108 protein-coding genes, 1 tRNA gene and 2 pseudogenes (2 of these 111 cut by a window edge) are annotated in these 112,798 nt (G+C 70.1%); 70 read left to right on the top strand and 41 right to left on the bottom strand.

Features of this window, described 5'->3' with window-relative positions; translation table 11 throughout:
* The 10 genes from ACOACQ_RS02420 to ACOACQ_RS02375 all read left to right on the top strand — a co-directional run.
* A protein-coding gene (locus tag ACOACQ_RS02420) for an Ig-like domain-containing protein (protein WP_420287523.1) crosses the window boundary here: on the top strand, positions 1–1,802 show its 3' portion. Its footprint begins 4,345 nt before the window's first position; only the last 1,802 of its 6,147 coding nucleotides appear in the window; the start codon falls outside the window, past its left edge; it ends in the stop codon at positions 1,800–1,802.
* Positions 1,803–1,877: 75 nt separating this feature from the next.
* Positions 1,878–2,849, top strand: coding sequence for an AAA family ATPase (locus ACOACQ_RS02415; protein WP_378598573.1), 972 nt, complete (start codon positions 1,878–1,880; stop codon positions 2,847–2,849).
* A gap of 4 nt (positions 2,850–2,853) precedes the next feature.
* The gene (locus ACOACQ_RS02410) at positions 2,854–4,137 is read left to right on the top strand and encodes a DUF58 domain-containing protein (protein ID WP_420287522.1); all 1,284 of its coding nucleotides are present in this window, start codon (positions 2,854–2,856) and stop codon (positions 4,135–4,137) included.
* A gap of 61 nt (positions 4,138–4,198) precedes the next feature.
* The gene (locus tag ACOACQ_RS02405; RefSeq protein WP_420287521.1) at positions 4,199–6,688 is read left to right on the top strand and encodes a transglutaminase-like domain-containing protein; all 2,490 of its coding nucleotides are present in this window, start codon (positions 4,199–4,201) and stop codon (positions 6,686–6,688) included.
* Positions 6,689–6,729: 41 nt separating this feature from the next.
* Entirely contained in the window at positions 6,730–7,704 is a 975-nt protein-coding gene (locus tag ACOACQ_RS02400; RefSeq protein WP_420287520.1) for a hypothetical protein, read from the top strand.
* Positions 7,705–7,834: 130 nt separating this feature from the next.
* A complete protein-coding gene (locus tag ACOACQ_RS02395) occupies positions 7,835–8,623 on the top strand; it encodes an esterase/lipase family protein (protein ID WP_420287863.1) in 789 nt (262 codons plus the stop codon).
* Positions 8,620–9,411, top strand: coding sequence for a lysophospholipid acyltransferase family protein (locus ACOACQ_RS02390; RefSeq protein ID WP_420287519.1), 792 nt, complete (start codon positions 8,620–8,622; stop codon positions 9,409–9,411). Before ACOACQ_RS02395 ends, ACOACQ_RS02390 begins: the two co-directional genes overlap by 4 nt.
* Positions 9,412–9,425: 14 nt before the next feature.
* Positions 9,426–11,051 (top strand): AMP-binding protein, encoded by a 1,626-nt coding sequence (locus ACOACQ_RS02385; RefSeq protein ID WP_420287862.1) that lies wholly within the window; start codon positions 9,426–9,428, stop codon positions 11,049–11,051.
* Positions 11,048–12,499 carry a wax ester/triacylglycerol synthase family O-acyltransferase gene (locus ACOACQ_RS02380; protein WP_420287518.1) on the top strand — a complete coding sequence of 484 codons (1,452 nt, stop codon included), beginning with the start codon at positions 11,048–11,050 and terminating at the stop codon, positions 12,497–12,499. Before ACOACQ_RS02385 ends, ACOACQ_RS02380 begins: the two co-directional genes overlap by 4 nt.
* On the top strand, positions 12,496–13,467 hold the full coding sequence (locus ACOACQ_RS02375; protein WP_420287517.1) for an alpha/beta fold hydrolase: 972 nt from the start codon (positions 12,496–12,498) through the stop codon (positions 13,465–13,467). The genes ACOACQ_RS02380 and ACOACQ_RS02375 overlap by 4 nt, the downstream gene beginning before the upstream one ends.
* Before the next feature lie 61 nt (positions 13,468–13,528).
* On the opposite strand, the gene ACOACQ_RS02370 is transcribed toward ACOACQ_RS02375, so the two are convergent.
* Positions 13,529–13,960, bottom strand: a complete 432-nt coding sequence (locus ACOACQ_RS02370) for a CBS domain-containing protein (RefSeq protein ID WP_378600465.1) — start codon at positions 13,958–13,960, stop codon at positions 13,529–13,531.
* A 17-nt stretch (positions 13,961–13,977) separates the two neighbouring features.
* A complete protein-coding gene (locus ACOACQ_RS02365) occupies positions 13,978–14,880 on the bottom strand; it encodes an inositol monophosphatase family protein (protein ID WP_378600468.1) in 903 nt (300 codons plus the stop codon).
* Positions 14,881–14,939: 59 nt separating this feature from the next.
* Here ACOACQ_RS02365 and ACOACQ_RS02360 point away from each other — a divergent pair, with 59 nt between their 5' ends.
* Positions 14,940–15,389, top strand: a complete 450-nt coding sequence (locus tag ACOACQ_RS02360; protein WP_420287516.1) for a DUF2231 domain-containing protein — start codon at positions 14,940–14,942, stop codon at positions 15,387–15,389.
* A gap of 94 nt (positions 15,390–15,483) precedes the next feature.
* Here the strand turns inward: ACOACQ_RS02360 and rsgA are convergent, their stop codons facing one another.
* Genes rsgA through ACOACQ_RS02345 form a run of 3 tightly spaced genes read right to left on the bottom strand, consistent with a single transcriptional unit; the run spans position 15,484 to position 18,338 of the window.
* Positions 15,484–16,494: a ribosome small subunit-dependent GTPase A gene (gene rsgA, locus ACOACQ_RS02355; protein ID WP_378600475.1), complete on the bottom strand. Its 1,011-nt coding sequence runs from the start codon at positions 16,492–16,494 to the stop codon at positions 15,484–15,486.
* On the bottom strand, positions 16,494–17,813 hold the full coding sequence (gene aroA / locus ACOACQ_RS02350; protein ID WP_420287515.1) for a 3-phosphoshikimate 1-carboxyvinyltransferase: 1,320 nt from the start codon (positions 17,811–17,813) through the stop codon (positions 16,494–16,496). Before aroA ends, rsgA begins: the two co-directional genes overlap by 1 nt.
* 12 nt (positions 17,814–17,825) lie before the next feature.
* A complete protein-coding gene (locus ACOACQ_RS02345; RefSeq protein WP_378600480.1) occupies positions 17,826–18,338 on the bottom strand; it encodes a DoxX family protein in 513 nt (170 codons plus the stop codon).
* Between ACOACQ_RS02345 and ACOACQ_RS02340 the strand changes: the two genes are divergently transcribed.
* The 5 genes from ACOACQ_RS02340 to ACOACQ_RS02320 all read left to right on the top strand — a co-directional run bounded on the left by ACOACQ_RS02340 (position 18,337) and on the right by ACOACQ_RS02320 (position 21,725).
* Positions 18,337–19,185, top strand: a complete 849-nt coding sequence (locus ACOACQ_RS02340; RefSeq protein ID WP_420287514.1) for an SOS response-associated peptidase — start codon at positions 18,337–18,339, stop codon at positions 19,183–19,185. The two genes, ACOACQ_RS02345 and ACOACQ_RS02340, sit on opposite strands and share 2 nt — an antisense overlap.
* Positions 19,182–19,841 (top strand): alpha/beta family hydrolase, encoded by a 660-nt coding sequence (locus ACOACQ_RS02335; RefSeq protein WP_420287513.1) that lies wholly within the window; start codon positions 19,182–19,184, stop codon positions 19,839–19,841. Before ACOACQ_RS02340 ends, ACOACQ_RS02335 begins: the two co-directional genes overlap by 4 nt.
* A gap of 80 nt (positions 19,842–19,921) precedes the next feature.
* Positions 19,922–20,572, top strand: a complete 651-nt coding sequence (locus ACOACQ_RS02330; protein ID WP_378600488.1) for a sigma-70 family RNA polymerase sigma factor — start codon at positions 19,922–19,924, stop codon at positions 20,570–20,572.
* Positions 20,569–20,856, top strand: a complete 288-nt coding sequence (rsrA, locus tag ACOACQ_RS02325; RefSeq protein ID WP_378600490.1) for a mycothiol system anti-sigma-R factor — start codon at positions 20,569–20,571, stop codon at positions 20,854–20,856. Before ACOACQ_RS02330 ends, rsrA begins: the two co-directional genes overlap by 4 nt.
* Positions 20,857–20,897: 41 nt before the next feature.
* The gene (locus ACOACQ_RS02320) at positions 20,898–21,725 is read left to right on the top strand and encodes an SDR family NAD(P)-dependent oxidoreductase (RefSeq protein WP_378600493.1); all 828 of its coding nucleotides are present in this window, start codon (positions 20,898–20,900) and stop codon (positions 21,723–21,725) included.
* Positions 21,726–21,785: 60 nt separating this feature from the next.
* Here the strand turns inward: ACOACQ_RS02320 and ACOACQ_RS02315 are convergent, their stop codons facing one another.
* Entirely contained in the window at positions 21,786–21,860 is a 75-nt protein-coding gene (locus ACOACQ_RS02315) for a 50S ribosomal protein bL37 (protein ID WP_378600669.1), read from the bottom strand.
* 163 nt (positions 21,861–22,023) lie between these two features.
* Here ACOACQ_RS02315 and ACOACQ_RS02310 point away from each other — a divergent pair, with 163 nt between their 5' ends.
* Complete coding sequence (locus ACOACQ_RS02310; protein ID WP_420287512.1) at positions 22,024–25,911, top strand: beta strand repeat-containing protein; 3,888 nt, start codon at positions 22,024–22,026, stop codon at positions 25,909–25,911.
* A gap of 44 nt (positions 25,912–25,955) precedes the next feature.
* On the opposite strand, the gene ACOACQ_RS02305 is transcribed toward ACOACQ_RS02310, so the two are convergent.
* The 3 genes from ACOACQ_RS02305 to ACOACQ_RS02295 are packed head-to-tail and all read right to left on the bottom strand — an operon-like array spanning position 25,956 to position 28,914.
* The gene (locus tag ACOACQ_RS02305) at positions 25,956–26,339 is read right to left on the bottom strand and encodes a thioesterase family protein (RefSeq protein ID WP_420287511.1); all 384 of its coding nucleotides are present in this window, start codon (positions 26,337–26,339) and stop codon (positions 25,956–25,958) included.
* Between the two features lies 1 nt (position 26,340).
* Positions 26,341–28,035 carry an acetolactate synthase gene (locus ACOACQ_RS02300; protein WP_420287510.1) on the bottom strand — a complete coding sequence of 565 codons (1,695 nt, stop codon included), beginning with the start codon at positions 28,033–28,035 and terminating at the stop codon, positions 26,341–26,343.
* Between the two features lie 39 nt (positions 28,036–28,074).
* Positions 28,075–28,914 carry a DUF2785 domain-containing protein gene (locus ACOACQ_RS02295; RefSeq protein WP_420287509.1) on the bottom strand — a complete coding sequence of 280 codons (840 nt, stop codon included), beginning with the start codon at positions 28,912–28,914 and terminating at the stop codon, positions 28,075–28,077.
* Between the two features lie 110 nt (positions 28,915–29,024).
* Here ACOACQ_RS02295 and ACOACQ_RS02290 point away from each other — a divergent pair, with 110 nt between their 5' ends.
* On the top strand, positions 29,025–30,503 hold the full coding sequence (locus tag ACOACQ_RS02290; RefSeq protein ID WP_420287508.1) for a histidine kinase N-terminal domain-containing protein: 1,479 nt from the start codon (positions 29,025–29,027) through the stop codon (positions 30,501–30,503).
* Between the two features lie 20 nt (positions 30,504–30,523).
* Here the strand turns inward: ACOACQ_RS02290 and ACOACQ_RS02285 are convergent, their stop codons facing one another.
* Positions 30,524–30,778, bottom strand: a complete 255-nt coding sequence (locus ACOACQ_RS02285) for a WhiB family transcriptional regulator (RefSeq protein WP_056706341.1) — start codon at positions 30,776–30,778, stop codon at positions 30,524–30,526.
* A gap of 184 nt (positions 30,779–30,962) precedes the next feature.
* Between ACOACQ_RS02285 and ACOACQ_RS02280 the strand changes: the two genes are divergently transcribed.
* Positions 30,963–31,364 (top strand): hypothetical protein, encoded by a 402-nt coding sequence (locus tag ACOACQ_RS02280; RefSeq protein ID WP_378600515.1) that lies wholly within the window; start codon positions 30,963–30,965, stop codon positions 31,362–31,364.
* 20 nt (positions 31,365–31,384) lie between these two features.
* Here the strand turns inward: ACOACQ_RS02280 and ACOACQ_RS02275 are convergent, their stop codons facing one another.
* The 4 genes from ACOACQ_RS02275 to sodN all read right to left on the bottom strand — a co-directional run bounded on the left by ACOACQ_RS02275 (position 31,385) and on the right by sodN (position 34,075).
* Positions 31,385–32,257 carry an RNA polymerase sigma factor SigF gene (locus ACOACQ_RS02275; protein WP_378600518.1) on the bottom strand — a complete coding sequence of 291 codons (873 nt, stop codon included), beginning with the start codon at positions 32,255–32,257 and terminating at the stop codon, positions 31,385–31,387.
* Entirely contained in the window at positions 32,254–32,676 is a 423-nt protein-coding gene (locus ACOACQ_RS02270) for an anti-sigma factor (protein WP_378600521.1), read from the bottom strand. Before ACOACQ_RS02270 ends, ACOACQ_RS02275 begins: the two co-directional genes overlap by 4 nt.
* 101 nt (positions 32,677–32,777) lie before the next feature.
* Entirely contained in the window at positions 32,778–33,518 is a 741-nt protein-coding gene (locus ACOACQ_RS02265; RefSeq protein ID WP_378600524.1) for a hypothetical protein, read from the bottom strand.
* Positions 33,519–33,661: 143 nt separating this feature from the next.
* Positions 33,662–34,075 carry a superoxide dismutase, Ni gene (gene sodN, locus ACOACQ_RS02260; protein ID WP_056706331.1) on the bottom strand — a complete coding sequence of 138 codons (414 nt, stop codon included), beginning with the start codon at positions 34,073–34,075 and terminating at the stop codon, positions 33,662–33,664.
* Between the two features lie 57 nt (positions 34,076–34,132).
* Between sodN and sodX the strand changes: the two genes are divergently transcribed.
* From sodX to ACOACQ_RS02230, 6 genes are all read left to right on the top strand, one after another.
* Positions 34,133–34,483 carry a nickel-type superoxide dismutase maturation protease gene (gene sodX / locus ACOACQ_RS02255; protein ID WP_420287507.1) on the top strand — a complete coding sequence of 117 codons (351 nt, stop codon included), beginning with the start codon at positions 34,133–34,135 and terminating at the stop codon, positions 34,481–34,483.
* 130 nt (positions 34,484–34,613) lie between these two features.
* Entirely contained in the window at positions 34,614–35,729 is a 1,116-nt protein-coding gene (locus ACOACQ_RS02250; RefSeq protein WP_420287861.1) for an NAD(P)-dependent malic enzyme, read from the top strand.
* Positions 35,730–35,751: 22 nt separating this feature from the next.
* Positions 35,752–36,726, top strand: coding sequence for a zinc-binding dehydrogenase (locus ACOACQ_RS02245; protein WP_378600529.1), 975 nt, complete (start codon positions 35,752–35,754; stop codon positions 36,724–36,726).
* A gap of 79 nt (positions 36,727–36,805) precedes the next feature.
* Entirely contained in the window at positions 36,806–37,399 is a 594-nt protein-coding gene (locus ACOACQ_RS02240; RefSeq protein ID WP_378600532.1) for a carboxymuconolactone decarboxylase family protein, read from the top strand.
* Positions 37,396–38,274, top strand: a complete 879-nt coding sequence (locus ACOACQ_RS02235) for an RNA polymerase sigma-70 factor (protein WP_378600535.1) — start codon at positions 37,396–37,398, stop codon at positions 38,272–38,274. Before ACOACQ_RS02240 ends, ACOACQ_RS02235 begins: the two co-directional genes overlap by 4 nt.
* A 235-nt stretch (positions 38,275–38,509) precedes the next feature.
* The gene (locus ACOACQ_RS02230) at positions 38,510–39,982 is read left to right on the top strand and encodes a DHA2 family efflux MFS transporter permease subunit (protein ID WP_378600537.1); all 1,473 of its coding nucleotides are present in this window, start codon (positions 38,510–38,512) and stop codon (positions 39,980–39,982) included.
* A gap of 7 nt (positions 39,983–39,989) precedes the next feature.
* Here the strand turns inward: ACOACQ_RS02230 and ACOACQ_RS02225 are convergent, their stop codons facing one another.
* Positions 39,990–41,081 (bottom strand): alpha/beta hydrolase, encoded by a 1,092-nt coding sequence (locus ACOACQ_RS02225; protein WP_420287506.1) that lies wholly within the window; start codon positions 41,079–41,081, stop codon positions 39,990–39,992.
* Positions 41,082–41,154: 73 nt separating this feature from the next.
* Positions 41,155–41,778, bottom strand: a complete 624-nt coding sequence (locus tag ACOACQ_RS02220; protein ID WP_420287505.1) for a TetR family transcriptional regulator — start codon at positions 41,776–41,778, stop codon at positions 41,155–41,157.
* Between the two features lie 126 nt (positions 41,779–41,904).
* Between ACOACQ_RS02220 and ACOACQ_RS02215 the strand changes: the two genes are divergently transcribed.
* From ACOACQ_RS02215 to ACOACQ_RS02205, 3 genes are read left to right on the top strand one after another with little or no spacing between them, the layout of a single operon-like run.
* Positions 41,905–43,077 (top strand): ferredoxin reductase, encoded by a 1,173-nt coding sequence (locus ACOACQ_RS02215; protein WP_420287504.1) that lies wholly within the window; start codon positions 41,905–41,907, stop codon positions 43,075–43,077.
* Positions 43,078–43,125: 48 nt separating this feature from the next.
* Entirely contained in the window at positions 43,126–44,289 is a 1,164-nt protein-coding gene (locus ACOACQ_RS02210) for a fatty acid desaturase family protein (RefSeq protein ID WP_378600545.1), read from the top strand.
* Positions 44,290–44,313: 24 nt separating this feature from the next.
* Entirely contained in the window at positions 44,314–44,589 is a 276-nt protein-coding gene (locus tag ACOACQ_RS02205) for a hypothetical protein (RefSeq protein ID WP_378600547.1), read from the top strand.
* 11 nt (positions 44,590–44,600) lie between these two features.
* Here the strand turns inward: ACOACQ_RS02205 and ACOACQ_RS02200 are convergent, their stop codons facing one another.
* The 6 genes from ACOACQ_RS02200 to ACOACQ_RS02175 all read right to left on the bottom strand — a co-directional run bounded on the left by ACOACQ_RS02200 (position 44,601) and on the right by ACOACQ_RS02175 (position 49,989).
* Positions 44,601–46,232 carry a hypothetical protein gene (locus ACOACQ_RS02200; RefSeq protein WP_378600549.1) on the bottom strand — a complete coding sequence of 544 codons (1,632 nt, stop codon included), beginning with the start codon at positions 46,230–46,232 and terminating at the stop codon, positions 44,601–44,603.
* Positions 46,229–47,314 carry a hypothetical protein gene (locus ACOACQ_RS02195; RefSeq protein ID WP_420287503.1) on the bottom strand — a complete coding sequence of 362 codons (1,086 nt, stop codon included), beginning with the start codon at positions 47,312–47,314 and terminating at the stop codon, positions 46,229–46,231. The genes ACOACQ_RS02200 and ACOACQ_RS02195 overlap by 4 nt, the downstream gene beginning before the upstream one ends.
* Positions 47,315–47,366: 52 nt before the next feature.
* Positions 47,367–47,828: a hypothetical protein gene (locus ACOACQ_RS02190; RefSeq protein ID WP_378600554.1), complete on the bottom strand. Its 462-nt coding sequence runs from the start codon at positions 47,826–47,828 to the stop codon at positions 47,367–47,369.
* Between the two features lie 205 nt (positions 47,829–48,033).
* The gene (locus ACOACQ_RS02185) at positions 48,034–48,639 is read right to left on the bottom strand and encodes an acetoacetate decarboxylase family protein (RefSeq protein WP_420287502.1); all 606 of its coding nucleotides are present in this window, start codon (positions 48,637–48,639) and stop codon (positions 48,034–48,036) included.
* Positions 48,636–49,319 carry a hypothetical protein gene (locus ACOACQ_RS02180; protein ID WP_378600558.1) on the bottom strand — a complete coding sequence of 228 codons (684 nt, stop codon included), beginning with the start codon at positions 49,317–49,319 and terminating at the stop codon, positions 48,636–48,638. Before ACOACQ_RS02180 ends, ACOACQ_RS02185 begins: the two co-directional genes overlap by 4 nt.
* Positions 49,320–49,329: 10 nt before the next feature.
* Entirely contained in the window at positions 49,330–49,989 is a 660-nt protein-coding gene (locus ACOACQ_RS02175) for a WHG domain-containing protein (protein ID WP_420287501.1), read from the bottom strand.
* 83 nt (positions 49,990–50,072) lie between these two features.
* Here ACOACQ_RS02175 and ACOACQ_RS02170 point away from each other — a divergent pair, with 83 nt between their 5' ends.
* Positions 50,073–52,175: an MMPL family transporter gene (locus tag ACOACQ_RS02170; RefSeq protein WP_420287500.1), complete on the top strand. Its 2,103-nt coding sequence runs from the start codon at positions 50,073–50,075 to the stop codon at positions 52,173–52,175.
* Between the two features lie 20 nt (positions 52,176–52,195).
* On the opposite strand, the gene ACOACQ_RS02165 is transcribed toward ACOACQ_RS02170, so the two are convergent.
* Together ACOACQ_RS02165 and ACOACQ_RS02160 are read right to left on the bottom strand one after the other, a co-directional pair.
* Positions 52,196–52,372 (bottom strand): DUF6104 family protein, encoded by a 177-nt coding sequence (locus ACOACQ_RS02165; protein ID WP_182380276.1) that lies wholly within the window; start codon positions 52,370–52,372, stop codon positions 52,196–52,198.
* Between the two features lie 40 nt (positions 52,373–52,412).
* Positions 52,413–56,147, bottom strand: coding sequence for a multifunctional oxoglutarate decarboxylase/oxoglutarate dehydrogenase thiamine pyrophosphate-binding subunit/dihydrolipoyllysine-residue succinyltransferase subunit (locus tag ACOACQ_RS02160; protein ID WP_378600562.1), 3,735 nt, complete (start codon positions 56,145–56,147; stop codon positions 52,413–52,415).
* A 182-nt stretch (positions 56,148–56,329) separates the two neighbouring features.
* Here ACOACQ_RS02160 and ACOACQ_RS02155 point away from each other — a divergent pair, with 182 nt between their 5' ends.
* Positions 56,330–56,902 (top strand): hypothetical protein, encoded by a 573-nt coding sequence (locus tag ACOACQ_RS02155; RefSeq protein WP_420287499.1) that lies wholly within the window; start codon positions 56,330–56,332, stop codon positions 56,900–56,902.
* A gap of 1 nt (position 56,903) precedes the next feature.
* The gene (locus tag ACOACQ_RS02150) at positions 56,904–57,815 is read left to right on the top strand and encodes an LCP family protein (protein ID WP_378600566.1); all 912 of its coding nucleotides are present in this window, start codon (positions 56,904–56,906) and stop codon (positions 57,813–57,815) included.
* On the opposite strand, the gene rnhA is transcribed toward ACOACQ_RS02150, so the two are convergent.
* Together rnhA and purT are read right to left on the bottom strand one after the other, a co-directional pair.
* Positions 57,802–58,287, bottom strand: coding sequence for a ribonuclease HI (rnhA, locus tag ACOACQ_RS02145; RefSeq protein ID WP_420287498.1), 486 nt, complete (start codon positions 58,285–58,287; stop codon positions 57,802–57,804). The genes ACOACQ_RS02150 and rnhA overlap by 14 nt on opposite strands.
* A 22-nt stretch (positions 58,288–58,309) precedes the next feature.
* The gene (gene purT, locus ACOACQ_RS02140) at positions 58,310–59,518 is read right to left on the bottom strand and encodes a formate-dependent phosphoribosylglycinamide formyltransferase (protein WP_420287497.1); all 1,209 of its coding nucleotides are present in this window, start codon (positions 59,516–59,518) and stop codon (positions 58,310–58,312) included.
* A 94-nt stretch (positions 59,519–59,612) separates the two neighbouring features.
* Between purT and ACOACQ_RS02135 the strand changes: the two genes are divergently transcribed.
* A complete protein-coding gene (locus ACOACQ_RS02135; protein WP_420287496.1) occupies positions 59,613–60,584 on the top strand; it encodes an alpha/beta hydrolase in 972 nt (323 codons plus the stop codon).
* A gap of 94 nt (positions 60,585–60,678) precedes the next feature.
* Here ACOACQ_RS02135 and ACOACQ_RS02130 read toward each other — a convergent pair.
* Positions 60,679–60,754: transfer RNA gene (locus ACOACQ_RS02130), tRNA-Arg, on the bottom strand.
* Between the two features lie 84 nt (positions 60,755–60,838).
* On the opposite strand from ACOACQ_RS02130, the gene argS reads away from it, so the two are divergent.
* Positions 60,839–62,518, top strand: a complete 1,680-nt coding sequence (gene argS, locus ACOACQ_RS02125; RefSeq protein WP_420287495.1) for an arginine--tRNA ligase — start codon at positions 60,839–60,841, stop codon at positions 62,516–62,518.
* Positions 62,515–63,903: a diaminopimelate decarboxylase gene (lysA, locus tag ACOACQ_RS02120; RefSeq protein ID WP_378600581.1), complete on the top strand. Its 1,389-nt coding sequence runs from the start codon at positions 62,515–62,517 to the stop codon at positions 63,901–63,903. The genes argS and lysA overlap by 4 nt, the downstream gene beginning before the upstream one ends.
* Before the next feature lie 39 nt (positions 63,904–63,942).
* On the opposite strand, the gene soxR is transcribed toward lysA, so the two are convergent.
* On the bottom strand, positions 63,943–64,398 hold the full coding sequence (gene soxR, locus ACOACQ_RS02115; protein WP_056706270.1) for a redox-sensitive transcriptional activator SoxR: 456 nt from the start codon (positions 64,396–64,398) through the stop codon (positions 63,943–63,945).
* Positions 64,399–64,435: 37 nt separating this feature from the next.
* Between soxR and ACOACQ_RS02110 the strand changes: the two genes are divergently transcribed.
* The 21 genes and pseudogenes from ACOACQ_RS02110 (at position 64,436) to ACOACQ_RS02010 (ending at position 83,891) form a co-directional block, all read left to right on the top strand.
* On the top strand, positions 64,436–65,386 hold the full coding sequence (locus ACOACQ_RS02110; protein WP_378600584.1) for a zinc-binding dehydrogenase: 951 nt from the start codon (positions 64,436–64,438) through the stop codon (positions 65,384–65,386).
* A 62-nt stretch (positions 65,387–65,448) separates the two neighbouring features.
* Positions 65,449–66,756, top strand: coding sequence for a homoserine dehydrogenase (locus tag ACOACQ_RS02105; RefSeq protein WP_378600586.1), 1,308 nt, complete (start codon positions 65,449–65,451; stop codon positions 66,754–66,756).
* Positions 66,753–67,841, top strand: coding sequence for a threonine synthase (gene thrC, locus ACOACQ_RS02100; RefSeq protein ID WP_378600588.1), 1,089 nt, complete (start codon positions 66,753–66,755; stop codon positions 67,839–67,841). Before ACOACQ_RS02105 ends, thrC begins: the two co-directional genes overlap by 4 nt.
* Before the next feature lie 7 nt (positions 67,842–67,848).
* The gene (thrB, locus tag ACOACQ_RS02095; protein WP_378600591.1) at positions 67,849–68,766 is read left to right on the top strand and encodes a homoserine kinase; all 918 of its coding nucleotides are present in this window, start codon (positions 67,849–67,851) and stop codon (positions 68,764–68,766) included.
* Positions 68,767–68,968: 202 nt separating this feature from the next.
* Positions 68,969–70,861 carry a transcription termination factor Rho gene (gene rho / locus ACOACQ_RS02090; RefSeq protein WP_420287494.1) on the top strand — a complete coding sequence of 631 codons (1,893 nt, stop codon included), beginning with the start codon at positions 68,969–68,971 and terminating at the stop codon, positions 70,859–70,861.
* 137 nt (positions 70,862–70,998) lie between these two features.
* Positions 70,999–71,235: a 50S ribosomal protein L31 gene (gene rpmE / locus ACOACQ_RS02085; protein WP_378600597.1), complete on the top strand. Its 237-nt coding sequence runs from the start codon at positions 70,999–71,001 to the stop codon at positions 71,233–71,235.
* A gap of 129 nt (positions 71,236–71,364) precedes the next feature.
* Positions 71,365–72,438, top strand: a complete 1,074-nt coding sequence (gene prfA, locus ACOACQ_RS02080) for a peptide chain release factor 1 (protein ID WP_420287493.1) — start codon at positions 71,365–71,367, stop codon at positions 72,436–72,438.
* Positions 72,438–73,292 (top strand): peptide chain release factor N(5)-glutamine methyltransferase, encoded by an 855-nt coding sequence (gene prmC / locus ACOACQ_RS02075; RefSeq protein WP_420287492.1) that lies wholly within the window; start codon positions 72,438–72,440, stop codon positions 73,290–73,292. Before prfA ends, prmC begins: the two co-directional genes overlap by 1 nt.
* A 54-nt stretch (positions 73,293–73,346) precedes the next feature.
* Positions 73,347–74,042 carry an L-threonylcarbamoyladenylate synthase gene (locus ACOACQ_RS02070; RefSeq protein ID WP_378600603.1) on the top strand — a complete coding sequence of 232 codons (696 nt, stop codon included), beginning with the start codon at positions 73,347–73,349 and terminating at the stop codon, positions 74,040–74,042.
* Positions 74,035–75,246, top strand: coding sequence for a glycosyltransferase family 4 protein (locus ACOACQ_RS02065; RefSeq protein ID WP_420287491.1), 1,212 nt, complete (start codon positions 74,035–74,037; stop codon positions 75,244–75,246). The genes ACOACQ_RS02070 and ACOACQ_RS02065 overlap by 8 nt, the downstream gene beginning before the upstream one ends.
* Positions 75,247–75,314: 68 nt before the next feature.
* On the top strand, positions 75,315–75,749 hold the full coding sequence (locus ACOACQ_RS02060) for a hypothetical protein (protein WP_378600607.1): 435 nt from the start codon (positions 75,315–75,317) through the stop codon (positions 75,747–75,749).
* 30 nt (positions 75,750–75,779) lie between these two features.
* Positions 75,780–76,025, top strand: a complete 246-nt coding sequence (locus tag ACOACQ_RS02055) for a hypothetical protein (protein WP_378600609.1) — start codon at positions 75,780–75,782, stop codon at positions 76,023–76,025.
* 9 nt (positions 76,026–76,034) lie between these two features.
* Positions 76,035–76,823: a F0F1 ATP synthase subunit A gene (gene atpB, locus ACOACQ_RS02050; protein WP_237111809.1), complete on the top strand. Its 789-nt coding sequence runs from the start codon at positions 76,035–76,037 to the stop codon at positions 76,821–76,823.
* Positions 76,824–76,950: 127 nt separating this feature from the next.
* The gene (atpE, locus tag ACOACQ_RS02045; RefSeq protein WP_056706247.1) at positions 76,951–77,163 is read left to right on the top strand and encodes an ATP synthase F0 subunit C; all 213 of its coding nucleotides are present in this window, start codon (positions 76,951–76,953) and stop codon (positions 77,161–77,163) included.
* 50 nt (positions 77,164–77,213) lie between these two features.
* Positions 77,214–77,741 (top strand): annotated as a pseudogene (locus ACOACQ_RS02040) (F0F1 ATP synthase subunit B); the annotation flags it as partial.
* 347 nt (positions 77,742–78,088) lie between these two features.
* Positions 78,089–78,895, top strand: a complete 807-nt coding sequence (locus ACOACQ_RS02035) for a F0F1 ATP synthase subunit delta (RefSeq protein WP_378600611.1) — start codon at positions 78,089–78,091, stop codon at positions 78,893–78,895.
* Positions 78,896–78,976: 81 nt separating this feature from the next.
* Complete coding sequence (atpA, locus tag ACOACQ_RS02030) at positions 78,977–80,614, top strand: F0F1 ATP synthase subunit alpha (protein ID WP_056706242.1); 1,638 nt, start codon at positions 78,977–78,979, stop codon at positions 80,612–80,614.
* Positions 80,615–80,617: 3 nt separating this feature from the next.
* On the top strand, positions 80,618–81,532 hold the full coding sequence (locus ACOACQ_RS02025) for a F0F1 ATP synthase subunit gamma (RefSeq protein ID WP_378600613.1): 915 nt from the start codon (positions 80,618–80,620) through the stop codon (positions 81,530–81,532).
* Between the two features lie 43 nt (positions 81,533–81,575).
* Positions 81,576–83,030: a F0F1 ATP synthase subunit beta gene (gene atpD / locus ACOACQ_RS02020; RefSeq protein WP_420287490.1), complete on the top strand. Its 1,455-nt coding sequence runs from the start codon at positions 81,576–81,578 to the stop codon at positions 83,028–83,030.
* Positions 83,031–83,032: 2 nt separating this feature from the next.
* Positions 83,033–83,440, top strand: a complete 408-nt coding sequence (locus tag ACOACQ_RS02015) for a F0F1 ATP synthase subunit epsilon (RefSeq protein ID WP_378600617.1) — start codon at positions 83,033–83,035, stop codon at positions 83,438–83,440.
* 7 nt (positions 83,441–83,447) lie between these two features.
* Positions 83,448–83,891 carry a DUF2550 domain-containing protein gene (locus ACOACQ_RS02010; protein WP_182380300.1) on the top strand — a complete coding sequence of 148 codons (444 nt, stop codon included), beginning with the start codon at positions 83,448–83,450 and terminating at the stop codon, positions 83,889–83,891.
* A 2-nt stretch (positions 83,892–83,893) separates the two neighbouring features.
* Here ACOACQ_RS02010 and ACOACQ_RS02005 read toward each other — a convergent pair whose 3' ends face one another.
* Both ACOACQ_RS02005 and ACOACQ_RS02000 read right to left on the bottom strand, forming a co-directional pair.
* Positions 83,894–87,064: an SNF2-related protein gene (locus ACOACQ_RS02005; protein WP_420287489.1), complete on the bottom strand. Its 3,171-nt coding sequence runs from the start codon at positions 87,062–87,064 to the stop codon at positions 83,894–83,896.
* 54 nt (positions 87,065–87,118) lie between these two features.
* Complete coding sequence (locus ACOACQ_RS02000; protein WP_420287488.1) at positions 87,119–87,697, bottom strand: cob(I)yrinic acid a,c-diamide adenosyltransferase; 579 nt, start codon at positions 87,695–87,697, stop codon at positions 87,119–87,121.
* Positions 87,698–87,835: 138 nt separating this feature from the next.
* Between ACOACQ_RS02000 and ACOACQ_RS01995 the strand changes: the two genes are divergently transcribed.
* Together ACOACQ_RS01995 and ACOACQ_RS01990 are read left to right on the top strand one after the other, a co-directional pair.
* Complete coding sequence (locus tag ACOACQ_RS01995) at positions 87,836–88,180, top strand: STAS domain-containing protein (RefSeq protein ID WP_378600627.1); 345 nt, start codon at positions 87,836–87,838, stop codon at positions 88,178–88,180.
* Positions 88,181–88,296: 116 nt separating this feature from the next.
* On the top strand, positions 88,297–90,324 hold the full coding sequence (locus tag ACOACQ_RS01990) for a protein meaA (protein WP_378600685.1): 2,028 nt from the start codon (positions 88,297–88,299) through the stop codon (positions 90,322–90,324).
* 75 nt (positions 90,325–90,399) lie between these two features.
* Here the strand turns inward: ACOACQ_RS01990 and ACOACQ_RS01985 are convergent, their stop codons facing one another.
* Positions 90,400–92,343: a hypothetical protein gene (locus tag ACOACQ_RS01985; protein ID WP_420287487.1), complete on the bottom strand. Its 1,944-nt coding sequence runs from the start codon at positions 92,341–92,343 to the stop codon at positions 90,400–90,402.
* A 135-nt stretch (positions 92,344–92,478) separates the two neighbouring features.
* Positions 92,479–92,838, bottom strand: coding sequence for an ArsC/Spx/MgsR family protein (locus ACOACQ_RS01980; RefSeq protein ID WP_420287486.1), 360 nt, complete (start codon positions 92,836–92,838; stop codon positions 92,479–92,481).
* Positions 92,839–92,921: 83 nt separating this feature from the next.
* Here ACOACQ_RS01980 and ACOACQ_RS01975 point away from each other — a divergent pair, with 83 nt between their 5' ends.
* Together ACOACQ_RS01975 and ACOACQ_RS01970 are read left to right on the top strand one after the other, a co-directional pair.
* Entirely contained in the window at positions 92,922–93,125 is a 204-nt protein-coding gene (locus tag ACOACQ_RS01975; protein ID WP_378600633.1) for a hypothetical protein, read from the top strand.
* Between the two features lie 21 nt (positions 93,126–93,146).
* Positions 93,147–93,680 (top strand): ferritin, encoded by a 534-nt coding sequence (locus ACOACQ_RS01970; protein WP_378600635.1) that lies wholly within the window; start codon positions 93,147–93,149, stop codon positions 93,678–93,680.
* Positions 93,681–93,689: 9 nt separating this feature from the next.
* Here ACOACQ_RS01970 and ACOACQ_RS01965 read toward each other — a convergent pair whose 3' ends face one another.
* Both ACOACQ_RS01965 and nucS read right to left on the bottom strand, forming a co-directional pair.
* Entirely contained in the window at positions 93,690–94,280 is a 591-nt protein-coding gene (locus tag ACOACQ_RS01965) for a DUF952 domain-containing protein (protein WP_420287485.1), read from the bottom strand.
* Between the two features lie 156 nt (positions 94,281–94,436).
* Positions 94,437–95,135, bottom strand: coding sequence for an endonuclease NucS (nucS, locus tag ACOACQ_RS01960; RefSeq protein ID WP_378600640.1), 699 nt, complete (start codon positions 95,133–95,135; stop codon positions 94,437–94,439).
* 148 nt (positions 95,136–95,283) lie between these two features.
* On the opposite strand from nucS, the gene ACOACQ_RS01955 reads away from it, so the two are divergent.
* Positions 95,284–96,456, top strand: a complete 1,173-nt coding sequence (locus ACOACQ_RS01955) for a 3-hydroxyacyl-CoA dehydrogenase NAD-binding domain-containing protein (protein WP_420287484.1) — start codon at positions 95,284–95,286, stop codon at positions 96,454–96,456.
* A 9-nt stretch (positions 96,457–96,465) separates the two neighbouring features.
* Positions 96,466–97,248, top strand: a complete 783-nt coding sequence (locus tag ACOACQ_RS01950) for an alpha/beta fold hydrolase (protein ID WP_420287483.1) — start codon at positions 96,466–96,468, stop codon at positions 97,246–97,248.
* Positions 97,249–97,310: 62 nt separating this feature from the next.
* On the opposite strand, the gene ACOACQ_RS01945 is transcribed toward ACOACQ_RS01950, so the two are convergent.
* Positions 97,311–98,465: an endonuclease gene (locus ACOACQ_RS01945; protein ID WP_420287482.1), complete on the bottom strand. Its 1,155-nt coding sequence runs from the start codon at positions 98,463–98,465 to the stop codon at positions 97,311–97,313.
* Positions 98,466–98,543: 78 nt separating this feature from the next.
* A complete protein-coding gene (locus ACOACQ_RS01940; RefSeq protein WP_378600653.1) occupies positions 98,544–99,083 on the bottom strand; it encodes a CGNR zinc finger domain-containing protein in 540 nt (179 codons plus the stop codon).
* Between the two features lie 38 nt (positions 99,084–99,121).
* Here ACOACQ_RS01940 and ACOACQ_RS01935 point away from each other — a divergent pair, with 38 nt between their 5' ends.
* Entirely contained in the window at positions 99,122–100,213 is a 1,092-nt protein-coding gene (locus tag ACOACQ_RS01935; protein WP_420287481.1) for a DMT family transporter, read from the top strand.
* On the opposite strand, the pseudogene ACOACQ_RS01930 reads toward ACOACQ_RS01935, so the two are convergent.
* The 4 genes and pseudogenes from ACOACQ_RS01930 to ccrA all read right to left on the bottom strand — a co-directional run.
* Positions 100,148–100,675, bottom strand: a pseudogene (locus ACOACQ_RS01930) (DUF6629 family protein); the annotation flags it as partial. The gene ACOACQ_RS01935 and the pseudogene ACOACQ_RS01930 sit on opposite strands and share 66 nt — an antisense overlap.
* A gap of 54 nt (positions 100,676–100,729) precedes the next feature.
* A complete protein-coding gene (locus tag ACOACQ_RS01925) occupies positions 100,730–101,878 on the bottom strand; it encodes an AI-2E family transporter (protein ID WP_378600659.1) in 1,149 nt (382 codons plus the stop codon).
* Positions 101,875–103,137 (bottom strand): hypothetical protein, encoded by a 1,263-nt coding sequence (locus tag ACOACQ_RS01920; RefSeq protein WP_378600662.1) that lies wholly within the window; start codon positions 103,135–103,137, stop codon positions 101,875–101,877. The genes ACOACQ_RS01925 and ACOACQ_RS01920 overlap by 4 nt, the downstream gene beginning before the upstream one ends.
* Before the next feature lie 174 nt (positions 103,138–103,311).
* Positions 103,312–104,649, bottom strand: coding sequence for a crotonyl-CoA carboxylase/reductase (gene ccrA / locus ACOACQ_RS01915; protein ID WP_420287480.1), 1,338 nt, complete (start codon positions 104,647–104,649; stop codon positions 103,312–103,314).
* Positions 104,650–104,827: 178 nt separating this feature from the next.
* Here ccrA and ACOACQ_RS01910 point away from each other — a divergent pair, with 178 nt between their 5' ends.
* From ACOACQ_RS01910 to ACOACQ_RS01900, 3 genes are read left to right on the top strand one after another with little or no spacing between them, the layout of a single operon-like run.
* A complete protein-coding gene (locus tag ACOACQ_RS01910) occupies positions 104,828–105,574 on the top strand; it encodes a LamB/YcsF family protein (protein WP_420287860.1) in 747 nt (248 codons plus the stop codon).
* On the top strand, positions 105,571–106,224 hold the full coding sequence (locus tag ACOACQ_RS01905; protein ID WP_420287479.1) for a 5-oxoprolinase subunit B family protein: 654 nt from the start codon (positions 105,571–105,573) through the stop codon (positions 106,222–106,224). The genes ACOACQ_RS01910 and ACOACQ_RS01905 overlap by 4 nt, the downstream gene beginning before the upstream one ends.
* Positions 106,221–107,072 (top strand): biotin-dependent carboxyltransferase family protein, encoded by an 852-nt coding sequence (locus ACOACQ_RS01900; RefSeq protein WP_378597291.1) that lies wholly within the window; start codon positions 106,221–106,223, stop codon positions 107,070–107,072. The genes ACOACQ_RS01905 and ACOACQ_RS01900 overlap by 4 nt, the downstream gene beginning before the upstream one ends.
* Positions 107,073–107,090: 18 nt before the next feature.
* Here ACOACQ_RS01900 and mce read toward each other — a convergent pair whose 3' ends face one another.
* Positions 107,091–107,534: a methylmalonyl-CoA epimerase gene (mce, locus tag ACOACQ_RS01895; protein WP_378597292.1), complete on the bottom strand. Its 444-nt coding sequence runs from the start codon at positions 107,532–107,534 to the stop codon at positions 107,091–107,093.
* A 193-nt stretch (positions 107,535–107,727) separates the two neighbouring features.
* Here mce and ACOACQ_RS01890 point away from each other — a divergent pair, with 193 nt between their 5' ends.
* The 5 genes from ACOACQ_RS01890 to ispG all read left to right on the top strand — a co-directional run.
* The gene (locus ACOACQ_RS01890; RefSeq protein ID WP_378597293.1) at positions 107,728–108,927 is read left to right on the top strand and encodes an acetyl-CoA C-acetyltransferase; all 1,200 of its coding nucleotides are present in this window, start codon (positions 107,728–107,730) and stop codon (positions 108,925–108,927) included.
* Positions 108,928–108,955: 28 nt separating this feature from the next.
* On the top strand, positions 108,956–109,936 hold the full coding sequence (meaB, locus tag ACOACQ_RS01885; protein ID WP_378597294.1) for a methylmalonyl Co-A mutase-associated GTPase MeaB: 981 nt from the start codon (positions 108,956–108,958) through the stop codon (positions 109,934–109,936).
* A 112-nt stretch (positions 109,937–110,048) separates the two neighbouring features.
* Complete coding sequence (gene dxr / locus ACOACQ_RS01880) at positions 110,049–111,137, top strand: 1-deoxy-D-xylulose-5-phosphate reductoisomerase (RefSeq protein ID WP_378597295.1); 1,089 nt, start codon at positions 110,049–110,051, stop codon at positions 111,135–111,137.
* Between the two features lie 22 nt (positions 111,138–111,159).
* Complete coding sequence (locus ACOACQ_RS01875) at positions 111,160–112,515, top strand: M50 family metallopeptidase (RefSeq protein WP_378597296.1); 1,356 nt, start codon at positions 111,160–111,162, stop codon at positions 112,513–112,515.
* Positions 112,516–112,546: 31 nt separating this feature from the next.
* Positions 112,547–112,798 carry the start of a flavodoxin-dependent (E)-4-hydroxy-3-methylbut-2-enyl-diphosphate synthase gene (ispG, locus tag ACOACQ_RS01870; protein WP_420287478.1) on the top strand. Its footprint extends 900 nt past the window's final position, so 252 of the gene's 1,152 nt are visible here — the first part of the coding sequence; it begins with the start codon at positions 112,547–112,549; its stop codon lies off the right edge, out of view.

Here is a 112,798-nt window from a genome sequence, read left to right as displayed (position 1 = left end):
CCACGGTCAAGGTCACCGTGTCCGATGCCTCCGACGACCGCGACCGCGACGTCGCTGCGCGCATCTACGTGGTCGTGCTCGACGTGCCCGAAGCACCCGCACGTCCGGTGCTGTCGTCGGTCGAGGCCTCCTCGGCGGTGCTGTCCTGGCGCGAACCCGAGGCCAACGGTGCAGCCATCGAGGAGTACGAGGTCATCGGGTCCGGCGGCTACAAGCGGAGCTGCCCGGCAACGACCTGCCGCCTGACCGACCTGACCCCGGGGGATTCCTACACGTTCACCGTGCGCGCGAAGAACTCCGTCGGCTGGGGCGAGGAGAGCCCTGCGTCGGAGGAGATCACCCCCAACAAGGCGCCGGACCTGATGACGCCACCGACCATCGTGGTCGAGTCGAAGCCCACCGGCGGCCGGATGGACCGGCAGCTCACGCTGCGCTGGACGCCGCCCAACAACGAGGGCTCGCCGATCACGTCGTACGAGATCAAGGAAGCCGGCGGCAGCACCACCTGGCAGGCACAGGGCGGCGCCACCTCGTACACGGTGCCCGGGCTGACCAACGGGATCCCGTACGCCTTCGAGATCCGCGCGGTCAACGAGGTCGAGCCGCGGCGTGACTTCTCCGGTGCCTCCAAGGCCGTCGCTCCCTTCGGTGTCCCCCTGCGGTCGGGCAGCGCACCCCAGCTGACGGCGAGTGAGGCCGACATCTTCACCCAGCAGCCCTGGGTGCGGATCGACTGGTCGAAGTGGTCGGAGTCGCAGAGCAACGGCAACGCGGTCTCGACGTACGTCATCAACTGCTCGGGTTGCGCGCGTTCGACCTACGAGGTCCCCGCCACCACGTCCTCGAAGACGTTCGACACCAACGACGGCATCCGCAAGGGCGAGACCGTCACGCTCTCGGTCGCAGCGAGGAACGATGCGGGCACCAGCGACCAGAGCCCCAGCGTCTCGGGCCGCCCGTGGACCAAGGCCGGTCCGGTCCGCGGCCTGAGGGAGGTCGGATCGTCCCCGGCCGACATGACCGCGACGATCGCCTGGGATGCGCCCGCCGACGACGGTGGCCTGCGGATCCACCACTACGTGGTGCAGAGCAGCACCGGGTGGAGCACCACGGTCGGCTCGGCCCCGTCCGGTGGCACGCCCATCAAGTTCCCGGACAACGGGCGGCACACGATCACCGTGTGGGCGGTCACCTACAACGGGGACCGTGCCGTCGAGGGACAGAATGACACCCTCGGCGACATCCTCACCTGGGGCAAGCCCGAGGTCCCCGAGAACACGTCGAGCACGAGCGGCGAGTACTACCAGGTCGACCTCAGGGTGACGGCGGGCGACGAGAACGGCATGCCCGTCACCGGGGTCCAGTACCGGGTGGACGGCGGCGCCTGGGTCGACCAGACCTCCGGCTTCCACTACCGGCCGGACGTCCCCGAGGGTGGCGCGACCAGGTCCATCGACGTCCGAACGGTGTCGTCGGCCGCCGACGGCGACCGGAAGTACAGCGACTGGATCACGATCACCGGCACGTCGAAGGCCAAGGACTTCGGGATCAGCGTGAGCGATAACTGCGTCGTCGGCCGATGCCGGATCCACGTCTGGGGCGACGGGTTCGTGAAGGAGAACCGCGCCGCGACGATCTCGATCAGCGGCCTTGCCGTGGTCAACGCCGACAACTGCGATCCCTACAACCGCGACGTCAACGGCACGTTCGACTACCGGGTCGGTGGCAACAACTGTCGCTTCACCGGTTCGGGCTCCGCCACGGTCAGCACCAGCGGCCTCGAACGAACAGATTCACGCTAGCCCCATCCGTTGCCCCATCCGTTGCCCCATCCGGTGCCCGAACCCGTGCCGGAACCAGCGCAAGAAAAGGACACCATGTCGCTCACCACCGAACAGACCGAGTGGTTCTCGCAGACCTTCGCCCAGCTCGTCGCCAACGTCGAGCAGGCGATCCTGGGCAAGCCCGAGATCGTCCGGCTGGCATTCGTCGCCCTCCTCGCCGAGGGGCACCTCCTCCTGGAGGACTACCCCGGGACCGGCAAGACGTCGCTGGCACGCGCGATCGCGCAGACGATCCAGGGCGACCACCACCGGATCCAGTTCACGCCCGACCTGCTGCCGAGCGACGTGACCGGCGTGACGATCTTCGACCAGCGCTCGCAGGAGTTCGAGTTCCACAAGGGTCCGATCTTCTCGAACGTGGTTCTCGCCGACGAGATCAACCGGGCCTCGCCCAAGACGCAGTCGGCGTTGCTGGAGGTCATGGAGGAGAACCAGGTCACCGTGGACGGCATCACCCACGCGGTCGGCCAGCCGTTCATCGTGATCGCCACCCAGAACCCCATCGAGCAGGCCGGCACCTACCGGCTCCCGGAGGCGCAGCTCGACCGCTTCCTGATCAAGACGTCGCTCGGCTACCCGGACCACGAGAACACCGTCCGGATCCTCGTGAACGCACCCAAGGGCAAGGCCGCGGCGGTGGTCAGCCCGATCATCACCGGCGACAACGTCCTCGCCATGATCCAGCTCGCCCAGCAGGTCCACGTCGAGCCCGCGGTCATCGAGTACATCTCGAGCATCACCGAGGCCACCCGTGAAGCACCCGAGGTCGTCCTCGGCACCAGCGTCCGCGCCGGACTCGCCCTGATGCGGGCCTCCCGGGCCTGGGCGGCGTCGTACGGCCGCAACTACGTCGTCCCCGACGACGTGAAGACCCTGGCCGTTCCCGTCCTCGCGCACCGGATGGTCCTCGACCCCGAGGAGGACTTCCGGGGTACGACGGCCGAGGACGTCGTACGACGTGTCCTCGAGCGCGTGTCGGTGCCGCTGGAGCCGGTTGGTCGTTGAGTCGATGAGTCCCCGCTCGTGGGTGGCCGGCGCGCGCCGTTCGCTCTCCGATCTCTCCCGTCGCCGCCAGGCGGTCGCGGGCGCCGTACGCGACGGCATGGTCGAGCGCACCCGGAAGGTGCGCGAGGTGGCCCGGCCCGTGACCGAGACGGTCACCGCCGCGGGCTGGATCGTCGCGCTGCTGGCGATCGCGCTGGTCGTCGCCGGGCCGTTGCTGCGCTGGCGCGAGCTGGTGATCGGCGGGATCTTCCTGATCGCGGTGCTGCTCCTCGCCATCTTCTTCGTGGTCGGGCGCCAGCCACTGGTGGCGCGCCTGGACCTCGCGCGCGAGCGGGTGATCGTGGGGGAGCGGGCCAACGGCTACCTGTCGCTGACCAATCCGACGCAGCGGCGCTCACGCTCGCTCGTCGTCGAGTTCCCGGTCGGCGCAGGTCGCGCTGCCTTCGAGCTCCCGGCGCTGGCGCCGGGCGCGATGCACGAGGAGCTCTTCGCCATCCCGACCGCCCATCGGGCCGTGCTCGATGTCGGCCCGGTCGTGGCGGTGCGTTCCGATCCGCTCGGGCTGCTGCGCCGCGAGCGGCACCTCAACCGGATGGACACCCTCTACGTCCACCCGAAGACGCTGCGGGTGGACGGGTCGGCCGCCGGCCTGGTGCGCGACCTCGAGGGCCGCACCGTCCCGAAGATCTCGGACAACGACGTCTCCTTCCACGCGCTGCGCGGCTACGTCCCCGGCGACGACCGCCGCCACATCCACTGGAAGTCCAGCGCCAAGACCGGCACCCTCATGGTCCGCCAGTTCGAGGAGACCCGCCGCTCGCACCTGCTCACGATGGTGAGCTCGCGGCTGGAGGACTACGCCAACGACGACGAGTTCGAGATGGCGATCTCGGTCGCCGGCTCGCTCGGGACGCAGGCGCTCGCCGACGGCCAGCAGCTCAGCGCCGTGTCCTCCCACGGGACGCTGCCCTCGGGAGGCGCGCAGCGGTTCCTCGACGGGCTGTCCGGACTCGCCTACGACTGGAAGGCCGGCCGACTGGTCGACGTCTCCCGTCGCCTCAGCGGTGACGGGCTCTCCGCGAGCGTGATGGTGCTGTGCGTCGGCTCCGGCGTGACCATCACCGACCTGCGCCGCGCCCGCCAGTACCTGCCCGTCGACACCCGGGTGATCGCGATGCGCTGCCTCGTCGGCCAGGAGCCGTCGGTGCGGTGGCTCGGTGACCTCGCGGTCGCGACGGTCGGGCGGCTCGAAGAGCTCGGCGTCGCCGTACGACGGGTCTCCGCATGATTACCCCACGAAGCTTTTCTCCTCCGCTTCGCTCCTCCGAAAACTTCGCGGGGACCCCATCATGAGTACCCCCACCTTCCCTCCGCCTGCGGCACCCCCGCCGCACCCGCCGCACCCCGCCGGGCCGCGCGTCCGCGAGGGCGACGACCTCAGCAGCAGTGGTCCGATGCTGCTCGTCGCCGAGGGTCGCCGGCGCGGCGCCATGCCGTCGTGGCGGCTGGCCGTCATCGACGCGCTCCTCGTCGTCGGCCTTGGGACGCTGTGTGCCTGGTCCCTGGGCGAGGTCTACCTCGGCAGCCGCTGGCTGGCCGCCGTCGTGATCGGACTCGTCCTGGGTGTCGCCATCGCCTGGCTCGGCGCCCGCTGGCGCTGGGGTCCGTGGGTCACCGCGATCGTCACCGTCGCCGCGTACCTCGCGGTCGGTTCCGGGGTCGCCTTGCCGACGCGGGCCCGCAACGGCGTGATCCCGACGGCCGACTCGCTGCGCGACCTGGTCATCGGCCTGGCGCACTCCTGGCGTGAGTCCCTGACCCTTCCGGCGCCGCTCGGTGAGAACGGCGTCGTGCTGATCGTGCCGCTGGTGATCGGCCTGGGCGGCGGACTGCTCGCCGCCGTGCTCCTGTGGCGGTCGCGGTGGCCGGGACTGGCCGGCCTGGTCCTCGTCCTGGTGCTGCTGATGTCCGCGGCCTTCGGCGACATCCAGGCCGAGGCAGTGCTGACCCGCGGCCTCGCCCTCGCCGCGGTCGGTGTGGTCTGGCTGCGCTGGCGCTCGCTGCGCAACGTCCGGGCTCGATGGGGGCGCCGGATCCTCTCGACGCTGGTCGTCGTCGGCCTCGCGGGCGGTGTCGCCACCGGTCTCGCCGCCCTGTCCGACCCGGGTGGCAACCGGGTCGTGCTGCGCGACCACGTGGACACCCCGTTCGACCCGCGTGACTACCCGAGCCCGCTGTCGAAGTTCCGGGCGTACAAGAAGGGCGACGGGAAGACCGCCCAGCTGTTCACCGTCGACGGCCTCGAGAGCGGCACCCTGGTGCGGCTCGCGGTCATGGACTACTACGACGGCATCGTGTGGAACGTGTCCGGCGGTCCGGGCTCGCCCCACGACTCCGGCACCTTCCGGCGCCTGCGGAACGATCCGGACGCCAACCTCAAGGCAACGACCCGCGGCACGATCACCATCGACGGCTACACCGGCGTGTGGGTGCCCAGCATCGGGGAGACCCTGTCCATGACGCCGGTCAAGGACGGCCGCACCGACGGCGACGCGGCCAGCGAGCTGGTCATCAACCGGCAGACCGGGACGGTCGCCCAGATCGGCGGCGTCCAACCGGGCACGACGTTCCAGGTCGAGGCCGCCGTGGAGCCGCAGGTCGTCGACGAGCAGGTCACGCTCCTGGGTGCGGACGCCTCGGTGTCGTTGCCGGTGGCGAAGGTCGTGCCCGAGGAGCTGAGGGACCGGGTCCAGCGCTGGCAGACCGAAGCAGGCTTCGGCGGCGGGCCGGCGGGCCCGATCGCGCTGTTCCTGCGCGACGCCTTCCGCGAGCACGGGTACTACTCCGATGGCGAGGACGACTACGTCCCGGCCGGGCACGGCGCGAGCCGCCTGGCGGTGCTGGCCAAGACACCGACACCGGCCGGCAACGCCGAGCAGTACGCCGCCGCGATGGCCCTCATCGGCCAGGAGATGGGCCTCCCGATCCGGGTGGTCATCGGCTTCAAGGTGCCGCCGGGTGGGGGAGCGGTCCGTGGTGAGCACATGACGGCGTGGACCGAGGTCAAGCTCAAGGACGTCGGCTGGGTGGCGTTCGAGCCCACCCCGCAGGAGAACAAGAAGCTGCGCCGGCCCAACGACGACCCCAACGAGGAGCCGCAGCCGCAGGTCCTCCAGCCGCCCCGCGTCCCGGGCGAGCCCAAGGAGGCGAGCGACAACCTGCAGCAGGGCGACGGCAAGCGCGACGGGGTCGACATCCTCGAGGTGCTCGGTACCGTCCTCGCGATCCTGTTCAACGTCGGCAAGGTCGCGCTGCTCCTCTCACCACTGTGGGGCGTGCTGCTCTTCAAGTTCCTGCGCCGCCGCAAGCGCAGGAGGTCGGCCGACCCGACGGTCCGCCTGACGGGCGCGTGGCGGGAGCTGGCGGACCGGATGCGCGACCTCGGTGTCCGGCCGACGCCGGGAGCCACCCGTCGCGAGAGTGCCTACGCCGCTGCCGGCCGGTACGACGCCGTACCCGTCGTGTCGCTGGCCCACACCGCCGACCGCCACGTCTACGGCGACGGTGAGCCGAGCCTCGAGGAGGCCAGCGCCTACTGGGCTGACGTGGGCACGGCGCTCAAGCGGATCCGCAAGGCGACGCCCTGGTGGCGCCGGATCGCGGCCCGCTTCTCGCTGGCCTCGGTGCCGTGGCGTGCCGGCCGGGACCGGATCGGTGCGCGGGTCCGGAGATTCGGTCGGCGCCTGTGGCACCTCGGGCCGGTGGCCCGCGTCCGCTCCGCCCCGCGCCGCATTGCTCGGCGGACGCGGCGGAATGGTAATTTGCGGCGCAAGCCGTGACAGTCGTCAGCGGCCACACAGGGATCTCGGGAGTGGGAAAAATGGCAGTTCGTCGTTGGGCAAGCGCGGGCGCTGCCGGACTCCTGGCGCTGGGCCTGGGAGTGCACCCCGCACCGGCTCAGGCGGCAGTCGGTGATTCCGACCTGGCTGTCGGAGAGAAGATCGTGCGCGGTGGGAGTGTTGCCGACTGCCCGGCGGCGATCTCCGGCGCCGGACCATCGACGCGGTCGATTCCGGCTGACGGCGCGTGGCGCACCCAGAACCTGGACCGCTCCGGGGTCCTGGGCTCCAGCAAGGTCCGTGGCATCGCGGTCAGCCGCGGCAAGGTCACGACGGATTCTCGCGGTGCTTCCCGCGTCGACGTGAGCATCTCCAACGCCGTCTCCCTGACGCCGTCCGGCGCATCGCCGTGCAGCATCAGCTACGCCACCAACGGCAGCACGGCGGCGTTCGATGTCGCCGTCACGAAGAAGTCCTGGCTCGTCCTCGGGGGCACCGTCCGTGGGCGGGGCGAGGTCATCGGCTCCCTGGAGGCTCAGCGCATGGACGGATCCGGTCGCGTTGCGATCGCTCCGGGCAGGTCGGCGACGGTTCTGGTTCCGTCCGGGTGGTATGCCATGGGCGCGCAGGCCGGCTCAAGGACCAACGTCCCGCCCGGCTCGACCGCGCCGACGCAGTCCACCTCGATCTTCGAGGGCTTCGCGGCGATCATTCCGGTCGGCACCCGTCGGTCACTGTCCGGCAACGGGCTCGGCTACGTCTCGGTCGACCACCGCGACTGCACCCTGAACCGGGTCCGGCTCCCGTTCACCAGCCGCGCGCGGACCGCAGCGGCCAAGATCACGCTGTACGTGAACGGCGTGCGCCGGGCGGTCCTGACCGGGAGCGGGCTGCAGCGGACGTCGTACACGCTGACCGGGATCGACCCGGCCTCGACGGGCGCCGTCAAGGCGGTCATCCGCACCAAGTCGGGCAGCACCCTGACCGTGAGCTCGACCTCCTGGGCCTGTCGCTGACCCTGGATGTTGCCTGGGCGTTCACCGGGCGCCGTAGGTGATCTGCATCGCTCAGCCTTGCCGTTGATCGCGGTGGGAGGTCATACTCTCCAAAACTAGAACTTGTTCTATATTTGGGGGTTTGGGCAGGGTGTACGACTTCGAAGGTGACCACGGTGCAGGGGGCGCCGGCGGATCGGGCGCGCCGCATCGGGCGCTGCTCCTGCTCGAGCTCCCGCGCTGGACGGTGGAGTACGGCTCCTCGCGACTGATCGACCTCGCCGCCGGCGTGCTGCCGGACCGTGACCTCGGCCAGGGCAGGCCCGTGCTGGTCCTGCCCGGGTTCTCGGCCCACGACAAGCTCACCGGCCGGCTCCGGGCTCACCTCGCGCAGCGCGGCTGGAACGTCCACGGTTGGGGCCTGGGCACCAACCACGGCCTCACCGACAGGATCGTCACCGGCCTGCCGAAGCGGTTCGCCGACATCGCGAGCCGCTACGACGAGCCGGTGAGCATCGTCGGGTGGAGCTTCGGTGGCGTGCTGGCCCGCTGGCTGGCGCACGAGAACCCGGACCAGGTGCGGCAGGTCGTCTGCCTCGGTTCGCCCTGGCGGGCCGAGGGCGAGCGCACCCGCGCCACCGGCATGTTCGAGAAGTCGAAGGACAAGCACGGCATCGCCCCGAACGCCCGCGCGATCATCGACCAGCTCCGGGGCCCGGTGCCGGTGCCGCTGACCGCCGTGTGGTCGAAGACCGACGGCATCGTGCCGTGGCAGGGCTGCACCGTGGATCCCTCGACCGATCCGATCGCCGAGAACGTCGAGGTGCTCAGCAGCCACGTCGGCATGGTCGCCAACCCGCTGGTGCTCGCCACGGTGGTCGACCGGCTACGCCAGGACCCCGCGCAGTGGAAGTCGGCGCAGGGGGAGCCGGCGTCATGAGCGAGCGGAGCGCGCTGGACGGGCGCGACCCGTCGTACGTCGCCACCGTGCTGCCGGCACTCAAGCTGGCGATGAAGGCCTACTTCCGCTCGAGCGTGCGCGGCATGGAGAAGGTCCCCGAGGGCGGTGCGCTCATCGTCGGCAACCACTCCGGCGGCCTGATGCCGATGGACGTCCCGATCATCGCGGTGGCCTTCGCGGACGCGTTCGGCGCCGAGCGCCCGCTGTACTGCCTGGCCCACGACATGCTCTTCACCGGGGTGGCCGGCCCGGTCATGCGGAAGTTCGGGTTCGTCAACGCCACCCGCGAGACGGCGCACGAGATCCTCACCTCCGGCGGAGTCACCATCGTCTTCCCCGGCGGTGACTACGACACCTTCCGCCCGACCCGCCGGGCCAACGTCGTCGACTTCAACGGACGCACTGGCTACCTCCGCACCGCGCTCAACGCCGGCGTCCCGGTCGTGCCGGTGGTCTCGATCGGTGGCCAGGAATCCCAGTTCTTCCTCACCCGCGGGGAATGGATCGGACGCCACTCGCCGCTGCGCAAGATCATGCGGACCGAGCTCTTCCCCATCGGAGTGGGCTTCCCGTTCGGTCTCGTGCCGGCGCCGCTCAACTTCCCGCTGCCCACCAAGATCACCACCCGGGTGCTCGACCCGATCGACATCGAGGCCGAGTTCGGCCCCGAACCCGACCTGGTCGAGGTCGACCGCGTCGTGCGTGACCGGATGCAGGACGCGCTCGTCGCCCTGGCGGCCAAGCGGCGCTTCCCGGTGCTGGGATGACCCCGGTGACCAGCATGCTCCGACGACTGCGCACCCAGTTGTGGGTCTTCAGGATGCTCGTCAGCAGCCGGATGCTGGTGCCGATGAGCCCGGCGAAGTACGTCCGGCTGGTCCGGGTCCTGCGTGAGCAGGGCACCAATGCGACGACCAGCTTCGCCCTCGCCGCCGTACGACGCCCGAAGGGCCCGGCGCTGATCGACGAGCGCGGCACGCTGAGCTGGCAGGACCTCCAGGACCGCTCGGCGGCACTGGCAGCGGGCCTGCTGGCGGTCGCAGGGGGCCCTGTCGAGACCGTGGCCATCCTGTGCCGCAACCACCGCGGCTTCGTCGACGCACTGCTCGCCAACTCCCGTCTCGGTGGCAGCGCGCTGCTGCTCAACACCGGTTTCTCCGGCCCGCAGCTGGCGGACGTCCTCGAGCGTGAGGGTGCCCGGGTGATCCTCTACGACGAGGAGTTCGCCGACGTCGTCGCCGACGCACGTTCGCGGATCGACGGACTCATCGAGGTCCTCGGCTGGACCGAATCACCTGTCTCCACGGGGGTCCTGAGCATCGAGGGCCTGATCGACAGCAGCGCCGGCCAGACGCCGCCGAAGCCCGCGACGCGCGGCCGGGTCGTGCTCCTCACCTCCGGCACGACGGGCACCCCGAAGGGTGCGCGACGCAGCGGCGGGGGAGCCGACGAGCTCGCCGGCATGCTCGAGCTGATCCCGTGGCGCGGCGGCGAGACCGCTGTCGTCGCTGCCCCGATGTTCCATGCCTGGGGCTTCGGGCAGCTGGTCATCGCGGCCACGATGTCCTGCACCGTCGTCACCCGCCGCAAGTTCGACCCCGAGGCCACGCTGGCCCTGGTCGACCAGCACCGGGCGACCGCGCTGAGCGTGGTGCCGGTGATGCTGGAGCGGATCATGGACCTGCCTGCGGCGGTCCTCGACAAGTACTCGTTGCCGACCCTCCGCTTCGTCTCGGCGAGCGGCTCGCGGATGCGCCCGCAGTCGGTGCTGGCGTTCATGGACCGGTTCGGGGACGTCGTGCACAACAGCTACAACGCGACCGAGGCCGGCCAGATCAGCGTGGCGCAGCCGGCCGACCTGCGGCACGCGCCCGACACGGCAGGCAAGCCGGTGCGAGGCACCCTGCTGCGGGTCATCGATGACCAGGGCCGTGACGTGGCCACCGACGTGGTCGGCCGGATCCTGGTCCGCGGCGCCTCGCCCTTCGACGGCTACACGGCCGGCGCGGAGAAGGACTTCATCGACGGCTACATGGTCAGCGGCGACGTCGGCCGCCTCGACGCCGAGGGCCGGCTCTACGTCGTCGGTCGCGACGACGACATGATCGTGTCGGGCGGCGAGAACGTCTATCCGATCGAGGTCGAGAAGGTCCTCGGCGCGCATCCCGCGGTGCGGGAGGTCGTGGTCGTCGGAGTGGACGACGAGGCCTTCGGCCAGCGCCTGGTGGCCTACGTCGCGCTCGCCGACAGCGTCAACGACCCCGTCACCGGCGACGACCTCAAGGCCCACGTGCGCTCGCAGCTGGCCGGCTACAAGGTGCCGCGCGAGGTGGTGCAGTTGGACGCGCTGCCGCGGAACGCGTCGGGCAAGATCATGGTCCGCGACCTGCCGGCGGCGACCCGATGAGCACCCGTCCGGTCCGGCCGGCCATCGAGCGGATGACGGGCATCGACGCCGGTTTCCTCTACATGGAGACCCCGTCGGTGCACATGCACACGCTCAAGATCGCGATCCTCGACGCCGACGAGAGCCTGACCTACGACTCCTTCGTCGCCGGCATGCTGGCCCGCCTCAAGAGACTGCCGCCACTGCGCCGCCGCGTCGTCGAGGTGCCGTTCGGCCTCAACCACCCGGTGTGGGTGACCCAGAAACGGATCGACGTGCCGCACCACATCCGCCGCCACCGCATCGGCGGGGACGGCAGCATGCGGGACCTCGAGCGGCTGATCGGGATGATCGCCAGCACCCCGCTGCACCGTGATCGTCCGCTGTGGGAGCTGCACTACTGCGAGGGACTCGAGGGCGACAAGGTCGCCGTGGTCGGCAAGATGCACCACGCGCTGGCCGACGGCGCGGCGGCCAACGCGCTGCTCGCCAACGTCACGGACGTCCGGTCCGCTGCTGCACCCGAGGCGGTGCAGGAGGAGTACGCCACGACCGACCGGCTGCCCAGCCGGGTCAACCTGGTCCGGCACGCGTGGGCCGACGCCGCCCAGCAGATCACCACGATCCCCGGGCTGCTGCTGCGCACCCTGCTCGGCATCCTCGGTGTGCTGCGCGAGCGTCGCGCGGGAGCCAGGACGCCGGTGCCGGTGCTGCACGCCCCGCGGGTCTCGTTCAACGGGGCCCTCACTCCGCTGCGGTCCTTCGCGACCGTGACGCTGCCGCTGGCCGAGTTCAAGCGGATCCGGGTGCAGCATGAAGGCGTCACCCTCAACGACGTCGTCCTGGCCACGGTCTCCGGAGCACTGCGCCGGTGGATGGCCGACCACGACGAGCGTCCCTCGTCCTCACTCCTGGCCGGCGTGCCGGTCAGCGCCGACGAGCGCGACGCCGTACCCCGCCTGGGCGGCAATCGCGTCTCCAACCTCTTCACGACGCTGGCCACCGACGTCGACGACCCGGTCGCCCGCCTCCGCAAGATCTCCGAGACGACCTCGGCCGCCAAGCGGATCCAGGCCCGGCTCGGCACGACGATCCTCGCCGACTGGTCGCAGTTCACCCCGCCGCGGCCGTTCGCTGCCCTGGTGGGCGCCTACTCGCGACTGCGTGCCGCCTCGTGGCATCCCGCCGCCTTCTCGGCGATCGTGTCGAACGTGCCCGGTCCCCGGGAACCCGCCACCGTCGGCGGCGCCCGGCTCGCCGACCTGTTCAGCGTCGGCCCGCTCGTCGACGGCATCGGCCTCAACGTCACCGTCTGGTCCTACGTCGACCGGATGAACTTCTCGCTGCTCGCCTGCCCGGACCTGCTTCCGGACGTGCAGGTGCTGGCGTCGTACTTCCCCGCGGCGCTGGCCGAGCTCGACCTCGCGCCCGTCGCGCGGACCAAGACCCGTCGAAGGAAGATTTCTTGACCACCCGAGTGATGAAGTCCGCCGGACGACACGCGTTGCGCGGCTCGTACGTCACCGCCCGCGCCGGCGGCAAGGTCGCCGTGTACGGCGTCCGGACCGGCATCCGTCGCACGCAGCGGTTCCCGGCGCTGCCGGACCTGCCCGAGGGCCGCTTCCTGGACCTGCCCGGACGGGGCGAGGTCTTCGTCGTCGACACCGGCGCGCCCCACCCGGGTGCTCCGACGCTGCTGCTGTTCCACGGGCTGGCCACGACGTCGTACCTCACCTGGTTCAGCACGCTGGACCAGCTGCGGGGGAGCCACCGCATCGTGATGCTCGACCAGCGCTGGCACGGGCGGGGCATCGTCTCGGAGCGGTTCTCGCTCGAGGAGTGTGTCGACGACGCGGCAGCCGTGCTCGACGCGCTGGGGATCCCGGCGGTCGTCGCGGTCGGCTACTCGATGGGTGGCGCGCTGGCGCAGATGTTCTGGCGCAGGCACGGCGCGCGCACGGCAGGGCTCGTGCTCGCCTCGACCTCGGCGTGCTGGAACGCCAACCGGGGGGACGCGATGTTCTACCCGGTGCTCGGCGCGGCCAACGACAGGTTCCGTGACCGCTACCGCGCGCGCGTGGGCGAGGTCCGCGCCTCCCTGTCCGAGCCGGAGCCGGCTGGACGGGAGATGTCGACCTGGGCGTGGCGGGAGTTCCGCAGCACGAGCGCCTGGGCGCTGCCGGAGGTGCTCGGCGTGCTGGGCAGCTTCGACGCCCGCCCGTGGCTCGGGGAGATCGACGTACCGACCGCCGTGGTCGTCACCGCCCGCGACCACGCCATTGCGACCGCGCGTCAGCGCGCGCTGGCGGCAGCGATCCCGGATGCCGCCGTCTTCGAGGCGCCCGGTGGGCACGCCTCGGTCGTGTTCGACGTCGAGCGGTGGCGCCCGGTGTTCCTGCAGGCCGTTGCCGACGTGGTGGCTCGTCTCGCTGGTTGAGGTGCGAGGAGCGCCAGCGACGAGCCTCGAAACCAGTTGAGCCGGTGCTGGAAGTGAGCTGCTACCCCTGGTGGACGTAGCTGTCGAGCTGGTCGCGCTCGAACTGCAGCTGGTCGATCTTGTGCTTGACCATGTCGCCGATGCTGACGATGCCGACCACCTGGCCGTCGGAGGTGACCGGGATGTGCCGGAACCGGCCCTCGGTCATGATCTTCATGACGGCGTCGAGCTCGTCCTCGGGCGAGCAGGTCTTCACCTGCGGCGTCATGATGGAGGACACCACGGCATTGATGACCGTGCCGTCGGTGTGCAGCGTGCGTACGACGTCCCGCTCGGACACGATGCCGTCGAGGGAGGTGCCGTCGGCACTCACCACCACGGCGCCGATGTTGTTCTCCGAGAGGGTCGCGAGCAATTCGCGTACGCCCGCGTCGGGGCGGATGGAGACCACGTCACGGAGTGACTTCGACTGGAGCACGTCGCTGATGCGCATGTGACCCACGCTACTCGTCAGCGGTCGGGCTCGTCACGGTCTTCGTCAGTGAGACGGTGCCGATGTGCCCGGAGGTCGGACACGCTGCCCGGCCCGGAGCGCGGCCAGTCGGGGTCGGTGCCCTCGTCGGTCACGCTCCCGAGGAACGACAGCGCCGCCTCGTGGAGGTGTCCGTTGCTGGCCAGGGCGTTGCCGCCCCACGGCCCGTCGGCGCCGTCCAGCGACGTGAACCGGCCGCCGGCCTCGCGCACGATGATGTCGAGCGCGGCCATGTCGTAGACCTCGAGCTCGGGCTCGGCGGCGATGTCGACGGCGCCCTCGGCGAGCAGCATGTAGGACCAGAAGTCGCCGTACGCCCGCGTGCGCCACACGCGGCGCATCAGCGTGAGCAGGTCGTCGCCGATGCCGCGGTCCTCCCAGCCGGTGATCGAGGAGTACGACAGCGACGCGTCCTCGAGGCGGCGGATGTCGGAGACGCGGCACTCGGTCGCCTTCATCAGGCCCTTGCCGGTCCAGGCGCCGTTGCCGGTCGAGGCCCACCAGCGGCGCTGGAGGGCCGGCGCCGAGACGACGCCCAGGACGACCTCGTCGTCGACGACGAGCGAGATCAGCGTTGCCCAGACGGGGACGCCGCGGACGAAGTTCTTGGTGCCGTCGATCGGGTCGATGATCCAGCGCCGCTGCGAATGGCCCGAGGTGCCCTGCTCCTCGCCGGTGATCGCGTCCCGGCTGCGTGCCTTGGAGAGGGTACGACGGATGGACTCCTCGACGGCCTGGTCGGCGTCGGTCACGGGGGTGAGGTCGGGCTTGCTCATCACGTGCAGGTCCAGTGCGCGGAACCGGGCCATGGTGAGCGAGTCCGCGTCGTCGGCGAGCAGGTGCGCCAGTCGCAGGTCGTCGGTGTAATCAGGGGCGGCCACAGGGGCACCCTACGGCGTGGGTCTGGATCCGCTCCCGTGTGGTGGTGCACTCTTCAACCATGGAGATCAACGGCGTCCCCCTGCACCCGCTCGTCGTCCATTCCGCCGTCGTGTTCACACCGCTCGCGGTGCTGGCGGCCCTGGCCTACGCAGTTCCGTCCTGGCGGGACCGCCTGCGCTGGCCACTGGTGGTCCTGGCGGCCATCTCGTTCGTCAGCATCTGGGTCGCCTTCTTCTCCGGCGAGGACCTTCGCGACGAGCGGTTCGGCCAGGTGACCGGACCCCTGGCCGAGCGGATCGAGGACCACGAGGAGTGGGCCGGCAAGCTCCGCATCGGCGTCACCGTGTTCGCCGTACTCGCCTTCGTGGCGGCCTGGTTCCACACCCGCACGGGTGCCGTCCGCACCGCCCTGGCCGCACTGACGGTCCTGGCCGCCCTCGCCACCGGCGTACTGGTCTTCCTCACCGGTGACGCCGGCGCCCAGGCCACGTGGAAGATCGACGGCTAGCGCGAGTTGGGGCTTGTCACCCTCGACTTGGGGTTTCTGTACGTCGACGCGGTCGACAAGTCACAACTCGGCGGTGACAAACCCCAACTCGCGGTCAGTAGTCGGTCACGGACCGGGCGGCGAGCAGTCGCCGGAACGACGTCACCCGGTCGGGGTCGGCCGCACCGTCGGTGACCGCGACGTCCAGCCCGCACTCGGGCTCGTCCTCGCCGTGGGTGCACCCACGGGGGCAGTCCTCGGTCATCTCGTCGAGGTCGGGGAACGCCTCGATCAGCGTCTCGGGCTTCACGTGCGCCAGGCCGAACGACCGGATGCCGGGGGTGTCGATGATCCAGCCGCCCGCGGCCCAGTCGTCGGGGAGCGGCAGCAGGACGGCCGACGTCGACGTGTGGCGGCCGCGGCCGGTGACGGCGTTGACGTGGCCGATCTTCCGCTTCGCGTCCGGCACCAGGGCGTTGACCAGGGTCGACTTGCCGACGCCGCTGTGGCCGACCAGCACGCTGACCTCGCCGGCCAGGCGTTCCTGGACGGCCTCCAGGCCGAGGATGCTGCGGTCCGGTCCACGCTGGGTGACCACCCAGGGCACGCCGAGCGAGCGGTACGTCGAGAGCAGCACCTCGGGGTCGGCCAGGTCGGACTTGGTGAGACAGAGCAACGGCGACAGCCCGGCGTCGTACGCCGCCACGAGGGCGCGGTCGATGAGGCCGGTGCGCGGCTCGGGGTCGGCGAGCGCGGTGACGACCACCAGCTGGGTCGCATTGGAGACCAGGACGCGCTCGACGGGGTCGTCGTCGTCCGCCGTACGACGAAGGACGGTCGAGCGCGGAGTGACCTCCACGATCCGGGCCAGTGAGCCGTCGTCGCCGGAGACGTCACCGACCACGCGCACGCGGTCACCGGTGACGACGCCCTTGCGGCCGAGCGGGCGGGCCTTCATCGCCGTCACGACCGCGTCGCCGATCAGCAGCGTGTAGCGGCCGCGGTCGACGGTGACGACCACTCCGTCGACGGCGTCGTCGTGGGCGGGGCGGTCCTTGGTGCGGGGGCGGGTGCGCTTCCGGGGACGTTCGTAGTGCTCGACGTCGTGGTCGGTGTAGCGCGCCATCAGACCGGGCCGGGTGAGAAGAGGCCGGACCAGAAGGCCGCGAAGTCGGGGAAGGTCTTGCTGGTCGTGGAGACGTTCTCGACGAGCACGCCGGGCACGGCCGCACCGATGATCACGCCGGCGTGCGCCATCCGGTGGTCGGCGTACGTGTGGAACACGCCGCCCGACAGGGGAGCGGGCTTGATGGACAACCCGTCGGGGTGCTCGACGACGGCCGCGCCCAGGGCGCCGAGCTCAGCGGCCAGGGCCGCGAGCCGGTCCGTCTCGTGGCCGCGGATGTGGGCGATGCCGGTCAGGTGCGACGGCGTCGACGCCAGTGCGCAGAGCGCGGCGATGGCCGGGGCGAGCTCGCCGACGTCGTGCAGGTCCGCCTCGAGGCCGAGCAGGCCGTGGTGGCCGTCCGCGGGCCCCGTCACGGTCAGCCCGTCGTCGCCGAGCCCGACGTGGCAGCCCATCCGGGCGAGCAGGTCACGCAGTGCGTCGCCTGCCTGCGTGGTCGATCGCGGCCAGTCCCGCACCGTCACAGCGCCACCGGACACGGCGGCCAGCGCAAGGAAGGGCGCAGCGTTCGACAGGTCGGGCTCGATCGCCTCGTCGTGCGCTGCGATCGGACCGGGGGCGACTGCCCAGCGGTTCGCGTCGCTGTCGTCCACGGCGACACCGCGGTCGCGGAGCATCGCGATCGTCATCTCGATGTGGGGGAGCGAGGGGATCGGCTTCCCGTCGTGGCGTACGTCGACGCCCGCATCGAACCGCGCGCCCGCCAGCAGCAGCGCGGAGACGAACTGCGAGGACGCCGACGCGTCGATGACGACCGTGCCGCCGGGGACCGTGCCGGTGCCCGCGATCGTGAACGGCAATGCACCGGGCGTGCCCACGGACGAGTCGATGGAGATGCCGAGCGCGGAGAGCGCGGAGAGCACTTCTCCCACGGGCCGGTTGCGCATGTGGGCGTCGCCGTCGAACGCGACCTCACCCCGCACCAGTCCGGCCACCGGGGGCACGAAGCGCATGACGGTCCCGGCGAGACCGCAGTCCACAGCGGCGTGGTCGCCCGGCACCGATCCGTCGAGCGGCGTCACCACCCAGTCCTCACCCGAGGTGTCGACCGAGGCGCCCACGGAGGTCAGCGCCTGCGCCATCAGCAGGGTGTCGCGCGAGCGCAGCGCCCGTCGTACGACGGAGGGGCCGTCGGCCAGCGCAGCCAGGATGAGGGCGCGGTTGGTGAGCGACTTGCTCCCGGGCAGCGCGACCGCGGCGTGGAGCGGCCCGGTGACAGTAGGAGCGGGCCAGGGGTCGATCGGGGCTGAGGAACTCATGTCCCTCGCAGTCTAGTGAACCCTGGCCTTCACCTTCGACGTCACCAGCGCGGCTTCGCGGCGCGCATCGTGGGCAGCGTGCTGCGCGCGCCACGCCAGGCCGGGCTTGCCCGCCGTGTCGAAGGCAGCGATCAGCAGGCCACCGGCCAGCGACGCGTTCCGGGTGAACTGGACGATCTGCGCCTTGCGGTCCGCAGGATCGGCCGTCTCCCAGAACCGCAGGTGGGCGGCGGTCGACGGCACCAGCGTCGCGCCGAGCACGGCCGCGGAGAGGCGCGGCATCCTTCCCGTGGCGAGCGCGAGTCCCGCGGCCAGCTGGACGGCGCCACTGATCCGCACCCACGTCGTCGGATCGGTCGGCACGTGCACGGAGTCCGGCGTCGCGTTGTCGAGGGCAGGCGCCAACATGTCCGCGAGAGGGGCGACGTCCTTGGCGCGCGTGGGCGCGTCCTTGAGGTCTTGTGCTCCGTTGGCGAGGAAGTACGACGACAGGAGCGGGCGGGCGATCAATCTGCTGAGAGCCATGACCAGGCAGTACCCGGCCGCCTCCGGTCCAGACGGATGGCAGCCGGATAGATTGACCCGCATGTGCGGGCGCTACGCCTCCAGCCGCAGTCCGGAGGACCTGGTCGAGGAGTTCGAGGTGCTCGACCCGCGCCTCGAGCGTGCGGTCGTGCCACCGTCGTGGAACGTCGCGCCGACCGACGAGGTCTACGCCGTCATGGAGCGGACGCCGCGCACCGACGACGACCCCGACCGGCAGGGCGATCCGGTCCGTCAGCTTCGCGCGCTGCGCTGGGGCCTGGTGCCGTCGTGGGCGAAGGACGAGAAGATCGGCAGCCGGATGATCAATGCGCGGATGGAGACGGTGGCCGAGAAGCCCGCCTTCCGCAAGGCGTTCGCGTCGAGGCGCTGCATCCTGCCGGCCGACGGCTACTACGAGTGGTACGTCCTCGATCAGCCCGACGCGAAGGGGAAGCCGCAGAAGCAGCCCTTCTTCATCCGTCCCGATGACGGCGGGGTCCTGGCCATGGCGGGCCTCTACGAGATCTGGCGCGACCCGACGAAGCCCGAGGACGCCGAGGACCGGTTCCGCTGGACCTGCACCGTCCTGACCACCGAGGCGACCGACGAGCTGGGCCGGATCCACGACCGGATGCCGCTGCTGGTCGACCGGGCGAGCCGCGCCGAGTGGCTCGATCCGCGGCGCACGGTCGCGGACCTGTCGAGCCTGCTCACCCCGGCGCAGCAGGCCGGCCTGACGGCGTACCCCGTCTCGACGGCCGTCGGCAACGTCCGCAACAACGGCCCCGAGCTCGTGGCGCCGCTGCGGCTCACCGATCCCGCCGACGGCCAGGAGACGCTGCTGTGACCGAGGAACGACTCATCCCGACCGAGTACGGCGAAGGCCGGATCGTGATGCACCGTGCCCGCCGTCCCATGGTGACCCTCCTGCTCAGCCATGGCGCGGGCGGCGGGATCGAGGCCCGCGACCTGGTCGCGCTGGCGACCCAGCTCCCCGGGCAGGGCATCAACGTCGTCCGCTTCGAGCAGCCGTGGCGGCGCGCGGGCAGGAAGGTGGCGACCCCGCCGCCGACCCTCGACGTCGGGCTGCGCGCGGCAGCCAATGCCCTGCGGGTCCGCACGCCCCTGGTGGTCGGTGGCCGCTCGGCCGGCGCCCGCTCGGCTGCGCGTACGGCGCGGGGACTCGGTGCCAGCGGCGTGCTGGCGCTGTCGTTCCCGCTGCACCCGCCGGGCAAGCCCGAGAAGAGCAGGCTCAGCGAGCTCACCGGGGCCCGGGTCCCGATGTTGATCGTGCAGGGGGAGCGCGACCCGATGGGACGACCCGAGGAGTTCCCCGACCCGCTGCCCGCCAATGCCGACCTGGCCGTCGTCCCGGGCGCCGACCACGGGCTCAAGGTGCCGAAGAGCGGCCCGGTCTCCGAGGAGGACGCCATGGCGATCGTGGTCGAGTCCACCCTCGAATGGATCGTCCGCGAGATCGTGGGGAATGCCACCCCGGTCTGAGGCGTTCCGCTCACATGATCGCGACTCTGGAACGCCCGGCCGAGGGCACGGCCGTCGGGCAACCTCTAGGCTGGGGTGCGATGACTGAGACTTCTGATCTGCCTGCCGGCCTCGAGGACGAGGTCGTCGACGTCGCGACCGAGACCCCCGAGGACCGCGCCGCCCGCTTCGAGCGTGACGCGCTGCCGTTCCTCGACCAGTTGTACGGCGCCGCGATGCGGATGACCCGCAATCCCTCCGACGCCGAGGACCTGGTCCAGGAGACGTTCGCGAAGGCGTTCTCCGCGTTCCACCAGTTCCGGCCGGGCACGAACCTCAAGGCGTGGCTCTACCGGATCCTGACCAACACGTTCATCAACACCTACCGGAAGAAGCAGCGCCAGCCGCAGCAGGCGTTCGCCGGCGACACCGGTGACGTCGAGGACTGGCAGCTCGCCCGCGCCGAGTCGCACACGTCCACCGGCCTCAAGTCGGCTGAGATGGAGGCGCTGGAGCACCTCCCCGACAGCCAGGTGAAGGACGCACTGCAGCGCCTGCCGGAGGAGTTCCGGCTCGCGGTCTACCTCGCCGACGTCGAGGGATTCGCCTACAAGGAGATCGCCGAGATCATGGAAACGCCGATCGGGACGGTGATGTCCCGCCTCCACCGCGGCCGTCGCCAGCTCCGCGACATGCTCTCCGACTACGTCCGCACCGGCGGCGACGCTCCGGTCGAGGGAGGTCAGCGATGAACGACGCACACAGCCACGAGCACGCCCACGGGGACGACCCGACCAACGCCGAGTGTGCCGACTTCCTGGAGCGGATCGTCCGGCTGATCGACAACGAGCTCGAGCCCGGTGACTGCACGATCGTGCGCGCGCACATCGACTCCTGCAGCCCCTGTCTGGAGCGCTACGACCTGCAGCGCACGGTCAAGACGCTGGTTGCGCGGTCCTGTGGCGAGACGGCTCCCGAGGAGCTGCGTGCCCGGGTCCGGATCCAGATCCAGGAGATCCAGGTCAAGCTGCAGTGAGGCCCCTCCCGGGGTGACCTGTTCTGCGGCATGATCCGGACATGAAGACCGTCCTCATCACCGGCTGCTCCTCCGGTATCGGTGCTGCGACCGCAGCGCGCCTCGCTGCCCACGGCTGGGACGTGTGGGCCACGGCCCGCCGACCTGAGGTGCTGGGCGAGCTCGAGGCGGCCGGTTGCCACACGCTGGCCCTCGACGTGACCGACGAGGCGTCCATGGTGACCGCCGTCGACACGGTCCTGGACGGTGCCGGCAGGATCGATGCCCTGGTCAACAACGCCGGTTACTCCCAGTCCGGCGCCCTCGAGTCGCTCGACGTCGACGACGTACGACGCCAGTTCGAGACCAACGTCTTCGGCCTGATCCGGCTCACCCAGCTGGTCCTGCCCGCCATGCGCGAACAGGGTTCGGGCCGGGTCGTGAACATCGGCTCGATGGGCGGCAAGCTCACCTTCCCCGGCGGGGGCGCCTACCACGCGAGCAAGTACGCCGTCGAAGCCCTCTCCGACGCGCTGCGCTTCGAGGTCGGCGGCTTCGGCATCAAGGTCGTCCTCATCGAACCCGGCCTGATCACCACCAACTTCGAGGCGGCGGTCGCCGCCGGGATGCCGACCGGCGAGGGCCCGTACGCGAGGTTCAACGAGCTGGTCCAGTCCTCCACCAGCGATGTCTACAACGGTCCGATGGCCAGGTTCGGTGGCCCGCCCGAGGCGGTGGCGAAGGTGATCGAGAAGGCGCTGACCCGGGCCCACCCGAAGCCGCGCTACACCGTGACCATCTCCGCTCCCGCCGCGATGGCCGCCCGCAAGGTGCTGGGGGACCGTGGCTGGGACCTGGCGATGCGCGCGCAGTTCCCGCGCCCGGAGTAGAAACACCAGACCCCCGCGACCACGTCGTGGTCCGGGGGTCCTGGATTGCCTGCTGACGCTTCAGCAGTTGGGGCGCTTGCCGTGGTTCGCGCCCTTCTTGCGGCGGGAGCGGCGCTTGCGTCCGGTCTTGCCCATGGTTCCTCCTGGAGTCGAGATCGACCCAGTGTCTCAGGTCCCTGCTCCAGGACCGCAATCCGGGTCGGGAACTTGTTCTCATTCGCCTGTGGCACCGGCTCCGGCAGTGTTACGGTCCGGCTGCTCCCTCCCACCTTCTCGGGTCCGAGTTCGCGAGGCTCCCATGGTTCCCCAGCACCGTTCACTGCCCCAGCGCGGCCGCAGCCGCTTCGCCGTCGCCGGCCTCGCCCTGGTGGCGTCGCTCGCCGGTGTCGTCGCCAGCGCACCCCCGGCGTCCGCCGCAGGTCCCTGGTACGTGGCGCCGACGGGCGTCAACACCGCGAACTGCACCTCGGCCGCCACGCCCTGCGCGAGCATCACCGGCGTCCTGCTGAAGGCGGCGTTCGTCGCGAACGACACCATCAACGTGGCGCCGGGGAACTACGCGGACCGACCGACGGTCACGAAGCCCGCGAAGATCGTCGGCACCGGACCGGGCGTGGTCATCAACGGCACCGGAAGCGTCACCGTCGGGTGGGCGATGAAGGTCCAGCTGCCCGCAGGGGGAGTGCTGGAGCTCACCAACCTCACGCTGAACGGCGGCAATCACCAGGCCGCCGTCGGTGGTGCCCTTCCGATCGTGTCGGGAACCGTCCGGGCCACGGACGTCTCGATCACCAACAGCAAGTCGATCTCGGGCGGGGCCGTCGGCCTGTCCGCCGGCACGACCCTGGAGATGACCCGGGGCAACATCACCGGGAACACGGCAACGGCAGCCGCGGCCAACCAGGGTTGGGGTGGCGCCGTGTACGTCGCGCCCGGCGGGACGCTCAAGCTGGACGGCACGACCGTCGAGAACAACAAGGCCGTGGGCGGCGCCTTCGGGCTCAGCGGCCTGGCCGGCGCGATCGTCAGCCTGGGCTCGGTGACCGCGACCAACACCACCTTCCGCAACAACGAGGCCAGCGGCACCGGCTCGTTGAGCGGATGGGGCGGCGTGATCTACAACAACGGCACCGCGCTCCAGCTCGACAACTCGGACTTCATCGCCAACAAGGCGGTGATCGGCGGCGCGCTCGTGAACGCCAAGCCCATCACGGCGTCGAACCTGGACTTCACCAACAACGTCGCCGCCGCTGCGGGTGCCATCTACACGACGTTCCCGGTCACGCTCAACGGTGGTTCGCTGACCGGCAACCAGGCCACGGCCAACTTCGGCGGCGGCATCTTCACCTCGGGCACGCCGACCGTGCCGTCCACGCTCGTCCTCGACAGCGTCGACCTGGAGGGCAACACCGCGCCGTCCGGCGGCGGTGCCGTCTACGCGACCGCCAACGTCACCACCACCGTCCGCAACGGCAGCGTCGTCGCCGACAACACCTCGCAGCTGGGCGGTGGCCTCTACAACGCCGGGACCCTGACGGTGCGCGACTCGGAGATCACCAGCAACGACGCGTCGTTCGCGGGTGGCGGAGTCTTCAACGGCTCGACCGTCGCCGCGGACCGGCCGCAGGGAACCCTGATCGACACCGTGGTCGAGGGCAACACCGCGGCCGTGGCGGGTGGTGGCCTGGCGAACGCGGCCAAGGCCACGATCACGGTCACCGATGGCCGGATCGACGCCAACACGGGCGTCGGGGGCGGCGGCCTCTGGGTCGTCGACGACTCGACCGCGACCATCGACGGCACCCAGGTCAACGACAACACGGCCACCGGTTCCGGTGGTGGCGGCCTGCTCACCTCGGGCAGGACGACGGTCCGCAATGCCACCTTCGACGGCAACGAAGCGATCTACGTCGGCGGCGTCAGCGGGATCGGCGGGGCGATCTACAACGGCTCCAACACCGCCAGCGCGGTCAGCACGCTGGACCTCGAGGCCAGCACCCTGTCCCACAACCGTGGCTACGGCGGATCGGCGCTGGTCGCCTACTCGACCAACGGCGCCACCAGCACCACCACGATCGACCGGAGCACGATCTCCGGCAACGTCAGCTCGTCGGTGTTCGGGGCGATCGAACAGGTCGCACAGCCGTTGACGATCACGAACAGCACGATCACCGACAACGTCGCCACGGGGTCCGGCGGCGCCGGGGCGCTCGCCACGAGCGGCCCCACCGGCGTCCGCGGCACCGTGTTCGCCGGGAACACGCCTTCGGCGTGCGCCGGCTCGACGATCACCGACAACGGCGCCAACCACGCCGGCCCGGGCAACGCGGGTTGCGGTCCGACCCCCGGCGTCGACCCGCAGCTCGGCGCGCTCGCCGACAACGGCGGTCCGACATCGACCCAGCTGCCGTCGCGCTCCAGCGTGCTCCTCGACAAGATCACGTCGTGCACGGGTGACGCGGTGGACCAGCGCGGAGCCGTCCGTCCGTCGGGTGCCAGGTGCGACATCGGCGCCGTCGAGCGTGCCCAGGTCGTCGGCGAGGTCGACGGGCCCGACCACGTCGACCTCGCGGTCGGCAGCCCGGCCAACCCGGCGGCGTCGTACACGACCACCGGCTCGCCGGTGCCGAGCCTCTCCGCCAGCGCCCTGCCGGCCGGCCTGACGTTCACCGACAACGGTGACGGCACCGGCACGATCAGCGGTACGCCGACCGGACCAGGTGGCGTCTTCCCGGTCACGGTCACCGCGACCAACGAGGCGGGCTCGATCGACAAGGTCACCGAGCTCGAGATCGCCCAGGCGCCCACGCTGACCGGCCCGACGTCGTCGACGTACACGGTCGGCGAGCCCGGTGGTCCCGATGTCTTCGAGCAGGTCGGTGGCCACCCCACGGCGACACTGTCCACGGACAGCGACCTTCCCGGCGGTGTCACCTTCACCGACGGTGAGGGCACTGCTGACGGCACGGGCACGCTCGCGGGTACTCCGGTCGACAGCTCCGGTGGCACCTACGACATCACCATCGACGGCTCGAACGGTGTCGGCCCCGACGCCACCTGGCCGTTCGCGCTGACCGTCAACGAGGCCCCCGAGCTCGACGCGCCTGCCACGGCGACCTTCCGTGTCGGCACCGCCGGCTCGAGCAGCTTCGACGTCGACGGCTTCCCGGTCCCGGTCGTCACCGCGTCCGGCCTTCCTGACGGCCTCGAGGTCGACGGCGACGCCGTGACGGGTACGCCGGCCAACGGCACCGGCGGCGTCTACGACGTCACCCTCTCCGCCACCAACGGGGTGGGCGACGACGCCACCGACAGCGTCGAGGTCACCGTCGAGGAGGCCGCCTCCATCGCCGGACCGGCCGAGGTGCGGATGGTCGCAGGCAGCCACGCCACGTTCGCGTACGCCGGCGGCGGGTTCCCCGAGCCGACCCTGAGCGCCGCTGGCGACCTGCCCGACGGGGTGACCTTCGAGGACAACGGCGACGGCACGGCGACGTTGTCCGGCACGCCCGCCCTCGACGCGGTGGGGACCTACTCCTTCACCGTCACGGCGGTCAACGGCATCGGCCAGGCAGCCACGAGCGAGGTCTCGCTGGAGGTCGTCGACCACGTCGCGATCGTCACCACGACCCTGCCGGACGCCGCCGTGGGTGCGGCCTACGACGTGGTGCTGATGACCCAGGGCGGCCTGGCGCCGTACACCTTCGAGCTCAGCGGGGGCTCGCTCCCTGCCGGCCTCAGCCTGAGTGCCGACGGCCGGATCACGGGCACGCCCACCGGGTCGACCGGATCTGCCACGTTCACCGTGAAGGTCACCGACAGCGACAGCCCGAACGGTGTCGCCACGAAGGAGCTGACCATCCAGGTCGGCAAGGGCACGACCAGCCTGGCCGTCGCGCCGCTGATCGTGCTCAACGGTGGAGTCGCCTTCGGCAAGCTGTCCGCCGTCCTCGTCGGCGGCTTCCCGCCCCAGGCGCTGTCGGGGCAGACGGTGAAGTTCACGACGAAGGGCCTGCTGGGCAACACGATCCTGATCTGCACGGGCGTGACCAACGCGTTCGGTGTGGCGAGCTGTGACCCGACCCTGCTCCAGTCGACGCAGATCATCGTCGGCCTGGGCATCACCGGCACGTACGCCGGCGACGCCCGCTGGAAGCCCAGCGAGGGCCGCGCCGGAATCCTCTGACGGCTCCGGCTGACCGGCAGCTGCCGGTCAGCCGGACCGATCGGTCAGCCGGTGACGCGCGACAGGAAGCGTTCGGCGTCGACGACCACCCGGGTCACCTCGCCGGAGCCCGCCAGCTTGCCCGGGCGACCGTCTGCGCCCAGGTTGCGGGCGGCGACCGCGAAGCGCCGCAACCGGCCGTCACTGTGGACGATCCGTGCGGTCACCTCGACCGATCCGCCGACGGGCGTCGCGGCGAGGTGCTCGAGCTCGATGCGGGTGCCGACGCTGGTCTCGCCGTCGCCGAGGAGGTCCTCGATGGCGTGGCAGGTCACTGCCTCACACCATGCGAGCAGGCGTGGCGTGCCGAGCACGGGCAGGCTGCCGGAGCCGACCGCCGCCGCCGTGTCGGCGTCCGTCACGACGAACGTCCGACGTGCCTCGTTCACCTCAGATCCCGAACGTGGTGCGCGGGTAGGCCGCGTTGACGTCGGTGATCACGTTGATGAGGTACGGCGCATTCGCGGCGAACGCCCGATCCATCGCCGGCCCGATCTGGCGCGGGTCGGTGATCGTCTCGCCCGCACCGCCGAGCGCGGAGACCACCTGGTCGTACGCCGTCCGTGGCGCGAGGTCGGCCGCGACGTCGTACCCGTAGAGCATCTGCATGGGGCCCTTCTCCAGGCCCCACGCGGAGTTGTTGCCCATCACCATCACGACGGGCAGGTTGTGCCGGACCAGGGTGTCGACGTCCATCAGCGAGAAGCCGGCGGCCCCATCACCGAGGAGCAGCACCACCTGGGCGGAGGGCCGGGCGACGCGGGCGCCGATCGCCGCGCCGAGACCGGCACCGAGGCAGCCGTAGGGACCGGGGTCGAGCCAGCAACCGGGCCGCTTCGGCTCGACGAACTTGCCGGCGAACGACACGAAGTCGCCGCCGTCGCCGATCACCACGGCGTCGTCGGCCAGCCGCGGGACCAGTTCGCCGTAGATCCGTGCGGGGTGGATGGGGTCGGCCTCCGCGCCGAGGAGCTCGGCATCCCTGGCTGCTGCGGCGGCTGCGGTGGCCTGGAGCGAGGAGACCCACCCCGACACGTCCGCCCGCGACGAGCCCGCGAGGGCGGTCAGCAGCCCGTCGAGGACCGAGGTGAGGTCGCCGGCCACCGAGTCGGCCAGCGGTGCGTGGCGCGACAGCTGGTCCGCCGAGTCGGCAATGTGTACGACGGCCGCGGGTTCCGCGCCGTCCTTGCCACCGAAGACGCCGTACCCGAGCCGGAAGTCCAGCGGCGTCCCGACCACCACGACCAGGTCGGCGCCGCCGAGCGCCGCGCCGCGGGCCTTCGTCACGAGCAGCCGGTGGCCGCCGGGGACCACGCCGCGCCCCATCCCGTTGGTGATGGCGGGCAGGCCCATCTCCTCGACCAGGCGCAGCGCGGCCTCCTCGGCGAAGTCGGCCCACACGTCGGTGCCGAGCACCAGCACGGGGCGCTCGGCGCGAGCGATCAGCGCAGCGATCCGCCCGATGGCGTCGCTGTCGGGCTCCTGCCCGCGGTAGTCGACGACCGTCGGGACCGAACCGGACCCGACGTTGAAGAACTCGTCCATCGGCACGTCGACGTAGGTCGGACCACGGTGCGACGACCGCGCCAGCGCGAACGCGGTGTCGAAGCCGGTGGCGACGTCGTTTGCGGTCATCAGGGTCGCGGCGTGCTTCGTCACCGGCGTGACGATCGGCAGGTGGTCGATCTCCTGCAGGGCGCCGGTGCCCCAGCGGTTGTTGGGGGCTCGGCCCCCCACGACGACCATCGGGGAGCCGGCGAAGTTCGCCTGGGCCATGGCGCTGACGCCGTTGGTGACGCCGGGACCGGCGGTGAGCACGGCGAGCCCGGGCACCCGGGTGAGCTTGCCGGTCGCCTCCGCGGCGAAGGCGGCGGTCTGCTCGTGGCGCACGTCGAGGATCGACACGGGCGGGCCCACGGCTCCCTCGGCCTGGGACTTCACGGCGCCGTCGTACATCGGGAAGACGTGCGCGCCGGACAGCGTGAACATGGTCTGGACGCCGTGCGCCTGGGCAACGGCGACGGCGAGCTCGCCCGCGTGTCCGGTGAGCTCGGCGGGGGCGGATTCCGGGGGAGTGGAGGTCACCTCCGCACCCTAGCCAGCGCGAGCGCGAAAAGGCCCGCCTCAGGCCAGGAAGGCGGGGTGGACCCGGCGCAGTGAGTCGACCAGCGTCAGCAGCAGGTCCGGACGGATCGCGGGGTGGCGCGGCGAGATCGTGAGCTGGAGGTACAGCGCCCGCAGCACCGCCTGCGCGTTGCCGCTGGCGACGTAGGGGTCACGGCTGCGGGAGCCCCGGTCGGTCGCGCCGGCCTCGATCCGGCGCACCCAGGGCTCGACGACGGCCAGCGGGACGCGGTCACGGCGCAGGATCTCGAGGACTGCGTGTGCGATCCGGTCGGGCTCGCCGTGGACCAGCAGCGGGGTGCCGGGGGAGAGCACCCGGTCGGCGATGATGTCGAGGAGCACGGTGAGCTCGGTCGAGCCGAAGTACGGCGACCGGGCCAGCGCCCCGAGCGCGTCGGCTCCGTTGGCCGCGGCGTGCGCCCAGCCCTTGCCGGGTACGAAGCCGCGCAGGTCCTGCTCGCGGACGTACCACGCGGCGAGGCGGTCGCCCCACTGGAGGATGCGGGTGGGCGGCTGGCGGCGGACGCGGGTGTCGCGGTCGATGCACTCGCCGAGGACGAGCGCGGAGAAGCTGCGCCGGAAGATCGAGTCGGTGTCGCGCTCGCCCAGGCCGACCTCCAGGCCAGCACACATGCCGTCGCCGAGGCCGGCCAGCAGGTCGTCGTACACGCCGTGCTCGGTCCAGGTGGCGAGGAACGGATAGGCGAGGCCGTCGCGGATCTGGGGGTCCGGATCGCCGAGCATGCGGGTGAGCTCGGCTGTGAGGTCGGCAAGGCGATGCTCCGCGGGCGGCGTGCGTTCGCCGTTGCGAAGGCCCCGCTGGAGACGAGACCAGTCCACCGACGCCATCAAAGAAAAACCCTCCACGGACCAGCCCGAACCGAATCCCCCGGGGTCATTGTGCCAAAGGGGGTGAAGGAGTTGATGGCGGGTCCGTTACGTTTGCTCGCGTGCCCTCCCTGTCTGCGATTGCACGGCGTCACACGGACCTCGACGCCGCCGATGTCGCCTGGCTGCAACTGATCCAGGCCGACTGGCAGGTGATCGCCGACCTGTCCTTCGCCGACCTCGTCATGTGGCTGCCCGACCGGCAGGGAAAGGGCTTCTGGGCGGGGGACCAGATGCGTCCCACGACCGGTCCCACGGCGTACGTCGACGACATCGTCGGCACCTTCCTGGCCGCCGGGCGCCGTACTCTCGTCGACGCCGCCTACGAGCTCGGCCGGATCGCCCGCGAGGGCGACCCCGAGTGGCGGGACGAGGTGCCGGTGCGGGTCGAGGCGATCCCCGTGCGCCGGGAGGGCCGGGTGATCGCGGTGATCAGCCGCAACACGAACCTGCTGGGCGTGCGCACCCCGAGCCTGCTCGAGATCAACTACCTCCAGACTGCCTCCGACCTCGCGAGCATGATCGCCGCGGGACTGTTCCCGAGCGCGGGCCAGCGCAGCGACCACGCCGACTCGCCCCGGGTCGGCGACGGCTTCCTGCGCGTCGACGCCGAGGGCCGGGTCATCTACGCCAGTCCGAACGGGCTGTCCGTGTTCCGCAAGCTGGGCCTGATCGGCGACCTCACGGGGCAGCTGCTCACCGACCTGACCCGTGACCTGGTGCCGCCGAAGAAGCGGCCCGACGAGGAGACCCTGAGTGCCGTCCTCGGCGGGCGGGCGCATCGCGACACCGAGCTCGGCTCGGCGGGCGGTCCCGGTGACGGTGTGTCGCTGATCGTCCGGTCGATCCCGCTGCGCCCCAAGGGCGACCACATCGGCGGCATGATCCTGCTGCGCGACGTCACCGACCTGCGCCGTCGCGACCGCGAGCTGATCACCAAGGACGCCACCATCCGGGAGATCCACCACCGGGTGAAGAACAACCTGCAGACCGTCGCGGCCCTGTTGCGCCTGCAGGCGCGCCGGATCGAGTCACCCGAGGCTGCCGCAGCCCTCGAGGAGGCCGTACGACGGGTCGGGTCGATCGCGATCGTCCACGAGACCCTGAGCCAGGCCGTCGAGGAGACCGTCGCCTTCGACGACATCGCCGACCGCCTGGCGCGCCTGGTGATCGACGTGGGGTCGACCGCTGCGAAGGTCCAGGTCCGCCGCGAGGGCAGCTTCGGCGTCCTCGCGTCCGAGATCGCCACGCCGCTGGCGATGGTCGTCATGGAGCTGATGCAGAACGCCGCCGAGCACGGCTACGCGGACGGCGACGAAGGCGAGATCGTGCTTCGCGCCGAACGGCACGGAGCGATTCTCGACGTCACCGTCGAGGACGACGGCAGCGGACTGCCCGACGGGTTCGACCTGGACGCCGCGACCAGCCTGGGGCTGTCCATCGTGCGCACGCTGGTCGAGTCCGAGCTCGGAGGTCACCTGACGCTGGGACACAGCGTCGACGGTGGCACCCGGGCAGGCATCAGCCTCCCGGTCGAGTGAGCCCGGCAGCGCCCAGTGGGTCAGACGGGGGTGCGGACGCGGGCCCGGGCGTTGCGGCGCTTCAGCGCGCGACGCTCGTCCTCGCTGAGGCCACCCCAGACACCGTGGTCCTGTCCCGCCTCGAGCGCCCACGCGAGGCATTGCTCGCGCACGTCGCAGCGCCGGCACACGGCCTTGGCCTCCTCGATCTGGAGGATGGCCGGGCCGGTGTTGCCGATCGGGAAGAACAGCTCCGGATCCTCATCGAGGCATGCGGAGACGTGTCGCCAATCCATGGGTGGAGATGCCTTCTTTCCTACGTGCTGGTGGCCCGGCTGCGGGCATACGTGAGACCGCAAAAGTGAACGGTTTCACGATCGCTTCCGTAAGGCTTCCAAGGAATCCTTCACATATCAAGCAATTCGGGTGGTCGGATGGGTCACAAAGGGTGCTCCTGAGCGTGCAACTAGGCTGAAACTTGTGACCGAGAGCCCCGTGGAGCCCGCCCAGAACCCGCCGCCACTGACCGTAGCGGCGTCGCTGGTCGGAGTCGAGGGCATCGTGCTGCTCTGTCTGGCGGTCCTGGAGTTCGCCAGCGTGACGTCCGGGCGGATGGCGCTGGGGCTGTCCACCGCCGGCTTCCTGCTCGTGTACGCCGTCGTCCTGCTCGGCGCGGCCTGGGGACTCTTCAGGCGGAGCACCTGGGCCCGCGGACCGGTCCTGCTCACCCAGCTGATCGCGCTGGGGCTCGCCTGGAACCTGCGCGAGCACCTGCCGGTGACGATCGGCCTGGTGCTGTGCGCGGGCATCGTGCTGGCCGGCCTGCTGCACCCCGACACCCTCGAGGCACTCGAGCACGATCCGACCGCGCCGCGTACCTGACCTGGGCCAGGCAGGTCTGGTCAGGCCTCGGACTCCAGCGACTCCCGCAGCTGCTCGAGGGTGCGACCGAGCAGCCGCGAGACGTGCATCTGCGAGACGCCGATCTCCTCGGCGATCTGGGACTGCGTCATGTTCTTGAAGAAGCGGAGCAGCAGGATCTTCTTCTCGCGCGGCGGGAGGTTCTCCAGGAGCGGCTTGACCGACTCGCGGATCTCGACGTGCTCGAGGGCCTCGTCGTCGATGCCCATCGCGTCGAGCATGCTCTGCCCGCCGCCGCGGTCGGAGTCGTCGTCGGTGGCGTCGAGGGACAGCGTGGAGTAGGCGTTGCTCGACTCCAGGCCCTCGACGATCTCCTCGACCGAGCAGCCGAGGACCTCCGACAGCTCCCGGGCCGTGGGGGAGCGGCCCAGGCTCTGCGTGAGCTCGGCGGTCGTCGCGCTGATCTGCATCCGCAGTTCCTGCAGTCGTCGCGGGACCCGGATCGCCCAGCCCTTGTCCCGGAAGTACCGCTTGATCTCGCCGATGATCGTGGGCGTGGCGTAGGTGGAGAACTCCACGCCGCGGTCGGTGTCGAAGCGGTCGACGGACTTGATCAGGCCGATGGTGCCGACCTGGACCAGGTCCTCGTAGGGCTCGCCGCGGTTGCGGAAGCGCCGCGCACAGTGCTCCACCAGCGGCATGTGCAGCTCGAGGAGGGCTTCGCGCGGGTCCTTGCGCAGCAGGGCCTGGCAGACGTCGTCCGCGCGGAACTCGTCGAGGACGTCGTCACGGATGTCCTCGAAGGCGTCCGGGTCGCGCAGCCACAGGAACAGCAGGGCGCTGATGCGTCGGGTCCGTTCGGTTGCAGCCGACCGTCCGCTGCCAGCGCTCCCCCGAGAGAGGTCGGCAGTCATGACTCGAGCGACGACCGCACCGTGAGGCGCACCGCGTAGGAGCCGGGCGCGGTGTCGATCGCGGCCTCGGCCGCCAGCGTCGCCAGGACCTGCCACCCGAAGCTCTCGTAGTCCGGCGGCGTCGGCGACTGGGAGTCGGTGCTGATCGTCAGCATCAGCTCGCCCGGGGTCAGCCGGAACCGGCAGTCCAGGACGGCGCCGTCGTCGGCCTCGTCGAGCACCATCGCCGCCGCTTCGGACACCGCGATGCGGAGGTCCTCGATGTCGTCCATGGTGAAGTCCAGGCGGGCCGCCAGGCCGGCGGTCAGGGTGCGCAGCACCGTTGCGTAGGCGCCATCGGCAGGGAGACGGAGCTCGACCTCCGTGGGGTCACCTGCGGTGGCGGTGTCACCGGACACGGGGGTGCTCGTCTCGGGCATACCGTTCCTCGAGGGGTTGGCTGGGGACCTGAACGGCACGAGCCTACGACAACGGCCGCGCTCCCCGGGGGAGCGCGGCCGTCATCGGGCTGGAGGCACGGTCAGGGCAGCAGGCCACCCAGCAGGTCGAGCAGGTCCAGCAGGTCGTCCAGGTCCAGCACGGTGCCGAGGCCGAGGCCGTCGAGCAGGTCGTCCAGCAGGTCACCGAGGCCGAGGGCACCCAGCACGGTGTTGACGACATTGAGCAGGTCGGCGGGGTTGGGTGCGGTACCGGCCGAGATCAGGTCGCACAGCGGCTTCGCCTGGGGTGCGCTCTGGCAGAGCAGGTAGAGCGGGCTCGCCGTCGAGCCACCGGGGACGAGCTGGCCCAGGATGTCGCAGATCTCCTGGGGGACGCCGGCGTCGCAGAGGGTCTGGATCGGGCTGGCGGTCGGCCCGGTCGGCACCACGTTCTTGCAGGAGGTGACCCGGTTCTGGTGGATCCGGACGACGGCCAGGCCGGCACGGACCTTCACCATCTCGGCCTTGAACTGCTTGCTGACCTTGACCACCTTGGCGTGGCGGGCCTTCTTGGCCTTGCGGGTCTTGGCGCGCTTCTCGGCACGCTGGGCCTTGGCCAGGATGTTGCGCACCTTCTTGGCGGTGCTGACCCGGCTGCCGTAGTTGGCGCGAGCCTTGGCCAGGGCGGCCTCCTGGGCGGCGCAGTCCGGTGCCGTCTGGGCGGCGACGACCGTCGTACGGTCAGCGGTCGGAGTACTCGCGCCCGCAACGGGCGTGGACGTGAACGTCAGGCCGAGGCCGAGGCCGAGGACGACGAGGATCTTGAACAGGGCGCGATGCATCGCGGGTGTCTCCCTCCGGTGGTCCCGGGCCTAGGGGTTGCCCGAGTACGTGAGGTGCCCATCGGCACTGCCGGACCAAATGACAGGAACCGCACGCCCCGAAGGACGTGCGGTTCCAGAATCGGGACGTTGGTCCCGGTTCGTCAGGCCTTCTTGGTCGCCCAGAAGATCTCGGCGATCTCGTCGATCTTGGCGAGCAGCTGGTCGGCCACGCCGGCGTCGAGGGTGCCCTTGGTGCCACCGGCACCGGCGAGCTTGGTCGCCTCGTTGATCAGCGTGTGCAACTGCGGGTACGCCTCGAAGTGCGGCGGCTTGAAGTAGTCGGTCCACAGCACCCACAGGTGGTGCTTGACCAGCTCGGAGCGCTGCTCCTTGATGAGGACCGCGCGGGTGCGGAAGTCCGGGTCGTCGCTGTCGAGTGCCTTGGCGATCACGGCCTTGATCGACTCGGCCTCGATACGGGCCTGGGCGGGGTCGTAGACGCCGCACGGCAGGTCGCAGTGCGCGGAAACCTCGATCGACGGGGCGATCAGGCTGGGAATGAGACGCGAGAACATGTGGGTCCTCTCCTGAGTTCGATGGGGAACGAAGCTGCGCCTGCGACACTACTCGGCATGGCAGGCAGGGCAACGGCAGGTCGTACGTCGGGACGCCGCCACAGGTTCGGCGGCCGGATCGGCATCGCCGTCGTACGCGGCGAATCGATGGAACCGACCCTGTCCGCGGGCGACCGCCTGCTGGTGTCGTACGGCGCCCGGGTGCGCCCCGGCCAGGTCGTGGTGGCCCGGTTCCCCGACGACACCCTGGTGATCAAGCGGGCCAGCGAACGGCGCGGGCCCCGCTGGTGGCTGGTGGGGGACAACCCCGATGCCAGCACCGACTCGCGGCACCGCGGCGCGATCGCGCCCGACGACGTCCTGGGGGTGGCGCGGCTTCGGGTCTGGCCGCGACCGCACCTGCTGTGACCTGTCTCATCCGGACAGTCGCGAGGTAACGGCCGTGCGTGTGCGAGGATTGCCGGTCGTGGCCGCTGACGTTCCTCCTTCCCACCCGCACGCGGGCGAACCGGTCTTTGATCTGCACGTCGGCGGGAAGATGGCGACCGTCCCCACGGCCGACGTCAGTACCAAGGACCAGCTCTCCCTCGCCTACACCCCCGGTGTCGCCGAGGTCTGTGAGGCGATCGCTGCCGATCCGAGCCTGACCCGTCACTACACGTGGGTCCCCAACACCGTGGCGATCGTGACCGACGGCACCGCCGTCCTCGGCCTCGGTGACATCGGCCCGGCCGCGGCCATGCCGGTGATGGAGGGCAAGGCGATCCTCTTCAAGCAGTTCGGTGGCGTCGACGGCATTCCGATCTGCCTCGCGACGACCGACGTCGAGGAGATCATCGAGACCGTCGTGCGCCTGGCGCCGAGCTTCGGGGGGATCAACCTCGAGGACATCTCCGCGCCGCGCTGCTTCGAGATCGAGGACCGCCTCAAGGAGGCGCTGGACATCCCGGTCTTCCACGACGACCAGCACGGCACCGCCGTGGTGACCCTGGCGGCGCTGACCAACGCGCTCAAGCTGACCGGGCGCTCGGCCGAGACGACCCGCGTCGTCATCTCCGGCGCCGGTGCCGCCGGCGTGGCGATCGCGAAGATCCTGCTCGCTGCGGGCATCCGCGACATCGCGGTGACCGACCGCAAGGGCGTCGTGAGCTCGGACCGCAACGACCTCACCCCGTCGAAGAAGGCGCTGGCCGAGCTGACCGCCGACCTGTGTGGTCGCCGTGGCACCCTCGCCGACGCGTTCAACGGCGCCGACGTCTACGTCGGCGTGTCCGGCGGAACCGTGCCCGAAGAGGTCGTCGCGACCATGGCCGACGACGCGATCATCTTCGCGATGGCGAACCCGAACCCCGAGGTCCACCCCGACGTCGCCCACCGGCACGCGCGGATCGTGGCCACCGGACGCTCGGACTTCCCGAACCAGATCAACAACGTGCTGGCCTTCCCGGGGATCTTCCGCGGCGCCTTCGACGTGCACGCGAGCGCCATCACCGAGGGCATGAAGGTCGCCGCTGCCGACGCGCTGGCTGCCCTCGTCGGTGACGACCTCACCGAGGAGTTCGTGATCCCCTCGCCGTTCGACCCGCGGGTCGGACCGGCCGTTGCCGCGGCCGTGGCGCAGGCCGCACGCCGGGACGGCGTCGCACGAGCCTGACCTGCCGATAGGCTCGTCTCTCGTGTTCGCTGTCTACGCCGATTCCTTTGCCGCTTCCGCCGACGAACCGCTGACCGGACTGGTGGTCGGGGAACGTCCCGACCCGGTCGCGCCCGAGGGCTGGGCCACCGTCACGGTCAAGGCGGCCTCGCTGAACCACCACGACCTCTGGTCGCTGCGCGGCGTCGGCCTCAAGGCCGAGGCGCTGCCGATGATCCTGGGCTGCGACGCAGCGGGGTACGACGAGGACGGCAACGAGGTCGTCGTCCACGCGGTGGTCTCCGACCCCCTGTGGCGCGGTGACGAGACGTTCGACCCGCGCCGGTCGCTGCTCTCCGAGCGGCACCAGGGCACCTTCGCCGACAAGGTGATCGTGCCGAGGGGCAACATCGTCCCGAAGCCGGCCTCGATGTCCTTCGAGGAAGCGGCGTGCCTACCGACGGCCTGGCTGACCGCCTACCGGATGCTCTTCACGCAGGGCGGCCTGAAGGCCGGTGACACGGTGCTGGTCCAGGGTGCCGGTGGCGGAGTGGCCACCGCGCTCATCGCCCTTGCGCGCGCCGGTGGGCTGAAGGTGCTGGCGACCAGCCGTGACGAGGCCAAGCGCGCGAAGGCGCTCGAGCTCGGCGCGCACGAGGTCTACGAGTCGGGCGCCCGGTTGCCGGTGAAGGTCGATGCCGTGATGGAGACCGTCGGACGCGCGACGTGGTCGCACTCGATCCGCGCACTCCGCCCGGGCGGCAAGATCGTCATCTCCGGCACCACCTCGGGTCCGAACCTCGACGACGCCGAGCTGACCCGGATCTTCTTCCTGCAGCTGAGCGTCATCGGTTCGACGATGGGCACGCGCGACGAGCTCGCTTCCCTCGTCACGATGCTCGACGCCACGGGCCTGCGGCCCGTGATCGACCGGGTGCTGCCGATGACCGAGGCCCGCGACGGGTTCGCGGCCATGGCATCGGGCGACGTCTTCGGGAAGATCATCTTCACTCGCTGATTTCTTTTCTCTTGCCTGTCACATCGGGTGGTTCGTCGGTGTCTCTATGTCGAACCCACCCCCACAGGAGGAGACAGAAATGACCAGCACGACGCGCGTCCCGGCCATCCCGATCGATGGTGTGTACGGATCCCTGGTGAAGACGTTCAGCAAGAAGATGCTCGGCAAGGTGCCCGAGTCGCTCGGCGTCCTGTGGCACCACAAGCCGGCGCTCAAGGCCACCATGGCCCTGGGGCAGAAGTCGCGGAAGTGGAACGAGGTCGACCTCGACCTCAAGTCCTACGCGCACATGGCCGTGGCCGCGCAGATCGGGTGCAGCTTCTGCCTCGACCTCGGCTACTTCCAGGCCCACAACGAGGGCCTCGACCTCGACAAGGCGCGCGAAGTGCCGCTCTGGCGGACGTCCGAGGTGTTCACGCCGCTCGAGCGTGACGTCCTCGAGTACGCCGAGGCGGTGACGGCCACGCCGCCCACCGTCACCGACGAGCTGTCGGCACGACTGCTCGACGCACTCGGTGCACCCGGCCTGGTCGAGCTGACGTCCTACGTCGGCATGGCGAACCTGATGGCACGCGGCAATGTCGCGCTCGGCATCGAGTCGGAGGGCTTCGCCGCATCGTGCGGTCTGCGTCCGATGGCCGAGCCCGCGGACGTCGTACCCTCGACGCTGTGAGCGAGGACCCGTTCGTCCGGCATCGGAACCTGCTGTTCACCGTCGCCTACGAGATGCTCGGTTCGGCGGCCGACGCCGAGGACGTCGTCCAGGAGACGTGGTTGCGGTGGGCCGATGTGGACCAGTCGCAGGTGCAGCAGCCGCGCGCCTACCTGGTCCGCATCGTCACCCGGCAGGCGCTCAATCGATTGCGCACGATGGCCCGCCGCCGTGAGGAGTACGTCGGTGAATGGCTCCCCGAGCCCCTGTTGACCGCCCCGGACGTGGCCGATGACATCGAGCTCGCCGAGAGCGTGTCGATGGCGATGATGACGGTGCTGGAGACGCTCGGGCCGACCGAACGCGCGGTGTTCGTGCTGCGCGAGGTCTTCGACACGCCGTACGACGAGATCGCGGAGGCCGTGGGGAAGCCGTCGGCCACGGTGCGACAGATCGCGCTGCGGGCGCGCAACCACGTCGCAGCCCGGCGACCTCGCGTCGCCGTCGACCGGACCGAGCAGCGAGCCGTCGTGGAGAGGTTCCTCGCGGCCGTGCAGACCGGCAACGTCCAGGCGCTGCTCGACGTGCTCGCTCCGGACGTGGTGATGAAGGCCGACGGCGGTGGCATCGCGCAGGCGATTCGCAAGCCACTCAGTGGTGCGGACCCGGTCGCCCGTTTGCTGTCCAACTTCGCCCTGTTCGCGCCCGGTGGCGTGGTGGAGATGGTCTGGATCAACGGTGCGCCGGCGGCCCGGATCGATGTCGAGGGCGAGCTCACGGCCGTCAGCCTGGTGTTCGAGGGGGACCGCATCGCGCGGATCTATGCGATGCGCAATCCGCACAAGTTGTCCGGACTGGCGGGGGAGACGGCACTGAGCCGGGACGTCACGGCCTGAGCTGCTCGCAGGTTGCTCGCAGGTTTTATTCGTTGGCGGGAATCTCCCCGGGTGCGGGAGCATTGACGTCCACAGGGTTTCGACGAACTCCGATGATTTTTCGTCGCTTCCGCTGTCGAAACGATGACGGCCCGTTCGTAGAAGTAGTGAGCGACGGGCCCACCGATCATCGAGATGCACCTGATGGCGGCCGGCCACCGCTGGCCCAAGCCACCACCAACCGATAGGACCTCCCATGACTGCGCCCATCGAGACCGGCGACATCGCCGAGTTCGAGGAGGAGTTCACGAGCTCGGCAACCCCGGGCCGCACGCCTCTGGTGATCAAGCTCCTGGTCGCGGCGACGTTCGTCGTGATCCTCAACGAGACCATCATGGTCAACGCCCTGCCGGCGCTGATCGACGAGTTCAAGGTCACCGAGCGCACGGCTCAGTGGGTGATGACGTCGTTCATGCTGACCATGGCCGCGGTGATCCCGCTGACCGGCTGGTTCCTCCAGCGCGTGTCGACCCGGGTGGCGTACTCCACGGCGATGATCACGTTCGCCACCGGCACCGCACTCGCCATGGTCGCGCCGACCTTCGAGGTGCTCATCGCCGGGCGGGTCGTCCAGGCGGCCGGCACCGCCGTGATGATGCCGCTATTGATGACCACGCTGATGACGGTCGTGGCCGCCGAGGACCGCGGTCGGGTGATGGGGCAGGTGACGCTCGCCATCTCGGTCGCTCCGGCCCTGGGCCCGACGGCCTCCGGCCTCATCCTCGAGGCGGGTTCGTGGCGCCTGATCTTCGGTGTCGTGCTGCCGATCGCAGCGCTGGTCGGCTACTTCGGCCTGCGGGCGCTCGTCAACGTCGGCGAACCGCAGGTCAGCAAGGTCAGCTGGCTCTCGGTGGTGCTGTCAGCCGCCGGCTTCAGCTTCCTCGTGTACGGGCTCAGCAAGCTCGGCGCGAGCGGGTGGGAAGAGACGTCCGGCTACATCGGCATCGGCGTGCTCCTGGTCGCCGCCTTCGTGGCCTACCAGATCCGCCTCCAGCGCACGAGCGTGCCGCTGCTGGACCTGCGCACGCTGCTGCGCCCCACCTACGCCAAGTCGCTGCTGCTGATGTCGGCCGCGTTCATGGCGTTCCTGGGCTCGATGCTGCTCCTGCCGCTGTACCTCGTGCAGCTGCGCGGGCTCACCGAGCTGCAGGCCGGCCTCCTGGTGATGCCGGGCGGCCTGGCGATGGGCCTGCTCGGTCCGCAGGTGGGCAAGGTCTACGACCGCTTCGGATCCCGGGTGCTGGTGATCCCCGGCGCAGTCGGCATGACCGTCGCGCTGGTCCTGCTGAGCCGCATCGCCGTGGACACGCCGTACTGGCAGCTGCTGCTCATCCACGTCGGCCTGATGGCCTGCCTGGCGTTGATCTTCACGCCGGTCTTCACCATCGGCCTGGGTGACCTGCCGCCGGAGCTCTACTCCCACGGCTCCTCGCTGCTGGGCGCGCTCCAGCAGGTGGCCGGTGCCATGGGTGCGGCGCTGCTGATCGCGCTCATGTCCAACCGGTCGGAGTCGCTGGCCGCGTCCGGGAGCGATCCCGGCCACGCGTTCGTCGGTGGCCTCGAGTGGGCGTTCCTCGCGGGAGCCGGGGCAGGCGTCGTGGTGGTCCTGCTCGCACTGCTGCTGCCGTCCAAGGTGGACGCCCCCGAAGGCGCGCCCGCCGCGCACTGACCCCCGGTCAGACCAGCAGTTCCTCAGCCACCTCGGCCAGGAAGTCGTCCATCGCCGTCCAGCTCAGCTGGGCGGCGCGGGGACCGGCGACCAGGCCGAGGTGGCTGAGTCCGTCTGCGGCGGCGTAGCGCGCGCCGGGTACGACGTCCACGCCCGCGCGGACGGACGGGCCGTTGGCGATGTTGTCGGTCTCGCTGCCCACGAACAGCACCGGCGCCGTGATGGCGTCGAGGCGGACCGCGCGGTCACCGCTCAGGTGGACCACGCCGGAGTGGAGCTCGTTGCGCGCCATCAGGCGGGTGTGGATCTGGTGGTACGCGCGGCCCGGGTAGCCGGGCATCTCGCCGATGAAGTCGTCGATCGCGATGGTGCGGGCCAGTGCCTCGGTGTCGAGGAGGTGCCGGGCCAGGTGGAGGGCCTTGGTCATCTCGCGACGCGGTGCCATGGCGCGATAGCTGGCGCGGACCAGGTGCCGGGGTACGCCGCCCAGGACGGCCGTCGGTGCCACCATCGCGCGCGATCCGATCAGCCGGTCGGCGGTGATCAGCGGCTGCACGGCCGGGATCTGCCGGTAGTCGATCGGCGTGCCGAACGCCGTGAGCGACGCGATGGGCAGTCCGGGGTGCGAGGCAGCCGTCAGCAGGCTCATCGTGCCGCCGAGGGACCAGCCGACCAGGTCGACGCCATCAGCGGCGTCGACACCGTCGGCCCGGTGATCGGCGAGGACCTGGTGGATCGCCGTGGGCAGGATGTCGTCGACCCACGTCTCGAAGCCCATGGCGCGGTCCGCGAACCCGATCGCCCCGTAGTCCACGAGGTACGTCGCCCGGCCGGCGCCGACCAGGTGGGCGGCCAGGCTCTGGCCGGGTCGCAGGTCGAAGCACCGTGCGGACACGGCGAGCGGCGGCACCAGCAACACGGGACGGGACGCCGTCGCGGGCGTGGTGCGGTCGTAGCGGGTCAGGCGGCGGTGCGGCTCGTCGCTGAGGACGGTGGCCGGCAGGCCGTCGTACTGCTCGACGCCGTCACCGAAGGGCGAGATCGCCCAGGCGTTGCGGGCAGCGGTACCGAGCGTGGTCGTCAGGGGAGCGGCAGGCACCGCGCCATCGTGACGGTCGTGGCGGGCCACGTCCATCGAACGTGACGAGCGTGACGGTCGGCCCGTGGCGTCGTCAGCGCTCCGAGCGCCAGTGCTTGGCGCCGATCAGCATCATCCGGAGCTGGGCGCGGGTGCTGTCGGCGATCCTGCGTTCGGCGGGGGACCCGGGCCCGGCCGTCAGCAGTCGCTCGGCAGTGGTCACCATGGCGCCGACGATCAGCGAGGACAGCGTCTGCAGGTCGATCTCCGACCACTGGTCGGTGCCGGGCAGGTGGGCGAGGTCGGTGGCGAGCTCGCGTTCGGCCAGCTCGATGCCGTGGGCGATCGCCTCGCGGACCGGCTGCGGACCGGCGAACCGCTCGCGGGCGATGAAGCCGAAGTGGGCGTGGTGCTGGCGGACCTGCTCGACCAGGACCGTGACCGATCCGTCGATGATCGAACGGGCGTCGTTGCCGACGGTGTGCCGCAGCTCGCGCAGCAGGCTGCGCAGGGTGTCGAGGGACTCCTCGACCAGCGCCAGGCCGAGGTCGTCGATCGAGGGGAAGTGGCGGTAGAACGCGGTCGGCACGATGCCGACCTCCTTCGCGACCTGTCGCAGGGAGAGCGCCACCAGGGTCGTGTCGGCGGACAGTGTGAGAGCGGCGTCGAGGATGGCGCGGCGCGTCTTCTCCTTGCGCTCCACGCGGGTCTCGGTCACCTCGACATCCTACCTTGAGTGAACATGTGTGCACTGTCACGCGTGTCATGCGTTGACCGTCGGCGCGAGGTCCGTCAGAGTTTCGGTGTACAGACGTACACCCAAACTTCCACCGAAGGAGGCGCGATGTCCGCGCTCATCTCCGAACCGGCGGCACTCCCCACCCGCGCTGTCGGCGCCAGGATCGCCTCGCCCCTCGGCCTGCTGCTGCGCTCGCGTCTCGTCGGCGCGCTCGCCAGCCCGCACGGGGTCGACCGCTACCTCGAACGATTCAACCCGATGTGGGCCGCCCACGACGTCCGCGCCCGGATCGTCTCGGTCCACCGCGAGACCGACGGGGATGCCCCCGTCGCGACACTGACGCTGCAGCCCACGTCCACGTGGCGCGGGCACCAGGCCGGCCAGCACGTCCTGGTCGGCGTCGAGATCCCCGGTGTGGCCAAGCGCTACACCCGCGCGTTCTCGATCTCCTCGGCCGCATCGGGCAAGGGGGAGCGGTTCACGCTCACCATCCGTGCCCACGACGAGGGCCAGGTGTCGTCGTACCTCGTCCGCGAGGCGCAGGCGGGCCAGGTTCTCCACCTCAGCCAGGCACAGGGCGAGTTCACCCTCGTCGAGAGCCCGGCGACGCCGACGATCAGCCGCCTGGTCTTCATCACCGGTGGCTCGGGCATCACCCCCGCGATGTCGATGATCCGCACGCTGCTGCGTGACGGGTACCAGCGCAACGGCGTGGCCCACGCCGGGCGCAAGGTCACCTTCCTGCACTTCGCCCGCAGCGCCGAGGACCAGATCTTCGCCGACGAGCTCGCGGAGATTGCCGCCGCGGACAACGGCATCGACGTGCACCTGCGCTACGGCGACCAGGTGTTCAGCGAGTTCGAGCTGCGCCGCCTCGTCGCGGACTACAAGGACACCGACACCTGGCTCTGTGGTCCTCCCGGGCTCGTGGAGCTGGTCAAGGCGGCGTACGACGAGTCGCCCCGACTGCGCATGGAGTTCTTCAAGCCTTCCGTCGCGCGGGCCGCCCGGCCCGGCGAGGAGATCGAGGGCGACATCGCCTTCACCCGCTCCGGAAAGACCGTCGCCGCCTCCGGCGCCAGCATCCTCGAGCAGGCCGAGCAAGCGGGCCTCACGCCCGAGTTCGGCTGCCGCATGGGCATCTGCTTCTCCTGCACCCGCACCAAGACCGCAGGAACCGTCCGCAACATCCTGACCGGCGAGGAGTCCGCCGTGCCGGACGAGGAGGTCCGCATCTGCGTGACCGCCGCCGCCGGTGACTGCCACATCGACCTCTGAGCTTCGAGGCTCGCTCCGCTCGTACCTCAACCACCGAAGGAGTTTCTGATGACTGACACGATTTCCGAGTCCACCGTGATCGCCGAGCGCGACGCGAACGAGAAGTACCACGGCCTGACCTTCGCCGAGATCGACCAGCTGGGCGCCGAGCTCGACGAGCTGCGCCTGCGCGTGATCGCCGACCTCGGCGAGCCCGACGCGGAGTACCTCCGCAAGGTCGTCAAGGCCCAGCGCAGCTTCGAGATCGCCGGCCGCGCCCTGTTCTACCTGCCGCCGGCCTGGCCGCTGGCCGTCGCCTCCCTGAGCGTGTCGAAGATCCTCGACAACATGGAGATCGGCCACAACGTGATGCACGGCCAGTACGACTGGATGGGCGACCCGGCGTTCAACTCGCGCCAGTTCGACTGGGACACGATGGCCCCGGCCGAGAACTGGAAGTACGGCCACAACTACATGCACCACACGTACACCAACATCGTGGGCAAGGACCGCGACGTGGGCTACGGCATCCTCCGCATGGACGAGGACCAGAAGTGGAACCCCTACTACCTCGGCAACCCGCTGTGGGCGTTCCTGCTGATGACCTTCTTCGAGTGGGGCGTCGCCCTGCACGACCTCGAGACCGAGGAGGTCTTCGCGGGTCGCCGCAAGATGTTCGGTGGCGAGAACGCCCCCGTCTGGCGCCGGATCCGCAAGAAGATGGGCAAGCAGGTCCTCAAGGACTACGTGCTCTTCCCGGTCCTGACCGGTCCGTTCTTCCTGAGCACCCTGGCGGGCAACTTCGCCGCCAACATCGTCCGCAACATCTGGACGTTCAACATCATCTTCTGCGGCCACTTCCCGGCGGGCGTCGCGACGTTCACCGAGGAGGAGACCGAGAACGAGTCCCGCGGCCAGTGGTACCTGCGCCAGATGCTCGGCTCGGCCAACATCACCGGCAGCAAGCTGATGCACGTGATGAGCGGCAACCTGTCGCACCAGATCGAGCACCACCTGTTCCCCGACATCCCGGCCCGCCGCTACCCGGAGATGGCCGTCGAGGTCCAGGAGATCTGCGAGCGCTACGGCCTGCCCTACAACAAGGGCCCGCTCCACACGCAGCTCTTCAGCGTGTTCCGCAAGATCGTCCGCCTCTCCTTCCCGGGCGGTACGTCGAAGGCTGCTCCGGTCCGTGGGCCGCAGGCCGTGACCGACGACTCGTTGGCTGCCTGAGCCCTCACAGGGGACACTGGACCCATGAACGACGGACGCGACCACCTCAGCAAGGCCGAGATCGCCAAGGACGCCGTGCAGTCAGGGGCGGAAGCCGCTGCCCACACGGTGGGCGAGGTGGCCACGATCCTGACCAAGGCCGTCGGTGACGTCGCCAACGCGGTGGGAGGATTCGCCACGGAGATCTTCGAGATCCGTGAGTCCTCCCGCCGGGCGGCCGCCGAGCACCTGGCGGAGCCGAAGGTGCCCGCCGTGACCGACGGGCTCGACGGGCTCGACGGGCTCGACGACGAGAGCTGAGCAGCGAGCGGCTACTCGGCCTGGACGTCGGACGACGTCCCTGCCGGAGGGATGCCTGCCCCGGTCATCGCGGCTGGTGTGCCGAGGGTGAACGTGCTGGACGCGGTGCCGACGTTGCCGGCGACGTCGGTCGCCGTCACGGTGAACACGTAGGTGTCGGCGGCGTTGTAGCCGGCGTTCAGGATCGACGGAGTGCGGTACACCGGAGCGGTGCTCACGGACATCGTGAGGACCACGCTGCAGTTGGTGGTCCAGTCCGAGGCGGCGTTGGCGCCGGCGCCGTCGTAGCACTTGCCGTCCGACAGGCGCTTGAGCTGGTACGTGACGGATGCAAGTCCGCTGACGCCGTTCTCGGTGACGTTGGCGCAGAGCCGGAGCGTGCCGCCGCCGAGGGTGCAGTCGACGTCCTGGTAGGTCGTCCCGTTGGCTCCTGTCGCAGGCACGAGCCCGTTGACCGACGGCGCGGCGTTGTCGACCGTCACCACGGTGTTGTTGACCGTGGCCGATGACCGACCGGCGTTGTCGGTGAAGAAGTAGTCGACCTGGTGCGTGCCCGGGGTGAGCGTGGGCAGGGTGACCGGGCCCGGTCCGGTGACGGACTGGAACGCTCCTGCGTTCGCGTCGATGCGGTAGGAGATCGAGGCGATCCCGTTGAGGTCGCTCGCCGTGATCACGATGTTGTCGCCGGTGGCCGAGACCGTCGGAGCCAGCGTGCCGGTGGGGAGCGCGTTGTCGATGGCCCGCGTCGTGGAGGCGGACGCGGTCCCGCCGAGGCTGTTCGTCGCCGTCACCGTGAAGGTGTAGACGTCGTCCTCGGCGTAGCCGTTGCCGAAGAGGCGTCCGGTGGCGTACGTCGGAGCCCCGGAGAGAGTCAACGGGACACCGGTCGTGCAGGCGGGCGCCAGGTTCCAGTCCGATTCCAGGTCGCCGCTGCCGTCGTAGCACTTCCCGTCCGAGGCACGCTTGACCTGCACGGTCACGGAGGCGACGGTTCCGGCTCCCGCTGTGACGTTGGCGCAGATCCGGCGGTCGTTCGGGTTCGAGCAGGAGATGGCACCGAAGGACGCGCCGAAGGCGCCATTGGCGGGAATGATCGCGGTGATCACCGGCGGAGCGGTCACGACGACCGTGACGGTCACGTTCGCGGGGGCGGACGTCGCGGTCCAGGACCTGTACACCGCGATGACGCGGTAGGTGTGGGTGCCGTTGGCGACCGGGGTGTCGGTGCAGGCGGCGCTGGTGATCAGGCTGGCGGGGGAGCTGCCGCAGGCATTCGCGGTGCTCACTCCCGTCGTGCGGGTGACGTAGTAGCCGTCCGGGACGGGTGTGCCCGCCGAGGCGGTCCAGGTGACGTTCACGCTCGAACTGGTGCCGACCTGGGTGGCTGCGACGTTCGTGGGCGCGGCGAGCGTGCCCACGCCGCCGGCGGCGGAGTCGGTGCCGGTGGCGCCGAAGTAGGCGACGACGCTGCCGGCAAGCACGAGCAGGACCGCGACGGAGACGGCCACGACGCCGATCACCTCGATCCGCGCGTTCCGTAGTCCGTGCCGTGCGCGCGCGGCGACATGGCGCGGCTGGGGGCGGTGGTTGCGGCGCTCGGCGGCGGACCACTTGCGCGACGTGGAGACGCGACGGGCGTTCATGCGCCGTCTCCCTTCGCGTTGAGGCGAAGGTCGACCTGGACGCCCTTGCACATGTCCTGGTTGGCCGGCGTGTTGAGCATCCGGATCGCCGGCCAGTCGGCCCGCGCGACGCCGAGCTGGGAGAGGGTGCGGGTGCTGTTCGGCGGTACGACCAGGGTGGCCGGGCCGCCGTACGCGAGGATCTCGAAGTTGTCGACCGCGCAACCGCCGGGCTGGTCGCTCGTGTCGGTGCCCTCGATGGTCACGCCGATGTTCGACACGGTCATCGCCGCGTTGAACGGGTTGGTGATCGCCATGTCGATCGCGGCTTCCGGTGCGCCCGGCGCCAGCTCGCGATCGGGTTCGCCGGAGACCGGGAAGTCCGGATAGGTCTGCGACAGCACGACGAGGTACGCCGACGCGACGGCCGAGGACAGCAACGCCTTGCCCGAGACGGTGATGAGGTAGGTGCCGGGTACGACGTTGGTCGCCGTCCTGATCGTGATGGTCGCGGTGTTGCCGAGGATCGACAACGACGGACTCACGGTGGCCGTGGCGTGTTGCGGCACGCCGGAGACGGTGAGGCCCACGGGACCGGCGAGCAGGCCACGGTTGATGGTGAGCCCGAACGAGGTCGTCTCGCCGTCGACGACGGTGCGCATCGGCGGAGCAAGGGTCATGGTGAAGCCGGTCGGGAGCGTGACGACGAGCTTCACCGTCACGGTCTTGGTGCTCGCGCCGTTGGTGGCGGTGATCTTGAGGAAGTAGGTGCCGACCGGTGTGGAGCCGGTGGTGAGCACCGAGATCACCGCAGGAAGGCCCGCGGGCACGGGGTTGGGGAGGATGCTCACCGTCGCGCCGACCGGGGCACCGGTGACCGAGAGATTCACCGGACCGAGCACCGAACCGGCCTGGCTGACGGAGACCGCGACCACCGCATTCCCGCCAATGGCCACGCCGATGGTGCTCTGCGAGGCGGTCAGGGTCAGTTCTGCGCCGACGGTGGTGGCCGCTGGACGCAGGGGAGCGGATCCGACCGACGCGGCCAGGAGGACGGCGAGCACGGCCACCAGGAGTCGGGTACGCCCGGTCCAGTGCCTCATGTCGTGTGTCCTCTCGGCCGCGTCGGTCGTCAGATCGAGCAGGGAATCAGCGTCAGTTGACGTCGACGGTGTAGGTGAGCGTCGCGCCCTTGCAGCCGTCCTGGTTCGAGCCGGTGTCGATCATCTGGATGTCGAAGCTGCCGCTGACGGAGCCGCCGCCGGCCACGTCGTCGCCGACCAGGTCGGTGAGGTTCGTGATGGCGAAGTCGGCGTCGGAGCAACCTGCCGCGGTCGTGGCGACGGTGGCCGTGACAGCGGTGATCTGCTTGGTGCCTTCTTCGTCGTTGCTGATCGTGAAGGTGACGTTGTCGATGTCGCCATCGGGCGTCAGCGTGCCGGTGTCGCCGATGCTGGCGTCGTCGATGAGGACGGTCCAGGCGTTCTCGTCGGCGACCTGGGCGGTGGCGTCGTCGGAGCCGTTGCTGGTCCAGTACGCGAACGCGGCGCCCGCAGTGATGACGAGCGCGCCGACACCGCCGGCAACGGCGAACTTCTTCTTCTTGGCAATGGCCATGGGAGTGCCCCTGTGATCTGTGAGAGCTGCTGGAATCCGGGGCATACCGGCCGAGATCACGGCACGCCACGAAGGGAGGAACCACACCGACCAACCCGCGACACGTGAACCGTGTTACGTGACCGTGGGCATCGGAATCGCTGGTTGACGCCAGTGTCGCTGCAGCGTTACAACCCCGGTTGCAGAGGGGATCTGGGGTGCGCGGTCAGTCGAAGGCCAGCCGGAACGACGACATCCGGAACGACCCGAGCTGACGCGCCTGGCCGAGGAAGGCCAACGGGCCGTCGCTCGCGAACGACCATCGAGCGCGGCAGGGGAGCGCCTTCGCGCTGCCCTTCATGAGGACGTTGGCCGTCTCCGGGTGCTCGTCGATGCCGGGCTGGATGACGCGGCCCGTGAACGGGACGCGTGGAGCCGCGCGGGACACGTCGGTGAAGCTCGCGTCGACGATCGGTCGACGTTCGACCAGGGCGGTCCAGTCGGTCGAGGTGACCGGGCCGCGGAAGCTGCTCTCCATGTCGAAGTCGCACAGTTGCTTGGGGATGGCCCAGAGCTCGCGGCCGCCGGCCTGCGAGGTCGGCGAGTCGACCCAGATGTCGGTGATCGTCACGGCGCCCTTGCCGGCGGCATCCTTGGTCGTCCGGGCGACGAGGAGCTCGTGGTACGTCAGCGGGCTGGGCTCCTCGTACGACACCAGCGCGACGCCGTACTGCCCGGCAGGGTGGCGTTCATCGACGTCCTCGGGGAGCCGGAAGACGGACAGCCAGAGCGAGCCGTGCATGTTCCACGGCGCGGGGGGATACGGCTTCACGCCTGCGGCTCACCCTCGCCGGCATCCATGAAGAGCTGGGCGGTGTGCTCCAGCTCCGCCTCCATGGCGGCAGGCAGTGCGTCGGTGAGCCGGGCGGCCGTAGGGCTCTCCTCGCGGGGCCCGAGACCGGCTGCGGCGCCATCGATCGCCCGGGCGACGTCGATCACCGTGGCCTGCTGGACGTAGGGCTGCTTGAGCTCGCGGGCGACGTACTTGGCCACGAAGCGGCGCAGCTCGCCCTCGACGTTGGCGGCACGGCTCGTCAGCGACGCGCGCAGCCCCTGGGCCTTCAGTCGTACGACGACCTGGGCCGGGGGAGGCGGCGTGACCTCGAGCTGGATGGCGAGGTCGGCGCGCGCGTGGGCGGCGATCACCAGCGGCACCGTGATCTCGGCGTCGAAGTCCAGCTTGTCCATGCCGAGGTCGAGCGTGAACTTCAGGGTCACCGGCAGCTCGACGTTGAACGAGACCGGCAGGTCACCGACCTGCTGGCCCGTCGCCGTACCGATCCTGCCCTTGGCGATCACCTTGGCGATCCGGCCGGGGCCGACCCCGATCGGGCCGACGTCGATCGGTCGGCCCGCCAGCACGTTCACGCCGTTCAGGACGCGTTCGGCGGTGACGGCAGTCGAGAAGAAACGCTCGCCCCAGGTCGCGTAGGTGATGAGTTCGTCGCTCACCCGCGTCACCCTAGTGGGAACGGGCCCGCCCGCGTGGGCCCGTCGCGAGTCCGCGCACTGTCATCGCGAGCGTCTGGTCGATGGCGGCGTCGCGCTCCGCGGGGCCGAAGTCGCGCAGGGGTCCGTCGATCATCAGCAGTGCCAGGCCGTGGACGGCGGCCCAGGGGCCTGCCTCGGCGCCCGGCCGGTGCTCCTCGGCGAGGTAGCCGACCGCGACGAGCTCGTCGAGCATCTGGCCGAGCAGGGCGTAGGGACCCATGGCGTCGAGCCCCGGGTCGGGGTCCGCAGCGCCGCGCAGCTGCCCCGTGAAACAGGTCCGGAAGATGCCGGGCTCGTCCTGCGCGAACCGGATGTAGCCGCGGCCGGTGGACACCAGTCGATCGATCGCCCGATCCACCGGGTCTCCGTCCTCGGGCACCTGGCCGAGGTACCCGGCCATCGCCACCACCATGCCGTTCATGGCGAGCTCGCGGGCCGCGGCCAGCAGGTCGGCCTGGTTCGAGAAGTGGCGGTAGGCCGCGGTAGGGGTCACCCCGACCTCGCGAGCGGCGCCCCGGATGGTCACCGCGTCGGGTCCGCCGGTGGCCGCCAGGTCGGCTGCCGCCCGCGCCAGCGCGTTGCGCAGGTCGCCGTGGTGGTAGCTGCTCCGGGCGGTGGTCGAGGTGTTCACGGGATACATGTTGACACCTGTACACATCCATGCCAAGTTAACACTTCTAAAGTTTACGTGCGTACACATTGGAGGAGATCGTGATGTTCCGGTGGATCGGAGTGCTGGTGACGGGGCGGGCCCGCTGGGTCCTGGGCCTCGGAGTCCTGGGAGTGGTGGTCGCGGCCTACGTCGGCCTCGGTGCGTTCGGAAAGCTGCAGACCGACGGGTTCGACGACCCGGACTCGGAGAGCAGCCGGGCGGCCAGCGTCCTTGCCGAGCGGTTCGAGGGGACGGCCGACTACGTGTTCGTGGTCGCGGCGGACGGCGGCGACGTCGACGCACCGGCCGCTGCCGCGGCGGGGAAGGCGTTCACGGACCGGCTGCGCGCCGATCCGGACCTGGCTGACGTGACGTCGTACTTCGATGCGCGGGCGGGCCCGTTGCGTTCGGTCGACGGCGGCCACGCGCTGGTCACCGCGTCGGTGGCCGAGGGTGCTGACGCCGATCCGGCCGCGGTGCTCGAGTCCTACAAGGGCACCGACGGCGCGATCACGGTCGTCGTCGGCGGGGGAGAGATCGTCGGCGAGGAGATCGGTGGGCAGATCGGCAAGGACCTCGGACTGGCCGAGAGCATCGCCATCCCGCTCATCCTGGTCCTGCTGGTGCTCGCCTTCGGCAACGTCGTCGGCGCGCTGGTGACCCTCGCCGTCGGCGTCGCAGCGATCTTCGGCACGTTCGCCGAGCTGTCGATCCTCGGGTCGATGACCGACGTGTCGATCTACGCGGTGAACCTGACGACCGGTCTCGGCCTGGGACTGGCCGTTGACTACGGCCTGCTGATGGTGGCCCGGGTGCGCGAGGAGAGGTCGGCCGGGCGAACCCACGACGAGGCCGTACGGCGTGCCGTCGAGACCGCCGGACGGACGATCACCTTCAGCGCGACCACCGTCGCGGTGGCGCTGGCGTCACTGCTGCTGTTCCCGATGTACTTCCTGCGGTCCTTCGCCTACGCCGGCATCGGCGTCATGCTGATCACGGCCTTCAGCGCCGTGGTGATCCTGCCGGCCGCCATCGCCCTGCTGGGCGACCGCATCGACGCCTGGCGGGTGCCGGGGGTGCACGGCGTGCGCGGCGAGGAAGCGCCTGCGTGGGCGCGACTGGCACGGTTCGTGGCCCGGCGCCCGATCCTCAGCGCGCTGCCCGTGCTCGTCGGCCTCGGCGTGATGGCGCTCCCGCTCGCCGGGATCACGCTCGGCACCCCGGACGACCGCGTGCTGCCCACCAGTGCGTCGAGTCGGCAGGCCGGAGACCTGATCCGCGAGGAGTTCGGCGGCGACGGCACCCACCCGATCGACGTCGTGACGACCTCACCGCTGGACGACGAGTCGCTGGCGTCGTACTCCGCCGAGCTGGGGGCGCTGTCCGGCGTCGTACGCGTCGACGTCCGCCACGGTGACGGTGCCGACCTGCTCGCGGTGGTCACCGACCTGGACCCGAGGTCGACCGAGGCACGCGACCTGGTGCAGACCGTCCGCGACGTCCCTCCTCCGGCCGACACCGAGGTGCTGGTCGGCGGCGCCACGGCGGAGCTGAAGGACCAGATGGAAGGCATCGGGGAACGCCTGCCGGCCGTCGTCGGCTGGCTGGTGCTGACCACGATGGTGATCCTGTTCCTGTTCACCGGCAGCGTGATCCAGCCGATCCGGGCACTGGTGCTCAATGCGGTCGGACTCGGCGCGACGCTCGGTGCGATGGTGTGGGTGTTCCAGGACGGCCACCTGTCCGGGCTGCTCGGCTTCACGCCGCAACCGATGGACAGCTCGATGATGGTGCTGCTCTTCTGCGTGGCCTTCGGCCTGTCGATGGACTACGAGGTGTTCGTGATGGGCCGGATCAAGGAGATGCGCGACGCCGGCTTCAGCAACGAGGAGGCGCTGGTCCACGGACTTGCCCACACCGGCCGGATCGTCAGCACCGCGGCGGCCCTGATCGCGATCAGCTTCTTCGCGTTCCTGGTCAGCTCGGTGAGCTTCATCCAGTTCTTCGGACTGGGGACAGGACTGGCGATCCTGATCGACGCCACACTCGTCCGGGGCGTGCTGCTGCCCGCCGGCGTACGGCTGCTCGGTGAACGTGCCTGGTGGGCGCCGAAGCCGCTGCGGTTGCTGCACCGGCGGATCGGGCTCTCCGAGTCCGTCGCGTGACCACGGACGGCCCGGGGGACTCAGTCCTCCGGGTCGTCCAGCCGTGCGAGCCAGGTCGCGAACCGCTCCACCGGGATCTCGAAGTCCGGGTGGATGTCGACGAACTCCTGGAGCCGCTCGCTGAGCCACGCCAGGGTGACTTCCTCGTCACCCCGGCGCTTCTCGAGCTCCTCGATCCCGCGATCGGTGAAGTACATCAGTGCTCCTCTGGCGATCGCCGACGCTTCGCGCCGACGCTCAGCTGAAGGCCTTGCCGATCAGGACCTTGGCCTCTTCGAGGTGACGCTTGGCGGTGCCGACCGCCGTCGTCGACGAAGCGGCACGGGTGATCGGCTCGACCGGGCGACCCAGCTCCGGCACCACGTTGAGGTGGTACGACGGCCACGGGCCCTGGTTGAACGGCTCGTCCTGGACCCACTTGACCTTGGCGTTCGGGTACTTCGCCAGCTCGGCCTTGATCTCCTCGATCGGCCACGGGTAGAGCTGCTCGACGCGCACGATCGCAACGTCCTCGCGGGCGCTCTTGGTGCGCTCGACGACCAGGTCCCAGGTGAGGCGACCGGACACGAGCAGCACGGTGGTGACCTTGGCGGCGTCGACCGTGTCGTCGCCGATCACCGGACGGAACGAGCCCGAGGTGAAGTCCTCCGGCTGCGCTGCGGCTTCCTTGCGCTTGAGCATCGACTTCGGCGTGAAGACGATGAGCGGCTTGTGCTCACCGCCCAGCGAGTGCCGGCGCAGCAGGTGGAAGTACGACGCCGGGTGGGACGGCTGCGCGACGACCATCGCCTCGTCGGCGCACAGCGTGAGGAATCGCTCGATCCGTGCGGACGAGTGGTCGGCACCCTGGCCCTCGTAGCCGTGCGGCAGCAGCAGCACGACACCGGAGTCCTGGCCCCACTTGGTCTTGCCTGCGGAGATGTACTCGTCGATCACCGACTGGGCGCCGTTCACGAAGTCGCCGAACTGGGCTTCCCAGAGCACGAGGGCCTCGGGACGTGCGACCGAGTAGCCGTACTCGAAGCCGAGGGCGGCGTACTCCGACAGCAGGCTGTCGTAGACGAAGAACTTCGCCTGGTCCTCGGTGAGGTTGGACAGCGGGGTCCACTCGTCGGCGTTGATCCGGTCGATCACCGTCGCGAAACGGGACACGAAGGTGCCGCGGCGCGAGTCCTGGCCGGCCAGCCGCACCGGGCGGCCGTCCATGAGGAGCGAGCCGAACGCGAGGATCTCGCCGGTGCCCCAGTCGATGGGGCCGGCCGTGATCGACGCCGCGCGACGCTGCAGCTGCGGCATCACCTTCGGGTGGACCGTGAAGCCCTCGGGCGGGCTGACGTAGGCGTCGGCGATCCGCTTGAGGACCTCGACCGGGATGGCCGTCTGGGTCTCGCCCTCCGGCTTGTCCGGGTAGTCCGGCACGGTCGTCCACTCCGACGGCTTCGTGTCGGCCTCGCGGACCTCCGTGAAGACCCGCTCCAGCTGGAGCTGGTAGTCGCGCAGGACCTGCTCGGCCTCCTCGATCGTGATGTCGCCACGACCGATGAGGGACTCCGTGTAGAGCTTGCGGACCGAGCGCTTCTGCTCGATGAGGTCGTACATCAACGGCTGCGTGTACGACGGGTCGTCACCCTCGTTGTGGCCACGGCGGCGGTAGCAGACGAGGTCGATGACGACGTCGCTGTGGAAGGCCTGGCGGTACTCGAACGCCAGCCGGGCCACCCGGATGCACGCCTCGGGGTCGTCGCCGTTCACGTGGAAGATCGGCGCCTGGACCATGCGGGCGACGTCGGTGCAGTACAGCGAGGACCGCGACGAACCGGGGGAGGTGGTGAACCCGACCTGGTTGTTGATGACCAGGTGGATCGTGCCGCCGGTGCGGTAACCGCGCAGCTGGGACAGGTTGAGCGTCTCGGCGACGACACCCTGACCGGCGAACGCTGCGTCACCGTGGAGCAGCAGCGGGAGCACCGGGAAGGCCTCGCCCTGGTCGAGCACGTCCTGCTTGGCGCGGGCGATGCCCTCCAGGACCGGGTCGACGGTCTCGAGGTGGGACGGGTTGGCGGCGACCGAGACCTTGATGGTCTCGCCGGTGCCGGCGACGAACTCGCCCTCGGCGCCGAGGTGGTACTTCACGTCGCCCGAGCCCTGGACCGTGCGCGGGTCGATGTTGCCCTCGAACTCGCGGAAGATCTGGTTGTAGGACTTGCCGACGATGTTGGCCAGCACGTTGAGGCGCCCGCGGTGGGCCATGCCGATCGCGACCTCGTCGAGCGCGGACTGGGCCGCGGCCTCGGCGATCTCGTCGACGACCGGGATCGTGGTCTCGCCACCTTCGAGGCTGAATCGCTTCTGGCCGACGAACTTGGTCTGCAGGAAGGTCTCGAAGGCCTCGGCCTCGTTGAGCTTCAGCAGGATCCGCAGCTGCTCCTCGCGGGGCGGCTTGGTGTGCGGCTGCTCGACGCGCTCCTGGATCCAGCGGCGCTGCTCGGGATCCATGATGTGCATGTACTCGATGCCCGTGGTGCGGCAGTACGAGTCGCGCAGGATGCCGAGGATGTGGCGCAGCTTCATGAAGCGGCGGCTGCCGCCACCGAACTGGCCGGTGGGGAACTCACGGTCGAGGTCCCACAGGGTCAGGCCGTGCGACTCGATGCGCAGGTCGGGGTGGCTGCGCTGCTTGTACTCGAGCGGGTCGGTGTCGGCCATCAGGTGGCCGCGCACGCGGTAGGCGTGGATCAGCTCGAGGATCCGGGCCTGCTTGTCGATCTCGTCGTCGTGGGACGTCGCGATGTCGTTGTTCCAGCGGATCGGCTCGTAGGGGATCCGCAGCGCGCGGAAGATCTCGTCGTAGAAGCCGTCCTGGCCGAGCAGGTAGCGGTGCACCTGGCCCAGGAACTCGCCCGACTGCGCACCCTGGATGACGCGGTGGTCGTACGTCGACGTCATCGTCATGATCCGCGAGATCGCGTTGCGGGCGATGGTCTCCTCGGACGCGCCCTGGAACTCCGGCGGGTAGTCCATGGAGCCGACGCCGATGATCGCGGCCTGGCCCTGCATCAGGCGCGGCACGGAGTTGTTCGTGCCGAGGCCACCGACGTTCGTCAGGCTCACCGTCGTGCCGGAGTAGTCCTCCATGGTGAGCTTGTTGTCCTTGGCCTTGCGGACGATGTCCTCGTACGCCGTCCAGAACTGCGCGAAGTCCATCGACTCGCAGGCCTTGATGGACGGCGCGACGAGCTGGCGCGTGCCGTCCTTCTTCTGCTGGTCGATCGCGAGTCCCAGGTTGATGTGGGACGGCGTGACCATCGTGGGCTTGCCGTTGATCTCGTCGTAGGTGTTGTTCATCGCCGGCTGGGCCTTGATCGCCTTGACGATGGCGTAGCCGATGAGGTGCGTGAACGAGACCTTGCCGCCGCGCGCGCGGGTCAGGTGGCTGTTGATGACGATGCGGTTGTCCCAGAGCAGCTTGACCGGGATGTTGCGCACCGAGGTCGCCGTCGGGACCGACAGCGAGATGTCCATGTTCTTCGCGGTCGCCGCGGGGATGCCGCGGAGCACGGTCAGGGTCGGCTCGTCACTCGCGACCACCGGAGCGGGGCGCGGGGCGTCCTTCGGGGTCGGCCTTTCCGCCTCGTCCTTGGGCGGGGTCGGCGTGGTCGAGGACGCCGGGCTCACCTGCGGGGCGGGGGTGGCCTTCGGGGTCGGCGCGGTGGCGGCCGGAGCAGCGGGCGCGGCAGCAGCGGGCGCCGCCGGAGCAGCAGCAGGAGCCGGGGCGGCCGGCGCCGCGGCAACGGGGGAAGCGGCGGGCGTCGTACCGTTGCCGCCTGCTCCCTTGAAGTAGGCGGCCCACGCCGGATCGACGCTGTTCGGGTCGGCCTCGAACTGCTCCTTCATCTCCTCCACGAGCCATTCGTTGGCTCCGAATCCCTCGGGAACTGGAGATCCGGTGGACTGGTCTGACGACTGCGTCACGACGTGCTTCGCCTCTTCCGATGAGCTGGACCGACCCGCCGCCGATAGCGGGTGGCTGTCGAGTGGCAAGGCTAGTCCCATGCCGAGGCAAATACCGCCCCTCGGTCACCCTTTGAGGCAAGGTGTTGCGCAACAGACACTCGACCGGGGTTCCGGGCGTGAATCGAAGGGTGGCGCACGACGTGCGAACGACACCATGGGCCGCGCTCCTGCTGACACTCGTCCTGGCTCTTGCCGGATGCTCGGGTGGCGACGAGGACAAGACCGAAAGCGGCGGACCTGCGGGGGAAACCGCGTCCGAACCGATCGCCACCGACGCCCGTCTCGGGGCAGTGAAGGGACGGCTGAGTGACGCTGCGGCCGCCGAGGTGCTGGCCCAGGTGACCGAGGTCGTGGACCGCTGGTTCGACAATGCGTACGCCGGCGACTACCCCCGTGAGAAGTTCGACACAGCGTTCGCGGACTTCACCAAGGACGCCCGGGGCCTGGCCGTCCAGCAGGCGGCGATCCTCAGCAACACCGAGGTGGGCGCCGACCTGGAGGCGGTCGAGATCACGCAGCGGGTGGTCCGCGTCGACGTGCTCGCCCCGAAGGGGAAGGTCGCCGGGGCGACCGTCCGGTTCCGGCTCGGCGTCGCGATGACCGGTGGCGTCGAACGCACCGACCGGGTGACCGGGCGGCTGATGCTCACGCCGGTGGCCGGTGGCTGGCAGGTCTTCGGATTCGATGTCCTCCGCGGCGAGGAAGGTGCCTGACATGCGCTCCCGAATCCAGCAGGTGATGCGGACGATGCTCCTGGGTGCGCTGCTCGGCCTGGTGGCGTTGGTGGTGCCCGACAGCACCCCGGCGCCGACCCAGTTCACCCTGGTGAAGTTCGAGAAGACGGCCGGCGTCGACGTCGACCCGGATGTCGTGTGGATCCTCGCGGTCGGCTCGGACGCCCGGCCGCGGGAGAACCCCGTCCGCAGCCGCGGTGACGCGTTGCAGATGATCGGCATGAACACGAGGACCGGGGCGGCCACCTCGATCGGCATTCCCCGCGACAGCTGGGTGCCGATTCCCGGCGTCGGCTCGAACCGGGTCAACGCGGCGTTGTACTTCGGTGGCCCGCAGCTGCTCGGCCGGACGGTCGGCAACCTCCTGGGCGTCGAGCCGGACTACGTGCTGGTCGCGACCTTCAGCGGTCTGGCGAACCTGGTCACGAGCATCGGCGGCATCACGGTCGACAACCCGCGCGCCTTCTCCGACGAGCACCTCCATCCCAAGGGCTTCAAGGCCGGGAAGGTGAAGGTCAACGGGATGAAGGCCGTCGAGTTCGGCCGGATCCGCAAGTCCCTGCCGGCCGGCGACTTCGACCGTTCGGCCAACCAGCAGCTGGTGCTGCGGGGGATCCGGGCACGGGTCGCCGAGCGAGCGAGCGAGCCCGGGTTCATCGAGGGCGGCGTGCTGAACGTCCTCAAGCACCTGCACACCAAGGGGGTCTCGGCGGCCCAGCTGTTCCGCATCGCGCAGGCGGTCGCCCAGGTGGACCCCGCGAAGATCACCACCTGCGTGCTGCCCGGTGCGATCGGCAACATCGGTGGCGCGAGCGTGGTCATCCCGAACACGGCGGCGGCGAAGCGCTACGGCAACGACGCCCGCAAGGACGCCACGATCAAGCGCTGTTGACCTCGGCGCCGGCCTCGCGGGCCTCGCGAGCGCCCCGCCCGGCGAGCTCGTCGGCCTTCTCGTTGCCCGGATCGCCGGCATGACCCTTGACCCAGTGCCAGGTGACGTCGTGCTGCCCGGCGGCCGCATCGAGCCGGCGCCACAGGTCCTCGTTCTTCACGGGTGCCTTCGCCGACGTACGCCAGCCGTTGGCCTTCCACTTCACGACCCACGACAGGATCCCGTTCCGGACGTAGCTGCTGTCCGTGAAGAGGTCCACCGTCGAGCGTCGGCTCAGCTTCTCGAGCGAGCGGATGGCGGCCATCAGCTCCATCCGGTTGTTCGTGGTGTCGGGCTCGCCGCCGTACAGCTCCAGCTCGTGCTGGCCGTACCGCAGCCAGGCGCCCCATCCGCCCGGCCCCGGGTTGCCCAGGCAGGCGCCGTCGGTGTGGATGGTGACGAGGCTGCGCGCATCGGGCGGGGAGTCGGGCACAGGGGGAGGGTACGGGGGCCGGTCAGCCGGCAACGCGGAGGTGCGCGGCAGCACGGCGTGCCTTGGCGCGGGCCTCGTCGACGTCGTCGCCGAGCGCGAGGGTGACGGCCATGCGTCGGCGACCGGACACGGCGGGCTTGCCGAAGAGGCGGACGCTGGTGTCAGGCTCGGCGAGCGCGGCGTCGACCCCGGCGATCCGTGGTGCCTCGATCTCGCCCTCGAACAGGACGGCGCAGGATGCGGAGGCCCCGCGGGTCCGGATGTTCGGGATCGGCAGGCCGAGGACGGCGCGGGCGTGCAGCGCGAACTCCGACAGGTCCTGCGAGACCAGGGTCACCAGCCCCGTGTCGTGCGGCCGCGGCGAGAGCTCCGAGAAGATCACCTCGTCGCCGCGGATGAACAGCTCGACGCCGAACAGTCCCCGGCCGGTCTCGCCACAGAGGTTCGCGACGACGGCAGCGGAGGCCCGCTGTGCCTTCTCGAGCACGACGTCGGAGAGCGCCTGGGGCTGCCACGACTCGCGGTAGTCGCCGTCGACCTGGGTGTGTCCGATCGGCGCACAGAAGGAGAGGACGTCGGGTCCGCCGTCGGTGGCAGCGTGCTTGACGGTGAGCAGGGTGATCTCCTCGTCGAAGTCGACGAAGCCCTCCACGATCACGCGACCGGCGCCCGCGCGGCCACCCGCCTGGGCGTACTCCCACGAGTGCGCGACGTCCCCGGGGCCACGCACGACCGACTGGCCCTTGCCGGACGACGACATCACCGGCTTCACCACGCAGGGCGTGCCGACCTCCGCGATGGCGGCCTCGAACTCGGCCAGCGTGTCCGCGAAGCGGTAGGGCGACGTGGTCAGTCCGAGCTCCTCGGCGGCCAGCCGCCGGATCCCCTCGCGGTCCATGGTCAGCCGCGCTGCGCGGGCCGTCGGTACGACGGTGAGGCCCTCGGCCTCGAGCTCCAGCAGCGTGGGGGTGTGGATCGCCTCGATCTCCGGCACCACCCAGTCGGGCTTCTCCAGCTCGATCACGTCGCGAACCGCGACCGGGTCGAGCATGTCGATCACGTGGCTGCGATGGGCGACCTGCATGGCCGGCGCATCGGCGTAGCGATCGACGGCGATGGTCTCCACGCCCAGCCGCTGGAGCTCGATCACCACTTCCTTGCCCAGCTCGCCCGATCCGAGGAGCAGTACGCGGGTGGCCGTGGCGGAGAGGGGAGTCCCGATGGTCGTCACGCGCGGAACTCTAGGGGGAGGGGCCCGGGCGAGCGCAGGACGTCATCCCGGCATCCCGGGACAATGTGACAACGGTCGTGGTCTACTGCGGTCTGTGACAGTCACCGCCGACGTCCTGGACCGTGTCCCTTCCGCCCCCAGCGTTCGCTTGAATCGTGCGCTGCGGGCCACCGTCAAGCAGGCCACCCGCGTCCTGCCCGGGAGCGCCGTCGGTCTGCGCCTTGCCCGTGCGGCCATCGAGGTCGGGTGCATCGCTGCCGGAGCCGACAGGCTTCCGCACACGCGGGTGCGGACGGCGACGGATCGCGGTGCCGTCCACGGCGAGTGGCTGGGTCCGGCTGCGACTCCCGGCGAGCTGGTGCTGCTCTACTCCCACGGCAGCGCCTACGCCGTCTGCTCTCCGCGCAGTCACCGCGCGTTCGTGACAGACCTGGCCGAACGGATCGGCCGGCGCGCCTTCAGCCTCGACTACCGGATGGGGCCCGAGCACCAGTTCCCGGCAGCACACGATGACATCGTCCGGGCCTACCTGTGGCTCCTCGCGCAGGGGCATCGCCCGGAGGACATCGTCGTGGCGGGCGATTCTGCCGGCGGACACCTGTCCCTGTCCCTGTGTGGAGAACTACGGCGCCTGGGTGTGCCGATGCCGGCCGGCCTCGTGCTCTTCTCCCCGCTCGTCGACGCCAGCTTCGACACCGCCGCGGCGGCGTACCGACGGAGCAACGACCCGGTGACGGTGCCCGGCTTCGCTCGACGGGTGATCCGCCACCACCTGTCCACCGGGTCCGCGAACGACCCGCGCTTCAACGTTGCGCTCGAGGCCGGCCCCGACCTGCCGCCGGCTCTGGTGATCGCCGGCGCGTCCGAGATGATGCGTGGCGACGCCGAGCTGTTCGCGCGCGTCCAGCGGGAGGCGGGCGGTCACTGTGAGCTCCAGGTGTGGCCCGGACAGATCCATGTCTTCCCGATGCTCGGAGTGGTTCCCGAGGCGCGCCTCGCGCTGGACGAGGTGACGCGCTTCGTGGCCGAGCTCGACGCGGTCGCGCACGCCAGCGACGTGGGGTGAGGGCGGCGCGGGGTTGATTGATGTCCATCAACCCCGGACAGGCGCCTGGACACGAACGACGGACCTGCGTTGCCGCAAGTCCGTCGTTGTCCGTTGGCGCCTCCGGCAGGATTCGAACCTGCGACACCTGGTACCGGAAACCAGTGCTCTATCCCCTGAGCTACGGAGGCCAACTCCCGTGGGGAGTGCGCGGTCGAACCCTACCGGGCGATATCCGTGCCAGAGAAACCGGAGGCCGCCGATAGGCTTGCGGGGTGACCCCTGCGCAACTCTCCACCGCCATCGTCGGCGCCCTGTCCTCGCTCGTGGACGAGGGCGCGATCGCCCTGCCTGACGGCGTTCCGGCCGAGGTGACGGTGGAACGACCGCGGCAGAAGGGCCACGGTGACTACGCCACCAACGTCGCGATGCAGCTGGCGAAGAAGGCTGGCATGAACCCGCGCGCCTTCGCCGAGGCACTCGCCGGCCGCCTGGCCGACTCCGAGGGCATCGGCGCCGTCGAGGTCGCCGGTCCCGGGTTCCTCAACATCACCGTCGAGGCCGGCTCACAGGGCAAGGTCGCTGCGGACATCGTGGCGGCCGCGTCGTCGTACGGCCACACCGAGACGCTGGCGGGCCAGAAGATCAACGTCGAGTTCATCTCGGCCAACCCGACCGGGCCGCTGCACCTGGGCCACACCCGGTGGGCAGTGCTCGGTGACGCGATCGGCCGGGTGCTCAGCGCCGCGGGTGCCGAGGTGACCCGCGAGTTCTACATCAACGACCGCGGCGTGCAGATGAACCACTTCGCTGCGTCCATCATCGCCGCGGCCCTGGGTGAGCCCAAGCCCGAGGACGGCTACGCCGGTGAGTACGTCGACGACCTGGCCAAGCAGGTCGAGGCAGCCAGCCCCGGCATCTTCGACCTGCCGGCCGACGAGCGCCTTGCCGCCGTACGCGACAAGGGGTACGCGATCCAGCTGGCCGAGCAGCAGGAGCAGCTCGACAACTTCAACACGCACTTCGACGTCTGGTTCTCCGAGCTCTCCCTGCACGAGGACGGTCAGGAGAGCGGCGGTGTGCCGAACACCCTCGAGCGGCTCAAGGACCTCGGCCACGTCTACGAGGACGGGGGTGCGCTCTGGATGCGCACCACCGACTTCGGCGACGACAAGGACCGGGTGCTCATCAAGTCCGACGGTGAGCTGACCTACTTCGCGTCCGACACCGCGTACTACCTCAACAAGAGGGAGCGTGGCTTCGACCACTGCATCTACCTGCTCGGTGCCGACCACCACGGCTACGTCGGCCGGCTCCGGGCGATGGCTGCCTGCGTCGGTGACGACCCGGACAAGACACTCAACGTCCTCATCGGTCAGCTCGTGAAGATCGTCAAGGACGGCGAAGAGCTGAAGATGTCGAAGCGGAAGGGCACCTTCATCACGCTCGAGGAGCTGGCGGAGGAGATCGGCGTCGACGCCCTGCGCTACTCACTGGTGCGCTATCCGGCGGACACCCCGCTGGCGCTCGACGTCGCCGAGATCACCAAGGCCTCCAACGACAACCCTGTCTACTACGTCCAGTACGCGCACGCCCGGACCTGCCGCATGCAGGAGAACGCTGCCGACCTCGGCATGACGTTGCCCGTGGACTTCGACCCGTCCCTGCTCAGCCACGAGCGGGACGGGGAGCTGCTCCGCGCCCTCGCCGCCTTCCCGGGCGTCGTGGCGAGTGCGGCCGAGCTCCGTGAACCGCATCGGATCGCCCGCTACCTCGAGGACACCGCGTCGGTGTTCAACAAGTGGTACGACACCAAGGAATGCCGGATGCTCCCGCAGGGTGACGAGCCGGTCACCCCGGCGAACGAAGCACGTCTCGTGCTCGTCGCGGCGACGCGGACGGTCCTCGCCAACGGGCTCGACCTGCTGGGCGTCAGCGCGCCGGAGCGGATGTGAACACCCACGTCTCCCCGGGCGGCTACACCGGCACCTCGCCGGTCTGGCTGCGCGAGCCGGCCGACGTCAACGACATCGTGCCGATCCTGTGGCCCTCCACGGCCCGCAAGGACGACCAGGGTGTGTTGCACATCGGCGGGCTGGCGATCCCGGACCTGGTCGCCGACGTCAACACGCCGGCGTACGTCCTCGACGAGACCGACTTCCGGGAGCGGGCCCGAGCCTTCCGCGACGCCTTCGAGGGCTACGACGTCTACTACGCGGGCAAGGCGTTCCTGAGCGTCGCGGTGGCGCAGTGGGTGGCGGAGGAGGGGCTCTGCCTCGACGTCTGCAGCAACGGGGAGTTGAGCGTCGCGCTGCGTGCGGGTATGGACCCGAAGCGAATCGGCTACCACGGCAACAACAAGACCCCGATGGAGCTGCGCCGGGCCGTCGACGCCGGGGTCGGCCGCATCATCGTGGACTCGTTCCACGAGATCGACCGTGTTGCCGACGTCGCGACCCAGCTGGGGGTGGTCCAGGGCGTGATGATCCGGGTGACGGCGGGCGTCGAGGCCCACACCCATGAGTTCATCGCGACCGCCCACGAGGACCAGAAGTTCGGGTTCTCGATCGCCTCGGGCGACGCCTTCGAGGCAGCCTCGCGCGTCCTCTCCAAGGAGAGCCTCGACCTGCGCGGCCTGCACAGCCACATCGGCTCCCAGATCTTCGACACCTCGGGTTGGGAGGTCGCCGGGCGCCGCGTGCTGGCGCTGCACGCCCGGATCGCGGACGAGCTCGGCCACGTCCTGCCCGAGCTCGACCTCGGTGGCGGCTTCGGCATCGCCTACACGACCCAGGACGACCCGGCGGACCCGGCGGTCCTCGCCACGCAGATCACGAAGATCGTCACGGGGGAGTGTGCTGCGCTCGGCATCGACGTACCGCACCTGTCCATCGAGCCCGGCCGCGCGATCGTCGGCCCGGCGATGTGCACCGTCTACACCGTCGGCACCGTCAAGCAGGTCGCCCTCGACGGTGGCGCGACCCGTACCTACGTGTCGGTCGACGGCGGGATGAGCGACAACCTGCGCCCTGCGCTGTACGACGCCGACTACTCCTGCACGCTCGCATCGCGCGCCTCGGCGGCCGAGCCCGTGCTGGCACGCGTCGTCGGCAAGCACTGCGAATCGGGGGACATCGTCGTCAAGGACGAGTTCCTGCCCGGTGACGTCGCTCCCGGGGACCTGCTCGCCGTCCCGGCCACCGGTGCCTACGGACGGTCGATGGCCTCGAACTACAACCACGCGCTCCGGCCGCCCGTGGTCGCGGTCAAGGACGGCCAGACGCGGGTCATCGTCCGTCGCGAGACCGAAGAAGACCTGCTCGCCACCGACCTGGGCTGAATCCGTGCGCTGAAGCGCGCACTGGCGGCGTTCTCGTCGCTACTGCAGTCGTACGGCTCCGGTGCCGTACTGGCTCAACAGGTCGCCCGGGTTGGCGAGCATGCACGACTTCATCGACAGGCAGCCGCAGCCGATGCATCCGTCCAGGGTGTCGCGGAGGCGCTCGAGACGGCTGATCCGGTCGTCGAGGCTCTCGCGCCACGAGCGCGACAGTCGAGCCCAGTCCGCCTTGGTGGGCGTGCGTCCCTCGGGGAGTGAGGCGAGCGCCTCACGGATCTCGGCGAGCGAGATGCCGACGCCCTGCGAGACGCGGACGAACGCGATCCGGCGCAGGACGTCGCGGTGATAGCGGCGCTGGTTGCCGGTGGTCCGGATGGCGTGGATCAGTCCCTCGCGCTCGTAGAAGTGGAGCGCGGAGACGGCGACCCCGGCGCGGCGGGCGACTTCGCCCGGTGTCAGGTCGTGGCTGCGGATCTCGCGGTTGACGTCATTCATTTGACCTCAACGATACTTGAGGTTGTCCACTGGGGTCATGCACGCAATCCGCCACCACGCCTTCGGGCCCGCCGACGTCCTCCAGCTCGAAGAGCTGCCCGATCCGGCGCCGGGCCCCGGCCAGGTCCGGATCGCGGTCGAGGCCGCGGGCGTCCACCTGGTCGACACCTACATCCGGTCCGGCAACGGCCCGGCCACCTTGGCGCCCCCGGAGCTGCCGATGGTTCCCGGCCGCGAGGTCGCCGGGATCGTCGACCAGGTCGGTGAAGGCGTTGACGCCGACTGGGTGGGCCGTCGGGTGGTCACCCACCTGGGCCCCGCCGGTCGGGGCGGGTACGCCGAGCTGGTGCTCGTCGACGTCGCCCGGGCCTACGACATCCCCGACGGCCTCGATCCGATGACCGCGGTCGCTGCGATCGGCACGGGGCGCACGGCCGCCGGGATCCTCGACTTCGCCGCGATCACCCCTGACGACGTGGTTGCCGTGACGTCCGCGGCGGGCGGCCTCGGGACCCTCCTGCTCCAGGGTGCCCGCAACGCCGGCGCTCGCACGGTCGGCCTCGCGAGCGGCAGCAAGCTGTCCGTCGCCAAGGGAGCCGGGGCGGACACCGTCGTCGACTACACGGTCCCGGACTGGGCCACGACCCTCCGTGTCGCCGAGCCGCGGCTGACCGTCCTCCTCGACGGTGTCGGGGGAGAGGTGCCTCGCACGATTCACCGGATGCTCGAGCCGGGCGGCCGGATGGTCCGGTTCTCCGGCGACCAGGAGGGGTACGACGCCCCCGACCGCCGGGTCGTCGACGTCCTCGGTCCGCCCCTGGCTGCCCGGCTCGGCGAATTCGAGCGCGCGGCCCTCGACGCCGCCGCCGACGGGTCCCGGGTGCCGCACGTCGGTACCGTCTTCCCGCTCGCCGATGCCGCTGCGGCGCACCGTGCCCTCGAGACCCGCGCGGCCGTCGGCAAGGTCGTGCTGGTCGTCGATCGCTGACGACCTGTCCGCGATCGGCCATCCGGAGGCAGCCGGGGTCGCACCGCCGATAGGCTGACCTGGTGAACAGTCCCCTCAAGGTTGCCGTCCTCGGCTGCGGTTCCGTCGGGTCGCAGGTGGTGCGGCTCCTCGGGGAACAGGCAGATGACCTCGCGGCCCGGGTCGGAGCACGCGTGGAGCTCGCCGGTGTCGCCGTACGACGACTCGACGCGGCGCGCGAGGTCGACGTGCCCGAGGGACTCCTCACGACGGACGCCGCGGCCCTGGTGGCCCGCCCCGACATCGATCTGGTGATCGAGGTGATCGGCGGGATCGAGCCCGCCCGGTCCCTGATCCTCTCCGCCCTGGAGAACGGTGCCTCGGTCGTCACGGCCAACAAGGCACTGCTCGCCGAGGACGGCGCCACGTTGTTCGAGGCTGCCGAGAAGGCCGGCCGCGACCTCTACTACGAAGCCGCGGTGGCGGGCGCGATCCCGATCCTGCGCCCGCTGCGCGAGTCGCTCGCCGGTGACAAGGTCACCCGGGTGCTCGGCATCGTCAACGGCACCACCAACTTCATCCTCGACAAGATGGAGACCACGGGTGCCGGTTTCGCGGACGCGCTCGAAGAGGCCCAGGCCCTCGGGTACGCCGAGGCCGACCCGACCGCCGACGTCGAGGGCTTCGACGCCGCGGCCAAGGCCGCGATCCTGGCCAGCCTGGCCTTCCACACCCGCGTGACCGCCGCCGACGTGCATCGTGAAGGCATCGCTGACGTCAGCGCCGCCGACGTGCGCTCGGCGCGTGAGATGGACAGCGTCGTCAAGCTGCTCGCGATCGCCGAGCTGGTGCCGGGTGCCGAGGGCGACGAGCCGGCCGTGAGCGTCCGGGTGCACCCCGCGATGATCCCGAGGTCGCACCCGTTGGCCAGCGTGCGCGGCGCCTACAACGCCGTGTTCGTGGAGTCCGAGGCTGCCGGTCAGCTGATGTTCTACGGTCCGGGCGCCGGTGGCGCGCCGACCGCCAGCGCGGTGCTGGGCGACCTGGTCACGGTTGCGCGCAACCACCGTCAGGGCACCCGCGGCGTGGGCGAATCGGCGTACGCCGACCGTGCCCTGCTGTCGATGGGGGAGACCCGCACCCGCTACCACGTCGCGATCGACGTCGATGACCGCGCCGGCGTGCTGGCCGCGGTCGCGCTCGCCTTCGCCGACCACGGCGTGTCGATCCAGACCGTTCGTCAAGAGGGCCGGGGCAACGACGCCCAGCTCGTCGTCGTCTCGCACGAAGCCACGGATGCGGCCCTTGCCGCGACCGTCGAGCAGCTGCGCGACATGGACATCGTCCGCGAGGTCACCTCGGTGATGCGCGTCGAGGGGACCGAAGAGTGAGCAGCACCGACACCACCGGCAGCACCACCAGCAGGCAGTGGCGTGGCGTGATCGAGGAGTACCGCGAGCTCCTCGACATCCCGCAGGACACCCCCGCCGTCACCCTTCGTGAGGGCGGCACCCCGCTGGTCCACTCCGGGTGGCTCTCCGGCCTGACCGGCGCCGAGGTGTGGCTCAAGGTCGAGGGCAGCAACCCGACCGGCTCGTTCAAGGACCGCGGCATGACCGCCGCACTGTCGGTGGCCGTGCACGAGGGCGCGCAGGCCGTGGTCTGCGCCTCGACCGGCAACACCTCCGCCTCGATGGCGGCGTACGCCGCGAAGGCAGGCGTCACGCCGATCGTGCTCGTCCCCGAGGGCAAGATCTCGGCCGGCAAGATGGCCCAGGCCGTCCTCCACGGCTCGAAGGTCATCCAGGTCCGCGGCAACTTCGACGACTGCCTGCGGATGGCGCGCGAGATGGCGTGGAACTACCCCGTTGCGCTGGTCAACTCGGTCAACCCGGCCCGCCTCGAGGGCCAGAAGACGGCCGCCTTCGAGATCGTCGACTTCCTCGGTGACGCCCCCGACTACCACCTGCTCCCCGTCGGCAACGCGGGCAACATCTCGGCGTACTGGCTCGGCTACACGCAGTACGCCGCCCTGGGCCGCGCCACGAAGCGTCCCGTCATGCGCGGCTTCCAGGCCGAGGGCGCTGCGCCCCTGGTGACCGGTGAGCCGTTCCCCGACCCCGAGACCGCGGCCACCGCGATCCGGATCGGCAACCCTGCGTCGTGGAAGCTCGCCGAGGCGGCCCGCGACGAGTCCGGCGGCCGCTTCGCCGCCGTCTCCGACGCGCAGATCCTGTCGGCGCAGAAGGAGCTGGCCCGCAAGGACGGCGTCTTCGTCGAGCCCGCGTCCGCGGCCGGCATCGCCGGCCTGCTGTCCGAGCTGGCTGCGGGGGAGTCCTACCAGGGCGCGACGGTGGCGATCACCGTCACCGGCCACGGTCTCAAGGACATCGCGACCGCGCTGGACGGGCTGGTGCTGCCCGACACGATCGTGGACGCCGACGTCGACGCCGCCGCGCGCGCTGCCGGTCTCTGAGCCAGCGATGACCTTCGTCGACGGACCCGTCCGGGTCACCGTGCCCGCGACCTCGGCCAACCTCGGCCCCGGCTTCGACACCCTCGGCCTGGCGCTCGACCTGCGGGACGAGCTCGAGGCCGAGGTGCTCGCGAGCGGCCTGGTCGTCGAGGTCCACGGGTACGGCGATGGCGAGGTCCCGCTCGATGAACGGCACCTGGTGGTCCGCGCCATGCGCGCGACGTTCGAGCGCCTGGGTCAGAACCCGCCCGGACTCCGGCTGACCTGCACCAACGTCATCCCGCACGCCCGCGGACTCGGGTCGTCGTCGGCTGCCATCGTCGGCGGCGTGTGGCTGGCCCGCGAGCTCGTCGCCGGCGGGCACCTGCTGCTCGACGACGCCGCGCTGCTCGACATCGCCGCACAGCTCGAGGGCCACCCGGACAACGTGGCACCGGCCCTGTTCGGCGGGTTCGTGATCTCGGGCCAGGATGCGGACGGCTCGTTCTTCGCCGTTCCCGGTTCCGCCGACCCGCGCGTCAGCGCCGTCGTGTTCGTGCCTGCCGACCCGGTGTCGACCGAGGCGGCGCGCGGGCTGCTGCCGGCCACCGTGCCGCACGCGGACGCCGCCGCGAACGCGGGTCGCGCCGCGCTGCTCGTCGCCGCGCTCTCGGGGCGCCCCGAGGAACTGCTCCGGGCGACCGAGGACCGGCTGCACCAGCAGTACCGTCGCTCCGCGATGCCCGCCAGCCTCGCCCTCGTCGAGGCGCTGCGCGCCGACGGTGTCGCTGCGGTGATCTCCGGAGCCGGCCCGACGGTGCTCGCGTTCTCCGAGGGCGTCGACAGCCCGGCGTCGGCGGACCTCGTCCGGCGCTGCCCCGAGGGCTGGGCCACGCACTCGCTCGCGATCAGCGGCGCCGGCGCCGCGCCCGCGGACGGCCGCTGAATCACCCCTCCGTGGTGATACATTGACGACGCGCCGCAGTTCTCGGCGCCCGGCAGGCGCTCCTGGTGCCTCCCACTTCCTCCGGCCCGGCCGGCTCCGAAGGTCCCGATCTCTCGGTGCAACCGTGCAGGATTCAATCCAGTGCCGTTCCGTGCGGAATTCTCCGGATCCGGAACGTGCGTGACACGTCTGAAGGACTCACGTGACCGAAACTCTCGATTCCACTGAAGCTGCCGGCCCTGTTGCTGGGGCCCCCGAGGCCGCCAGCAAGGCGCCGAAGAAGCGCGCCGGTGGACTCAACTCCATGCTGCTGGCCGACCTCAAGGCGATGGCGGGCGGCATGGGCATCCCGGGCGCGGGCAGCATGAAGAAGGCCGCGCTCATCGACGCCATCAAGGGCGCCCAGTCCGGGCAGTCCGGGCAGTCGGCTCCGCGGACCGCCCCGAAGGCGGACGAGGCGAAGGCCGAGCCCAAGGCCGAGCCCAAGGCCGAGCCGAAGGCCGAGCCCAAGGCCGAGCCGAAGGCTGACCCGAAGGCCGAGGAGCCGAAGCAGGGCAACCAGCAGGGTGGCCGGCAGGCCAACCAGCAGCGTCAGGCCAAGCAGCAGGGCCAGGCGAAGCAGGACGGGAACCAGTCCAAGCAGGACGGGAACCAGCCCAAGCAGGGCCAGGCGAAGCAGGACGGCAACCAGCAGAACCAGCCGAAGCAGGGCCAGGCCAAGCAGGACGGCAACCAGCCCCGCCAGGGCAACCAGCAGAACCAGCAGAACCAGCCGAACCAGCAGAAGCAGGGCAACCAGAACGACCAGCCCCGCAACACCGATGACGGCGACGGCCAGGACGGCGACTTCGACGGCGATGGCGAGGGTGGCGAGGCAGGCAGCCGCCGCAACCGGCGCCGTCGCGGCCGGGACCGCGACCGCACCGCGGCCCGCTCGAGCCGCGAACCCGACACCGAGGTGCGCGAGGACGACGTCCTCGTCCCAGCCGCAGGCATCCTCGACGTCCTCGACAACTACGCCTTCGTCCGGACCAGCGGCTACCTCGCCGGTGTCGACGACGTCTACCTGTCGCTGTCGATGGTGCGGCGCTACGGACTTCGTCGCGGTGACGCGATCGCCGGCCAGGTCCGCCAGCCGCGCGAGGGCGAGCGTCGCGAGAAGTTCAACCCGATGGTCCGCATCGACACCGTGAACGGCGTCGACCCGGAGCAGGCGAAGAACCGCGTCGAGTTCGACCAGCTCACCCCGGTCTCCCCGGACGAGCGCCTCCGGATGGAGACGACGCCCGACAACGTGACGGGCCGGATCCTCGACCTGGTCGCGCCGATCGGCAAGGGCCAGCGCGGCGTCATCGAGTCCCCGTCCAACGCGGGCAAGACCACCACCCTGCAGGCGATCGCCAACGCGGTGACGGCCAACAACCCGGAGTGCCACCTGATGGTGGTGCTCCTGGACGAGCGTCCCGAGGAGGTCACCGACTTCGAGCGCGCCATCAAGGGCGAGGTCATCGCGAGCACGTTCGACCGGCCGGCGACCGACCACACGACCGTGGCCGAGCTCGCCATCGAGCGTGCGAAGCGCCTGGTCGAGCTGGGCCACGACGTCGTCGTGCTCCTCGACGGCCTGACCCGCCTCGGCCGCGCCTACAACCTGGCCGCGCCGGCCAGCGGTCGGATCCTGCCTGGCGGCGTCGACGCGGCGGCGCTGTTCCCGCCGAAGAAGTTCTTCGGGGCCGCGCGCAACATCGAGAACGGTGGCTCGCTCACCATCCTCGCCACGGCGCTGGTCGAGTCCGGCTCGAAGATGGATGAGGCCATCTACGAAGAGTTCACCGGCACGGCGAACCTGCAGATCCGGCTCCGCCGCGACCTCGCCGAGCGGGACGTCTTCCCGGCCATCGACCCCGTCGCCTCGGGCACCCGTCGGTCCGAGCTGCTGCTCGGCAAGGAGGAGGTCGCCATCCTCGGTGCGCTCCACCGTGACCTGGCCGACCGCGACGGTCGGGCGGCGGCGACCCACCTGCTCGAGCAGGTGCGCAAGACGCAGACGAACTACGAGTTCCTGCTCCAGGTGCAGAAGAAGGCCCGCGCCTGAGCGCTGCTTCCGCACGCGCGGCCCCGACCGGTGTTCGCCGGTTTGGGGTCGCGCCCGGCAGCGACGTAGAATCATCCGTTGGCTCCGGTTCACGTCTGCATCCGCTTGACGACCCGGGCCCCCTCGAGAGGACACCCATGAAGAAGGACATTCACCCCGACTACGTCGTCACCGAAGTGACCTGCACCTGTGGCAGCGTCTTCACGACGTACAGCACCGCGACCGGCGGCAAGATGCACGCCGACGTCTGCTCGCAGTGCCACCCGTTCTACACCGGCAAGCAGAAGATCCTCGACACCGGTGGCCGCGTTGCCCGGTTCGAGGCCCGCTACGCCAAGAAGGCTCCTGCCGCCGAGGCCGACGCCTCCAAGTAGCGACCTCCGAGCGCCGGTTCTGCCCTTCACGGGTGGGACCGGCGTTCGTCATTTCCCCAGCAAGCTGGTCGAGTAGCCGCGAGGAACGAGCGGCGTGTCGAGACCCGTCGCCGTACCGAAGGAGCCCCCGTGTTCGAAGCCGTCGAAGGCATGCTCGCCGAGCACGCCGCCCTCGAGGAGCAGCTGGGCCAGCCCGAGACGCACGCCGACGCGCGACTGGCGCGGACCGTCAACCGCCGTTACTCCGAGCTGAACGCGATCATCGCGACCTGGCGCGAGTGGCAGCAGTACGGCGAGGACGCGGAGGCCGCACGCGAGCTCGGGGCCGACGACCCGGCCTTCGCCGAGGAGGCCGAGTCCCTGCTGGAGCAGCGTGAGGTGGCGGCGGAACGGCTGCGCCGCCTGCTCGTGCCGCGCGATCCCACCGATGACAACGACGCCCTGCTCGAGGTGAAGTCGGGGGAGGGTGGCGAGGAGAGCGCGCTGTTCGCCGCGGACCTGTTCCGGATGTACAGCCGCTACGCCGAGCAGCGTGGCTGGAAGATGGAGGTCCTCGACGCCACCGAGTCCGACCTCGGCGGCTACAAGTCCGTGACGGTGGCCGTGAAGGCGCCCGGTGCGGTCGAGCCCGGCCAGGCGCCGTACGCCCTGCTCAAGTTCGAGGGCGGCGTGCACCGCGTCCAGCGGGTGCCGGTCACCGAGTCCCAGGGCCGGATCCACACCTCCGCGGCCGGCGTGCTCGTCATGCCCGAGGCCGAGCAGGTCGACGTGGAGATCAACGACAACGACCTGCGCATCGACGTCTACCGGTCCTCCGGTCCCGGGGGCCAGAGCGTCAACACCACCGATTCGGCCGTCCGGATCACCCACGTCCCGACCGGGATCGTCGCGAGCTGCCAGAACGAGAAGTCACAGTTGCAGAACAAGGAGTCCGCGATGCGCATCCTCCGCGCCCGGCTCCTCCAGGCCGCCCAGGATGCCGCCGACGCGGAGGCGAGCGATGCCCGCCGCAGCCAGGTCCGCACCGTCGACCGCTCCGAGCGGATCCGTACCTACAACTATCCGGAGAACCGGATCTCCGACCACCGCACCGGCTACAAGGCCTACAACCTCGACCAGGTGCTCAACGGCGACCTGCAGCCGCTGCTCGACTCGTGCGTCGAGGCGGACCTGGCTGCCCGTCTCGCTGCGCTGGAGGAGTGATGGTGTCGGCCCGCGCGCTCACCGCCGAGGCGAGCGCCCGTCTCCAGTCCGCTGGCGTCGCCAGCCCCGAGTACGACGCCGCTGAGCTGCTCGCGCACGTCCTCGGCACCCGCCGCTCGCAGCTGCCCCTCATCGACGAGGTCGCCGCTGCCGCTGCTGAGGAGTACGACGCCCTGATCACCCGTCGCGCGCAGCGCGAGCCGCTCCAGCACCTGGTCGGACGGGCCTGGTTCCGCCACGTCTCGGTCGCCGTGGGACCGGGTGTCTTCGTGCCCCGCCCCGAGACCGAGCTGCTCGCCGGCTGGGCGATCGACCAGGCCCGCGCGGTGCTCGCGGACGGACGGGTCCCGGTGGTGGTCGACCTGTGCACCGGGTCGGGCGTGATCGCCCGCAGCATCGCCGACGAGGTGCCCGAGGCGCAGGTCCATGCGGTCGAGCTCGACCCGCCGGCGCATGCGTGGGCCGAGCAGAACCTTGCCGACACGGGAGTCGACCTGCGCCAGGGCGACCTGGCGACTGCGTTCGACGACCTCGCCGGTCAGGTCGACGTCCTGGTCAGCAACCCGCCGTACGTCCCGCTCGAGGCGTGGGAGTCGGTGGCCGTCGAGGCCCGCGACCACGATCCGCACCTGGCCCTGTTCTCCGGTGACGACGGACTCGACGCCATCCGTGTCCTGGAGCAGCGCGGCGTCGTACTGCTCCGCGCCGGCGGCGTGATCGGCATCGAGCACGCCGACGCCCAGGGGGAGTCCGCTCCGGCGGTGTTCAGTCGCAGCGGTCGCTGGGAGGAAGTACGCGACCATCGCGACCTCGCCGGGCGCCCGCGGTACCTCACGGCACGCCGACCACGATGAGTCCACGGTGATGCCGGTGCCGATTCTTCATGCGGCGGTGCGAGGATGGGCGCCGTGAGTGCCGAGCGGTTGCCGACCCAGACCGACGAGGAACGCGAAGCGGCGATGGATGCCGCGAGCCGAGCCGTCCGCCGTGGTCGCCTCGTCGTGATCCCGACCGACACCGTCTACGGCGTCGGTGCCGACGCGTTCGACCCCGAAGCCGTGGCGCGCCTGCTGGCCGCCAAGGGCCGGGGCCGCGAGATGCCCCCACCGGTGCTCGTCGGCACCAAGGGCACCCTCGAGGCGCTCGCGACCCGGGTTCCGGACTACGTCGGCGTGCTCGTCGAGAAGTTCTGGCCGGGCGCGCTGACGATCGTGTGCCACCAGCAGCCCTCGCTGCAGTGGGACCTCGGCGAGACCCGCGGCACCGTCGCGATCCGGATGCCCGACCACGAGCTCACCCGCGCCCTGCTGGACCGCACCGGACCGCTGGCCGTCAGCTCGGCCAACCTGTCGGGACAGGAGGCGGCGCTCGACGCCGACAGCGCCGCGGAGATGCTGGGTGAGTCGGTCGCCGTGATCGTCGATGCCGGTGCATCGCCCGGCGGGGTCGCTTCGACGATCATCGATGCGACAGGGGACCGCCCGCGCCTGCTGCGCGACGGCGCCATCGCGATCGCGGACATCGATGCCGCCCTCGCCGACCTGGACCTGACCGTCGACACCGGCCTCCCTGAACCGACGGAGGCCGAGCCGACCGATGCGTGAGTACCTCGTCGTCTTCCTGGTCGCCGCCACGGTCACCTACCTGTTGACCGTCGTCGCCCGGGAGATCGCGGTACGTACCGGTGCCGTCGCGAAGGTGCGCGACCGCGACGTGCACGCCGACCCGACGCCGTACCTCGGCGGGCTGGCGATGCTCGGGGGACTGTTCGCGGCGTACTTCGTGGCCAGGGAGCTCCCGTTCCTCGGCAAGGAGAACCCGTTCGTCTTCGAGGACGCCCTCGCGGTCCTGATCGCCGGTGCGCTGGTCTGCGCGGTGGGCGTCGTCGACGACATCTTCGACCTCGACGCCCTGACGAAGTTCGGGGGACAGGTGCTCGCGGTCGGGGTGCTGGTCTACTCCGGCATCCAGTTCCGCTACTTCTACCAGTCGACCGGCGAGGTCTTCGCGCTCGACACCGCACAGGGCGCCCTGCTGACGGCCTTCGCGGTGGTCGCGACGGTCAACGCCGTGAACTTCATCGACGGCCTCGACGGCCTCGCCGCGGGCGTCATCGGGATCAGCGCCTCCGCGTTCTTCCTGTTCTGCTACTCGCTGTCCTACCTCAACGACGTCAGCCGGGCGACGACCGGAGCCCTGCTCTCGGCCGCGCTGGCCGGCGCCTGCGTCGGCTTCCTGATCCACAACTTCCATCCGGCGCGGCTCTTCATGGGCGACAGCGGGTCGATGCTGATCGGCCTGGTCCTGTCCGCCACCGCCATCACGGTCACCACCCAGTTCGCGCCGGGCGACCTCACCCAGGGCGCCGACGGGGCCCGCTCGAGCCTGCTGCCGGTCCTGCTGCCCGTGGCCCTGCCGATCCTGATCCTGATCGTGCCCCTGGGCGACCTGGTCATGGCCGTCGTACGACGAACGCGGGCCGGACGTTCGCCCTTCGCTCCCGACAAGCAGCACCTGCACCACCGGTTGCTCGAGATCGGCCACTCCCAGCGCCGGGCCGTGATCATCATGTGGCTGTGGGCGGGGCTGATCGCGTTCGGTGTGGTCGTGGCGAGCGTGTTCACCGGCGCCGTGGTGTGGATCGGCCTCGCGGTGGGCCTCGTCGTCACGGTGGCCCTCACCTTCGCGCTGCCCCTGGTGCACAACCAGGCCCTCGAGGACGTCATCGAGGCGGCTCTCGAGGGTCCGGACAACCTGGAGCAGGGGCTCGATCCGGGGGCCGGTTCGGACCCTGCCGGGACTTTGTGATAACTTTCACGAACTCCCGAAGAGCTCCCCTTCGGGCCCGTTGGAACAGCGACTAGAAACGGCCGCCGATGATGACGACCGAGACCCGGGCACCCTCCGTGCTGATGCGTGCGGCCTTCGCGGCCCTCGCCGCCGGAGCGGTCCTCGTGGCGGTCGGTGCGCTGGTCTCGGGCTCGCCTGCTGCGTGGGGCGCGGTCGTCGGCACGCTCATCGCGGTCGGGGTCTTTGCCTTCGGAGCCTTCACCGTGGACGCCGTGGCCCGGCTGATGCCGGCCGCGTCCCTGCTGTTCGCGCTGCTGACGTACACCTTCCAGGTGGCGGCCATGGCGCTGGCCTTCGTGGTCGTCAGCAGTGCCGGACTGCTCGACGACGAACTGAGCCGCAACTGGCTCGGTGGCGCGATCATCGTGGGTGCCTTCGTGTGGATGGCCGCCCAGATCCGCCTCGCGACGACGGCGCGCATCCCGGCGTTCCAGACCCCGTCCGAGGGCGGTGCGCGATGACCTCACGCGACTGCTATTGTCCGGGGCGCAATGAGTCAGCCCGAGGAGAAGCCCAAGGGCGATCCGTGGCATGCGTTCGGCTACATCGTGGCCGGGGTCGCTTTCTACGGAGTGCTGGGGGGCCTAGCGGACCACTGGCTCGGCACTCGATACCTGGTGGCCGTCGGCATCCTGGTGGGCGCGGCGTTGGGGATCTACATGACCTTCGCCCGCTTCCGGCCCGAACAGCCCGAGAACAACGCCCATGACGTGCACGATCCGCAGGACACGGAATAAGGAGACCTGGTGAACATCACAGCCAGCGCCACCGTCACGGCAGAGCCGTTCCCGGCCCCGGGCCCGCACACTTTTGAACTGCCCGGCATCTTCGGCACCGAAGTAACCAAGCCGATGGTCCAGCTCTTCCTTGCGGGCATCGTGGTCTTTGCGTTCCTCTACCTCGCCGCCCGCAAGCGCGCGATGGTTCCCGGCCGGCTGCAGTTCGCCGGCGAGGGCGCGTACGGCTTCGTCCGCAACAGCGTGGCCCGCGACATCATCGGCGGCCACGACTTCCAGAAGTTCGTGCCGTACCTCGTCACGGTCTTCTTCTTCATCCTGGTGAACAACCTCTTCGCGAGCATCCCGTTCATCCAGTTCCCGACGTTCAGCCGGGCAGGCATGGCCTACGCCCTGGCCGGCATGTCCTGGCTGGTCTACAACGCGGTCGGCATCCACAAGCACGGCCTGCTGGGCTACCTCAAGCTCCAGTGCGTTCCGTCCGGTGTCAGCCCGTTGATGTACCCGCTCCTGGTCCCGCTGGAGTTCTTCTCCAACATCCTGGTTCGCCCGGTCACGCTGGCCCTGCGTCTGTTCTGCAACATGTTCGCGGGGCACATCCTGCTGGTGCTGTTCTCGACCGGTGGCCTCTACCTGATCCAGGACGTCGGCGGGATCGGGTACGTCGCAGGCCCGCTGGCCTGGGTGCTCGCGATCCTCGTGAGCTTCCTGGAGATGCTGGTCCAGTTCCTGCAGGCGTACGTCTTCACCCTGCTGAACGCCATGTACATCCAGGGCGCGCTCGCAGACGAGCACTGACCTGTACGGCGGTCTCCGGACCGCACCCCTGCTTCACCCCAGACTCAACTCCCCACCCACAGTTTTCCCGCAAAAGGAAACAACCGAAAGGAACAAGGCCGTGAACTCACTGGCTATCACCGGCGACATGGGCGGCTCGCTCAACATGATCGGCTATGGCCTCGCGGCCATCGGCCCGGGTATCGCCATCGGTCTCATCTTCGCCGCGTACATCAACGGTGTTGCGCGTCAGCCGGAGGCCCAGAGCCGCCTGCAGTCGATCGCGATCCTCGGCTTCGCCCTCGCTGAGGCGCTGGCGATCATCGGCATCGCGCTCGCCTTCGTCCTCACCGGCAAGTAATCCGCCGGTAGACGGCGTCCGCCCTTTACTCGATCGACAAGGTCAGGTCCATGAAGTCACTGTTGATCCTCGCCTCCACGGGTGAGGAGGAGGCACACAATCCGCTCATCCCCGAGCCGATTGAGATCGTCCTCGCCCTCGTGGTGTTCGCGATCCTCTTCTTTGCCATCAAGAAGTTCGTCGTCCCGAACTTCGAGAAGACGTTCGCCGAACGCACCCAGGCGATCGAGGGCGGCATCGAAGCAGCTGCGAGCAAGCAGGCCGAGGCGGACGCCAAGCTCGCCGAGCTCGAGAAGCAGCTGGCGGACGCCCGTCACGAGGCAGCCCGCATCCGCGAGGAAGCTCGCGAGCAGGGTGCCCAGATCGTGTCCGAGATGCGCGACCAGGCCCAGGCCGAGTCGACCCGCATCCTCGACCACGGCAAGGCGCAGATCGAGGCCGAGCGCCAGCAGGCGGTCACCTCGCTCCGTGCCGAGGTCGGCACCCTCGCGACCGGCCTCGCCGGACGCATCGTCGGTGAGTCGCTGGAGGACGACGAGCGTCAGTCCCGCGTCATCGAGCGCTTCCTCGCCGAGCTCGAGACGGCTGACCCGGTCGCTGCCGTGACCAAGGCAGCTCCGGCTGCCAAGTCCGCTGCTCCGGCCGCCGCCGAGCCCGAGGCACCGGTCGGCTTCGCCGACGTCGAGCAGCCGCTGCTGTCCGACGAGGCCGAGGAGCGGTCGTTCCCGGGTGCGGTCAAGGCTCCGGCCGACGGCAGCCAGCCCGAGGGCTACGTCGTCAAGGGCAACGCCGGCTCGATGCTGTACCACCTCCCCGGTGGCCGCTGGTACGACGGTACCGACGCGGAGTACTGGTTCCGCACGGAGGAAGAGGCGATCGCTGCCGGCTTCACCAAGGCGGGGACCCGGAAGAAGGACGACAACTGATGGTGTCCTTCCGTGGAGCGTCCGCAGAGGCGATGGCCGCCGTCACCGACCAGCTCGGTGCGGTGTCCGAGGCGTCGGCCGCGCAGGTGGCCGGCGACCTGTTCGCTGCGGCCACGGCGTTCCGCACCGAGGGCTCGCTTCGCCGGTTCGCCACCGACCAGTCGGTCGAACCCGCGGCCCGTGTCGGTCTGGTCGACAGCCTGTTCTCCGGCAAGGTCGACGCAGCAGCGCTCGGCCTGGTCGTGACGGCCGTGGGCCGTCGCTGGACCAAGGCGCGTGACCTGGCCGATGCCCTCGAGCAGGTCGGCGTCATCGCGTCGGTCCGCTCGACCGGTGCCCAGGGCGCGAAGCTCGTCGACGAGCTGTTCGCCGTGCGGCAGCTGGTCAACGGCAACCCCGCCCTGCGCGACGCGCTGTCGGACCGGGTCCGGTCCGTCGCGGACCGTGCCGGCCTCGTCGAGTCGCTGATCGGCGGCAAGACGCTCCCCGCGACGGTGCAGCTGGTCCGCCAGGCGCTGTCGGGCTCGTACCGCAACGTGGGCCTGGCTCTCGAGGACTACGAGAAGACCGCGGCCGACGTCCATGGCCAGGGTGTGGCGACCGTTCGTGTTGCGCGTGCCCTGTCCGCCCAGGACGAGGCCCGCCTCGCCACCGCACTGTCGCGCCAGTACGGCCGCACCGTGCACCTCAACATCGTGGTCGACCCCGAGGTCGTCGGCGGTGTCCGGGTCGAGATCGGCGACGACGTGATCGACGGGACGGTTTCCTCCCGCCTCGATGACGCCCGCCGCAAGATCGCCGGCTGAACCACCGCTCCACCACGGCAACACGCAGACCACACATCACCACCAGACTTCACAGCAGCCAGAAGAGAGAAGGCACCTGAGATGACGGAACTCTCCATCCGTCCGGACGAGATCCGCGACGCCCTCGCGAAGTACGTCGCGGACTACAAGCCCGCGGCCGCCAGCAAGGAAGAGGTCGGCACCGTCGCCTCCGCCGGTGACGGCATCGCACGCGTGGCCGGGCTTCCCTCGGCCATGGCCAACGAGCTCCTGGAGTTCGCGGACGGCACCCTCGGCCTCGCCCTGAACCTCGAAGAGCGCGAGATCGGTGTCGTCATCCTCGGTGACTTCGACAAGATCGAAGAGGGCCAGCCGGTCCGTCGTACGGGCGAGGTCCTCTCGGTCCCCGTCGGCGACAACTACCTCGGCCGCGTCGTCGACCCGCTCGGCACCCCGATCGACGGCCTCGGCGAGATCGCGACCACCAAGCGTCGTGCCCTCGAGCTCCAGGCCCCCGGCGTCATGGCCCGCAAGTCGGTCCACGAGCCGCTCGCCACCGGCATCAAGGCGATCGACTCGATGACCCCGATCGGCCGTGGCCAGCGCCAGCTGATCATCGGTGACCGCGCGACCGGCAAGACCACGATCGCGATCGACACGATCATCAACCAGAAGCAGAACTGGGAGACCGGCGACCCGTCGAAGCAGGTTCGCTGCATCTACGTCGCCATCGGCCAGAAGGGCTCGACCATCGCCGCCGTGCGTGGCGCCCTCGAAGAGGCCGGCGCGCTGGAGTACACCACGATCGTGGCGTCCCCGGCCTCCGACAGCGCGGGCTTCAAGTACCTCGCCCCGTACACCGGCTCGGCCATCGGCCAGGAGTGGATGTACGACGGCAAGCACGTCCTCATCGTGTTCGATGACCTCACCAAGCAGGCCGAGGCCTACCGCGCCGTGTCGCTGCTGCTGCGCCGCCCGCCGGGCCGCGAGGCGTACCCGGGTGACGTCTTCTACCTGCACTCCCGCCTGCTCGAGCGTTGCGCGAAGCTGTCCGACGAGCTCGGCGCGGGCTCGATGACCGGCCTGCCGATCATCGAGACCAAGGCCAACGACGTCTCGGCGTTCATCCCGACCAACGTCATCTCGATCACCGACGGCCAGATCTTCTTGCAGTCGGACCTGTTCGCGGCCAACCAGCGCCCGGCCATCGACGTCGGTATCTCCGTCTCCCGAGTGGGTGGCGCGGCGATGACCAAGGCGATGAAGGCCGTCACCGGTTCGCTCAAGGTCGACCTGGCGCAGTTCCGCGCCATGGAGGCGTTCGCGATGTTCGCCTCGGACCTCGACGCGGCCTCGAAGCAGCAGCTGGCCCGTGGCCAGCGCCTGATGGCGCTCCTCAAGCAGCCGGCGTACTCGCCGTACCCGCTCGAGGAGATGACCGTCTCGCTGTGGCTCGGCACCTCGGGTCGCCTGGACAAGGTCCCCACCGGTGACGTCCTCCGCTTCGAGCGCGAGTTCATCGACTACCTGCGTCGTTCGCACGAGGGCCTGCTCTCGGCGATCCGCGAGTCGCAGAAGTTCGAGGACGAGGGCGGCGTCGTTGCGGCGTACGACTCCTTCCTCGACCAGTTCGAGACCTCTGACGGTGGCTCCATCAAGGTCGGGCACGAGCCCGAGGCTGGCGCCCTGGCCGACGACGAGCTCGAGCAGGAAAAGATCGTCAAGCAGAAGCGGGGCTGACACATGGCCGTATCGCTGCGTGAGTACCGCGCGCGGATCAAGTCGACCGAGTCGATGAAGAAGATCACGCGCGCCATGGAGCTCATTGCTGCGTCCCGGATCATCAAGGCGCAGCAGAAGGCCGCGGCGGCAGCGCCGTACGCCCGTGAGCTGACCCGCGCCGTGTCGGCGGTGGCGACGTTCTCGAACGTCGACCACCCGCTGACGCGCGAGCAGGAGAACCCCAAGCGGGCTGCGGTGCTCATCATCACGAGCGACCGCGGACTGGCCGGTGCCTACTCCTCGAGCGTGCTCAAGGAGTCGGAGCGGCTCAGCGAGCGGCTCCGTGCCGAGGGCAAGGAGATCGACTACTTCCTTGCCGGTCGCAAGGCGGAGGCGTACTTCAAGTTCCGCAGCCGCGCGTTCGTGGAGTCCTGGACCGGTTTCTCCGACCAGCCCACCTACGACAAGGCCGCCGAGATCGGCAGTGCGCTGATCACGGCGTTCCTCAAGGAGCAGGGCGAGGACGGTGACGTGGACGAGGTCCACGTCGTCTACACCCGGTTCCGCTCGATGCTCACCCAGGAGCCGACGGCCGTACGGCTGCTGCCCCTGGAGGTCATCGAAGGCACGGACGCTCCGGAAGCCGACGAACTGCTCCCGCTCTACGAGTTCGAGCCGTCCGCTGCGCAGGTCCTGGACGGGCTGCTTCCGCAGTACGTCCAGAGCCGGATCTTCTACAGCCTGCTCCAGTCCGCGGCCTCCGAGCTCGCTGCCCGTCAGAAGGCAATGAAGTCGGCGACGGACAATGCCGAAGAGCTCATCAAGAAGTTCACCCGGATCGCCAACCAGGCGCGCCAGGCCGGCATCACCCAGGAGATCAGCGAGATCGTTGGTGGCGTGAACGCGCTCGCCGACGCTCAGGCTGCCAACGACTGACCCCACCAGACCAAAACATCTTTTCGGATCAACGGAGTAAGACATGACTGCAACGGTTGAAGAGACCACCGCCAGCGGTGCGGCCTCGGTGGGTCGGATCGCACGGGTCATCGGCCCGGTTGTCGACATCGAGTTCCCCGTCGACAACATGCCCGAGATCTACAACAAGCTCGAGGTGTCCGTCACGCTCGACGGCGCCACCTCGGTGCTGCCCCTCGAGGTGTCCATGCACATCGGCGACGGCATGGTCCGCGCCGTCTCGCTCAAGCCGACCGACGGCCTGGTCCGCGGCCAGAGCGTGACCGACACCGGTGGCCCGATCACCGTCCCCGTCGGCGACGTGACCCTGGGTCGCGTGTTCAACACGACCGGCGACATCCTCAACCTCGAAGAGGGCGAGACGGTCGAGGTCGGCGAGCGCTGGGGCATCCACCGCAAGGCTCCGGCCTTCGACCAGCTCGAGTCGAAGACGCAGATGTTCGAGACCGGCATCAAGGTCATCGACCTGCTCGCCCCGTACGTCACCGGCGGCAAGATCGGCCTGTTCGGTGGTGCCGGTGTCGGCAAGACCGTTCTGATCCAGGAAATGATCGCACGTGTGGCCAAGAACCACGCTGGTGTGTCGGTGTTCGCCGGTGTCGGTGAGCGCACCCGTGAGGGCAACGACCTCATCGTCGAGATGCAGGAAGCCGGCGTCTTCGACAAGGTCGCCCTGGTCTTCGGCCAGATGGACGAGCCGCCGGGCACGCGTCTTCGCGTCGCGCTGTCGGCCCTGACGATGGCGGAGTACTTCCGCGACGTGCAGAAGCAGGACGTGCTGCTCTTCATCGACAACATCTTCCGGTTCACGCAGGCCGGTTCCGAGGTCTCCACGCTGCTCGGCCGGATGCCGTCCGCGGTGGGTTACCAGCCGAACCTCGCCGACGAGATGGGCACGCTCCAGGAGCGGATCACCTCGACGCGTGGTCACTCGATCACCTCGATGCAGGCGATCTACGTCCCCGCGGACGACTACACCGACCCCGCGCCGGCCGCGACGTTCGCGCACCTCGACGCGACGACCGAGCTGTCCCGTGACATCGCGTCGCAGGGCATCTACCCGGCCGTCGACCCGCTGACCTCGACCTCGCGGATCCTCGACCCGCAGTACATCGGTCAGGCGCACTACGACTGCGCGATCCGCATCAAGCAGATCCTGCAGCGCAACAAGGAGCTCCAGGACATCATCGCCATCCTCGGTGTCGACGAGCTGTCCGAGGAGGACCGGGTCATCGTGTCCCGCGCCCGTCGTATCCAGCGCTTCCTGTCGCAGAACACCTACGTTGCCAAGCAGTTCACCGGCATCGAGGGTTCGACCGTGACGATCGGCGACACCATCGACGCGTTCAACAAGATCGCTGACGGCGACTACGACCACGTTGCCGAGCAGGCCTTCTTCATGTGCGGCGGTCTGGACGACGTCGAGCGCAACTGGGCCGAGATCCAGAAGAGCCTCTGATCATGGCGGAGTCCACAGTCGAGCACCTGCACGTCGAGCTCGTCGCCGCTGACCGGACCGTGTGGTCCGGCGAGGCGTCGATGATCATCGCGCGCACGCTCGAGGGTGACATCGGTGTGCTGCGTGGCCACGCGCCCACGCTGTCGCTGTTGTCGGCTTCGGTGGTCGAGATCCAGATCGCCAACAGCGACGACCTGCTGGTCGTTGCTGTTGACGGCGGGTTCCTCTCGGTCGCCAACGACCGCGTCTCGATCCTCGCCGAGCGGGTCGAGCGGGCCGAGGAGATCCACCTGGACCAGGCCCGGATCGAGCTCGAGGAGGCCCAGCGCCTGCTCAACTCGAACAATGAGGCCGAGCAGCGGGTGCGCCACGCCGAGGCGCGTATTCGCGCTGCAGAGAAGGTTTCGTAGTACGCAGATGGCTTGGTGGGAGCTGCTCCTCGACATCTCGGGTGGTCTGCTGCTCCTGTGCGTGCTGTACGGCGCCGGACTCATCGTCCGGCGCCGTCTTCTTTCCCGTCACGGCGGCACCTTCGAGCTGAGCCACCGGTACCGCACCGATGTCCCCGAGCGGGGCTGGGTGCTGGGCCTGGGCCGCTATTCCGGCGAGACCCTCGAGTGGTTCCGTGTCTTCACGCTCTCCCCGCGCCCGAAGCGGTCCTGGAACCGTGACGACCTGTCGTACGACGGCCAGCGCACGCCGCTCGGCGCCGAGCAGGCCTCGCTGTACCCCGATCACCTCGTGATCGGCTGTCAGTCCTCCGACGGCCTGGTCGAGCTGGCGATGAGCATCTCGTCGCTCACCGGCTTCCAGGCGTGGCTCGAGGCGATGCCGCCCGGGACCGACTGGAACCGGCGGTAGGACTACTCGAAGAGTCCCCGGATGTCGTCGGCCCCGATCGAGGTGCTCATCGCGCCGTCGCCGTCGATGACCTGGGCGAAGAGCTCGGCCTTGCGGGCCTTCAGCTCCATCACCTTCTCCTCGATGGTGTCGTTGGCGACCAGCCGGTAGACGTGGACGTGGCGGGTCTGCCCGATCCTGTGTGCGCGGTCGACGGCCTGGGCCTCGGCGGCGGGGTTCCACCACGGGTCGAGCACGAACACGTAGTCGGCCTCGGTGAGGGTGAGGCCGACGCCGCCGGCCTTGAGGGAGATCAGGAAGACGGGTGCTGCGCCCGAGCGGAAGTCCTCGATGACGGCGCCGCGGTCGCGGGTCCGGCCGTCGAGGTAGGTCGCGGCGATCCCGGCGTCGTCGAGTCGTGACCGCACCCGGGTGAGGAACGACGTGAACTGGCTGAAGACCAGCGCCCGGTGGCCTTCGGCGGTGAGCTCGAGCAGGTGGTCCACGAGGACGTCGAGCTTCGCGGAGCCGACCTTCTCGTGCTCGACGTCGACCAGGGCCGGGTCGAGCGCCAGCTGGCGCAGGGTGGTCAGCGCGCTGAAGATCGCCACCCGGTTCCGGTCGAAGTCGTCGACGAGGCCGAGGATGCGCTGCCGCTCGCGGGCCAGGTGCGTGTCGTAGATCTTGCGGTGCTTCGCCTCGAGGTCGACGGCGAGGACCTGCTCCTGCTTCGGCGGCAGGTCGGCCGCCACCAGCTCCTTGGTCCGCCGCAGCAGGAAGGGCTTGATCCGCGCGCGGAACCGGTCGAGGACGGCCTTGTCACCGTTCTTCTCGACCGGCCGGGCGACGCGGTCGGCGAACTGGCGCGGCCACGGGTAGAGCCCGGGCACGGTGATCGACAGCAACGACCACAGCTCCATCAGGCGGTTCTCGAACGGTGTGCCTGTCACGGCCAGCTTGAAGGGCGCGTCGATCGTGCGCACCGCGGAGTAGGTCTTGCTCTGGTGGTTCTTCACCTGCTGCGCCTCGTCGAGGACCAGGCCGGACCAGGCCACGTCGCTGTAGTGGGTGTGCCCCAGGCGCAGCAGCGTGTACGTCGTCACCACGATGTCGTTGTCGCGGGCGATCGCCGCGATGTCATCGGTACGACGACCGACCACGCCGACGCGCAGGCCGGGCGCGTGCCGGGCGACCTCGCTGGCCCACGCCGTGACGACGCTGGTCGGAGCGACGACGAGGAAGGGTCCCTCCTCGGGCCGCTCGGCGCGGGCGTGGGTGATCAGGGCCAGGACCTGGAGCGTCTTCCCGAGGCCCATGTCGTCGGCGAGGATGCCGCCGAGGCCGTGCTGCCACAGGAACGCCAGCCACCAGAAGCCCTCGCGCTGGTAGCTGCGGAGGTCGGTGACCAGGCCGCGTGGTTCGGGCTGGGGGATGTCGGTCAGGTCGCGGAGCGCCTGGGCCCGCTCCACCCACGCCGCGACCTGGCTGTCGACGATCCCGGCCTCCGCGAGCTGGGCCCAGAGGCCGAGGTCGTGGTGGCCGATGCCGATGTGGTTGCCGTCGCGCTCGCGGAGCTCGGCCGCCGCCTCGACGACCTCGCGCAGCCGGTCGAACTCCGGCCGGTCCGCGGTGACGTAGAGCCCGCTGGGCAGGACCAGGAACTCCTGCCCGAGGGTGAGGGCGGCCAGCACGTCGGGCAGCGGGATCGGCTCGCCGTCGACGCTGACCGTGACGGCGAGGTCGAACCAGTCGGTCACCGCGGCGTCCGGCTCGGGCTCGGCGAGCGTGAACTGGATGTCCGGGGCGATGTCGGCCTCGCGGAAGTCGGGTCGCTCCTCCTCGACCACCTCGACGCCGTCGATCGTGCGGAGGTGGGGGAGCTCATGGATGGCCAGCGCCAGCGCCTCGCCGTCGGTGGCCGAGGTCCGCGCCAGCAGGTCCCGGGGAACGGTGTCGAGCAGCGCGCGCTCGGCGGCACGGTCCCGCACCCCGCCGAGGGGGTCGCTGCTGGTGACCGGGCAGGCCCGGTCGGCGCCGTACTGCCACGTCCAGGCCAGGCCGGCCTTGGTCGCCGTGTGCCAGGTGACGGTCAGGACCAGGACGGGCCGCAGCGGCTCGGGCAGGTCGACCGAGGCCGCTTCCGCGCGGACCGGCAGGTGCCGCATCAGCCCGGGCAGGGAGTCGCGGAAGTCCGCCAGGTCGGACGGCGGTACGACGATCGGCGGACCGTCGAGCAGGTGGCGCAGCGCCGCAGGCACGGGCGAGGTCGTCGCCGCGATGACCAGGGTCCCGGCGTCGTTCAGACCCACCACGGAAGCCGGATTGCCGATCGCGATGACGGACTCGCCGCGCCAGGTCTGCTCGCCCAGGGTGACCGCGGCCCGCAGTGAGGTCCCGCCCTGCACGTCGGTCAGCTCCGCGACCACCTCCGCTGGCTCGTCGGCGATCACGACGTCGCGCAACGGGTGGGCGGCGATCAGGGTGACACCGGCGTCGCGGGCGTTGCGCAGCGCCCGGACGACGTTCTCGCCGAACTCGTCGAGCGAGGGGGCGACGCCGGCGTAGTAGTAGGCCCGGTGGCCGGCCCAGAGTGCGTGCAGCGCGGAGATGGCGTCGGCCTGTTCCTTCGGGAAGCCCTGCGCGACCCCGCCGAGACCGACGTCGCTCCAGTCGGCGCCGGTCTTGATCCACGGCTTGTTCTTGCCCTGCCGCATCGGCCGCACCCGCAGGGTCGGTCCCACCGAGCGGTAGTGGCTGCGGGGCTCCTCGAGGCTGATCTCCAGGGCGAGGGGCACCTCGTCGACCGGACGCGGCTGCTGGCGGTCGAGCTCGGACACCAGCCGCTCCAGCGAGCGGCGCCACGCGGCCTCGCCGGCCGGCTGGGTGAAGGTCTGGCGCAGGGTCAGCGCGAGGGCCGCGCCGTGCTTGCAGGGTGCCTGGACCGGGCAGGTGCACACCGTGAAGAGCCACCCGGCGTAGGTGTCCGAGGGCGCCTCGGCGTGCAGCTGGACCTGGTAGGGGACCACCCGCGAGCCCTGGACCTCGGCGGTCGCGGTGACCGATCCTGCCGACAACAGCCCGATCTCCGGGCGGCGTACGAATCCGGCGGCGACGACCTCCCGGGCGCGCTGCAGCGTCCCGGCATCGAAGTGACGAGCCAGGAAGGCGTCGGAGAGCTGCGCGAGGACGTTCACGGCCCTCCATCGTTCCACGCGTCAGGGACAGGCGCGGATTCCCTGCACAGGCGGCTACTCGCCGCGCTCGCCCCCGGGCACCCACAACACGTCGCCGTCGGCGCGGTTCGCGTAGCGGGCGAGGATGAACACGAGGTCGGACAGGCGGTTGAGGTAGGTGATCGCCAGCTTGTTCATCACCTCGCCGTGGACCTCGTACGCCGCCCAGGCGCCCCGCTCGGCCCGCCGGATGACCGTGCGGGCGACGTGCAGGTGAGCCGCGCCCGGCGTACCGCCGTTGAGGATGAAGGACCGCAGGTTGGGCAGCTGGTCGTTGTAGTGGTCGCACCAGCCCTCGAGGCGGTCGACGTACTCCTGCTCGATCCGCAGGGGCGGGTACTCCGGGTCAGCGACCACGGGTGTGCACAGGTCTGCGCCGACGTCGAAGAGGTCGTTCTGGACGCGGGTGAGCAGGGTGACGACGTCGTCCTCGAGCCCGCCGGTCGCGATCGCGACGCCGATCTGGGCGTTCGCCTCGTCGACGTCGGCGTACGCGGTGAGCCGCAGATCGGTCTTCGTGGTCACGCTCATGTCCCCGAGACGGGTCTCCCCGGCGTCGCCGGTACGGGTGTAGATGCGCGTGAGATTGACCATGGTCGACAAGCCTAGTCCCGACACGCACCGAAACTTTCGGGGACTCAGTGCAACCGAATCGGGTACTGGAGCGTCAAGGTAGGTGACAGGGAAGCGCAGGCGACCCGATCTCGGGAGGGCAACATGGCGGAGAACCAGATGGCAACGAGTGTCGACATCCGCGTCGACCACGGCGTGGACGGTCCCGTCCTCGTCCTGGCCGGCGACCTCGACGTGCGCAGCACCGAAGTCGTGCGCGCAGCCGTCTACGACCACCTCCAGTCCGTGGACGTCAGCGTCGGGAGCCGGGTGTACCTCGACATCAGCCAGGTCCGGTCCGTGGACGCGACGGCCCTGAGGATGCTCGCCGTCGCCAGCCGCTGGTCCCATCGGTACGGCGCCCGCGTGGTGCTGCGCGGAGCCGGTCCCGCCGTACGCCGGATGATGCACCTGACCCACCTGATCCGGGTCATCGAGCTCGAACGAGAGCCGATTCCCGCCTGATCCGGCCGGTTCTCGCGGCGCGGGCACGGCGCTCCGATGTGGCGTTGTGCACAACCCCACACTGGTCAGGCGTTACCTAGCGGTAGCAATCGCCTTACGCTTCGCTCATGAGCTCCATGCCTGACGCTGCTGCCACGCCCGAGAAGGCCTCGCACGCCAAGGATCGCCCGTGGGTGATGCGGACCTACGCCGGCCACTCGACGGCGGAGGCGTCGAACGCGCTGTACCGCGGCAACCTGGCCAAGGGCCAGACCGGCCTGTCGGTCGCGTTCGACCTCCCGACCCAGACCGGGTACGACCCCGACTCGATCATGTCGCGCGGCGAGGTCGGCAAGGTCGGCGTACCCGTCCCGCACCTCGGCGAGATGCGCAAGCTCTTCAAGGACATCCCGCTCACGGGGATGAACACGTCGATGACGATCAACGCGGTCGCGATGTGGATGCTCGCGATGTACCAGGTGGCCGCCGAGGAGCAGAACCCCGGCGTGGACCCCGCCGAGGTGGCCAAGCAGCTCGCGGGCACGACCCAGAACGACATCATCAAGGAGTACCTCTCGCGCGGGACCTACGTGTTCCCGCCCGAGCACTCCCTGCGGTTGATCGCCGACATGATCGCCTACACGGTGCACCAGATCCCGAACTGGAACCCGATCAACGTCTGCAGCTACCACCTCCAGGAAGCGGGCGCCACGCCCGTGCAGGAGATCGCCTACGCCATGTGTACGGCGATCGCCGTGCTCGACCAGGTGAAGTCCTCCGGCCAGGTGTCCGACGAGGACTTCGAGAAGGTCGTCGGCCGGATCTCCTTCTTCGTCAACGCCGGGGTCCGCTTCATCGAGGAGACGTGCAAGATGCGCGCCTTCAACGAGCTGTGGGACGAGATCACCCGTGAGCGGTACGGCGTCCAGGACCCGAAGATGCGCCGGTTCCGCTACGGGGTGCAGGTCAACAGCCTCGGCCTGACCGAGGCACAGCCCGAGAACAATGTCCAGCGGATCGTGCTGGAGATGCTCGGCGTCACGCTGAGCAAGAACGCCCGTGCCCGTGCACTCCAGCTGCCGGCCTGGAACGAGGCCCTCGGCCTGCCGCGCCCGTGGGACCAGCAGTGGTCCCTGCGCTTGCAGCAGGTGCTGGCCTTCGAGTCCGACCTGCTGGAGTACGAGGACATCTTCGACGGCAGCCACGTCATCGAGGCCAAGGTCGCCGAGCTGGTGGCCGGCGCCAAGGCCGAGATGGACCGGGTCCAGGCGATGGGCGGTGCGATCGCTGCCGTCGAGTCCGGCTACATGAAGTCCGAGCTCGTGTCCGCGCACGCCGCACGGCGTGGCCGGATCGAGGCCGGCGACGAGATCATCGTCGGCGTCAACCGGTACGAGACCACGGAGGCGTCGCCGCTGACCGCCAACCTGGACGACGCGATCATGGCCGCGGACCCCCAGGCCGAGGCATCGGCCCTCGCGTCGATGAAGGCGTGGAAGGAACAGCGCGACGAGGCGGAGGTCAGCGCTGCCCTGCAGGCCCTGGCCGAGGCCGCCAAGACCGACGAGAACCTGATGGCAGTGACGCTGCGCGCAGTCCGCGCCGGTGCGACCACGGGGGAGTGGGCCGGCACCCTGCGCGAGGTGTTCGGTGAGTTCCGTGCGCCGACCGGTGTTGCCGGAGCCGTGGGCGTTGCCGAGGCCGGTGCCGAGCTGACCACCGTCCGCGAGGCAGTCAAGGCGACCGGCGACGAGCTCGGCGGCCGCCTGCGCCTGCTGGTCGGCAAGCCCGGTCTCGACGGGCACTCGAACGGTGCCGAGCAGGTCGCCGTCCGGGCCCGCGACGCCGGCTTCGAGGTGATCTACCAGGGCATCCGCCTGACGCCCGAGCAGATCGTGGCAGCCGCCGTCTCCGAGGACGTCCACTGCGTCGGCCTGTCGATCCTGTCCGGCTCGCACATGGAGCTGGTGCCCGCCGTGCTCGACGGCCTCAAGGCCGCGGGCATGGGCGACGTACCGGTGATCGTCGGCGGCATCATCCCCGAGTCCGACGGCAAGCGCCTCGAGGAGCTCGGCGTCGCGGCGGTCTACACCCCCAAGGACTTCGGCCTGACCGAGATCATGGGCGGCATCGTCGACGTGATCCGGAAGGCCAACGGCCTGTAACGGAGGTCGAGGAGGTTGCTCTGCAACCGTCTCGACGTTGGTCGAGGAGGTTGCTCTGCAACCGTCTCGAGACCGTCAGCGGCGCAGCATGACGCCGCCGGCGAAGGCGACCACGGACCCGGCGACCACGAACGGCAGGCCGATCGGGACGCTGCTGGCGACCAGTACGCCGACGCCGCAGACCGCTGCCACGATGGCGGCGGCGCGGACCAGGCGTCCGCCTCCGGTCAGGCCGAGGAGCATCAGGCCGGTGCAGAGGACGAGCAGGCACAGCAGGCCGCCTGCGGCGGTGGTCTTCACGGCGTCGGAACCGGGCATCTGGCCGGCGTTTGCTTCGTCGGCGACCTGACGCACCGCGGACTCGATCGTGGCACTGTCGAGCTCGGGCGCCACCGCCCACAGGATGATTCCGGGCAGGAGCAGGCAGACGCCGAGGAGCACGGTGAGGACCGCCCAGAGGCGCCGGTTGTTCTCCGAGTGCTGGGTGAAGGTGGCCTCTGCCTCGATGCTTCCGGTGACCGACGTCGCCCGGACCTGCAGTCGGCGCGACGCGGTGGCGCCGCCGGCGGGACGGGCGTGCTCGATCACGAGACCTGCACGGGCCGTCTGGCCGGGCGGGACGAGCAGGACGTCGGGCTGGAAGGCCAGCCGGGCCGTGCCGTACTCGTCGGCGGCGCTCAGCCGGACGTGAAGGGGCTCGGCACCGCGCCGGTTGTCCACGTCGACCGCGTAGCTGCCCTTGCGCCCCTTCGTGGCGAGGTGCTCGGGATGGATGTGGAGCGCTGCCGACGTGATGGGGTCGGGGCGCGAGGACAGCTCGAGCGTTCCGGTGGCCTCGGCCTCGTGGCCGTCGTCGGTGACAGCAGTCACCGAGAACGGCCGGGACTCCGTGGCCCCTCGCGGTGGCAGCGACGTCTCGAGCACGACCCGGACGTAGCCCATCGTCCCGCCCTGCACGGCCACCCGGGTGTGGTCGAACTGGAACCGGACCTTGCCGCCGGGATCCCGCCCGCTGAGGTTGAACTTGACCAGTGCATGGCCGCCGCGGTTGTCCAGGACGACGTTGACCGCAGTCGTCCCCGTGTCGACGAGCGCGGGTGCGGCCGGTTCGAGCCGGACCCGGACCGGGAGGCTGTCCGGTGGGGCCGCGGTGCTCTGGGCGATGGTGACGGCGACCGAGACCGCGCCCTCGGGGTCGGTGGCGGTGACGGTCAGTTGCCGGGAGAGCTCCTTGCCTGGTGCCGGCGCGGGAGCCGTGAACCGCACGGTCGCCTCGGCGCTCCCGCCTGCCGGGACGTCGACGGCCGGCGGGACGAACCCGACACGGACGACGTCCTCCGGGTCGCTGGCGCTCAGGTGGTAGCGACGGGCGAAGTTGGCCGCCCGGTTGTCGAGGTGCAGGGTGAACGTTCCCTCGGCGACGTCGGCCAGGCGGACCACCTGGGGGTGGGCGCTGGCCAGGGCCTGCGGCCCCGCCCGCGGTACGACGACCTCGATCTCGAGCGGCGCTGCCTGGGCCGGTTCGACCGAGGACCGGATCACGATCGGCACCTTCACCCGCTGCGCGATCGCCGTGGCTCCCGGTCGGACGGCCAGCGTGACCAGCACCGTGCGCACGGTGGCCGGAAGCAGGTTGCTCTCGCTGTGGACCAGGGTGAGCCAGCTCGGCGGATCGGCCAGGTGGATCTCGTAGGAGTCGACGATCGTCGAATCGTTCTTGATCGACACCTCGAACGTCGCCGGGGCCTCCGGCGACACGACCACTTCGGTCTGCGTCAGCGACGCCGCCGGGGGCAGGACCCGATCGCGACGCGGCGCATCGACGGGCGGCCGCACCGGTGTGTCCGGTCGGATGCCCGGCGGGGGAGGCGGCGGGGGAGGCGGGGCGCCGGCGCCACCACCCGTCGACGGCACGGACGTGCTGGTGACGCTCCAGCCCAGATACGTGTCGCAGACGTGGCAGAACGCGGCCTCGCCGTTCTCCGGCGTGCCACATGTCCGGCAAACCCGTTCGGCCACCACGTCATCCTGTCGTCAGGCCTCTTGTCCTGCAGATCTGTCCTACAGATCCTTCCCGCATCGTCCCACTCGCGGAACGGACCATGGGGCAGAACTGGCCGCCCGACCGGGCACGCCCTCCGGCGTCGGTGGGCCTCAGCCCACGTCGATCACCCTCGCGACGGACGCGGGGTCGCGGCCCACGACCGTCGTACCGTCGGTTGCGGTGATGATCGGACGTTGCAGCAACCTCGGTTCGGCGCTCATCAGGTCCAGCCACTCGGTGCGGTGTGCGGCGTCCCGGGCCGGCAGGCTCACCCCGAGCCGGGACGCGTCGGCGGTGCGGGCGATGTCCCAGGGCTCGAGGCCCAGGCGGGCGAGCACGTCCTCGAGCTCGGCGACCGTCGGCGGGTCATCGAGATAGCGGCGCACGACGTACTCCACGCCGGATGACTGCAGCTCGCTCTCGGCGGTGCGGCACTTCGAGCAGGACGGGTTGAGCCAGATCTCGATCACGGCCGCACCCTAGCGACGGGGGCCACATGTGACGCCCGCCACGTTGGTTAGGTCTGCCTAGCCTCATCACTTATTCTCGGATCATGGGCAAGGACAAGAAGTCGAAGGGGAAGCTCCGCAAGCTCCCCAAGACGAAGTGCTGCGTTTCGAAGTCGAAGTGCGGCCGCTGCCCCCTGCGCATGCTCAAGGAAGGCACGCTGCCCTCCGGCTACACCGTCAAGAAGCGCGTCCTGGTCCGCGCGGACGGCAAGAAGGTCACCAAGAAGGGCCTGCAGAAGGCCGCGTGACCCTTCGCTAGGGTTGGGGCCATGGCTGCCCCTCGATTCACCGACCAGCTCAACACGCAGATCGGCAACGAGTTCGCCGCGCACAACCAGTACCTCTCGTGCGCCGTGTACTACGACTCGCTCACGATGCCCCAGCTCGCGGCGTTCTTCTACGCCCAGGCGCTCGAGGAGCGCGAGCACGCGATGATGATGGTGCAGTACCTCCTCGACACCGATGCGGCCGTCGCCATTCCCGGCGTCGAGGCCCCGGTGTCGGAGTTCGCCGACATCACGGCTCCCATCCAGCTCGCCCTCGAGCAGGAGAAGAAGGTGACCGAGCAGATCTACGGCCTGCTCCGGATCGCCCGCGAGGAGAGCGACTACGCGTCCGAGCAGTTCATGCAGTGGTTCATCAAGGAGCAGGTCGAGGAGGTCGCCACCATGAACGACCTGCTCGCCGTCGTGACCCGCAGCAAGGACGACATCAACGCGATCGAGCAGTGGATTGCCCGTGAGCAGGGTGGCGGCGCCACGGACCCGACCGCGCCTCCCGCAGCCGGCGGCCCCGCCGCCTGATCCTGCGGGTCAGGCCGCCGCCGGCCCGGAGTGGCGGCGGCGGTAGAGCAGGACGGCGATGGCGCCGCCCAGGGCCACGCCAACGATCCCGCCGATCCCGTCTGCGACGAGACCGCCGATCGTTCCGAGGACCAGCACGATGCAGAGCAGCGCAATGTTGAAGAACATCTCGCGGAAGTAGACCCGGGAGAAGCTCTCGCCCGGCTGCGCCGGCGTCGGTACGGCGGTCGCTGATGGCGGGGGAACGGGCTCGGCTGCCGCGGCAGGCGGGGCGGCCTCTGTGGTCAGCGGGATCGCCTTGACGACAGCCGCCGCGGGCAGCCGCCCGTAGATGTGCGGGAACGTCTCGGCGCCACCCGGCACGGCCGGTTCCTCGACCACCGGCACGTCGAGCAGGTCGGTGTCGATCTGCAGCAGCACCAGCGGCTCGCTCACGTCGCCGTAGAACCGCTCCCGCACGGCCGTCCACTGATCGGCCCGGCTGGCGTGGATGAAGCCTTCTTCGGCCAGCGTCCGCCCGAGGGTGGAGGTCGTGTACGCGCCTGACGCCTCGGCTGCTGCCCAGTCGGACGCCAGTGCGAGGTGGAAGATCGTGGCCATCGTCGTACTCCCGAGGTCAGTGGTCGGACGGAACGCGGCAGACCGGCAACGCCGGCAACAATCGCGCACATGTGCGGTGGTGGCCCCAGATCCTGCCAGTTCGGCGACCAGGATCGTGCACGGGTGTGATCCTGCGCAGGTCGTGGCCGTGGACACCTAGAACAACCGGTCGGACGGGTCGTCCAGTCCCCGCAGCGCGTCGTAGTCGACGACCGCGCAACTGATGCCGCGGTCCTCGGCGAGCACCCGCGCCTGCGGCTTGATCTCCTGGGCGGCGAAGATGCCGCGGACGGCGCCCTTGCCGGTGAGCAGGGGGTCGCGGTTGAGGAGCTCGAGGTAGCGGGTGAGCTGCTCGACGCCGTCGATGTCGCCGCGGCGCTTGATCTCGACCGCGACGCTCAGGCCGTCGATGTCGCGGCACATCAGGTCGACGGGGCCGATCGCGGTGGGGAACTCGCGCCGCACGAGGGTGAGGCCCTCGTGCAGGGTGCCCGGGTGGTCGGCGAGCATCTCCTGCAGGTGCTTCTCGACGCCGTCCTTCTGCAGGCCGGGGTCGATGCCCAGGTCGTGGGAGGAGTCGTGGAGGAGTTCCTCGATGAGGATCCGGAGCGTGTCCGGCGTCGCGCCCTTGGCGGCCTTCGCGGTCACGGTCCACTCGATCTGGCCGTCGTCGGTCGTGCCCTCGCGGACCGTGCAGGGCGGGGACATCCAGTTCAGCGGCTTGTAGGAGCCGCCGTCGGAGTGCACCAGCACCGAGCCGTCCGACTTGAGCATGAGCACCCGGGTCGCCATCGGCAGGTGTGCGCTCAGACGGCCGGCGTAATCCACCTGGCAGCGTGCCACGACAAGTCTCACGGGCGATGAATCTACAGGTGCCGCGCGGCACCCATCGCGCCGCTCCTGCGTCGGCCAGTGGGACCGCCCCGCTCAGCGCCAGTGATATCCGTCTCGCTCTGTTACCGATGGGTAGCGATGGCCCGTTCGGGCTGAGAGACTTCGCCCCATGACTTCGAGCGAGCAGATCTTCAACACGCTGGTGTTGCCGTACCTCAACCACGCGGTGCGCACCTACGAGTCGGGCTACGCCTCGGTGACCGACATCGACGCCGCGATGCGTTTCGGCTGCGGTTACCCCAAGGGCCCGTTGACCGTCGTCGACGAGATCGGCGCCGCCCAGGTCCGCGACCTGCTGGCCGCCCGCTTCGCGGAGACCGGCGACCACCTGCACCAGCCGGCCGACCTGCTGGAGAAGCTGGCCGCTGACGGCCGCACCTTCGCCGAGGAGGCCGCGGCCGCCGGCGAGAGCGCCGCACCGACCTTCAAGCACGACATCAACCGCGTCGGTGTCGTCGGCACCGGCACGATGGCCTCGGGCATCGTCCAGGTCTTCGCCCAGGCCGGGTACGACGTCGTGTACGTCGGCCGCAGCCAGGACAAGCTCGACGGCGTGATCGGCTACATCACCAAGAACCTCGACCGCGCCATCGCCAAGGGCAAGGGCACCGAGGACGACAAGGCGAACCTGCTGGGCCGCCTGACCGGCTCGACCGAGCGCGAGGCGCTGGGCGACGTCGACATCGTCGTCGAGGCGATCGCCGAGGACCTCGAGATCAAGCTCGAGCTGTTCCGCGACCTCGACAAGATCACCAAGCCGGGCGCGATCCTCGCGACCACCACCTCCTCGCTGCCGATCACGCAGCTCGGTGAGGCCACGAGCCGTCCGCAGGACGTCATCGGCATGCACTTCTTCAACCCCGCGCCGGTGATGAAGCTGGTCGAGATCATCACGACCTCCGCGACGTCCGCCGATGTCGACGAGACCGTGCGTGCGCTGACCGCCAACGTGGGCAAGGTCGGCGTCTCCGCCGGCGACCGTGCGGGCTTCATCGTCAACCTGCTCCTGTTCCCGTACCTCAACGACGCGGTGACGCTCAGCGAGTCGGGCGTCGAGCTGACGACCATCGATGCCGCGATCAAGGAGACCGCCGGTCTCCCGATGGGCCCGTTCGAGCTGCTCGACGTGGTCGGCAACGACGTGTCGCTGGCCATCCAGAAGGAGCTCTTCACCGAGTTCGGTGAGCCGGGCTTCGCGCCGGCCAAGACGCTGGTCGCGAAGGTGGAGGCGGGCGACCTCGGCCGCAAGACCGGCGCAGGGTTCCACGACTACGCGAAGTAGTCTTCACGCGTGACGCTTCACCACACGGCTCTCGGCACGACCGGGAGCCGTGTGGTCTTTTTGCACGGGCTGTTCGGCCAGGGGAAGAACTGGACCCAGGTCGCCAAGCAGGTCGCCGAGAAGCACCAGGTGCTGCTGGTGGACCTGCCGCACCACGGGCGCTCGCCGTGGCCCGAGCGGTTCGACTTCGTCGAGGCGGCAGCCCAGGTCGCCGAGCTCCTGCCCGACGGCCCCGCGACGGTGGTGGGGCACTCGCTCGGCGGCAAGGTCGCCATGTTCCTCGCGCTGATGCACCCCGAACGTGTCGAGCGGCTGTGCGTCGCCGACATCTCGCCGGTCAGCTACGAGGCGAGTCGCGAGTTCCCCGGCTACATCTCGGCGATGCAGGCGATGGACCTGACCCAGGTGGTGCAGCGCTCCGACGCGGACCGCCTGCTCGAACCGGCAGTGCCCGACACGACGGTCCGGTCGTTCCTGCTGCAGAACCTCCGCCGCGACCCGGCCGCGCCGGGCGGCTGGAGCTGGCAGATGAACCTCGACGTGCTGGGGCGCGACCTCCCGGTCATCAGCGGCTGGCCCGAGGAGCAGCTGGCCGGCCGGCCGCCGTACGACGGACCGGTGCTGTGGCTGGCCGGTGGTCGGTCCGACTACGTCAAGCCGGAGTACGACGCCGCGATGGACCGCTGGTTCCCGCGCAATCGCAAGGTGACCATCAAGGACGCCGGCCACTGGCTGCACTCCGAGCGCCCCGACATCTTCGTCGAGGTGCTGCGGCAGTTCCTGGGGGACTAGCGCCTGGGTCTCGAGACGGTCGCTGAGCGACCTCCTCGACCAGCGTGCGGTCGCTTCGCGACCTACCAGATCGCCTCGGCGTACTCCGGGTGGTCGATGAACGGGTTCCGGTTGCCCTGGTAGTCGGCGTAGACCTTGCCGTTGCGCGCGCGTTCGGCAGGCGTGACCGGGTCGGCCGCGTGCCAGGCGAGCAGGACGGAGATCTTGCCGAGGTACGGCGTCGTGCCGTTGATCGAGTTGTTCAGCTCGAGGTCCGCGAAGCCGTCACCGCCCTCGTACCGCACGGCCATGTACATGAGCCCGCGCGCCACGTCGCCCTTCACGGAGTCGCGCGGCTCGAACGAGTCCGCATCGGTGAAGCAGTCGGAGCACTGGGCGACGGCCGAGCCGCCGTTGTCGAAGTCCTTGTTGCCACGGGTCGAGTTGACCGTGACGTCCTCGGGTCGCAGGTGGTGCAGGTCGGTGCCCGGGCCGGACGCCGTACCGAAGTCACCGTGGCTCTGCGGCCAGGTGTGCTCGCGGTTCCAGTCGTCGGCGTTGCCACCGTTGGTGGACTTGGGGACCGAGCGGCCGGAGTAGAACTCGATCACGTTCGCGGAGTTGTTCGGGTCGGCGTCGGTGACCTTCAACGCCTCCCAGACCTGCGTGTACGTCAGGCGCGTGTTCCCGTCGATGATCCCGTGGAGCGCCGTCGCGAGCGCTGCACCGGTCTTGCCCGTTGCGGGGTCGTAGTAGCCGGCCGGGATGCTCGGGTCACCCGGGTCGGGATCGGGGTTGCTGCCGACGAGTGCGAACGCGCTGACGCCGGTGAGTCCCGGGTGGGAGAAGTACGACGACAGCGTCCCGGTCACGTCGATCTGCTTGCCGAGCAGCGACGGGTTGGTCCGGAGCCCGAAGGACGCGCGGAAGGCCGAGGGGATCTGGACATAGAGCATCGACCCCGTCGCGGTGGTGCTGGGGGAGTCGGCCAGTGCGAGCGCGTAGTCGTTCGGGAAGTTGCTCCGCACGACGGTCGATGTCGCCGTGGGCTGCCCGACGACGTACCCGCGAACGGTGGCGGTGGGGGAGTTCTGGGTGGCGATCGCCTGCGCCACCGTGATCGGTGTGGCGGCCGACGCCGGTTGTGGTCGCGGCGCCACGAGCAGGAGCGAGGTCGCGAGGAGGACGAGAAGGAGGGCGCAGAGCGGTCGCTGACGCAGCCCGAGCATGCGTGTCATGTCCGGATCCTGTCGCACGGGTGTCGCCCTGAACAGCCCCCGGCGCCAGATGTCACACGTCCGTCATCGGGCGTTCGTTCAGTCGCTCTCCGCCTGGCGCGCGCGGTAGGCGGCGACCGCGTTGCGGTTGCCGCAGGTCACCGAGCAGAACCGCTTGGACCGGTTGCGGGAGAGATCAAGTACGACGCCGTCGCAGTTCTCGTCCGCACACAGGCTGAAGCGGGACATCTCGTCGGCGCGGACGACGTCGATCATCGCCATCGCGGTCTCGACGACGATGCGCTCCGCGAAGGGGCGGTCGTTGCCGATCGCGTGCAGGTGCCAGTCGATGCCGTCGTGCCGCTTGAGCTGCGGGAGCGCGCCGGCCTCGAGCAACATCGCGTTGATCAGGGCCACCGCGCCGTCGCGGTCGGCGGTCATCAGTGCCCGCAGCTGCGGGCGGATCGCGTGGACGGCGTCGAGCTCGGCCTGGTCGCCGTCGTGCCGGCCGCTGTAAGCGTGCTCGCCGTAGAAGTCGTCCAGCTCCTCGACGGTGGTGAGCGTGACCGGCTCGACGGCCGAGTTCACGAGGGCGACGGCCGCCTGCAGCGACATGTTGGTGTCATGGGTGAAAACCACTTTGACAGGTTACAGCATGCGGCGTACGGTCATGAGTCATGACGACGTTGACTCGTGACATCGAAGCGGTTCCGGTGTCCCGTGCTGCACCCGGCCTGCTCCTCGCCCTCACCTCCGCGGCCGCCTTCGGCCTCTCGGGCGCCCTGGCCCGACCGCTGCTCGACGCCGGGTGGACCGCCGGGGCCGTCGTCCTGATCAGGATCGCCATCGGTGCCGCCGTGGTGCTGCCGTTCGGCCTGGTGGCCCTGCACGGGCGCTGGGGCGTCCTGCGGCGCAACGCCCTCACGGTGCTCCTCTACGGCACCCTGGCCGTGGCCGGAGCCCAGTTCTGCTACTTCTCCGCGGTGCGGACCATGGAGGTCGGGCCGGCGCTCCTCATCGAGTACACCGCTCCCGCTGCCGTCGTGGTCTGGATGTGGCTCGTGCACGGCCAGCGTCCCGGCCGGATCACCGTGCTCGGCGCCGTGGTCGCCGCGGCCGGCCTGCTGCTGGTGCTCGACCTGTTCTCCGGCGCCGACTTCGACCTCGCCGGCGCCGCGTGGGCGCTCGCCGCGATGGTGGGCGCTGCGGCGTACTTCGTGATCTCTGCCGATGACCGCAGTGGCCTGCCGCCGATGGCACTGGCTGCCGGCGGTCTCGTCGTGGGCGGGGCCTTCCTCGGCGTGCTCGCGCTGGTCGGTCTGCTGCCCGTCGAGGCGGTCGATGCCCAGGTGGCCTACGCAGGCACGGAGGTCGGCGTCGTCGTACCGCTGGTCCTGCTCGGCCTCGTCACCGCCGCCCTGGCCTACGGCACCGGCATCGCAGCCAGCCGTCGCCTCGGCTCCCGGCTGGCGTCCTTCGTCGCGCTCAGTGAGGTCGTGCTGGCCGTCGTCTGGGCGTGGGCGCTGCTGGGCGAGCTGCCCTCAGCGGTCCAGTTCGTCGGCGGCGCGCTGATCCTGCTGGGCGTGATCGGGGTGAAGCTGGGGGAGCGGACGGTCGCCGGTGGTGATCCCGCCACGCAGGTGCAGGTTGATGAGCACACTGGTGAAGGCGGCCCACACGCACCACAGGGAGATCACGGCGTTCTGGTCGAGCCAGACCAGCGTCGCGACGACGACGAGGTTCCCCAGCCCGAACCAGCGCAGCGCTGAGCCCCGGGCCACGAGGCTCGGCGCGCAGGTCGCGATGACGTAGGCGCTCAGGGTGACCACGGCGAACGGATCGCCGGGCGCGTAGGAGATGTGGTGGCCGTCGATGCGCCGCGGGACCTCCTCGAAGCCGAGCGCGTGCAGGCCCAGGATGCCGGCGAGCAGGCCGAGCGCCATGAAGAGCCGGTCGAACATCGGGTGCAGCGTCGTGCCGAGCCGCAGGAAGGCGAACGGCACGAGGACGGGTACGACGACGAGCGCGATGGCGGCGTAGATCCAGGCGGCCAGGTCGCCGATGGAGTCGGACACGTGACCCTCGAGGTTCCACCACACGAGGGTCTCGATGAGCTGGTGCACGCCGAAGACCATCGGCAGCGCGGCCAGGGCCATCTGGTCGCGGGTCCGCGCCTGGCGCAGGGTGTCGACACCGATGCCGGTGATCACCAGGCCTGCGGCCAGGTCCATCTCTGCGGAGAAACACATGCGGTCGGACCCCTCGACGTGGGAACTGGCGGAATTCTAGAGCGCGTCCTGCCTCTTCACCACGACCTCGCGGAGGATCAGCAGGATCGCTGCTGCCACCGGGATGGCGAGTAGGGCGCCCACGACGCCGAGGAGTCCGGCACCCACGAGGGCCGCGATCACGATCACCGCGCCCGGCAGGTCGACCGACTTGCTCATCACCCGCGGGTAGATCACATAGTTCTCGACCTGCTGGTAGATGACGTAGAAGATCACGCACGCGATGCCGGTCTTGACGTCGGTGGCGAACGCGATGGCGCACACGAGTACCGCGCCGATCGTCGCGCCGATCATCGGAATGACGTCGAGCACGGCGACGACGAAGGCAAGGGCGACGGCGTACTCGCGGATCTCGGTGAAGGACAGGAACAGGAGCGAGGAGATGCCGGCGGCGAGGGCGACGACGAAGGCCCCCGAGACGTACCCGCCGATGTTGTGGATCACCTTGTCGCCGAGCTTCGCGACGCGGTCGCGACGCGAGGCCGGGGCCAGCTTGTAGAGGGCGCCGGTGGTGGTCCGCAATGATGCGAGGAAGTACAGCGTCAGGACCAGGACGATGAACGCGTTGAACAGCGCGGACAGGATCTTCAGGCCCACGCCCAGCACTCCGCCGAAGATGCTCGACAGGAAGTCGCCGTCCTCGATCTTGGCCTGGGCCTTGTCGATCAGGTCGTACTCGCGGTTCAGGTCCTGGATCCGGTCGTTCTTCTTGAGCTCGTCGAGCCAGCCGGGAGCGCTGTTGGTGATCGCCGTGATCTGGTCGGTGATGACCGGGACGATGGCGACCAGGAACAGCCCCACCATGGCGAGCGCGATCACGATGACCAGCGTCACCGCGAACGAGCGCCGCAGGCCGCGGCGCTCGAGGAACTCCACCGACGGGTTCAGCCCGGCGGCGAGGAAGAACGACACCACGACCAGCATCAGCACCGAGCCGATGCCGAGGATCGCCTGGAACAGCCAGTAGGCGATCAGCGCGCCGAGCGCACCGACGAACCCGTAGTAGAACGGGGAGCGGCGGTCGAACGGCTTGCCGGGATCGCCGTACGTCGCCTCGACGGGCGCCTCGACGGGTGCGGCCGGGTCGATGCCGGCATGCTCGAGGACACCGTCCTCGAGCATGCCGTCGTTGTCAGGTGCGCTCAACTCTCGTCCTCGCCGAACCCGGCGACGAGGTCAGCGAGCGAGGAGAGCTGGGCGGTGATCGCGTCGCGGCGCTTGGTGAGGCGGTCGAGCTCGGCGCGCTTGGCGGCCACCTCGCGCTGGAGCTCGGCGTCGCCACTGGCGGTGATCGCCTCGGCCTGGGTGCGGGCCGACACGACGATCTGCTCGGCCTCGCGGCGCGCACGGGCGAGCAGGCCCTCGGACTCGGCCTGGGCGGCCGACCGGTTCTCGGTGGCCTGCTTGCTGGCCTCGATGGCGCGCGCCTCGGCGGCGCTGGCGCGCTGCTCGGACTCCTCGACGAGGCGACGGGTCTCGGCGACAGCGGTGTTGTGGTGGTCGGTCGCCTCGCGAGCGAGGCGCTCCTTCTCCACGGCCAGCGCGCGGCGGGCCTCCTGGACCTCGCGGTCGGCGGCCGCGCGGGCCTGCTCGACCTCACGCTGGGCCTGGCTGCGCTGCTCCGAGGCCTCCTGCTGGGCGGCGAGGCGGAGCTGGTCGGCCTCGCGGCGAGCCGCTGCGAGCATGTCGGCGGCCTCGCTCCTGGCGAGGGCGCGCTCCTGCTCGGCGTCGGTCAGCAGGCGCGTGCGGTTCTCCTCGAGCTCGCGCAGCTGGACGGCACGCATGTCGTCGGCCTCGCGAGCGGCCTCGGCGCGGATCGCCTTGGCGTCTCGGGCGGCCTGCTCGCGGATCTCGGCGGCGTCTGCTTCTGCGCCGCTGCGGATCTCGCTGGTCTCCTCCTCGGCGAGGCGGAGCATCGCGCTGGCGCGGCCACCCAGGCCGGCGTAGGAAGGGGACTCGCTCTCGGAGAGGTCGGCCTTGAGGCGGGAGACCTCCTTCTCGAGGTCGATCACGCGCTGCTCGGACTCGGTCAGGCTCGCGCCCAGCGTCGCCTTCTCGCTGGAAAGGGTGCGGATCTGGGCGTCCACGGCGTCGCGGTCGTAGCCGCCCTTGCGGACGATCGGCAGGCCGCCGGAGGACGGGGTGCCGGTGAAGCCGACGGGACGTGCGCCGGCAGCGGCGGGGCCCGCGGCCGGCGTCGCGGGCGTCGCGGCGCGTGGGCGTGCCTGGCCGGACGTCTGGGCAGTGCGGGCGGGGGCAGCCGCCTGCGGGCGCGCTGCCGGAGCGGGGCTCACGGCAGGAATGACCTGGGTCGGCTCGTCTTCAGTGGCCTTGGTGCTCACGTGCTTGGGCTCCTGGCTGGTGTTCGGCTCGTCGTCGAAAATGGACAGACCCTGGTCGCTCATTGAATGAGCCTCCCTGGCTCTCGATGCGGTTCGTGGGGGGACGCCGCCCATGATCCCCGATGGGCAAGGGGAATCACAGTCCGCCCCGCCGGATCGGACCAGCGTCACACCCCGGGGAACGACGAACGGGCCCGCGCACTGCTGCGCGGGCCCGTTGTCGTCGTACTCGAAGGATCAGATCCCGCGGAAGAGGTTGATCTTGTCGAGGTGCTTCTCGCGGAGCTCGGTGTTCTTGACGCCGAGGCCCTCCTCGGGCGCGAGGGCGAGGACGCCGACCTTGCCCTGGTGGAGGTTCTTGTGGACGTCGAGAGCGGCCTGGCCGACGTTGTCGAGGGAGTAGACCCGCGACAGGGTCGGGTGGATCTTGCCCTGGGCGATGAGGCGGTTGGCCTCCCACGACTCGCGGTAGTTGGCGAAGTGGGACGAGACGATGCGCTTGAGGTTCATCCACAGGTAGCGGTTGTCGTACTCGTGCATGTACCCGGTGGTCGATGCGCAGGTGGTGATCGTGCCGCCCTTGCGGGTCACGAACACCGAGGCGCCGAAGGTCTCGCGGCCGGGGTGCTCGAAGACGATGTCGATGTCCTCGCCGCCGGTGAGCTCACGGATCTTCTTGCCCAGGCGCAGCCATTCCTTGGGGTTCTGCTGGGTGTTCTCGTCGTTCCAGAACTTCCAGTTCTCCTCGGAACGGTTGATGACGAGCTCGGCGCCCATGTTGCGCACGATCTGGGCCTTCTCCTCGTTCGAGACCACGCAGATCGGGGTGGCGCCACCGTTGAGGGCGTACTGGGTCGCGAAGCCACCGAGGCCACCGGAGGCGCCCCAGATCAGGACGTTGTCGCCCTGCTTCATGTTGCCGCCGTTCTTGGAGACCAGCTGGCGATACGCGGTGGAGTTCACCAGGCCGGGTGCGGCGGCCTCTTCCCAGGTGAGGTGCTCGGGCTTGGGCATGAGCTGGTTGGCCTTGACCATGGCGACCTCGGCGAGGCCACCGAAGTTGGTCTCAAAGCCCCAGATGCGCTGCTCGGGGTCCATCATCGAGTCGTCGTGGCCGTCGGCGGACTCCATCTCGACCGAGAGGCAGTGCGCGACGACGCGGTCGCCGGGCTTCCACTTGGTCACGCCGGGGCCGGTGCGGAGCACGACGCCGGACAGGTCGGAGCCGACGACGTGGTAGGGCAGGTCGTGGCGCTTGGTGAGCTCGGAGAGCTTGCCGTAGCGCTCGAGGAACCCGAAGGTGGAGACGGGCTCGAAGATCGAGGTCCACACGGTGTTGTAGTTGATCGCGGAGGCCATGACTCCGACGAACACCTCGCCCGGGCCGAGCTCGGGCAGCGGCACGTCCTCGACGTGCAGGGACTTGCGCGGGTCCTTCTCCTTCGAGGGGATGCCCTCGAACATGTTGACCTCGTCCTTGTGGACGGTCACGGCGCGGTAGGACTCCGGAAGTGCCAGGTTGGCGAAGTCCTCGGACGAGGCTTCGGCGACGATGGCGTCGAGGATGTGCTGCACGGTCGTTGTCTCCCTGTGTCTGATTCGTGGGTGGCAATCGTTGAATTGGCACGGCCGCCGCGTAGATTACCCATGAGTAACTGCCGGATGGTGCCTTCGTGACCGTTGTCTCAGTCGCCGCCCGCGCACCGTACTCCTGCCAGCAGTACGTCGATGGGCCACGATAGGGCCTGTGACGTTGCCACCGGGTTGCCCGTCCACGATCGACCTCAATGCCGACGTGGGCGAATCCTTCGGTCGCTGGTCGCTCGGTGATGACCAGGCGCTGATGCCGCACCTCACGAGCGCCAACGTGGCCTGTGGGTTCCATGCGGGTGACCCGCTCACGTTGCGGCGTACGTGTGCGCTCGCCGTCGAACAGGGCGTGGTGATCGGGGCGCAGGTGGGCTACCGCGACCTTGCCGGCTTCGGACGGCGGTTCATCGACGTCGCGCCGGAGGACCTCGAGGCCGATGTCCTCTACCAGCTGTCGGCACTGGCCGGGCTGGCTCGTGCGGCGGGAGGGCGCATCGCGTACCTCAAGCCCCACGGTGCGCTCTACCACGCGGTGAGCGAGCATCCGGCGCAGGCGGACGCGGTCATCGCTGCTGTCGTCGCGTTCGGCGGGCTGCCGGTGCTGGGGCTCGCCGGTTCGCGGTTCCTGGCCCGGGTCGCGGACGCAGGGCTGCCGACGGTCGCGGAGGGCTTCGCGGACCGCGCCTACCTCCCCTCGGGTGGACTGGTCCCGCGGGCGGAACCCGGTGCCGTGCTGACGGATCCGTCGGCCGTGGCTGAACAGGCGGTCCGACTGGCCGCGTCCGGGGACGTGCAGTCGCTGTGCCTCCACGGCGACTCCCCGGGCGCCGCTTCCTCGGCTGCAGCGGTGCGGGCTGCTCTGTCCGGGTCCGGGATCGCGGTGGAGGCGTTCGCGAGCTCGTTGCCATGAAGGTGATCCCGTACGGCGACCGCGGGTTGCTGCTCGAGCTGCGCGACGCCGCTGCGGTGGTCGCCTGCGTCGACGCACTGCGGGCCGACCCGGCCGTGGTGGAGCGGGTCGGTGACCTGGTCGCTGACCTGGTCGCGGACGTCGTACCCGGGGCCCGGACGGTGCTGCTCGTCGCCCGCCCAGGAGTGACTCTCGATGCGCTGCGGGCGGTGGTCCCGGGTCAAAAGCACCGGGACGCGCCGAATTCCGGTGCTTGTGACCCGGGAGTATCCGCGGAGGTCGTCCTCCCGGTGCGGTACGACGGCCCGGACCTGGCGTTCGTGGCGACGCACACCGGGCTCAGCGAGGACGCGGTCGTCGCCGCCCACACCGGTACGCCGTGGCGAGTGGCCTTCGGCGGCTTCGCGCCGGGCTTCGCCTATCTCGTGGGCGGTGATCCCCGGCTTCAGGTGCCGCGGCACGACTCGCCCCGGGCCAAGGTGCCTGCTGGTGCGGTCGGCCTGGCGGGGGAGTTCAGTGGGGTCTACCCAAGGTCCTCGCCCGGCGGCTGGCAGCTGATCGGCCGGACCGACACGGTGCTGTGGGACCTCGACCGGGACCCGCCGGCACTGCTCGGCGCGGGACTGACCGTCCGCTTCGAGGCGACATGACCGGGCTGCTCGTGCGGGCCGTCGGTGGACCCTGTCTCGTGCAGGATGCCGGCCGTCCCGGGCACGCCGCGATCGGAGTCGGTTCCAGCGGCGCCGCCGACCGGACGTCGTACCAGCTCGGGAACAGGGTGGTGGGCAACGCCGACGGAGCGGCGTCGCTCGAGGTGGCCCTCGGCGGCCTGGAGATCGAGGCGACCGGTGTCGTGTGGGTGTGCGTGACGGGTGCCCCGGCTCCCCTCGACGTCGACGGCCGCGCGGAACCGACGGGGGCCGTCCTGGCGCTGCGCCCCGGACAGCGGCTGCGCATCGGGATCCCGCCGACGGGCCTGCGCTCGTACCTCGCCGTGCGCGGGGGCATCGCGGTGCCGCCCCTCCTGGGATCCCGTTCGCACGACACCCTCGCCGGACTCGGCCCGGCGCCGCTCGTGGCGGGCGACCGGCTCGAGGTCGGCGACGCGATCGCGGGGGAGATGCTCGTCGACGCCGTCCCGTCGCAGTCGTACGACGACCGGCCGGTCCTGCGCGTCCTGCGCGGCCCGCGCGCGGACTGGGTCACCGATGCCGATCGACTCGTCTCCGTGACGTGGCGGGTCGGGTCGGCCAGCGACCGGGTGGGGCTACGCCTTGAAGGCGCGTCCCTCACGCCGGCAGCCGACCGTGGCCAGCTGCCGAGCGAGGGCGCGCTGCGTGGCGCGATCCAGGTCCCGCCGAACGGCGGACCGGTGGTGTTCGGACCTGACCACCCGGTGACGGGCGGCTATCCGGTGGTCGGTGTGGTCATCGACGCCGACACCGACCGGCTGGCCCAGCTGCGCCCCGGGGACGAGCTCCGGTTCCGCTGGGCCTGACGGTCTGGGCCTGACGGATCAGTGGGCGTCGGCCGAGGGCTCGACCAGTTCCACCAGCACGCCGCCGGCGTCCTTGGGGTGGATGAAGTTGATCCGGCTGTTGGCCGTGCCGCGCTTGGGCTCGGGGTAGAGCAGGCGCAGGCCGCGCTCGCGCAGGATCGCGGAGACCTGGTCGAGGTCGGTGACGCGGTACGCGAGCTGCTGCAGGCCGGGGCCGCTGCGGTCGAGGAACTTGGCGATCGTCGACTGGTCGTTCAGGGGCGCGAGCAGCTGGATGCAGGAACCCGAGTCGCCGACGGCGACCATGGCCTCGCGGACGCCCTGCTCCTCGTTGGTCTCCTCGTGCACGGCGACCATGCCAAAGTTGTCGCGGTAGAACGCGATGGCGACGTCCAGGTCGGGCACGGCGATGCCGACGTGGTCGATCGCGGTGAACAGGTGCTTCGGCAGGTCAAGGCTCATGGGCCCATTGTGCCCAAGCCCGCAGGACCATCGGCTGCCTGTCCGGTTGTGACGAGTGCCTCAGCCTGACCGCGTTGAGACCACTCCCACACGCCGGTGACCCGCGAGTAGTGTTGATGAGGTTCGGACGCACGTTTCCCCCGAACGCATCCTCACCCTGTTCCTTTCACACGGTTCTTTCACGGAGGCAGCAATGTCCGACAACCCCACCGTCATCGTCGCCGGGGCGCGTACCCCGATCGGCCGCCTGCTCGGAGGGCTCAAGTCCTTCTCTGCTGCCGACCTCGCCGGCGTCGCCATCAAGGGCGCGCTGGAGAAGTCGGGCGTCTCGCCGGACCAGGTCGACTACCTGATCCTCGGCCAGGTCCTCCAGGCCGGCGCCGGCCAGAACCCCGCGCGCAGCGCCGGTATCGCCGGTGGCCTGCCGCTGAACGTCCCGTCGATCACTATCAACAAGGTCTGCCTGTCGGGAATCAACGCGATCGCCCAGGCCGACCAGCTGATCCGCTCCGGTGAGGCCGAGATCGTCCTCGCCGGTGGCATGGAGTCGATGACCAACGCTCCCCACCTGCTCCCCAAGAGCCGTGAGGGCTTCAAGTACGGCGACGTCGCGCTCGTCGACTCGATGGCGTACGACGCCCTGTACGACCAGACCACCGCCCAGGCGATGGGCAACCTGACCGAGGCCGTCAACGCCGACCGGGAGAACCCGCTGAGCCGCGAGGAGCAGGACGAGTTCTCGGCCCGCTCGCACCAGCTCGCTGCCGCCGGCCAGAAGAACGGCGTCTTCGACGACGAGATCGTTCCCGTGAGCATCCCGCAGCGCAAGGGCGACCCGGTCGTCATCAGCGCCGACGAGGGCGTCCGCGGCGACACCACCGCCGAGTCGCTCGCGGGCCTGCGTCCCGCGTTCTCCAAGACCGGCACGATCACCGCCGGCTCGGCGTCGCAGATCTCCGACGGTGCGGCCGTCGTGGTCGTCACGTCCAAGGCGAAGGCCGAGGAGCTCGGCCTGCCGATCCTCGCCGAGATCGTCAGCCACGGCCAGGTCGCGGGTCCCGACTCCACCCTTCAGCTGCAGCCGGCCAACGCCACGCAGAAGGCCCTCGACAAGGCGGGCCTGACCGTTGCCGACCTCGACCTGGTCGAGTTCAACGAGGCGTTCGCCGCTGTCGGCATCGAGTCCGCTCGCGCCCTCGGCATCCCGGAGGAGAAGGTGAACGTCAACGGCGGCGCCATCGCCATCGGTCACCCGCTCGGCGCCTCCGGTGCCCGCATCACCCTCCACCTCGCACTCGAGCTCCAGCGTCGCGGTGGCGGCGTCGGTGCTGCCGCGCTGTGCGGTGGCGGCGGTCAGGGTGACGCCCTCGTCATCCGGGTCCCCTCTGCCTGAAGAGGCGGACGAGTCAGACAGGAACGCTTTGCCTGACGCAAGCATTCAGGGCGGCCGCCGCGGGATCACCGCGGCGGCCGTTCCTGCATTGGTGGAGAAGGCCCGCGAGGGCGATCCACGTTCGGTCGGTCGGCTCGTCTCGCTCGTCGAGGACGAGTCTCCGCTGCTGCCGGAGCTGACCCGGGTCCTGTCGCCGTACGCCGGGCACGCCCGGATCATCGGGCTCACCGGTTCGCCCGGCGTCGGCAAGTCGACGTCGACCAACGCGCTGATCGGCGAGCTGCGCAAGCGTGACCAGCGGGTCGCCGTACTCGCTGTCGACCCGTCGTCACCGTTCTCCGGCGGGGCGCTCCTGGGTGACCGGATCCGGATGGGCGACCACGTCCTGGACCCGGGCGTCTTCATCCGCTCGATGGCCGCCCGCGGGCACCTCGGCGGGCTGGCGTGGACCACCCCGCAGGCCTTGCGCGTGCTGGACGCCGCGGGGTTCGACGTCGTCCTGGTCGAGACGGTCGGTGTCGGGCAGAGCGAGGTCGAGGTGGCCGGACAGGCCGACACCACGATCGTGCTGCTCGCTCCCGGCATGGGCGACGGCATCCAGGCGGCGAAGGCCGGCATCCTGGAGATCGGTGACCTGTACGTCGTCAACAAGGCCGACCGCGAGGGCGCCGAGAAGGTGCGCCGCGACCTGCGCTCCATGCTCGGCCTCGCCGAGCGCCGCGACGGTGCCTGGCAGCCCCCGGTCCTGAAGACCACGGCCTCGAACGGCGATGGTGTCGTCGAAGTGGTCGACGCCATCGAGGAGCACGGCAACTGGCTGCGAGAGAGCGGTGAGCTCCAGCGCCGTCGCGTACGACGCGCCCGCAACGAGATCGAGACGCTCGCCCTGACGGCCCTGCGCCGACGGTGGGGAACGGTCGGCGAGGGTGACCGCCTCGACGCACTGGCTGCCGCGGTCGTCGCCGGCGAGACCGACCCGTACGCCGCCGCCGACAGCCTGCTGCATTGAACTGGCCGAGCGCGTCGCACACGCAGCTCGCCGCACGGGCCTCCGGCCCACGGGCGTCGCCGCGTGCCGCTCCGCGGCGTGCGCCGCGCTGCCGGCCTGAGAGGATGGTCCGGTGAAGGACATCGTCATTCTCGGTTCGACGGGTTCCATCGGCACCCAGGCCCTGGACCTGGTCCGGGCGAACCCCGACCGGTTCCGCGTCGTCGGCCTGACCGCCGGCGGCAGCAACCCCGACCTCTTCGAGAAGCAGGTCGCCGAGTTCTCCCCGCGGTTCCACGGACTGGGCGAGGAGGCGAGCGTCGACGCCGCCCAGGAGACCTGCGACGTCGTCCTCAACGGCATCACCGGCGCCGTCGGGCTCCGCCCCACCCTGGCGGCCCTCGACGCCGGTACGACGCTCGCGCTGGCCAACAAGGAGTCGCTCGTCATGGGCGGCCCCCTGGTCCTGGAGCGTGCGAAGCCCGGCCAGATCGTGCCGGTCGACTCCGAGCACAGCGCCCTCGCACAGTGCCTGCGGGGCGGCTCCGCCGCAGAGGTACGACGCCTGGTGCTCACCGCCAGCGGGGGACCCTTCCGCGGGCGGACCCGCGACCAGCTCACGCAGGTCACCCCCGAGGAAGCGGGCAACCACCCGACCTGGGACATGGGCCCCGTGATCACCATCAACTCCGCGACCCTGGTCAACAAGGGCCTCGAGGTGATCGAGGCACACCTGCTCTTCGGGATCCCGTACGACCGGATCGAGGTCGTGGTGCACCCGACCAGCGTCGTGCACTCGATGGTGGAGTTCGTCGACGGCTCGACCCTGGTCCAGGCCAGCCCGCCGACCATGCTGATCCCGATCGCCCTCGGCCTGTCCTGGCCGGACCGGGTCCCGGACTCCGCACCGGCGGTCGACTGGACGAAGCCCGAGACGTGGGAGTTCTTCCCGCTCGACGACGAGGCCTTCCCGGCGGTCGCGCTGGCCCGTGCCGCGGGCGCCCGCGGTGCCACCGTGCCGGCGGTCTACAACGCGGCCAACGAGGTCGCCGTCGAGGCGTTCCGCACCGGCCGCCTGGACTTCAACGGGATCGTTGACGTCGTCGCCAGCGCGGTAGCCGCACACGACGTACCCTCGGATGAGCAGCTGTCCCTCGACGACATCCTCGCGGCCGACGCGTGGGCGCGGGACGCCGCCGCCCGTTCCATCGCCGCTTCCTGACCGCAAGGACCTGATCGCCCGCATGACCGTTCTGCTCTACACCCTCGGCGTCCTGATCTTCTTCACCGCGATCCTGGCGTCCATCGGCCTGCACGAGCTCGGGCACATGATTCCCGCGAAGAAGTTCGGCGGGAAGGTCACGCAGTACTTCATCGGCTTCGGGCCGACCGTGTGGAGCAAGCAGGTCGGCGAGACGGAGTACGGCGTCAAGGCGATCCCGCTCGGTGGCTACGTCAAGATCGTCGGCATGCTGCCCCCGGCGGCCGCCGACCTCGCCGACGAGGTCGAGGTGGACGCCGACGGCAACGAGGTCTTCAAGGTCCGCAAGTCCAACACCGGCATGTTCACCCAGCTGATCTCGGACGCGCGTGCGGCCGAGTGGGAGCTGGTCGGCCCGGAGGACCACGACCGCCTCTTCTACCGCTTCCCGTGGTGGAAGAAGGTCATCGTGATGGCCGGTGGCCCGACGGTGAACATCCTGATCGCGTTCTTCATCTTCGCCGGCGTCTTCGCCACCTACGGCAACGGCGGCGACAAGACGACCGAGACGACGATCAAGGAAGTCAGCGCGTGCGTGATCCCGGCGAACGAGTCCGGTCGGGAATGCACCGCGGAGGAGCTTCGGGAGAGGCCAACGCCGGCGTACTCCGCGGGCCTCCACGTGGGTGACCGGATGGTGTCGTTCAACGGCACCACGATCACCAGCTGGAGCCAGATGCAGGACCTGGTGAAGAAGAACGGCACCCGGGAGGCCGAGGTCGTCGTCGAACGCGACGGCCGGGAGGTGACCTTCCACACCACGACCACGGTGCGCCCGCCCGACAAGGCGGGACAGAAGGTCGACAAGAAGGTCGGCTTCCTCGGCGTCGTTCCGGTGTCGTACCCGACGACCGGCGGCGTCTTCTACACGATCGGTCAGATGGGCCACATGACCGTCGACGTGGCCAAGTCACTCGCCACCCTGCCGGAGAAGGTCTGGGGTGTTGCCAAGGCGATCGTCGGCGTCGAGGAGCGCGACCCGCTCGGACCCGTCAGCATCGTCGGCGGCGGCCGCCTCGCGGGTGAGGTCGCGTCCCACGACGAGATCAACGTGCAGGACAAGACGATCTCGTTGCTCATGCTGATCGCCGGCTTCAACTTCTTCATCGGCATGTTCAACTTCGTACCGCTCCTGCCGCTCGACGGCGGCCACATCGCCAGTGCGCTGTGGGAGGGAATCCGCCGCGGGTGGGCGAAGGTCTTCCGTCGCCCCGACCCGGGCTACGTCGACGCGGCCAAGCTGTTGCCCATCGCGTACGTCGTCGCGAGCGCCCTGCTCGTCATGGGTGTCGTGCTGATCGTCGGCGACCTCGTCGTTCCGGTCCACCTCGAATCCTGACGAACGAGGTCCGGCGACTAGTCTTGAAGCCATGACGTCGATCAGCCTGGGCATGCCGGAAGCGCCCCCTGCGGTACTGGCTCCGCGCCGAACCACCCGCCAGATCAATGTCGGCAAGGTCGGCGTCGGCAGCGACCACCCGGTGTCGGTGCAGTCGATGACCACGACGCTGACCTCGGACGTCAACACGACGCTCCAGCAGATCGCCGAGCTGACCGCCGCGGGCTGCGACATCGTGCGCGTGGCGTGCCCGAGCCAGGACGACGCCGACGCGCTGGCGGAG

The sequence above is a fragment of the Nocardioides sp. CPCC 206347 genome (genome assembly GCF_048654605.1).
Classification (GTDB): domain Bacteria; phylum Actinomycetota; class Actinomycetes; order Propionibacteriales; family Nocardioidaceae; genus Nocardioides.
This window is presented reverse-complemented; position numbering and strand designations above follow the sequence as displayed.

What these genes read in the sequence shown, in the direction of transcription:
- ACOACQ_RS01955 (WP_420287484.1), top strand. Translation starts at nt 95,284, where the DNA reads ATGACTTCGAGCGAGCAGATCTTCAACACGCTGGTGTTGCCGTACCTC.
- ACOACQ_RS02110 (WP_378600584.1), top strand. Translation starts at nt 64,436, where the DNA reads ATGCACGCAATCCGCCACCACGCCTTCGGGCCCGCCGACGTCCTCCAG.
- thrB (WP_378600591.1), top strand. Translation starts at nt 67,849, where the DNA reads ATGACCTTCGTCGACGGACCCGTCCGGGTCACCGTGCCCGCGACCTCG.
- ACOACQ_RS02060 (WP_378600607.1), top strand. Translation starts at nt 75,315, where the DNA reads ATGATGACGACCGAGACCCGGGCACCCTCCGTGCTGATGCGTGCGGCC.
- ACOACQ_RS02415 (WP_378598573.1), top strand. Translation starts at nt 1,878, where the DNA reads ATGTCGCTCACCACCGAACAGACCGAGTGGTTCTCGCAGACCTTCGCC.
- ACOACQ_RS02210 (WP_378600545.1), top strand. Translation starts at nt 43,126, where the DNA reads ATGACTGACACGATTTCCGAGTCCACCGTGATCGCCGAGCGCGACGCG.
- ACOACQ_RS01945 (WP_420287482.1), bottom strand. Translation starts at nt 98,465, where the DNA reads ATGACACGCATGCTCGGGCTGCGTCAGCGACCGCTCTGCGCCCTCCTT.
- ACOACQ_RS02400 (WP_420287520.1), top strand. Translation starts at nt 6,730, where the DNA reads ATGGCAGTTCGTCGTTGGGCAAGCGCGGGCGCTGCCGGACTCCTGGCG.
- ACOACQ_RS02200 (WP_378600549.1), bottom strand. Translation starts at nt 46,232, where the DNA reads ATGAACGCCCGTCGCGTCTCCACGTCGCGCAAGTGGTCCGCCGCCGAG.
- ACOACQ_RS02340 (WP_420287514.1), top strand. Translation starts at nt 18,337, where the DNA reads ATGACCAGGCAGTACCCGGCCGCCTCCGGTCCAGACGGATGGCAGCCG.
- sodX (WP_420287507.1), top strand. Translation starts at nt 34,133, where the DNA reads ATGGCAGGCAGGGCAACGGCAGGTCGTACGTCGGGACGCCGCCACAGG.
- ACOACQ_RS02065 (WP_420287491.1), top strand. Translation starts at nt 74,035, where the DNA reads ATGCGTGAGTACCTCGTCGTCTTCCTGGTCGCCGCCACGGTCACCTAC.
- ACOACQ_RS02285 (WP_056706341.1), bottom strand. Translation starts at nt 30,778, where the DNA reads ATGGATTGGCGACACGTCTCCGCATGCCTCGATGAGGATCCGGAGCTG.
- ACOACQ_RS02385 (WP_420287862.1), top strand. Translation starts at nt 9,426, where the DNA reads ATGCTCCGACGACTGCGCACCCAGTTGTGGGTCTTCAGGATGCTCGTC.
- ACOACQ_RS02330 (WP_378600488.1), top strand. Translation starts at nt 19,922, where the DNA reads ATGACTGAGACTTCTGATCTGCCTGCCGGCCTCGAGGACGAGGTCGTC.
- ACOACQ_RS02000 (WP_420287488.1), bottom strand. Translation starts at nt 87,697, where the DNA reads ATGGTCAATCTCACGCGCATCTACACCCGTACCGGCGACGCCGGGGAG.
- ACOACQ_RS02010 (WP_182380300.1), top strand. Translation starts at nt 83,448, where the DNA reads ATGGCTTGGTGGGAGCTGCTCCTCGACATCTCGGGTGGTCTGCTGCTC.
- ACOACQ_RS02025 (WP_378600613.1), top strand. Translation starts at nt 80,618, where the DNA reads ATGGCCGTATCGCTGCGTGAGTACCGCGCGCGGATCAAGTCGACCGAG.
- ACOACQ_RS02215 (WP_420287504.1), top strand. Translation starts at nt 41,905, where the DNA reads ATGTCCGCGCTCATCTCCGAACCGGCGGCACTCCCCACCCGCGCTGTC.
- atpE (WP_056706247.1), top strand. Translation starts at nt 76,951, where the DNA reads ATGGGCGGCTCGCTCAACATGATCGGCTATGGCCTCGCGGCCATCGGC.
- soxR (WP_056706270.1), bottom strand. Translation starts at nt 64,398, where the DNA reads ATGAATGACGTCAACCGCGAGATCCGCAGCCACGACCTGACACCGGGC.
- rsrA (WP_378600490.1), top strand. Translation starts at nt 20,569, where the DNA reads ATGAACGACGCACACAGCCACGAGCACGCCCACGGGGACGACCCGACC.
- ACOACQ_RS01975 (WP_378600633.1), top strand. Translation starts at nt 92,922, where the DNA reads ATGGGCAAGGACAAGAAGTCGAAGGGGAAGCTCCGCAAGCTCCCCAAG.
- ACOACQ_RS02035 (WP_378600611.1), top strand. Translation starts at nt 78,089, where the DNA reads ATGGTGTCCTTCCGTGGAGCGTCCGCAGAGGCGATGGCCGCCGTCACC.
- ACOACQ_RS01970 (WP_378600635.1), top strand. Translation starts at nt 93,147, where the DNA reads ATGGCTGCCCCTCGATTCACCGACCAGCTCAACACGCAGATCGGCAAC.
- ACOACQ_RS02370 (WP_378600465.1), bottom strand. Translation starts at nt 13,960, where the DNA reads ATGCGCATCAGCGACGTGCTCCAGTCGAAGTCACTCCGTGACGTGGTC.
- mce (WP_378597292.1), bottom strand. Translation starts at nt 107,534, where the DNA reads ATGAGCCTTGACCTGCCGAAGCACCTGTTCACCGCGATCGACCACGTC.
- ACOACQ_RS02310 (WP_420287512.1), top strand. Translation starts at nt 22,024, where the DNA reads ATGGTTCCCCAGCACCGTTCACTGCCCCAGCGCGGCCGCAGCCGCTTC.
- ACOACQ_RS01875 (WP_378597296.1), top strand. Translation starts at nt 111,160, where the DNA reads ATGACCGTTCTGCTCTACACCCTCGGCGTCCTGATCTTCTTCACCGCG.
- ACOACQ_RS02380 (WP_420287518.1), top strand. Translation starts at nt 11,048, where the DNA reads ATGAGCACCCGTCCGGTCCGGCCGGCCATCGAGCGGATGACGGGCATC.
- ACOACQ_RS02405 (WP_420287521.1), top strand. Translation starts at nt 4,199, where the DNA reads ATGAGTACCCCCACCTTCCCTCCGCCTGCGGCACCCCCGCCGCACCCG.
- ACOACQ_RS01900 (WP_378597291.1), top strand. Translation starts at nt 106,221, where the DNA reads ATGACCGGGCTGCTCGTGCGGGCCGTCGGTGGACCCTGTCTCGTGCAG.
- ACOACQ_RS02190 (WP_378600554.1), bottom strand. Translation starts at nt 47,828, where the DNA reads ATGGCCATTGCCAAGAAGAAGAAGTTCGCCGTTGCCGGCGGTGTCGGC.
- ACOACQ_RS02410 (WP_420287522.1), top strand. Translation starts at nt 2,854, where the DNA reads ATGAGTCCCCGCTCGTGGGTGGCCGGCGCGCGCCGTTCGCTCTCCGAT.
- ACOACQ_RS02390 (WP_420287519.1), top strand. Translation starts at nt 8,620, where the DNA reads ATGAGCGAGCGGAGCGCGCTGGACGGGCGCGACCCGTCGTACGTCGCC.
- ACOACQ_RS02320 (WP_378600493.1), top strand. Translation starts at nt 20,898, where the DNA reads ATGAAGACCGTCCTCATCACCGGCTGCTCCTCCGGTATCGGTGCTGCG.
- ACOACQ_RS02270 (WP_378600521.1), bottom strand. Translation starts at nt 32,676, where the DNA reads ATGCCCGAGACGAGCACCCCCGTGTCCGGTGACACCGCCACCGCAGGT.
- aroA (WP_420287515.1), bottom strand. Translation starts at nt 17,813, where the DNA reads ATGAGTTCCTCAGCCCCGATCGACCCCTGGCCCGCTCCTACTGTCACC.
- ACOACQ_RS02265 (WP_378600524.1), bottom strand. Translation starts at nt 33,518, where the DNA reads ATGCATCGCGCCCTGTTCAAGATCCTCGTCGTCCTCGGCCTCGGCCTC.
- ACOACQ_RS02150 (WP_378600566.1), top strand. Translation starts at nt 56,904, where the DNA reads ATGCGCTCCCGAATCCAGCAGGTGATGCGGACGATGCTCCTGGGTGCG.
- ACOACQ_RS02015 (WP_378600617.1), top strand. Translation starts at nt 83,033, where the DNA reads ATGGCGGAGTCCACAGTCGAGCACCTGCACGTCGAGCTCGTCGCCGCT.
- ACOACQ_RS02170 (WP_420287500.1), top strand. Translation starts at nt 50,073, where the DNA reads ATGTTCCGGTGGATCGGAGTGCTGGTGACGGGGCGGGCCCGCTGGGTC.
- ACOACQ_RS01965 (WP_420287485.1), bottom strand. Translation starts at nt 94,280, where the DNA reads ATGGCCACGATCTTCCACCTCGCACTGGCGTCCGACTGGGCAGCAGCC.
- atpA (WP_056706242.1), top strand. Translation starts at nt 78,977, where the DNA reads ATGACGGAACTCTCCATCCGTCCGGACGAGATCCGCGACGCCCTCGCG.
- ACOACQ_RS02055 (WP_378600609.1), top strand. Translation starts at nt 75,780, where the DNA reads ATGAGTCAGCCCGAGGAGAAGCCCAAGGGCGATCCGTGGCATGCGTTC.
- ACOACQ_RS02195 (WP_420287503.1), bottom strand. Translation starts at nt 47,314, where the DNA reads ATGAGGCACTGGACCGGGCGTACCCGACTCCTGGTGGCCGTGCTCGCC.
- ACOACQ_RS01905 (WP_420287479.1), top strand. Translation starts at nt 105,571, where the DNA reads ATGAAGGTGATCCCGTACGGCGACCGCGGGTTGCTGCTCGAGCTGCGC.
- sodN (WP_056706331.1), bottom strand. Translation starts at nt 34,075, where the DNA reads ATGTTCTCGCGTCTCATTCCCAGCCTGATCGCCCCGTCGATCGAGGTT.
- ACOACQ_RS01935 (WP_420287481.1), top strand. Translation starts at nt 99,122, where the DNA reads ATGACGACGTTGACTCGTGACATCGAAGCGGTTCCGGTGTCCCGTGCT.
- ACOACQ_RS01995 (WP_378600627.1), top strand. Translation starts at nt 87,836, where the DNA reads ATGGCAACGAGTGTCGACATCCGCGTCGACCACGGCGTGGACGGTCCC.
- ACOACQ_RS01890 (WP_378597293.1), top strand. Translation starts at nt 107,728, where the DNA reads ATGTCCGACAACCCCACCGTCATCGTCGCCGGGGCGCGTACCCCGATC.
- ACOACQ_RS01990 (WP_378600685.1), top strand. Translation starts at nt 88,297, where the DNA reads ATGCCTGACGCTGCTGCCACGCCCGAGAAGGCCTCGCACGCCAAGGAT.
- ACOACQ_RS02275 (WP_378600518.1), bottom strand. Translation starts at nt 32,257, where the DNA reads ATGACTGCCGACCTCTCTCGGGGGAGCGCTGGCAGCGGACGGTCGGCT.
- ACOACQ_RS02165 (WP_182380276.1), bottom strand. Translation starts at nt 52,372, where the DNA reads ATGTACTTCACCGATCGCGGGATCGAGGAGCTCGAGAAGCGCCGGGGT.
- ACOACQ_RS02205 (WP_378600547.1), top strand. Translation starts at nt 44,314, where the DNA reads ATGAACGACGGACGCGACCACCTCAGCAAGGCCGAGATCGCCAAGGAC.
- ACOACQ_RS01920 (WP_378600662.1), bottom strand. Translation starts at nt 103,137, where the DNA reads ATGAGCGACCAGGGTCTGTCCATTTTCGACGACGAGCCGAACACCAGC.
- ACOACQ_RS02360 (WP_420287516.1), top strand. Translation starts at nt 14,940, where the DNA reads ATGGAGATCAACGGCGTCCCCCTGCACCCGCTCGTCGTCCATTCCGCC.
- ACOACQ_RS02250 (WP_420287861.1), top strand. Translation starts at nt 34,614, where the DNA reads ATGGCGACCGTCCCCACGGCCGACGTCAGTACCAAGGACCAGCTCTCC.
- atpD (WP_420287490.1), top strand. Translation starts at nt 81,576, where the DNA reads ATGACTGCAACGGTTGAAGAGACCACCGCCAGCGGTGCGGCCTCGGTG.
- ACOACQ_RS02240 (WP_378600532.1), top strand. Translation starts at nt 36,806, where the DNA reads ATGACCAGCACGACGCGCGTCCCGGCCATCCCGATCGATGGTGTGTAC.
- rsgA (WP_378600475.1), bottom strand. Translation starts at nt 16,494, where the DNA reads ATGGCGCGCTACACCGACCACGACGTCGAGCACTACGAACGTCCCCGG.
- ACOACQ_RS02345 (WP_378600480.1), bottom strand. Translation starts at nt 18,338, where the DNA reads ATGGCTCTCAGCAGATTGATCGCCCGCCCGCTCCTGTCGTCGTACTTC.
- ACOACQ_RS02230 (WP_378600537.1), top strand. Translation starts at nt 38,510, where the DNA reads ATGACTGCGCCCATCGAGACCGGCGACATCGCCGAGTTCGAGGAGGAG.
- rpmE (WP_378600597.1), top strand. Translation starts at nt 70,999, where the DNA reads ATGAAGAAGGACATTCACCCCGACTACGTCGTCACCGAAGTGACCTGC.
- prmC (WP_420287492.1), top strand. Translation starts at nt 72,438, where the DNA reads ATGGTGTCGGCCCGCGCGCTCACCGCCGAGGCGAGCGCCCGTCTCCAG.